Below are 115,343 nucleotides of genomic sequence, written 5' to 3' on the forward strand. Positions count from 1 at the left end.
TGGGAATCATCCACCTGGGAATTGTACTGGACAAAATCTCCGTCAGGATTGACAAGCGCCTTCCGTAAGTCGGATATGACCTCCTGCATACTTCCATAACGGTATTCCGGCTTTTTCTCGGTACATTTTAAAATAATATTCTCAAGTCCTACCGGAATGTTCTCATTATAAAAGCTGGGCGGCGTTATGGGGTCTTCCAAGTGGGCCAGGGCAACGGTTACTGTATTATCTCCCTGAAACGGGACCCGGCCAGCCACCATTTCGTACATGGTGATTCCCAGAGAATAGACATCGCTTCGTACATCGCTGTAACCGCCTCTTGCCTGTTCGGGAGATATGTAATGGACAGAGCCAACTGCGGTAGCGCTTAAGGTCTGGGAGGAAGCTGCCCGGGCGATTCCAAAATCAGCCACCTTCACCTTTCCATCCCTGGCAATGATGATGTTCTGAGGCTTAATATCCCGGTGTATGATTCCCTGTTCATGAGCTGCCGCGATTCCCTGTGCAACGGAAATTGCAACCCCGATTGCTTCTTTTACATCAAGACAGCCTTTTTTTTGTAATATAATTTTTTTAACGTAATTCCTTCAATCAGTTCCATAACAATGTAATGAAGATTCCCTTCATCCACTACATCATAGATATTTACGATGTTGGGATGGGAAAGGCGGGCGGCCGCCTGGGCCTCCATTTTAAACTTGCTGACAAAACCGCTGTCTGAACTGAATTCTTCCTTCAAGACCTTTATGGCAACAGGGCGGTTTAATTTATGGCACAGGGCCTTATATACATCTGACATCCCGCCGGAACCGATCTGGTCCAGTATTTCATATCTGTCCTGTAAAAATGTCCCCGGTCTTAAGATCATAAGCTTACCTCCCTGCCAATTTGCGGATCAATTAAAACAACAGCTATATTGTCTTTTCCGCCATTATCATTGGCTATTGTAATCAACTTTTCTGCCTTTTCCGGCAGTTCCAGTTCTGAGCATATAATTTCTTCTATCTCAGCGTCCTCAAGCATATTGCTGAGTCCATCGGAACACATGAGCACATAATCCCCCGGTTCCAGACTGACTTCAAAAAAATCAATCTCCAGCTTATCCTCTGTACCAACCGCTCTTGTTATAATATTCTTTTTTTTCCCGGTAATCCCGGCTTCCCCGCTCCAGCTGGCCTAAAGACACCAGTTCTTCCACGTAGGATGATCCTTTGTGATCTGCTGCAGCCGATTCCTTACCAGATACAAACGGCTGTCTCCCACATTGGCCACGTACATGGTAGAATCTTCGATCACTGCTGCCACCAGGGTTGTTCCCATGCCGTTTAATTCTGTACTTTTTAAGGATTCCTGGTAAAGCATTCCGTTGACCTTTAAGATTCCCTCCCGGAGAAGTGGAACAATCCCCGGCGAATCTGCCTGTTTTAAGTGAGCCACCAGATTTTCAGCAATATATCTGGAGGCGTAATCCCCGGCCTGATGACCGCCCATGCCGTCTGCAACTAAAAAAAAGGTTGGGCAGTGTGCCCAAAGGCTCTGCCTGGGCATAGACATAATCCTGATTGGCCGTACGGACTCTTCCTGTGTCCGTCATAGCGCAAGCTTTCATCGTTTCATTCTCACTTCCTCTTCACTTCTGATATCAAGCGGATATTAGTAATCCGCGACCCTACTTGCTCACAGCGTGCCCCGCTCCACCGGGCATAACCAAATAGCAGCGATTGCTGCTTATCAGGTGGAGTACAAGTTCCACCTGATACAGGCAAGTCCCCTACCACTAATTAATGCTCCGCGCATTTGAAGCGGGGGACTTCCCTGAGTCGGTTAAAAAGCTTTTTCTCAGCTGCCCGCAGGCGCCGTTAATATCCCGTCCCATTTCTCTTCTTATAGTAACATTTATTCCATTTTTTTTCAAGAAGATTTTTAAAGGCTTCTATGGCCTTCCGGTCTGACTGCACGTAATTGCGCTCCTTAATAGGATTTACCGGAATCAGATTCACATGCCCGTGCTGGCCTTTTATAAGAGCAGTCAGGGCGGCTGCCTCTTTTAAATTATCATTGACACCGCTTACAAGGCTGTATTCAAAGGTAAGCCTTCGCCCTGTCTTTTCAAAATACGTCTGGCAGGCATCCAACACCTCTTTTAGGGGGTAACGGTTGGCAACAGGCATCAGGGTTTTTCTGACTTCGTCATTTGGTGCATGAAGAGACAAAGCCAGAGTGATCTGTAAATCTTCTTCAGCCAGTCGAAGAATTCCCGGAACAATGCCGCAGGTGGACACCGTTATGTTACGCTGGCTGATATTCAGGCCGTTTTCATCAGTAAGTAAACGAATGAACTGAACCAGATGATCATAATTATCCATAGGTTCTCCGGATCCCATGACCACCACATTGGAAACCCGCTCCCCGGTGATCTTTTGGATCCGGTATATCTGGTCAAGCATTTCAGAAGGAGTTAAATTCCTTTCCAGCCCGTCAAGTGTGGAAGCGCAGAACCGGCAGCCCATGCGGCAGCCTACCTGGGATGAAATGCAGACAGAATTTCCATGTTTGTATTTCATCAAAACGCTTTCAATCACATTTCCATCGGAAAGGGCAAATAAGTATTTTCTTGTTCCATCTATTTTTGAAATCTTTTCCTCTACGACTGTAAGGCAGGTAAATTCTGTAAGCTGCAAAAGCTTTTCTTTCAGCGCTTTAGGAAGATTGGTCATCTCATTAAAATCAGAAGCCAGCTTCTGGTGCATCCATTCATAAAGCTGCTTTGCACGGAAGGGCTTTTCTCCTATGGACACCATATAGGATATCAGGTGTTCCATATCCAGAGATTTTATATCTATCTTATCCATTCTATATTTCCTCTATTCTGCCCACGTTTTTTTGGGCATAAAGGTATGCCTTGAAGGCCCTACCTTTTTTTGAAATACCGCAATAAAAAATCCGTCACAGGGATGGATTCCCGGCAAAAGCTGTAAAAATTCCTGATTCGCAGCGGCTGAATCCATCTTTTCTCCAAACTTTCCCTTTAGGCTTATGCAGTCAAAAGGAAAATGCTCAAGGAACCACTGGCATTTTCTTCATTTTCTTTTCTGTTTATGGTACATGTACTGAAAATCAGGCGCCCGCCCGGTTTTACATATGTCTGGACAACTGCCAGGATCTCCCGTTGGAGCGCTGCCAGGGATTCCAAGTCTTCCGGCGTCATACGGTATTTGATATCCGGCTTTCGTCCGATGATCCCAAGCCCGGAGCAAGGCAGGTCAGCAATGACAATGTCCGCTTTCTCCACTGAATCCGGGTCTGCAGCAAGAGCGTCCTGGACCTTTGTACGGATATTTGAAAATCCGCACCGTTTAATATTTTCCTCAACCATGCTTATCTTTTGGAGGCTTAAATCACGGACCTCCACCATGCCTGTTCCGTCAAGCTTATCTGCTATATGAATGCTCTTTCCTCCAGGAGCGCCGCATACGTCAATGACGTAATCTCCCTTTTTCGGATCTGCGATCTCACCTACAAAGCTGGAGCTTAGATCCTGAACCTGGATATACCCCTTTTGGAATGCTTCCAATCCTTCCAGGTAATCATATTTTTCAATACAAAGCACTGCTTCCGAAATTCCGTACTCACTCACTTCTGCCCCCTGCTTTTTAAGGCTTTTAAGGATTTCTTCCTTGGAAGCCTTTGCAAAATTGCAGCGGACCGTAGTTTTTTTATCCTTTAAAAAGGACTCCATCATGGTGACTGCCGTTTCCCGGCCAAAACTTTCCTCCCACATGGATACGATCCATGCCGGCATGGAATAACGGACAGAATCATCCGGCCAGCTTAAGCCCTCTTTATTTCTGGAAATATTCCTCAGTACCCCATTGACAAAGCCCTTTAATCCTGTAAATTTCCGTTTCACGGCAAGCTTCACCGCTTCGTTGCATACGGCGGAATCCGGAACACGGTCCATATAAAGAAGCTGATAAACCGACATGCGCAGAATCGTGCGTATTACCGGCTTCATCTTTTTAACCTTTGTGTTGGAAAAGGAATCAATGATATAATCGATCTGAAGCAGGTATTCCACAGTTCCTTCTGCTATCCTGGAAATAAAGGCCCGTTCCGATTTATCCAGATACTGATATTTATTTAAAGCCTGGCGCAGGATGATATGGCTGTAGCTCCCCGCTCCAGGATCTCTAACAGGATATCCAGGGCAATTTCCCTGCTGTCGGTCTCCTTAGTCATCATTCCTTCTTCCTCCGAACAAGATAACCAGCCTTAAAAGCTGAAGTACGGTCGCAGCAAGCGCCGCTACATAGGTAAGGGCTGCAGCCCCCAGAACTTTTCTGGTATAACCTAACTCCTGATCGCCTAAGATTCCCACCTGGCCCAAAAGAGTGACCGCCCGGCTGGACGCATTAAATTCCACAGGCAGGGTGACCAGCTGGAAAATAACCGCCACAGAAAAAAGGATCAGGCCGATATTAACTAAGGGAGAACCGATTCCCCCTATAATGACGCGAGAATAATGAGAGGCAGTGCTGCCTTGGAGCCAATATTGGCCGCAGGAACAATGGCTGCCCGGAGTTTTAAGGGAATATAGCCTGTGCTGTCCTGCATAACATGACCGCATTCATGGGCCGCAACACCGATTGCCGCCACTGATGTAGAGCCATAAACAGAATCCGACAGATTAACGGTTTTGGTTCTAGGATCATAATGATCCGTAAGCTGCCCGCCTACAGACCTTACCTGAACATCATAAATGCCCTGAGAATTTAAAAGGCGTTTTGCCGCTTCTGCTCCTGTCATCCCGGACATACTTCTCACTTTTGAATATTTATTAAATGTACTATTCACCCTTGCAGATGCCACCATGGAAAGAACTGCTCCAATGATGACAAGGATCCAGGTCGGATCCCAATAATATCCCATCATGCCGCCATAATACATAATCAGATTCTCCTTTCCACTTTCTTGCCCACGCTGCATGAAGATGTGCCTGCGAGGCGCTCCAAAACGGTACCTTCCGCAATCTGGTATCCGCGGAGAAATGCATCAATTTCCATGCATTTTTTCCCCTGTAGCTGAAGTTTTCGTATGGACAGGCTGCCTTTCCCGGTCTTTATGACCAGAGAGTCCCGGCCAGCCTCTACTACCTGGCCGTAAGCCCCCTCATACTCTTTATCCACTACCTCTGCTTCCCACAGTTTCATCACTTTTCCATTCCAGACAGTATAAGCACTGGGCCATGGATTTAAGCCGCGGATCAGGCGCTCAATGGATACTGCATCCATGGACCAGTCAATATCTCCCATGGACTTTTTTTATCATGCCTACGTAGCAGGTCTTTAAATCATCCTGAGGCGTACGTACGGCAGTCCCTTCTTCCAGCTTTATTATGGTTTTCAAAATAAGCCTGCTTCCCAGACTGCTCAGCTTATCATGAAGGCTTCCGAAGGTTTCTTTTTTATCTAAAGCAATGGCTTCCTGATCCAGCATATCTCCGGTATCCAGGGTTTCCGCCATCATCATGATCGTGACCCCGCTTTCCTTTTCCCCGTTAATGACAGCATACTGTATGGGAGATGCGCCGCGGTATTTAGGGAGTAGAGATGCATGGATATTCACACATCCATATTTTGGAATATCCAGAATTGCCTTTGGCAGAATCTGTCCAAAAGCAATTACTACGATCAGTTCCGGTTCCAGATCTGATAGAATTTTAACAAATTCCGGATCCCTGGCCTTGACCGGCTGATAAACAGGGATGTGGTATTCCATTGCTTTCTCCTTTACCGGAGTCATCTGGATTTCCTTCCCTCTTCCTTTGGGTTTGTCCGGCTGGGTAACTACCGCAAGAATTTCATGCCCGGCCTCTTTTAAAGCCTCAAGAGCGGGAACAGAAAAATCAGGTGTTCCCATAAATATGATACGCATAATTATTCTTCAACCTCTCCTTCTTCCTCATCTAAGGAGACATCCTCCAGCTCGCCTTCCACGATATCCACATAGAGATCACCGTTTAAATGATCGCATTCATGACAGATTGCCCTGGCCAAAAATCCTTCCCCTTCCAACTCAAACGGCTCCATGGCAGCATCATAAGCCTTCACTTTTACGTAATCAGGCCTTGTGACCGTACCGGATTTTCCAGGCACGCTAAGGCAGCCTTCCGGCCCGGTCTGGCTTCCCCTTGTCTCCATGATTTCCGGATTAATAAGTACATATTGGTTGCCATCATCTACATCTATGACTACGATCTGTTTTAAAATCCCCACCTGGGAAGCTGCAAGGCCAACTCCGCACGAGTCATACATGGTCTCAAACATATCCACGATCAGCTCGCTGATCCTTGGTGTGATTTCCTTTACAGGCTTGCAGTGCTTTCTTAAAATTTCATCTCCAATGGTTCTGATCTTTCTAATTGCCATTTTCTTTTATCCTCTTTCCTACCTATGCTTTCCGGGCATAAAGGTATACCCGAAAGGTGTATCTTCTCATTTATGAAAAATCGTATTGGATCATTACCTGATCAAACAGGTGCCCATAGTTTTCTGAAAAACCGTCGATCTGATCCCTGATTTTTATTAGTATATCATAGTTTTCCTGTTTCAAGTATAAAATTTTTCTATAGATATCATTAATTTTGTAAACAGTAGCCTCTACCGGGCCGATGATCTGCACCGCTTCCTGTTCCGCAAAGGGGCCGATAAACCCGGCAGCCGCATCTGCTGTTTCTTTCAAACAGTCTTCCAGTCTGGAAGAAAACTGTACTGTCAACAGGCCGCTTGCCGGAGGATATTTCATCAGACGGCGATATGCCATTTCCTGCCGGTAAAATGCCTCATAATCCTGATTGGCAGCGGTCACAATGCTGTAGTGTTCCGGACTATAGGTCTGAATGACCACGTCACCGCTTCGAAAATCCCGGCCAGCCCTTCCTGCCGCCTGGGTCAAAAGCTGAAAGGTCCGTTCTGCAGACCGGTAGTCCGGAGTATTCAAAGACAGGTCTGCAGCCAGCACTCCTACCAGGGTCACATTTGGAAAATCATGCCCTTTTACGATCATCTGGGTGCCGATAAGGATATCGGCCTCTCCTTCAGAAAAAGCAGTGAGTATCTCTTCATGTCCTCCCTTTTTTTTGAGGTGGTGTCCAGATCCATTCGCAGGACTCTGGCAGCCGGAAACATTTTTCTGGTCATTTGTTCAATCTTCTGGGTTCCCACTCCAAAATTGGCAATGTAGGGAGAACCGCAGGCCGGACAGCGGTCAGGCATGGATATGGAATATCCGCAATAATGGCAGACAAGTCGGCTGTTATTATGAAGTGTCAAAGTCACATCACAGTGAGGGCAGCGAATGGCTTCTCCGCAGGAACGGCAGGACACAAAATTCGCATAGCCGCGCCTGTTGATAAATAACATGGCCTGTTCCCGCTTCTCCAGCCGGTCCTCGATCAGCGCCTGTAAGCTTCTGCTGAAAATGGACTTATTGCCTTCCTTAAGCTCCTGCCTTAAATCCACCACGGATACTGCCGCCAGACGGCTGTTTTTTTTGGCCCTTTCCGTCAGGCGAAAAAGCTGGTATTCTCCCGAAGGGCTTTTGTATAAGCTTCCAGGGAGGGAGTCGCTGAGCCTAAAACCAAAGATGCCCCCTGCATGGAGGCTCTTTTCACAGCTACCTCCCTGGCATGGTATCTTGGAGACACCTCGCTTTTGTAAGCTCCTTCATGCTCTTCGTCTATGAGTATCAGTCCAAGACGGGAAAAGGGCGTAAACAGGGCCGAACGGGGACCGATCATAATATCAATATCCCCGTTTCTTGCCCGTTCAAACTGGTCATACCGTTCCCCTGCCGACAATCTGGAATTGATTATGGACACCCGGTTCCCAAATCTTCCATAGAAACGCAGGACGGTCTGATAAGTCAGGGCAATTTCCGGAATGAGAACAATCACCTGTTTTCCATCCTCTATGACCTTTTGGATCAGTTCCATGTAAACTTCTGTCTTGCCGCTTCCTGTAATGCCGTGGATCAGATAGGTTTTTCTTATATTATGGGAATAATCCAGGCAAAAACTGTCTACAATCGCCTGCTGTTCCCCATTTAAAACCACCTTGCTTCTTTCTTTTATTTCTGTTTTAACAGGATTTCTGTAAACCTCTTCACAGTCAAGGCTTACGTATCCTTTTTCAATAACCGGCTTTAAGGTGGCGGCAGAAAGATTCATCTGATTAACCGCAATTTCGTATGGAATGGCCGGATTCTCCAAAAGCGCCTGAAAGAGGCGTGCCCTGGCCTTGTATTTCTTTTTTTCCGCTTCCTCTAAGGCATTTAAAAGCTGGGAATGGTCCAAAAGGCTTTTAAGCACCTTTTTTTCCCTTGGCTTTACCTTTTGCTTCACAGGAAGCACTGTTTTTAATGCCTGGTTCATGGTGGAGCCATACCGCTCTTTCAGCCACCATGCCAGGGAGATGAGCAGGGATTCTGCCGATACGCCGTCTGTTACGATTCCCGCTATCTCCTTAATTTTATCCGGATCATAATCCGCATGGGCGGCAATTCCGACCACATACCCCTTCCGCATGGAATTCCCTTTTCCAAAAGGAATCAAAACCAGAGTACCTACAGCCACTTCATCAAGAAGTCCGGCCGGAATCCGGTAATCAAAGGTTCTGTCAACCTTTTCATGGGAAATATCAATAATAATCCGGGCAAATCGTTCCGTCATTGTTTTCCTCTTTTCTGCCCACGCTTTTTGGGCATAACGGTATACTCGAAGAGTGTTTCCTCTTTTCTGTCCACGCCTTTCGGGCAAAGCCCGCCCGCTTTATCGGGCGGAAAGGTATACCTGCACCATTAGTGCCATGGGCTCTAAAAGGCTGTCAAGGCCGGTAAAATTTCTCCGCGACCGGGCCAAGATTCATGCTGTTGGAGCCCTTAAACAGCACGCAGTCCCCTTCCTTTAATTCCTCTTTTAAATAAGACACCAGCAGTTCTGGTTCCATGAATTCCTTAACCAGGATATGAGGAGCATGTTCCTTCACCGCTCTGGCGATCTCCCCTGCCAGCTCTCCCAAAGTCACTACCTCATATACTGGATGCTCTGTAATGTATTCTCCGATTTCATAATGGTATGACCGTGTTTTTTTCTCCCAGCTCCTTCATATCAGCCAATACGGCGATCCTTCGTTCCGCCTTTTTTAATAGAACCCAGGACCTCCAGTCCTGCTTTCATGGAAACCGGGCTGGCGTTATATGTATCATCGATGATGGTCATACCGGCTGTATGATAGATCTGCTGCCGGTTCTTAAAACCGGTAAATTTCTGGAGACATTCTGCCGCTTCTTCCATAGGGATGCCGCACTCAGAAGCCACTGCAAGGGACACCATGGCATTTAACACATTATGGCTTCCCATTACTGCCAGCCGCAAAGAAACTCTCTTCTGTCCAAAGACTGCCGTAAAGGCCGGAAAACCTTCCTCCAAATGAACATCTTCAGCCCTGTAATCACAATTATCTTCTGTTCCGTAATAAATGGTCTTACAGCCTTCCTTTGCTTTTGTGGTTTTTAAAAGCGGGTCATCCCCATTTAAAAAGAGGATTCCGCCTTCCATTAGCCCATCCTGGATAGTCAGTTTTTCTCTGTAGATGTTTTCCTGGGATCCAAGCTGCTCGATATGGGTTACTCCGATATTGGTTATCACAGCCATCTGGATTTTTGCGATCCTGGCGATGACGGTCAGTTCTCCCGGCTCGCTCATTCCCAGTTCAATGACTCCGATTTCATCCTCCGGTGAAATCTCAGATATGGTAATAGGCACTCCTACCTGGCTGTTATGGTTTCCAGGAGTTTTATAAACGGAATAACGGGCAGACAGGGCACAGGCAACCATCTCCCTTGTAGTGGTCTTTCCCACGCTTCCCGTGATTCCCACCAGGGGAAGCTTTAAGCAGTCCCTGTAATAGCTTCCAATGGCTTGAAGAGCCTTTTTTGTATCCTCTACCCGTATCCACGGTTTAAAGTCGTCCATAGCGTCATGCTCGCTGGTAAGCACCGCCGTTGCTCCATTGTCAAAGGCCTGCCCGATAAAATGGTGGGCATCTTGCCTTTCTCCAATGATGGGGACAAACAGGTCATTCCCCTTCATATTTCTGGAGTCAATGCTGATGTGGTCCAGAACCGTATCCTTATTACCGCAAAGAAGCTTACCTCCCGTGGCTGAAAGTATTTCTTTTACTGTCATATTTACCATTGCTTCCTCCGTTCCATGCACGCTCCCGGCGCACATTCCTTTCCTCTTTCCTGCCCACGCTTTCTGGGCATAAAGGTATGCCCGAAGGGCGTTCCTCTTTCCTGCCCGTGTTTTTAGGCATAAAGGTATGCCCGAAGGGCGTTCCTCTTTCCTGCCCATGCTTTCTGGCATACCATCTACCGCGGAAATGCCGAAAGCCGCATATCCCTACGGCTTTCGGCATTTTATTTATCGCTTGGCTTTCCTTTTAAGCTTCCTTTGAAAGCTTGGCATCCACTGCATTTAAGACCTCTTCCCGGTCTGAGAAATGGTGGCGGACTCCGTTTATCTCCTGGTAATCCTCATGCCCTTTCCCTATAATGGCAATCATGTCACCTGGTTCGGCATGAATGATGCTGTAACGGATGGCTTCCCTGCGGTCCGGAATTTCCATGAATTTTCCCCCGGTCTTTTCAAGGCTTCCACGAATGTCCGCGATGATATCTTCCGTTTTTTTCGTATCTGGAATTATCCGCGGTGATAATCGTAAGATCTGCCAGACGTCCGGCGCTGTCTCCCATGGAAATACGCCGGTCCTTGGAACGGTTTCCGCCGCAGCCAAAGACGCAGACAAGGCGCTTTGGGTGATAATCTCTTAGCGTTGAGAGCAGGCTTTCCATGCTGACCGCATTGTGGGCATAATCTACGATTACCGTACATTTTTCAGAAGAATAAACGATTTCCATACGTCCATTCACGTTTAAATGTTCCAGTCCATGACAGATATTCTCTTTTGGAAGCCCTAAAAAGCTTAAAACGCTGACAGCAGCCAAAGCATTGGCAACGTTAAAGCGTCCCGGAATATTCACCCGGACAGATAGCTCACAAGCCCCTTTGATGTCAAATTCCAGTCCAACAAATTCCGGCTGGGCGATGTACCTGATGGCCTCTGCTTTAAAATCTGTGTCTTTTTTTCTCCATGGAGAAGGAATAGAGCTTACAGGAAGCATCCTTTACCACTTCATCCCAATGCTCATCATCCCCATTCATGATTCCCACTTTCGAGCAGCAGAAGATCCGGGATTTGTAAAAAAAGATATTCTTCAAAATCCCGGTGTTCATCTGGTCCGATATGGTCAGGGGAAATATTGGTAAACAGTCCGTAATCAAAGCAGATCCCATCTACGGTGCATTTTAAAGGCCTGGGAGGAAACTTCCATTACCAAATACTCGCAGCCGGCTTCCGCCATGCGGCTGAAGGCCTGATGAAGTTCATAGGACTCGGGAGTCGTATTCACCGTAGGCGTAACTTCCTGGCCGATAACAATGCCTGTAGTTCCGATCATTCCCACTTTTTGCCGCAGGCTTCCAAAACAGTCTTGATCATGTGGGTGGTGGTGGTTTTTCCCTTGGTTCCAGTCACGCCAATCGTCACCATCTTTTCCGCCGGATATCCAAATCTGGCGGCTGATAAAAGAGCCAGCGCTTCTCTTGCATTATGTACGAGAATGGCGGTTACGCCATCCGGGATATCCATCCTTCGTTCTACTACAAGGATTTCCACCCCAGCGTCCACCACCTCTGGTATGAATTCATGGGAGTCGGTTCTCGTGCCTTTCATGCAGACAAATACAACACCCTTTCGTGCCTTTCTGGAGTCATAAATGACATCCTCGGCCTCAAGGTCCAGGCTACCCTGCAGCACCTCATATTTTAAGTCTTTTAGCCATTCTTTAAACTTCATAAAACCTCCAAATCAGAATAATCCGGTGATTACTCCATCTTCATTTACGTCAATATTATCTGCGGCAGGCTTCTTCGGAAGACCTGGCATGGTCATGATGGCTCCGGTCAGAATGACCACAAATCCTGCTCCAGCGGATACATAAGCATCCCGCACATTAATGTCAAAGCCTTCCGGCTTTCCAAGCTTTGTCTGATCATCGGATAAGGAATACTGTGTCTTTGCCATGCACACAGGAAGGCTGCCAAAGCCCATTTCTTCAAATTTTCTTATGGCTTTTAATGCTGCCGGAGCATAGGTCACCCCATCTGCGCCGTAGATTTCCCTTGCAATTGCAGCGATCTTATCTTCAAGCCCCATGTCATCGGGATAAAGAGGGGCAAAATTGCTTTCTTTATTTTCCAGGGTATAAAGCACTTTTTCTGCCAGCTCGATGCCACCCTCTCCTCCTTTTTCCCAAACCTGGGATAAGGCAAATTCACATCCTCTTTCCTCACAAAACTTTTTAACAAACTGGTGTTCAGCCTCTGTGTCTGTGATAAAGGAATTCAGGGTAACAATTACCGGAACGCCGTATTTCATCATATTTTCAATGTGCTTTTCCAGATTGACAATACCTTTTCAAGGGCAGCCAGGTTTTCATCCTTTAACTGGTCCTTTGGCACTCCGCCGTTGTATTTGAGGGCTCTCACCGTAGCTACCAATACAATGGCGTCAGGCTTTAATCCGGCTTTTCTGCATTTGATGTCAAGGAATTTTTCCGCGCCTAAATCCGCGCCAAATCCTGCCTCTGTCACAACAACATCAGCTAGCTTTAATGCCGTTTTGGTCGCGCGTACGCTGTTGCAGCCATGGGCGATGTTTGCAAAAGGACCTCCGTGAACAATGGCGCCGGTGTGTTCCAGGGTCTGTATCAGATTGGGCTTTAAGGCATCCTTTAGCAAAGCCGCCATAGCGCCTACTGCATTTAACTGGGAGCCGTCACAGGCTCTCCAGCATAATTATATGCCACAATGACCCTTCCCAGCCGTTCTTTTAAATCTTCCATATCATTTGCAAGGCAAAGGATTGCCATGATTTCCGATGCCACCGTGATCACAAAGTGATCCTCTCTCACAAAGCCTTCTGCTTTGGATCCAAGACCAACCACAATATTTCTAAGGGCGCGGTCATTCATATCCAGACAGCGCTTCCAGAGAATCTGGCGGGTGTCGATTCCAAGGGCATTGCCCTGGTGGATATGATTGTCTAACAAAGCTGCAAGCAGGTTATTGGCTGAGGTTATAGCATGAAAATCACCGGTAAAATGAAGATTTAAGTCTTCCATGGGCACTACCTGCATATCCGCCGCCTGCCGCGCCGCCCTTAATGCCAAAGCATGGTCCAAGGGAGGGTTCCCTGAGGGCGATAATCGCCTTTTTACCCATTTTCCCCAATGCCTGGCCAAGACCTACGGTAGTGGTGGTCTTTCCTTCCCCTGCGGGGGTGGGATTGATTGCCGTTACAAGAACCAGTCGGCCATCCGGACGGTCCTTTACCCGCTCCCACAGTTCATCAGTCAGTTTTGCCTTATACTTTCCGTAAAGCTCCAGCTCATCCTCACAGATCTCATAGGAAGCAGCCACATCTTTGATAGGAAGCATTTTTGCCTCTTGCGCGATTTCGATATCTGTTTTCATTTTCCACTCCTCCTTCTATGTAAATAACACGGTTCTATGATTAACAACCCTGGGAAAGCATTTCATCGAATTCTTCCAGGCTCATCAGTACCTTACGAGGTTTGGTGCCTTCCTCTTCTCCTACCACACCGGCTTCTGCAAGCTGGTCCATGATCCGGGCAGCCCGGTTAAAGCCTATTTTAAACATTCTCTGCAGCATTCCGATGGACGCTTTGTCCTTTTCAATGATAAACTTCCCGGCCTGGACGAAATACTCATCCCGGTCATTTCCTCCGCCTTTATCTCTCCGACTGCAGGCGCGGAAGCATCATGCTTTCCACTTCCGGATTATAATCTGCGGTAAGCCCCTGCTCCGTTAAGAATTCCACAACCTTGGAGACTTCGGAATCCGATACAAATGCACCCTGAACACGCAGTGGTTTTGGGTATCCTGCCGGATAAAACAGCATATCACCTTTTCCAAGAAGCTTTTCCGCACCATTCATATCAATAATGGTCCTGGAATCCACTCCGGAAGAAACCGCAAAGGCTACCCTGGAGGGAACATTGGCCTTGATAAGACCTGTTATGACGTTGACTGACGGACGCTGGGTGGCGATGACAAGATGAATGCCCGCAGCTCTGGCAAGCTGGGCCAGACGGCAGATGGAATCTTCCACTTCTCCAGGCGCTACCATCATAAGATCCGCAAGCTCGTCGATAATGATGACGATCTGAGGCATCTTTTTGGGCTTATCCTCATCCTCAATGTCTTTTATGCTGTCTACCTTTTGGTTATACCCCTTGATTTCCCTGACATTATACTGGGCGAACTTATTATAACGGTCCGTCATCTCCGCCACCGCCCAGTTAAGGGCTCCAGAGGCCTTTTTCGGGTCAGTGACCACAGGAAGCAGCAAATGGGGAATCCCATTATAAACACTTAATTCCACCACCTTGGGGTCCACCATGATCAGTTTCACATCCTCAGGATCCGCTTTAAAGATAATGCTCATGATCAAGGTGTTGATACAGACGGATTTACCGGAACCTGTAGCTCCGGCGATTAATAGATGGGGCATCTTTGCAATGTCAGTGACAACCACCTGTCCGCCGATATCCTTACCAACTGCAAAAGCGATTTTTGAGGAATGCTTCTGAAAGCCATCCGCCTCCAGAATATCCCGCAGGTATACCATTTGGTTTTCTTTATTGGGTACCTCGATGCCCACCGCCGATTTTCCTGGTATGGGCGCTTCAATTCGGATATCAGCGGCCGCCAGGCTCAATTTGATGTCATCTGCCAGGCCTACAATCTTACTGACCTTTACCCCCTGCTCCGGATGAAGCTCATACCTGGTTACGGAAGGTCCGCAGCTTATATTGGTGACCGTAACCCCGACACCGAAATTCTGAAGAGTCCGCTGGAGCTTAATGGCAGTTTCCTTGTATTCCCGGTCGGAAAAGACCCCTGATTTTCCTTTTTTTAAGCAGAGAAAGAGGCGGATACTTATATTCCTTTTTCACGGTCTCCTGCTTTTGCCTGATTTCCTGGGTAACACTTAAACCATCTTCCTTTGCCGCTTCTTCCCGCTTCTTTTCTAGTTTTTTCTGAAGAGCTTCTGTGTCTGTCTCTATCACTTTGCCGGAAGCGGTGACCACCTGTTTTGGCTCTTCTGGAATGGAAAAGGTATCATGTCCTTCCTCTGGATAGAACTCCTCTTCCACCACATCCATTTCCTTTAAGGTTTTGATTTCTTTCTTCATATATATAGAAGATTCTTCCAATGCCTCTGTAAGCGGAGCTGCTTCCACGTCGGGATCAAAGGGAACAATATCCTCTTCATTTTCCAGGACAGGAGAAAAGCTGCCACGGAAAACATCAGCAGGATTGGGTTCATTTACTTCCGCAGAGGTTACGGCAGACAGCCGGTCTGCCTGGGCCATAATATCATCGGCAAGGATGTCAGGAACTTCCTCAGCCAGATCTTCCCCATAGCTTTCCTCCTTGGCTGCCTCCAGCTTCGTGGCTTCCAGATTGACGCCCCGGAGCTTTTTCTCTTCCCAAAGCTTTTTACGGGCTTCCTGGCGTATCGCATGGATTTCCATGTGCATGTCCACATTATCCCTGGCATGACGGTATGCCTTTCCGCCTCCCTTTTTCACAATATCTACAAAAGATTTTTCCGTAATGCAGACTGCAGATATGATAAGAAGGACTCCGATCACCAGATAGGCTCCCACAACACCGATAATAGAGGTAAGCCCTCCGGCCAAAAGGCCGCCTATAATGCCGCCGCCTCTTCCGCTTACGGAAGCCTCAAAATAAATATCTGCAAGCCCCATTCCCTCGCCGCTCTTTGTTCCAAAAAGAAGCTGTAAAAATCCACACAAAGAAACCAGCGCCAGTATAAAAGACGCCAGTTTAAAAGCAGCCCTGGGATTTCCCTGGTTGGAGATGTAAAACGCTGTTCCTGCAAACAGCAGCACAGGCGCAACATATCCCACACTTCCAAATATGCCAAGCTGTACGCTGCGCAGAAAATCTCCAACCATTCCACATAAATGAAAGTTGCTGAAAAACAGTATGGCCGCGGCCAAAAATGACATAATGATCACGACCTCTGAATGGATAAATTCTGGTTCCGGCAAAACCACATTTTTTTTGGCGGCTGTATTTCTTGTTCTCCCGTTTTTTCCTTTTTTTGCTGTTGTACGTTTCTTTGTTGTCTCAGGCACAATACTTCCCCCTTCTATCCGTTGGTAACAGTATACAAAAAAATCGGGAGAATTGCAACGTTTAACGGGAAGCAGTTTCCATCAGTTCATATAATTTTTTTTAAAGCATCCTTGATTCCGCCCACTTCGTTAATCAGGCCTTCTTTTACCGTTTCCTCGCCGACCAGCACGGTTCCTAAGTCTCTGGTGAGCATTTCCGTATTCAGCATAAGGCGTTTTAACTGGTCGTAGGCAATCTTTGCATGGCTGGAAACAAAGCTTAAGATCCTGTCCTGTATCATTTCAAAATATTCATAGGTCTGGGAAGCGCCGATTACCATTCCCGTCATTCTTACGGATGAACCATCATGGTTCCAGTGGGTACGATAAAGGAGTAATCCGTACAAACTGCTAAGGGAACTCCAATGGAATGGCTTCCTCCAAGAACCAGGGATACGGTAGGGATGCTTAAGGAAGCGATCATCTCCGCTATGGCAAGGCCTGCATCCACATCACCGCCGGAGGTATTTAATAGAACCAAAAGCCCTTCCACAGAATCATCATCTTCAATTTCGGCAAGCTTCGGGAGAATATGGTCATATTTTGTAGCCTTGCTGTTGCCGGATAAATTCTCATGGCCTTCCACCTCCCCAATAATGGAGATCAGATGGATCTTCCGCTTGCCTGCATTATCATCCAGGGTCATCTGGCCATATTCTTCTAGCCTTTCATCCTCTTTCTGTTCAATATCTTTTTCCGTTTTCTTTTCATCAAGGTTTTCCTTGCGCGTATTGTCAGATGGCCTATTCTCGTTATTCTGTCTTTCCTCTGTTTCTTCGTTATTCTGGTCATTTCTATACTGATACTCTCTCACCTTAAAAACCTCCTGTTTTACTGTAAATTTGATGGATTCCTCTTTATCCACGCTTTCCTGGCAGCGTCCGCCCCATTTTTCGGGGCGTAATGGCACATTTGCAGGGTATTTCCATATGATGTGGAGAAAACCATAAAAATATGCTTGAAAAACTTAAAACAGGATTTTCTGCCCTCCTGGTAAAAACCAGTCTTCATCCTGACACAATAACAATATTTTAGTTGTGATTATAACAAGTTATTGACTTTGATACTTTTCCATGTTAAACTACCCAACAACATAAATCAAGTCACGTTTTTGCCAATGGAGGCAGCGCCGGAGAAATCCTTTTGCGCTGCTTTTCTATAAACAGGTACCCGCCTTTATGGCTGTGGCTTAATAAAAAAAAGGAGAGATCGTTCCATGAACAACTTTTTTTATCGCTCAGACCTTTGGCAAATCCTCTAATTTTACGGATATTCCAAACAATTTATTTAAGGAGCACAATGTAAAAAAAGGGCTCCGCAACGAAGACGGCACCGGAGTCCGGGTGGGCCTGACCCGCGTATCTGATGTAGTCGGCTATGAAATCCAAGACGGAAAAAAAGGTCAACGTTCCTGGCAAGCTCTATTACCGTGGAATCGAGATCGGGGACCTGGTAGGCGGAAAGAACAATGAACGCTATGGCTTTGAAGAGACTTCGTTTTTACTCCTTTTTGGCTATCTTCCCTCCAGGAAAGAATTAAGGGAATTCACATCCACTCTTAGCCAGAACTACCTTCTCCCTGATGAGTTCCTGGAAAAAAATATGCTCCGCACCCCTTCCCGTAATTTGATGAACAGCCTTCAGCAAAGCATCCTGGCTCTTTACGATTATGATGAGGAACCGGATAATGTGGACCCTTATGAGACACTTTTAAAGGGAATCAACATCCTGGCAAAGCTTCCTTCTCTTTCCGTCTATGCATACCAGAGCAAGGTCCATTACTATGACAGGGGCAGCCTGATCATACATTATCCAAAGCCGGAATATTCCATGGCGGAAAACGTTCTATACATGCTGCGAAAAGACGGGATTTTTACCGCGCAGGAGGCTGATCTTTTAGATGTGATGCTGATGATCCATGCAGACCATGGCGGCGGAAATAATTCCACCTTTACCAATGTAGTCATATCTTCCACAGGAACCGATATTTATTCGGCCATCTCCGCTTCGATCGGCTCCTTAAAGGGACCAAAGCACGGCGGCGCCAATATATGCTGCAGTGAAATGATCAAGGCCATTGAAAAGGAAATCGGGCTAAAGGCAACGGAAGCCAGATGAAGGCAGTGATCCAGAAGATCCTTTCAAAGGATTTCTATGATAATACCGGCCTTGTATACGGACTTGGCCACGCAGTTTATACGGTTTCCGATCCCAGGGCGGATCTGTTAAAGGTCTGCTGCGAAAAGCTTGCCAAACAGAAAAACAGGGAAGATGAATATGAATTCCTTACAAAGTTTGAAAAGGTTGCCAAGGCTTGTCTGGCAGTCAACGGAAAACCACTGTCAAACAATGTAGACTTCTATAGTGGTTTCGCTTATAATATGTTACAGATACCGGAAGATATGTATACGCCTCTGTTTGTCTGCTCACGTATGGCAGGCTGGCTGGCGCACAATATCGAAAACAAGCTGTACGATGGAAGAATCATGCGTCCGGCGACAAAATACGTAGGGGAAACTGTTTCCTACAAAAAAAGAGAGGAAAGATAGCATATGGTAAAATTGTATGACGGCGGGGCCTATCTTGTTCATGGAACCGGGCTGATTCCGGAACAGGAAGCATTAAAAGTGGCCGCCCTTACAGGAAAAGCTGCAGATAAGACTGAGGCAAAAAAAGGGTACCATCGCCTACTCCATTCTAAAAGAGCACAATACTTCTGATAACATGGAGCATTTAAAGCTCCGGTTTGATTCCATGGCCTCCCACGATATTACATTTGTCGGAATTATCCAGACTGCCCGTGCATCAGGGCTTGAGGAATTTCCTATTCCATACGTTATGACCAACTGCCATAACTCCTTATGTGCAGTCGGCGGCACCATTAACGAGGATGACCACGTATTCGGGCTTTCCGCTGCCAAAAAATACGGCGGGATCTTTGTTCCGCCACATATTGCGGTCATTCATCAGTACATGCGGGAAATGATGGCCGGCTGCGGTCGCATGATCCTTGGCTCTGACAGCCATACCCGGTATGGAGCTTTGGGGACCATGGCCATCGGAGAAGGAGGCGGAGAACTGGTAAAACAGCTTCTTTGTGATACCTATGATGTGGCTTATCCCGCGTTGTGGCCATTTATCTTACCGGAAGCCCATCTCCTTCTGTGGGCCCTCACGATGTGGCCCTGGCCATTATCGGAGCGGTCTTTAAAAGCGGCTATGTAAAGAACAAGATCATGGAATTCGTAGGGCCCGGGGTATCTTCCATGGATACGGACTACCGGAACGGCGTGGATGTCATGACAACGGAAACCACCTGCCTTTCCTCTATCTGGAGAACCGATGAGGATACAAAGTCTTATTTGAACCTCCATGGACGGGGAGATGCTTACAAGGAGTTAAATCCCGGGGAAGTGGCCTACTACGACGGGGTGGTTTATGTGGACTTAAGCACCATAAGGCCAATGATCGCACTGCCCTTCCATCCAAGCAACACTTATGAGATTGATGAATTAAATGAAAACCTTGGGGACATTCTCAGGACTGTGGAAAAGGAAGCAGAGCGCATTGTGGGAAGCTCCAAGGCAAGCCTTTCCCTGACTGAAAAAATCGTAGATGGAAAGCTGATGGTCCAGCAGGGAGTGATCGCAGGCTGTGCCGGAGGCAACTACTCCAACGTCATGGCTGCGGCCCATATTCTGACCGGCAAGAACTGCGGAAATGACATCTTCAATTTATCCGTATACCCCTCCTCCCAGCCTGTTTATATGGATCTGGTGAAAAAGGGAGCGATCTCAGAACTGATGGCAGCCGGTGCTACCGTCAGAACGGCTTTCTGCGGCCCATGCTTTGGCGCAGGAGATACGCCTTCCAACAATTCCTTAAGCATCCGCCACACCACAAGAAACTTCCCCAACCGGGAAGGCTCCAAGCCGGGCAGCGGACAGATTTCCTGTGTCGCCCTTATGGATGCCCGCTCCATTGCGGCAACTGCAGCAAACGGCGGCTATCTCACTTCTGCGGAAGGCTATGGCGAGGATTACCAGGTTCCTGCCTATGAATTCGACCCATCTTCCTACGAAAGACGGGTGTACCAGGGATTTAGAAAGGCTCAGCCAGAGGTTTCCCTGATTTACGGGCCAAACATCAAGGACTGGCCGGCTATGAGTGCCCTGACGGAAAACATCCTGTTACGGGTATGTTCAAAGATCATGGATCCGGTCACCACCACTGATGAACTGATCCCTTCCGGCGAAACCTCTTCCTACCGTTCCAACCCTCTCGGCCTTGCAGAGTTTACCTTATCCCGCCGGGATCCGGAATACGTGGGACGTTCAAAGAAGGTCAATGAGCTGGAGCAGGCAAGAAAGGCCGGAACTTCTCCCTTAGAGGCTGATCCGTCACTGGAAGCTGCATTTAAGGCCCTGGCTGCTTACTTAAACCAGGGGGAGCTGAAGGCAGAAGAAACAGAGATCGGAAGCATGGTCTATGCGGTAAAGCCAGGGGATGGCTCTGCCCGTGAGCAGGCAGCCAGCTGCCAGAGGGTATTAGGCGGCCTTGCTAATATTGCAAAAGAGTATGCCACCAAACGCTACCGTTCCAATGTTATGAACTGGGGAATGCTTCCCTTCCTCCTTGATGAACAACCAGATTTTGAAGTAGGGGATTTCATCTATGTACCTGGAATCCGTACTGCCCTTGACGGCGACATGAAACATATTCCCGCCTATATGGTGAAAAATAAAGAAGGAAATCCGGTTCATGAGATAGAACTGCACATTGCTGATATGACCCCGGAAGAACGGGAAATCGTAAAGGCCGGATGTCTGATCAACTATAATAGAAACAAAAGCCAACAGCAGTAATTTTAACCGAATCAAGCAGGGGCGCCAAGGGCCTGACCCATTGGTCATTGCGAATATCCGCCTGACAATAATAATCCCCCGGACATGGAACTGGCATAAAAGCCAGATCCAATCCGGGGGATATATTTTTTTATTTCAGGATTTCTTCCACCTGTGCATCATCAAGAGTTACATGATAAAACAGTTCGTAGAAATCCTTCACTTCCTGTTTTATATCAACGTTGTACTGTTCCGGATATACAAGATTCCCCAACCACAGAATCCCGATCATCCGGTTGACAGAAGGCGGACTGCTCATAAAGCTATATGGAACGGAAGGTATCTGATAAACCTTCCCTTCTTTCACTGCATTTAATTCTCCCCAAACCTTATCCGTTGTTATGGTCTGGTACAGGGCCTCAGAATCTGCAATGATAATATCCGGCTGCCACAGAAGAAGCTGTTCAAAGGATACTTCACTTCCGCCGCCGCTTGATACCTTTTCAACCTTGGCTGCATTTTCTGCTCCGATCTGTTCGATGACCCGGGCATGAATGGAACCCTCTGCATTGGTGTGAAGACCATCATCTCCAGTAGCATAATAAACCGATTTCTTTTCTGCCAACTGTCCCTTGCTGTCTCAGACTTTTTCAGTATGTTATCGCAATATTCAGACAGTTTCTTCGCCTGATCAGTTTCTCCGGTAAGCTCTCCCAGCTTTTCATAAGCAGAACTCATGGTATCCAGATCTGCCTCGATAAAGATGACTGGCATGTTTAGCTGTTCCTGAAGGGCATCCATATCCTCTTTTACAGTTTTCTTTGCTTCTCCGATATCAATGATCACATCCGGGCTTTCCGCAATGAGAGCCTCCATATTAAGGTTTGCATTCTTCCCATAAAACTGGCCGAATTTAGGAAGTCCCCAATATTTTTCATCAATATACTGCTTTGCACCCTCAGAAAAATCAGAAGCAAGTCCTGACAGCTTATCTGGACAGATGGTGTAAAGCACAATCTGTGCCAAAGGCCCGGAAGGAGCAATCTTGTTAATTTCCTTTGGCAGTGTAACTTCTCTTCCTGCTGAATCCGTGAACACCCTGGTGTCTGACTGTGCCCCTGCTTCGCCCGCTTTTTCTGTTTCTGCCTGAGTTTCTGCACTTACAGGCGCAGTTGACTCCGCTTGGCTGGCAGGAATCTCCTTGCCGCTTTCTTTCTGGCACCCATTTGCCAGTACCGCAACAGCAAGGAATGCAGCCAGTACCAGCCCTTTTCTCATTTTTTTCATATAATCTCCCTATTCCGCCGCTATTGCGGCTTTTATTTATTTTGGGGAAAGCCTTACCGGCAAACCGGAACGGATTACCGCCTTGTGCTCTCCTTTTTTCACAAATTCCTCTGTAAGTTTTTTATCTGTAATAAGAGTACCTGCCAGCTCCCACACACCAAAATCAAAAAGGACAGGTGCAAGAGCCACACTGGGCCCCACTAATATAACTTTAGCATTCCGCGACAACTCTAAAAGTCTTGGAAGGGTTTTATTAACCAGGGTAAATCCAGTGATAAAAACATAGTCTCTATCTGAAAGCACATATTCACAGGCACTGTCCGGATAATCCCCAGCCATTGGATCGCGTTCCAGAATCACGCAGGACTCTGCTTCTTTCAAATATTCCTCCGCAAAACAGAAATGTCCGATGGTGGCTACCTTTTTTCCTTTGATATCCTCGCCATAGGCCATAAAAGCGTCTTCCTTAGACAACTGCCTGATTGCGCCTTCCCTTTCCAGCCGGCTGATTTGGCCTGGCTGGTTATAATAAGCGTTTACCGCTGCTGCACCTATGCTGGCCTCTGTAAAATTCCATGATTTTATCAGCCCAGCAGCTTCCTTCCATGTCATGTCCAGAATGTTTTTTTCAGTTCTTTGAATGGTCTGAAGCTGATTTGTCGCTGCCCCGCCAGTATATCCGCAGACAGTCACGGAAGTCCACTGGATTCCTACAAAATAATCTTCTATCTTTACGTCATCTGGTATTGGTTCTATCAGACGGTCATACAGTTCCCACATATTCATCACCTTCCCCCAGGCATACACACTTTTTTTCCGCTTTTTAAATCTTCATAGATCTCAATGGGCACCTGGTATACGCCCTCCAAAAGTTCTTTTGTCAAGATTTTCTCCGGCTCACCAAAAGCCGTTATCTTTCCATCCATCATCACCAGTGCCTTATGGGCAAAATAAAAGACATGCTCCGGGTTGTGTGTGGATTGAATAATCAGATATCCCTTCTCTGACAAGTTCCGCAGTTCTTCCATGACCCGGATCTGGTTGCCGTAATCTAAGCTGGAACAGGGTTCATCCATAACCAGTATTTTCGCCTCCTGGGCGATGGCCCTTGCAATCAGCACAAGCTGCTGTTCTCCGCCGCTGATCTGCCCAAATATACGGTCCTTAAGACCGTCGATCCTTAAAAGCTTCAGAGCATTCAATGCCCTGTCCTTTTCTTTTTGTCCCGGACCGGCAAAACGGGGCAGGGAGGCAGTTGTTCCCATCAATACCATATCCAGAACCGAAAAAGAGAATGCAGTATCGTGGTTCTGGGGTATATAGGCGATCTTTCCGGCCAATTCCCGTTCTGAAAAGTGCCGGCGTTCTCTTCCATCGATCAGAATTTCTCCCTTATATCCCTTTAGCAGACCTAATATGCAGCGAAAAAGCGTACTCTTTCCTGCGCCGTTTTTTCCAAGAACACAGACCAGTTCTCCCTTGCTGAATGAAAAATTGATCCCCTTTAACACTGGAAAACAATGATAGCCGAATTCCAGGTCTTTTACTGTCAGCTCCATATCTCCCCTCCTCTATAACCGGTTTCCTTCCCGCAAAATAAGATATAAAAAGAACGGAGCACCAACAAATGCAGTCAAAATGCCGATGGGGATCTCACTGGTAGCCAAAAGCCTTGCAAAATTATCCACGATCAACAGAAAGCTGCCCCCCATAAGCAGAGAGGCCGGCAATAGCCTGCGGTAATCGCTCCCTACCAGCATTCTGGCAAAATGGGGGATTACCAGTCCCACCCAGCCGATATGCCCGCTGACCGAAACTGCTGCTGAGGTAATTAAAGTTGCGCTGACTACAATGATAAAACGGAGCTTCCCGGCATTGATCCCCATGCTCTTCGCTTCATCTTCACCAAGCTTAAAACATTGATCCGCCACCGGAGAAGATAAATCGGAAGGATCCCCATCAGGATCCATGGTGCAGCAAACATAACGTCCTTCTGCCGGATAGATGCCAGGCTTCCCATAAGCCAATAGGTAATGACAGGAAGGGTATTGGTCGGATCCGCCACCAGTTTTAAAAAAAGAAACCGCTGCAGAAGCAAGGGAGCTTACCATCATGCCGGACAGAACCAGTCCCAGTACGGGATTATACTTTACCCGGCTGCTGACCAGACAGACAATCCCTACAGCACAAAGTCCAAAAAGAAAGGCGTTGATTGTTACTCCGTTATACCCCAATGAAAAAAATAATCCCAGGGCAGCACCTAATCCTGCGCCAGAGGATGCACCCAGAACGTCCGGTGATACCATGGGGTTTTAAAATCCCTGATAAGCGGCGCCTGCACAGGACAATCCTCCTCCGATCAATGCTGCCATAAAAACTCTTGGAAGACGGACCTGAAAAACAACAGTCTCTGCCTGGGCAGTCCAGGTGGTCTTTATCGGAAAAATTGCTGAAAGAAGGATCTTTAAAAGCGTGTCCGGGTATACCGGGTACCGTCCAAGCAAAAAGGAACCCAAAAAACAGACAATAAATAAGAGCACTATGATTCCAAAACGTCTTTTATAAATCCAGTCCCTCTCTACATGTGTTTCCTTTCCTTCCTTTTCCGTACATTCTCTCAAAAATTCCATAATTTCCGTCCGAATGTGTTCTTTTTTTTCGCGATCAAATGTAAGAATTCGTCCATCTGACCGTTTTTCAAGCTTTTCTTCCAAATCCCGAAGAAGCTTGTCCGGATCTGGCTCTGTGGGAACTCTGGTTCTCATGGCTCCAGATTTTTCTGGCTTTTCAAAACTCCGATGCAGGGTACCTGACTATCGATACAGCGAAGAACCTCCTCCATAAATTCCGGTGCAAATAGCTCTACTCCGCCTATTTCATCCAGAAGACAAAGCCTGTTTTGAACGAACGAACGCAGAATTTCTATCCCATGGGTTTCAAAAAAAATAAGATTTTTTTTGAAATCCATTTTCAGTCCGCTCAATAAAAACATTGGTCATTCCTTTTTTTATAAGCAGCCGCAGGAATCCATTCTTCCTCTGCCGGGACCATGCGAAATCCCATGGTCATTCCATCTTCACTTAACAAACGTTGGGTATAAAACCCTCCAATCATCCGATGCCAGGGCTTTAAGCATTCAAAAAGCAGGGTTGTCTTTCCTTCTCCGGAATCACCTTTTAAAAACAGAAATTTCCCCATTATTTTTTTCGCCCTTCCCGCAGGGCTCTGACAGCAATCAGTTCTCCGGCCACACTGATGGCGATTTCAGCAGGTGTTTCCGCGTAGATTTCCAGGCCGATGGGGCTGTGACAGTTGTCGATTTGTTCTCTGGTAACGCCGTCTGCCATAAGCTTTTCGGCTAAAGTTTCCAGCTTCCTGCGGCTGCCAATCACACCGATATAGCAGGCATTTTTCGTAAGGACCTGTCTTTGAACAATGTAATCCGACTGGTGTCCCCTGGTCATGACACAGACATAATCACATTCCCTTAATTCAAGGTAGTCAAAAATCCTTTCATAATCCCCTACAATGGTCTTCTCTGCCTGGGGAAACAGCTTTTCATTGGCAAATTCCGGCCGGTCATCAAAAACGGTACACCGGAACCCTATATGTGCCAGAACAGGGACCAATTCCTGTGCCACATGTCCGCCTCCGAAAATATAGACGCCCCCGGCCCGGACCAGAGGCTCGCTGTAATACTTACGCTCACCGAAGTCTTTTTGAACCGCTTTATGTTGAAGGAGAAGTTTTCTATCCTCTTCGTCAATTCCCTTTATTCCTGTAAATCCCGCTGATTTGCTGTAGATGCCAAGCCCCCATGTGGTTTCGTTGGTAATATCCATAATAAGCCAGCTGTCTTCATCTTTGTCATAGGCTTCTTCTATCTTCCTGCATAAGTCCTTAAATTCCTGATTTTCATGATCCAGATACTGGAAGTAAACCACCACATCACCACCGCAGATCATTCCCAGATCAGCTACCTGCTCCTTCCCCAGTACAAAGCTGTGCAGATAGGATGACTTTTCCTCAATCGCTTTTTGTGACCTTTGGATGGACCGGTATTCCACCGCTCCGCCTCCGATGGTTCCTTCCGTGGTCCCGTCCCGTTTTACCAGCATATGGGACCCTGCGCCTCTGGGAGTTGATCCAGAACTTGCAATAATGGTTACTAAAACTCCATCTTCGTCTTTTTCCAGTGTTTCCAGAACCGTTTTAAACAGTTTTCTCATTTCAATACCCCCTCAAAATATTTCATAAACAGTTCCTCTGTTTTTTCATTTAATTCTTTTTCCATGCTTAAGAACCGGTTCAGAAAATCCTTTGTTTTAGGTGTGAGCTGGGAAAATCCTCCCTCTGCTCCGCCTGATCGGGTGATCAAAAGAGGATATCCAAGCTGCTTTTCTGCCTCTTTTATAATTTTCCAACCTTTGCTGTAGGACATGTTCATTTGCCTGCAAGCCGTCTGCATGGAACCGTTATGCTCAATCAGCATCAAAAACTGGGCAATCCCCGGCCCAAAGAAAATCTCGTCACATTCCAGAAACAGATTCGCAGTGGGGTGCATGGATGCCTGTCCCGTATCACGGTTTTCTCCATAGACCTCATCCGTTTCCATGGACTCTATGATTCCTTTATCATCAACTGGGATTTCTTCAATTAAGACATCTGCTTCCATCTGCTTAAAAGCTCCCCGCAGCCCTTGTCTTCCATTGTATGACAGGATGGAGAGGATCAGCTCCTTGCTGATCATAATCGGATGGCCTCTGCGGCCGTCAAAGACCGGACAAGCGGCCAGCTGGCTGCTGTTCATAACTTTTTTAATGGTTTCCGGCAGAAGCATGGGGAATTTTGCCGGAAGAATAAGAACCCGGCCGCACAGATCCTCAATGTAATTGAGGCCTGTACAAATGCTGTCAAACATCTGGGTATTTTCATAATTCTCATTTCTGAGACAGATCACTCTTAGCTTGGAAATGTGTTTTTCCAATTCCTTTGCATCTTTTCCGGTTATGACCACGATCGGATCTACACCGGACCTCTTTAACGTCATGATTATCCGCCTAATAACGGTTGTACCGCCAATAGGCATCAATGGTTTAAATGTACTGGTGGCACTTTTATGCCCCGCCGCAAAAATGACCGCACCTGTTTTCATACCGGATCCCACCTTTCCGTTATATTTTCAGAAATATAACGGTTGTACTTATTATAATCCTTTTTCCAGAATTTGTAAACAAGAGAAAAAGTAAAAAAACTCCCGGATTAATTTAATCAAAACATCAATTAAATTTCAATCCGGGAGCCTTAAGTCAATCACCGATCATATTACGTATCTTTACCGGTGTCCGGTAATTCCATGTAGAAATTTTAATGCCGCTCCGCCTGCTGGCTGCATGTACGATCTGCCCGTTGCCGATATACATGGCAACATGATTAATGGTTCCTCTGCTGTCTGCATAATAGATCAGATCTCCAGGCTTCATCTCCCGGATTTCACTGCCTTGCCCATACCAGCCTGAGAACCGGAATAATGAGGCAGTCCAATGCCAAAATGAGCATAAACAGACATGGTAAATCCGGAACAGTCAGCCCCTTTGGTCAGGCTGGTTCCGCCCCAGACATATGGATTTCCCAAAAACTGCAGGGCATAATTGACGATCTGGGTCCTTAATGATGCCTGTGCATTGGCTTTTTCCTCCAGAGGAGAGAATTTGATTGCCTCAGGAAGAGCATACCGGACATCAACGAAATCTGTGGATACATAGGCGCTGCTGTTTTCCTCCAGCTCGATCTGTATCCAGCCGTCAATCTGCTTTAAAACAGGATACCGTTCGTTGTTGGATATCTGGGTCCATATCTTTGAGTCAGTAGAAGGTTCGGACCTGGCGTTTAGCATATCCGTGTCGACGATGGCCATAAGCTCTGCCACCTGCAGGGCCTCATCCTTTGCCGCCTGTCCTGTCAGGATATAATCGGACTTCACATAACCCGTAATCTTACCGGACTGGATCTTATACCAGCCGTCATCTGTTTTCTCTAAAATATTTCCCGCGGCTTTGCTTGGCATCTTTGCAATGACCTTGCCTTTTTCATTAGGTTCTTCTCTTACGTTCAAATAATTATCCACGTCGGAAATACCGATATTCTTATAGAGGTTGAATATCATAGCCTTTAAATCCAGTTTTCTCGCCTCATTCAGTCCATATTCCAGTTCTACATAATCCGCTGATAAATACCCGGAAGGAACCTGTACCCAGCCATCTGTCTGTCCTAATACCTCATACCGCTCATTTAAAAGGGCCTGTCCTACCACATCCGAACTGGTGGATGGTTCTTTCCTGATGTTCATGCTGTCGGTCTGAACAACAGCTCTCAGCTTTACCAGATCCATTGCTTTCTTTTTTGCATCTTCCCCTGTTAAAACAAATTCGGAATTTATATATCCTTCAATTCCGCCGGAAGATATTTTGTACCAGCCGGAATCTGTCTTTTCCAGGATATCACAGGCACTGTCTCCCTGGAGCTTTCCGATTACATCCTCCTCAGTACCCGGTGCTTTTCTCACATTTAAATATCCTGATACCTGGATGATTCCTAAATTATTGTATGAATTTACTACCTTTTCTTTTTCTTCTTTTTCCTTTGCTGCCTGGGCCTTGGACTCAGCTTCTGCGTTCAAGCCTGCTGATTCCTCCATTTTTATTGCATAAGCCTCAGATGCGGTAGCAAGCCCTGCCGGTTTTGCAAAGATGTGATTCTTTACCGCGATTCCCAACGCTGAAATGGCTGCCACACAAAGAACCGACGCGCCTCCCAGTACCAAAAGTTTCTTATAATCATTCTTACTACGTTTTTTTCTGGCCTTATCCAAACGGATTATATAATCTTTTTTCTCGTTGTTGTTTTCCATCCTGTACTTTCTCTCCATCTTTCTGTATTCTATTGGAAAGCCGATTCAGACTATGAGCATATCTGTCTAAGTATAGCATAAAATGTCATACTTTGCGATATAGGTCCAACAAAAAATTATTAAGATTATGTTACAAATATTAAATAAGTTACATTCAGGTGATGTAAATTTGAAAAAAATAAGCTTCCTGTCACGAAAGCAAATAGCAAAGGACAGGAAACCCTTACAAAGGTTCCCTGTCCCATATGTTCAACGGTTATTTCGCCAGAATCATTCTGTCGTTTGAAAATTCCTCACCGCTTGCCTCTTCGAATTTCTTAAGAAGATCCTCTACTTCCAGTTTCTTTTTTTCTTCCCCTGATACATCATAAATGATGCGGCCTTCATGCATCATGACAAGCCGGTTGCCAATCTGGATCGCATCCTTCATGTTATGAGTGATCATAAGCGTAGTGAGATTTTGTTCTCTCACAATCTCCTGAGTGATTTCCAGAACCTTTTTGGCAGTTTTGGGGTCAAGTGCAGCGGTATGCTCATCAAGGAGAAGGAGTTTTGGTTTTTTTCAGAGTCGCCATCAGCAGGGTAAGTGCCTGTCTCTGACCTCCGGAAAGAAGACCGACCTTATTGGTCATACGGTCCTGAAGTCCAAGTCCCAGTTTTTTTTAAGCGCCTCATGATAAAAGGCTTTTTCACTGGTTTTGATTCCCCAGGCAAGGCTTCTTCCCTGGCCCCGCCGATAAGCCAGCGCCATATTTTCCTGTATTTCCATTCCGGCGGCAGTTCCCAGCATAGGATCCTGGAATACCCTGCCGATATACTTGGCTCTTTTGTACTCCGGATCCCTGGAAATATTGATCCCATCAATCTGGATCTTTCCGGAATCAATCGGATACACTCCTGCTATCATATTCAACATCGTGGACTTTCCCGCTCCGTTCCCGCCGATCACAGTGACAAAATCACCTTCGCTCAGATGGAGGTCAATGCCATTCAATGCCTTTTTTTCATTGATGGTGTTTATATTAAACGTTTTTCTGACATTTTTAATATCCAGCACAGTTATTCTCCTCCTTCTGTATAAGATTTTCTGATGCGCCATTTATTCGCCATAACCGGTACGCAAAGCGCCACTGCAACGATCACAGCCGACAGCAGCTTCATATCGTTGGCATTCATGCCCATTCTCAAAACCACGGCACGGATCACAAAATATATGACAGAACCAACTACTGCAGAGGTAAGCTTGCTTGCAAAGGAGCGCAGCTTTCCCATCAGTACATCACCAATGACAATAGCGGCAAGGCCGATGACAATGGCACCGGTCCCCATACCGATATCCGCATATTTCTGGCTTTGACAGACCAACTCCGGAAAGTCCCACAAGCCCGTTGCTGATGGTAAGTGCCAGAAGCTTTGTCCAGTTCGTATTGACGCCCTGGGCTCGGATCATTGCCTGATTATTGCCCGTAGCGCGCATGGCGCTGCCGATTTCCGTCCCAAAGAACCAGTAAAGAAGGGAAATCATAAGGATTGCCAGCCCGATTCCGATGATCATGGTGGCAGCCTGCTTGCTTAATCCGGTTACAGCTATGAATTTAGACATAATCGTATCTGTCTTTAAAAGCGGCACATTACTCTTTCCACCCATAATCCGGAGATTAATGGACCAAAGCCCGATCTGCGTCAGGATTCCTGCCAGAATTGCCGGTATCTCAAAGATCGTATGCAGCATTCCGGTCACTGCTCCGGCTGCCATCCCGGCCACCACCGCAACCCCTAAGGCAACCCAGGGATCTGCATGAAAATTCAGTATCATAACAGCGCATACACAGCCGCCCATGGCAAAGCTGCCATCTACCGTCAAATCGGCAATATCCAACAGTTTGTAGGTAATGTAAACCCCTAAAACCATAATCCCCATAAAACCCCCTGAACAACTGCATCCTGAAGGGATACCAGCAAACCACTCATCAATCATTCCTCCGCGTATTTTCTCGTTTCATATTTCCTGCCCATGTATTTGGGGCAGAGCCCACCCCGCTTTACCGGGTGTAAAGGTATGCCCAAAGGGCGTTCATAGGCATAAATGCCTTACATAAAAAATGAAATCCCCATCCTTTATGTAAAGCATCTATGGATGGCAGGCGGCCAGTCAAATGGGCCATGCCTGCCGTTCATTTCTGTATAATTCTGTTTATTTAAGGCCGGAAACATCAATCCCAAGAATCTTTGCTGTCTCTTCGTTGACAGTAAGCTTGCACTTATCTAAAGGAAGGTATTCAATGGGCATCTTGGAGATATCCGCACCCTCTTTTAAGATCTTCACTGCCTGCTGACCGGTTAAGTAACCCAGTTCATAATAATCAATGCCGTATGTAGCAAGACCGCCAGCCTTTACCATGCCTTCTTCCCCGCAAATCACCGGAATACCGTTTTCATTGGCTACCATGCTGACAGTTGCCATACCTGCGGCAATGGTATTATCGGTGGGAACATAAAGGGCATCGATCTTGCCTACCATGGAGGTAACCACCGTCTGGATCTCGTTGGAGTTGGACACGGTGTACTCCACTGCTGTCATGCCTTCTGCCTCAATTGCTTCTTTTGCCATCTTGGCCTGGATCTCAGAGTTGGATTCTGCGGAACAGAAAAGGATTCCAACGGTTTTTGCATCAGGGAGAATCTTTTTTTAACAGGGATATCTGCTCTTTCACAGGAGTTAAATCAGAGGTTCCGCTTACGTTTCCGCCTGGATTATCGTTGCTTTCAACCAAATCGGAGGCTGCCGGATCAGTGACCGCTGTCATCAGAATCGGAATATCGCTTGTAGCTCCAGCCACAGCCTGAGCTGCCGGTGTTGCGATGGCAAGGATCAAATCATCTTTGTCATTGACCAGCTTACTGGCAATGGTCTGGCACGTAGGCTGATCGCCGGAGGCGTTCTGCTGGTCAACCGTGTAGTTAAGACCTGCTTCATCAAGTGCCTTTATAAAACCCTTATTGGTCGCATCTAAAGCCGCATGCTGTACAAGCTGGAGAACTCCGATTTTAAACTGCTTTCCATCTGCTGTCTTTTCTGCCATGGATTCTGCCGCTTCGCCTGTCTTTTCCGCCGCAGAGGCTGCCGTATCCGATGCCTTGCTGCCGCATGCTGATAAGGACATCATCATGACACCGGCAAGAACCAGTGATAAAACTTTTGCTGATTTTTTCATAATCTTCTCTCCTCTTCCTTCCAAAATTTCGTCCTTTTTGGAACTTAATTCGTATCATACTACAAAAAAGACAAGCCGTCAATTTTATTACTTTAATTTTATGTGTTTTTAAAGCGTTAAAGCGCATTTTTGTAAAAAAATGACGATAACAGAAGCTGTATTTGCTGCTCTGTTCGCCAAAAAGACCGGAGAATTTGTATTCTCCGGTCTTTATTAATTTGCTAGAAATCCATTTCCTATAATTTCACTGGAATTGGATATCAGTATAAATGCTGATGGTTCCACAGTACGTATATATTTTTTAAGCTTAAGTGCCTGGGAACGCTTCATGGTTGTCAGGATAATTGTCTTTTTATGATGGCTGAAAGCGCCTGTGCCTCGTAAACCGTGGCGCTCCTGTTAAGTCCGTGTATGATATAATCGCAAATGGGCGCTGGGTCATCGCAGATGATGCTGAAGCATTTGCATAAGTTGATATTCTCAATGACATCACCGATGATGAGGGATTTAGCCAATAGACCAAGAGAAGAGAACAGCCCGGTCTCCGGTCCGAATACAAAGTAGGCCAGGATGACTCCCGCCAGATCCACCAGCAAAAGCACGGTACCTATATTAAGACTGGTGTACCGTTTCAGTATCATGGCAATAATGTCCGTTCCTCCGCTGGAAGCTCCCGTGTTAAAAAGGATGGCAGTGCCTACGCTTGGCAAAAGAATGGCAAAAATCAGTTCCAAAAGCGGTTCATTAGTAAGAGGTTTTGTAATAGGATACAGCCGTTCCAAAAAATATAGAAATACGGACATCAGGATGGTGGCGTAAACCGTTTTAATCCCAAAGCTCCGTCCCAGGAAGAGAAAGCCAAGCACCAGTAATACGGTGTTCACAATGTTTGTAAACTCACTGGCCGACCAATGGGTTAATGCACTGAAAACTGTTGCAAACCCTGTGACACCTCCGAATGCAAAATTATTGGGGAATTTGAAAAAAATAGATTCCCACCACCATAATCCAGATGCTGAACGTGATCAGTCCATACTCTGTAAGCGTTCTCAGTGTTTTGTTTTCTATCTGCTTCATGACTGTTTATCTGCTCCCCTCCGGCTCCTTTTAGCCGGTTTGTACGTTTTTATTGAGTGAATACAATATTTCCTTTCACTCCAACTCGACTATACCTCAAAGGGGAGGTAATTACAAACACCAATCCATCTGACCTTCTCACAGCCTTTCTATTGTGAACAAGGGTTAAATCCCACACTGGCAAGGAACCGTTTAAACCCGTTTCGGCCCTGTTCATCACATTTGTAAACGCCTGCGTCCTCCAGCACCCGCTCAAATACCAGGCCAACCTCCTTTTTTTTAAAATATCCTCTACGTTTTCCTTTGTTACTTTTTCGTATTTTTGAAGAAAAGCCTCCGCCCAGTCCGCGTGCTTCTCAATGGTTTCATCATCTCTTATATCTTTCCCTTCCACAATGCACTTAGCCAGCAGGTTCAGTTCTTCCTTCAGTCTGGAAGGCAGGACCGCCAATCCCATGACCTCAATTAAGCCGATATTCTCTTTCTTGATGTGATGAAGCTCCTGATGAGGGTGGTAAACGCCAAGAGGGAATTCTTCTGTGGTGATATTGTTTCTTAAGACCAGATCAAGCTCGTATACTCCATCCCGCATTCTGGCAATTGGGGTGATGGTGTTATGAGGCTCTCCCTCCGTTTCCGCAAAGATAAAGCTTCCTCATCCGTATAAGCTCTCCAGGCATCCAGAACCTTGGTCCCAAGGGCAATTAAGTCCTCTGGATTTTTGCTTCTGGTTCGCAGTACGGACATGGGCCATTTCACGATTCCGGCTTCCACTCCTTCAAAGCCTTCCATCTGGAAACAGCTCTCCATGGGAGCCTTAGCCATGGCAAAATCATAATTTCCTCCCTGAAAATGGTCGTGGGAAAGAATAGAGCCTCCTACAATGGGCAGATCCGCATTGGAACCAAGAAAATAGTGTGGGAACAGCTTTACAAAATCAAACAGTTTTACAAAGGTGTCTCTCTCTATTTTCATGGGAATATGCTGTCCGTTGAAAACGATACAGTGTTCGTTATAATAAACATAGGGAGAATACTGAAAGCCCCACTCACTGTTGTTGATCTTAAGACGGATGATCCTGTGGTTATTTCTGGCCGGATGGTTTGTCCTTCCCGCATAACCCTCATTTTCCATGCAAAGCTGGCATTTGGGATAACCGCTTTGTTTCACAAGCTTTGCAGCGGCAATGGCCTTTGGATCCTTCTCAGGCTTTGATAAATTCACCGTAATATCCAGATCACCGTATTGGGTAGGAGTCACCCACCGCATATCCTTTTTGATCCGATAACGCCTGATATAATCGGAATCCTGGCTCAGTTTATAATAATATCCGGTTGCAGCCTGAGGTGACTGGCTCTGATACAGATCCCAGAACGTTTTTTTCTACTTCACCCGGCCTTGGCATCAGACAATTCATCAGCTTTGTATCAAATAAATCCCGGTATGTAACACTGTCTTCTTCTATTATTCCGGCCTGGCAGGCATAATCCAGCAATTCCTTTAAAACAGCTTCCAGATCAATATGGTCCCATTGTCCTGGCTGCTCCTCATATTCGTCCATCATCATTACATCAAGGATCTGGTTAAGGGCATAAAAACGGTCCGTTTCCTCGATCAACCCTGTGTTAAGCCCATATTGTACCAGCTTCTTAATTGCCTCATAAATCATTGTGGTGTCCCTCCTGGTTTCTTTTCTCCTTATATACCTCTCCAATTATACCGTTCTAAAAGGAGCAAAACAATATACTATATTTTGTTTTTATTGCATTTTTTTTAATAAAATTACTGATCCTGCTTATGATCATGCCGCCCAGGATCCCTATGATAAGTCCTGCGGCCGTGCCTGCTACCAGAAGCATGGGAAGATAAAAGAACACTCCGGCCTGCTTGACCACAAGAGCTGCCACGCAAACCTGCCCGATGTTATGACCCACACCTCCCAGAATACTGATTCCTGTTGTACCCATCCAGTTTTTTTCTCTTGCAAAGAACCATTATAAGAAGGCTTAAGCTCCAGCCTCCCAGGCTGTAAAGCATGGCAAATAAGTTTCCAAAGGTAAATCCGGTAAGAACGATCCTCAAAAGTGAAATGAAAACCGTTCCGCCTGTCCCTACCGTATAGAGCCCCATAATCGTGACCAGATTGGCAAGTCCCAGCTTTACCCCCGGTATTCCAAGAGAAATGGGAATCAGTTTCTACAAAACTGAGCACAAAGGCCAGTGCAATCAGCATTCCGTACAACGCTGCCACATGTGCTGAATTTTTAACTTTCATAAGAGCTCTCCTTTTTCCTGCATTCAGCCTTTATCTTATCACACTTTGGTATTTATGTAAAAGAAAATCCCGGAGAGCATCCTCATTATCAGGAAAATACTCTCCGGGAGAAAAACTAATCCATTCTTTTGTCTCCCCAGAAAAATAATGCCACAGTACCAGGCCCGGTATGGGAACCGATGACAGCCCCAATGCTGTTTAACAGCACCTTTTCAGAAAGCCTGGGGAAACGCTCCTCCACCAGGGCCGCCACTTCCCTGGCATCGCTTTCACAGGCGGAATAAGAGATAAAGCATTTCCCGCTGTAATCCCTTCCCCCGTCTGCATGGGCTTCCATTGTGTTCACAATTTCATGGATTGCTTTCTTCTTGGTACGGATCTTCTGCCTGGGAACCAGATGCCCCTTGTCGTCAACACTCATAAGAGGCAGATGTTAAGCACAGTGCCAAGCATTGCGGATGTGGCTGAAATCCTGCCTCCCCGTTTAAAACTGGTTAAATCCGTGGAGAAGAACCAGTGATGCACAAATAGCTTGTTATTCTCCACCCATTCACTTGCTTCTTCCAGGGAAACACCCTTGTCCCTTAAGTCTGCCACTGCATCGGTCAGAAGTCCATAGCCGGCAGAAGCCCCAAGGGAATCCACAATAACGATCTTTCTTTCCGGATACTTAGAGCTCATTTCTTCCCTGGCTACGCAGGCAGAATTGTAGGTTCCTGAAATCCCGGAGGAAAGGGTGAGGTGCAGAATATCCTTGCCTTCCTTTAAAAACGGTTCAAAAAAATCACAATATTCTTCCACATTTACCTGGGAAGTCACAGGGGCCGCACCTTTGGCGATCCGGCCATAAAACTCAGGAAAGGGAATACTCTGTCCTAAGTCATCCGGATAGGTGACGCCATCCATTGTATAGTGAAAACACACATAGGGAATTTGGCGCTGTTCAAAAAAATTCCTTCTTCATATCTACTGTAGAACAGCAGGTTAAAACAAAACTTCCCATATCTGTACACCTCCTATCATTTGCTGAATCAATATTAACACATTTTTTCCAGAATTGGAATCTTTACAACAAATTCCGTTCCCACATCAAGCTCTGAGCGTACGGTAATGGTACCATGATAGAAATTTACAATGTGCTTCACGATAGAAAGTCCCAGGCCGGTCCCGCCCTGTTTTTTGCTCCGCCCCTTGTCCACACGGTAAAACCGCTCAAAAATACGGTTTAAAGATTCTTTTGGGATACCCATCCCATTATCCTTAACACGGATTATCACATTGTGGTCCTCTTCTGTCACTGTGACCCATACCTGGCCGCCGGGCTTGTTGTATTTGACCGCGTTGCTTATAAGATTTCCGAAAAGCTCCTTCATCTGCTGTCCATTGGCATAAATGCAAAGGGGCTTGCAGTCTACATGGATGATAACTTCATGAGATGCAACCAGCGGTTTTAAGGATTCGACGATATCATCTAAAAGAATGGACAGACGCACATCACTTTTTAAAACCTCTGCTTCCTTTGCCTCAAGCCGGGAAATCATCAGGATGTCATTGATAAGGTGATTCATATTGACTGCTTCCTTTTTGATTCGCCTTATAAAATCTATCTTTTGTTCTTCATCCTGAATGATCCCGCTTTCTAAAAGCTCAGCATACCCTTGAACCGATGTAATGGGAGTTTTCAGTTCATGGGAAGCATTGCTGAAAAATTCCTGGCGGATCTGCTTTTCCAGTTCAATCTGGTTTAAATATTCCTTTATATTTTTAGACATTGACCTGGTTGTTTCCGCTATAATATTAATCTCCGGATACTGGTAAGTTTCAAAGGAAAGGTCTGTATAATCCCCGTTTACTTTTAACATTTCCTGGGAAATTTCCTTTAACGGTCTTGTAATGGATTTTGAGAAGCTGTCCGCCGAAAATGCAGAATACATAATGGCCATCAGAAAACTGAGCCAGATGGAAGGCAATAACAGCATCAGATATTCTTTCATGCCGGAATATGGAATTGCCATACGAAGAATATAATCCGCCCGTGAGGAGCAGATTGCCACGTAAAGCATATTTTCCTTAAGGGTCTCGGAATAGCGTCTGGCCGTGCCGGTCCCCTCAGAAAGAGCTTCTTTCACTTCTTCCCTGTCCAGATGATTATCCAGGGAAGTGGCCGGTACATTCCCAGTATCGGCCACAATGCTTCCATCCATGCGTATAATTGTAAAACGGCTTTCACTCTCACCCAGTGACTGCTTAAGGCCTCCTATTTCTCCGGTAAGATCACCGGAATAATCCAGGATCTCATCCATTGCTCTTAAAGTGTATGTCATGTCTTTTCTGGAATTTTTAAGCAGTGCGCTGCTGGAGGCGATATAAAAAACAGAGCTGCTGAGTATCAGCACTACTAAAATGATCTGGATAAATTTTTTTTAAAGATCACGCTTCTCATAGATTCCCCCATCTGCGCATATAGCCAGACTATATATATTTCCCTACTCTTCCGTCTTAATAAAACGATAGCCTACGCCGCGGACCGTCTTGATGCAGGAACCGCCGTTTTCTCCCAGCTTTTGCCGGAGTGTACGGATATGCATATCCAGAGTCCTGGTTTCCCCATCGTAGTCATACCCCCAGATATGGTTCAAAAGCTCATCTCTGGTGACGACCTTATTATGGTTCTCCATCAAATACTGTAAAAGTTCAAACTCCTTTAGCGTCAGTTCAACCTTGACGCCGTCACAATGGACCTCTCTTGTCTTTTTATTTAAGCTTAAGCAATATTGATTCAGCTCGTTTGAGTCAGCCTGTCCTCTGGTGCTGCGCCGCAAAAGACTTCGGATCCTGGCGGCCAGCTCCATGACTCCAAAGGGCTTTGTCATATAGTCGTCGGCTCCGCCGTCAAGTCCTGCCACCTTATCAAACTCTCTGTCTTTCGCGGTCAGAATAAGAATTGGAATATCCTTTAAAGACTCATTTTTCCGAATTCTGCGAATGGCTGTCAGCCCGTCCATACCGGGAAGCATCAGATCAAACACAGCCAGGGCCGGCTTGTCTGACTCAATATGCCTTAAGGCTTCCTCCGCCATCTCAAAAGCAGATACTTCATAGCCAAAACCTTCCAGGGCAATTTTAATTAAGTCCCTGATGTTGTCATCGTCTTCAATTACATAGATACGCTCCATACATTCTCCTTTCCACATTCCTGTCCGCAGGGCGTTCCCTTTTCTGTTACATTTCATCCCTCACGTAACCTGCAATATTATGAGCATGGTCAGAAATACGTTCCAGGTTGCTTAAGGCATCTAAAAAGATGACTCCGTTTTCCGGCTTACAGGTTTGCGCGGATAAGCGTTCGATATGACGTTCTCTTAATTCCTCTTCCAGGCTGTCCACACGTTCCTCACTTTGGATCACTGCACGGACCTCTGACATGTCTCCGGTCTCCCTGGCCTTTATGGCATGCTCCAGAGAGGAACGTACCTCCTTAAGCATTTCCTTGATTTCATTTTCAGCATCCTTTGAAAAAATAATGTTCCGGTTGGCTTTTTCCATTGCCAGTTCGGATAAGTTCTCACAGTGATCGCTGACCCGCTCAAAATCGCTGATCGTATAAAATAAGTTTTTTAACCAGAAGATGCTGCTCCTCGTTTAAGGACTGGTTATTGATTTTTATCAGATAATCTGTGAGCATCTTTTCATAATCATTGATCTTCTGTTCCATTTTTTTCCACAAGCTTTGCCTCTGCCCTGTTGTTGCCAAGAAGAGCGGCAGCCGCTAAGTCTAAGTTTTCCATGGCGGCATTTCCCATGCTCACAACTTCATGGTTTACATTTTCAATGGCAAAGGAAGGAGTCTCTAAAATTCTCTCATCCAGATGGCGCTTCATCTGGGTATCAGGATCCATTGGAGCTTCCTTTTTATTCTCCCGCACAAAGAAGCCTGAGGCCTTTACCAGAAGCCCGGCAAAGGGGAATAAAATAATGGTATTGCTCACATTAAATATGGTATGGAAGATGGATATTCCCACACTGCTGATTCGTGAAGCCGCAAAAACCGGATTCAGCTTAAACACTACAAACATGATACAGCCGAAAATAACAGCACCGACCACATTAAAAAGAAGATGAATGACAGCGGCGCGTTTAGCCGTTTTGTTAGCTCCCACACTGGAAAGCAGAGCGGTTACACAGGTACCGATATTCTGCCCTAAGGTGATAAAAATTGCTGACTGCCAGTTTACGATTCCGTTGAGAGCCAGAGTCTGCAAAATTCCTACGGATGCCGAGGAGCTTTGGATGATGCCGGTAACAACAAGTCCTGCTAATATTCCAAGGAGTGGATTTCTTCCCATAATGGAAAATGCCTGGCTGAAAATAGGGGCGTTCCTGTAAGGAGTGATGGAATCTGACATGAAGGTAAGCCCAATAAACAGCACACCAAAGCCTACCAGGATCTCACCGATCTGCTTTTTCTTTCCGCTTCCGGTAAAAAGGCTTAAAACAGCGCCCACGCCTACCAGGGCCGGAGCAAAAAACTCGGGCTTCATCATCTCTCCCCATTCACTCATGGACACGATCCAGCTGGTAACGGTTGTTCCGATGTTGGCACCCATAATGATGCCAACGGCCTGCTCCAGATTGATGATCCCGGCATTTACAAATCCTACCACCATGACTGTGGTGGCTGAGCTGCTCTGGATGATGGCGGTAATTCCGGTTCCCAAAAGCACACCCATGAGCCTGTTGCTGGTCAGGACCCCTAAAAGCTGCTGCATTTTATGGCCTGCTGATTTTTGAAGCCCATCGGCCATGGCGTCCATTCCATAGAGGAACATCCCCAGCCCTCCAATGAATTTAAATAACATTTGTATTTCTGTGATTGACATAGCATCCTCCATTTTTTCATGATAGTACATTATTGTAAACACTATATCAAGTCTATGTAAAAAAATATGCACGTAAATGTAAAATTTATGTAAATTTATGTCTTAATGTAAAATTTCTTTATAAACCCGAAGGACATTCCCATAAAAGACTGCCTCAATTTCCCTTTCTGAAAATCCCTCTTTTTTCATATAAGCTTCCAAAAGGGGTAAGTCTTCCGGGGATTTAAGCTCTAAATTTCCCCCGATTCCGTCAAAATCCGATCCAAGGCCAATGCACTGGATGCCTCCCACCTTTTTATATGCTTCATATGGGAAACCATATCTTCCACCCTGCTTAAGGCTCCTTCTCCTTTTTTCCAGTCATGAAGAAAATCGGCGCAATAATTGATTCCGGTGACGCCGCCCCGTTCTGAAAGTTTTTTTATCATATCATCCGTTAAGTTCCTGGGATTAGAGGCAATGGCCCTGGCATTGGAATGGCTGGCCACAAACGGCTTTTCCGTATACCGGAACACGTCTTCTATCCCGGCATCTGACAAATGGGACACATCAATGACGATTCCCAGCCTTTCCATCTCCCGAACAAATTCAATTCCCTTTTCCGTAAGTCCATGCTCCGTTTCCGGTTCAAAAAAGGCCTCTCCGTTTTCCTCCCAGATCCGGTTGGGATGTGCCAGTTCATTTTTATAGTTCCAGGTAAGGGTCGCCATACGGACACCCAGCCGGTAAAAATTCCTTAAGAACGCCGGTTCTCCCTGCATACGCCTCCTTCCTCTATGGTCAGCATGGCAGACATTCTCCCATTTTTCCGGTTTTCTTCAATGTCCCTGTAGCTTTTTACAATACCAATGATATCCTCATATTTTTCCAGTTCAATATAAAAGAGATCAACAAGCTTCATACAATATTCAAAAGGATGTTCCTGCCTGGCGAGATTTGTAAACAAGGCAAAGTTCTGTAAGCAGTAATCCCCTTTTTCATGCGCTCCAAATCAATATGACAGTCATTTTTTAAGATGGAAAAGACCTTTCCTTCTTCTTTCCGGTAAAAAAAAGCTCTGAAATGGTATCACAGTGCATATCAACAACCTTCATAATTCTTCCCTTTCTCATGATCCACTAATTTACTCTACGCAAAAGGAGCAGCCCAAAAATGAGCTACTCCTTTGGTAACTATGCAAATAGTATCACCAATATGATATATTTGCAAGAAAATGTTGGTTTTTTACTCGCTGCGCAGAGCGTCAATAGGGTTTAAATCCGCAGCTCTTCTGGCAGGCATATAGCCGAACAAAAGGCCGATTCCAACGGATACACTGAAGGACACTATGACAGCACCCGGTGTTGGGGTGGCATTTATCCCCATGGCAGTTCCAATGACTGTGGTTGCCGCAGAGCCTACCAGGATCCCCACTACCCCGCCAAGAGAGCTGGTGACTGCGGCTTCTATAACAAACTGCTGCATGATGTTGTGCTTTTTTTGCTCCCAGCGCCTTCCTGATCCCGATTTCCCTGGTGCGTTCCGTTACCGACACCAGCATGATGTTCATGACTCCCACTCCTGCAACCAAAAGAGAGATCCCGGCGATTCCGCCAAGCATCATGGACATCATGGAAATCATGGAATTTAAGGAATCTAAAAGTTCACTCATGGCAGTAATCCGGTATAAGTCCTCATCCTTGAAGGTCCCATAAAGAAAGGTGTTAATGGCCTCCTTGGCCTCTGTGGTATGGTCCATATCAGCGGTGGCAAAGACATAGCTGTTTATATCAGCAGTGTTGTTCATCTTGGCTGCACTGCTGTAGGGAAGGTACAATACGTCGTCCGAACCACCAGCCTTAAGCTCCGCCTCATCCTGTCTGGAAACCACGCCAACGATCCTGTAGGCAGACCCGTTTATTTTTATGGACTGGCCAATGGCTTTTTCTGCTCCTCCGTATAATTCCCAGGCCACATAATAGCCTGCAACACAAACTTTTTGTCTGGATAGGATATCAGAATACTGGAGGAACCGTCCTGAATCCAGGGTCTGATCTTTCATTTCCAAATATTCCTCGCTGACACCGGATATTGAAGTATTGGTCAGTGATTCCGTTCCGTTTTTTTAAGGTAGAGGATAAGGAAACCTTTGGCGTCATCTGAGAAAAAAGATTCCTGTTGTCTTCATAAAATTCATACATCTGATCCACGGTTATGGACCTGGATGAAAGATTGGTTACATTTACATTGATCTGGTTTGTGCCCATGCTGGCGAACCGTTCCGTCATATAGGACATTTGTCCGTTTACAAGGCTTACCAAAATAATGACCGAGGCCACGCCGATAATGATTCCAAGCATGGTGAGAAAGGAACGCATCTTATTGCTCCAGATGCTCTTTAAAGCCATTTTAAAGGATTGCAGAATATTCATTTACGTCTCCATCGAAATTAATCTTACCATCGTGTACCCGGATCACCCGCCTGGCTTCCCGCGCAATGGCGCTGTCATGGGTGATCATGACAATGGTATTCCCTTCATCGTTCAGCTTTTTCAAGAAATTAAGGACTTCCCGGCTGGTTTTTGAGTCCAGGGCTCCCGTAGGTTCATCAGCCAGAATAAGAGAGGGATCTCCTGCCAGCGCCCTTGCAATGGAAGCTCTCTGCTGCTGGCCTCCGGAAAGCTGATTGGGATAATTTTTCCACTTTTCCGCCAGACCTACCCGTTCCAGAGAGGCCATAGCCCGTTTGTTCCGTTCATTGGCCCCTGCCCCTGCATATAACAGGGGCAGTTCCACATTTTCAAGAAGGTTCAGTCTGGGAAGCAGATTATACTGCTGGAAGATAAAGCCGATCATCTTATTCCGTATCCCTGCCAGCTGGTTATCCGACATCCTGCCTACATCCTCACCGCCCAGAAGATATGCTCCTGAGGTGGGAACATCCAGTGCACCTATGATATTCATGAGCGTGGATTTTCCGCTTCCCGACTTTCCAACAATCGCCACGAATTCCCCGCGGCAAATGGTTAAGGATACTCCGTTGTTTGCACAGACCTCTTCCTCGCCCATTTGATACACTTTATAAATATCCTTTAATTCAATCAAGGTATTTTCCACGCTTTACAACCTCCTTGTGGTTATCAGGGCTTGAAACTGCCGTTGCCTGTACTCCGGCTTCCACCACCGTAACCGCTGCCATTGCCTATGCTTCGGTTTCCACCGCCGGAACCGCCTGGGGATACATTTATACCGCCCATGCCTCCCGGTATCACAATACTAGGTGAGTTGCTTACAGTTGACTGCGCAACGTAAACCTCCTGGTTCTCTTCCAGTCCGCCGGTGATTTCCACATAGTCATCATTGATCAGGCCTGTGGTAACTTCTACGGCCCTAAAGCCTGCAGGAATGTTCCCCTTTGCCTCTTTTACTGTTTCATCCTTTACATAAACCTGATTTCCCCGCATCAGCGCATCAGCCGGTATTGCAAGGACATCGGTGGCTTTATCCAGTATGATCACTCCGTCTACGTTCATCCCGGGGAGAAGCTCATCCATGCCGTCATTTAAGGTGACAGTAACCGGATAAGTGGTAACGCCGTTGGAGGCAGAGCTTTCCAGGCTTACATTTGTAACTGTGCCGGAAAAGGTTTTACCGGCCACGGCATCTGCCGTAATGATTACCTCCTGGCCTACTTTAACGGACTTGACATCCAATTCATCCACAGACATTTTAAAGGTATAGCCGGACATATCGTATATAACTGCCAGGGTTGTGCTTCCGCTGGAGCTTTTCGTGATCTTATCTCCTGCCTTCACGGTTTTTGTAATGATCTTTCCGGATATGGGAGCAGTGATGGTGTAATTATCATACGTATTCTGGGTGCTCTCCAGCTTGCTTTTTGCTCCTTCTAAAGTTTCCTGGGCCTTTTCCAGGGTATCTTTATAAGTGCGAAGCAGCTTATCCGCGGACTTGCTTTCCATTGTAAAAAGCGGAGTGCCCTTTGTTACATAGTCACCTTCATGAACCAGCAGGGTTCCCACCTCCACACCGGAAGATAAGTCCGTTTTCATGGTCGTCTCAAGTTTCGGCTCAAAGGTTGCTTCCATACTGCACACATAATCGCCAACCGCAGCCGTAGCCGGGGTTTCCGTGGTAAGACCGCCTGGATTTGTCACTTCAAAGGTAACATAACGGACGATGCGTCCGCCTGTTAAGGTTACATCCATATTGCTGACGGAAGTGACCACGCCCTGGACTTCTTCTCCCGTATCAGTAAGAGTCAAAACCGCCTCCTGTCCTGCCGTTATCTGGGAGGCCTCCCCGGATAAGAACGGAAGCTTGATCTTCATGGTCTTATCATCGTAGACGGAAGCAATCTCCGTATTGTTTCCCACCTTATCACCTTCCTTAATGGAAAGAGATTTTATGTACCCGCTCTCAGTGGATTTATAGGTGTTTCCGCTGTAATCACCTAAGGCAGAATTATAATCATCCAATGCGGCTTCATAATTTTCCTGGGCTCTTGACAGGGAGTTGTTTACAGATGTCATCTCTGATTCCATGGATGAGGTGTCGATCTGATAGAGGATCTGTCCCTTTTCCACCTCATCTCCCTCTTCAAAGTCCGCTGCAATGACTTCTCCTTCAACCAAAGAGGTTATGTCATAGGTATTCTGGGGAGAAATGGTTCCGGAGGAGGATAGCTCAGAAACGATATCCTGCTTTGCTGCCTTTGCAGTTCTTATGCTTTTTTTCAGCAGCTGATGCTGCCTTTGATTTTTTTAAGCCCGCGGCCACCATGACTCCTGCCAGCACCGCAAGGATTATGATCAGAAAAACCAAAACTTTTTTTTCCCTTTATCCGGCCTTTTCTTTTTTTCTTTTGAATATAATTTCTGAATGATTTTTTTCATTCTGGCTTCTCCTGTTAATCTTCTATTCTATATAATCAATGACAGTCCGGGTTTCATTTCCTTCCTTGTCTACAGACAGAGTATAGACCAGATTCACGGTATCTCCTACCCGTAAGTCCCCATAGGAAGAAAATGCAAACTTCATCTCCGTGCTGGTAAGCTCGTAGGTGTTGCCGTCATCCAGTATGATTGCTCCCGGCGTCATTAAATCCGCAGAATCATAGACCACGTTGGTAATTTCTCCAAATACAGCGGAACGTCCGTTTTCATTTTCATTTCCAACGGTGTAAAGCCACACGGTTTTAGAAATAGTATGATAATATACCAGGACCCCCTCCGAGCTTTCCAGGGAAACATCAATTGCATCACTGGAATTTGTAACAGGCTCTCCATCAAGGTAAATATTGGCATCACTAAGCTTAAAGGGCAGAATGGAGTTGAGTCTGCTCTTGCTTTTGGCAATTTTCGGTCCCTTGATGCTATTGTCCACCATTGTAAACGGATCGATCTCACCGTCACTTGTCAATTCGCAGTTTAAGCTTTTTCCAAACATGGTTCCAGACTTTGTATCTGTTTTTAACAAATTATAAAACAGGTTGATGCAATCCGATTTATTTAAGATTTCCAAAGCCTCTTTATTCAGATTCTCATCTAATTCCAGAAAATGATATTTAGAAAGCCTGGAACCGGACTGGTCACCGGTAAAATCAGAATTTACATATCCTAAAAGTCCCAGGACTCCTTTTACTGCCTCCTGAAGTGTTATGGATTCATCTGGTTTAAAATTTCCGCCCAGATATCCGTTCATCCACCCCTGTTCCGCTGCAATCCGGATCTGGGCCGCATATTCATGGTTTCTTGGCACATCGGCAAATACGGAAGTGTTGCTGGTTTTGCCGGCCGTGCTTCGATAGGAAGAAGCATTTACCAGCATACTGGCAAATTCCCCCCGTGTCACTGACAGATCCGGATTCCCAACACTCATGATCCCCGAGACTCCGATTACCTTTTTCCTTAAATCAAAATTACTTGATGCCTCCGTTATCATAGGACTGACTGCCGTCGCCGCAACTGCAAAAGCCAGGGAAGCCGCTATTCTCTGTCTGTTCATCCAGTTTCTCCTCTCATTATTCAAATCTGAAGTTTATTTTAACAGGCTCTTATGTCGGTTTTGTGATAGTAAGCTGAAATTAACCTGAAACTTGGCATTTTCCTTAAAATATCTGGAATCCCTTAACCAAAGCAGTCTTTTACCATGAGATTTCAGCTTATTTTAAGCTTAATCCATTATGATTAACACAACTAAGAAAAACAGGCTTTGGGGGTATTTCTTAGTTGCTTCATAAGCATTCTCAACTTATAATAAATGTCAACAGGTTCATAATATAGGTTATTGGAACTTGCAACGCAAGTGAAGATAAAAGGGGCGCTCTATGCCCCGTTCATCCGATTATGAAAACATCTTTTTTTTCATAATAACAGATATAGGAGAATCTAACCATGAAGGTATTGATTGTAGAAGACGAAGTAAGACTGGCCGATGCTTTGGGACAGATTATGAAGGAACAGCATTACCAGGCTGATATTGTGTATAATGGAACTGACGGCTTATCCTGCGGCCTTTCCGGGGAATATGACGTCATTGTTTTAGATGTAATGCTTCCGGGACAAAACGGCTTTCAAGTGGTAAAAAAGCTGAGAGAGGCCCGCATACAGACTCCTGTACTCATGCTGACCGCACGGGATGACATTCAGGATAAGGTGACCGGACTTGACCGGGGGCTGATGACTATATGACCAAGCCATTTGTTCCTGAAGAGCTGTTAGCCCGCATCCGGGCGCTCTCCCGCCGTCAGGGAGAAGTGATCGTAGAAGAAATGAAATTCGGAGACTTAACCCTTAGTTTGTCTGCCAATGATTTATGCTGCGGCTCCAAATCCATTCATCTTGGATATAAGGAATTTGAGGTGTTAAAAATTCTTATGGGCAATTCCGGCAGAATCGTTTCAAAGGAAGCCCTCATCTCAAGGGTATGGGGCAGTGAATCTGACGCAGAGGATAACAATGTGGAGGCTTATATTTCCTTTTTACGAAAAAAACTGCATTTTGTAGGATCAAAGGTAGAAATCAGCACCCTTCGCAAGGTCGGATACCGCCTGGAGGAAAGGTTATGATAAAAAAATTAAGAAGAAGATTTGTTTTGGTCAACATGGCTTTTGTGATAAGCATTCTCTCCGCTGTTCTTGGCATGTTTTACTACACCAGCTTTAAGCGCATGGAACGGCAGACCGTCATGGCTCTTTATCAGGCTGTAGACCGAAACCTGCCGGACCGGCTGCCGGATAAAGTGGAATTTGGCCGCAGGCCTCCAAAAAATCTGCCGTCTCTTGTCCCGTCTTTTGTGGTGACCTTAAACAACCGCAACTCCATAGAAAATATAAGGGAAATGAACATAACCGTTACCAAGGATCAGGCTTCCGCTCTGGTGGAGCTGGCAAAGGCTGATGGTTCTCTCCAGGGGGAGCTTAAGGATTATTCCCTACGTTACCTTAAGGTTCCCTTCCCGGAGGCACGAAAATAGTATTTGCAGACCAAAGATATGAACGGAATAATTTAAAGATCCTGCTTGTCAATTGTCTGCTTGTCTTTCTTGTGGCGGTCTTTCTTTTTTTGATCCTGAGTATTTTCCTTTCCCGTCTGGCTTTAAGGCCTGTGGAAAATGCATGGCGGATGCAAAACCAGTTCATTGCCGATGCATCCCACGAACTAAAGACACCTCTTACTGTAATCCTGGCCAATTTGCAGATCCTTTCCCATCATAGGGAATGCACCATCATGGACCAGCAGAAATGGCTGGACAATACAAAAGAGGAGGCAGAACGCATGAAACAGCTTGTGGAAGAGCTGCTCTTTCTGGCCCGGTCCGATACTGGAGCCGTCCAGGCCTCCCAGGCAGCAAAGGCTGCCCTGGATTTTAGTGACATCGTATTAAACGGAGTCCTGCTTTTTGAATCCATTGCCTTTGAAAATAAGGTGAAGCTGGAAAATGAGATCGGCCAAGGTATTATCCTGGACGGCTGGGAAGCCCAGCTAAAGCAGGTAATCACCATTCTCTTAGACAATGCCTGCAAATACGCAGGAAAAAAACGGGTCCGTATCTGTCCGCCTAAAGAAATCTTCCCATAATGCGGTCCTGACCGTTCAAAATACGGGGGCTCCTATACCTGAAAAAGACCAGGCCCATGTTTTTGAACGGTTTTACCGGACAGATGAATCAAGAGTCCGCAAGGAAGGAGGCTATGGACTTGGCCTTTCCATTGCAAAGACCATTATTGACCACCATAAGGGAAAAATCAGCCTGACCAGCAGCCTCGAAACAGGAACCGTTTTTACTGTTAGCCTCCCCCTATCTTCCCGGCAGCATTTAAACAAAACTTAGAAAAGGGAGCAATTGGGGTTTTTCACCCAATTGCTCCCTTTAATTATTTATTTGGAAATTGTAACTCCATGATCCTCAATCCTCTTTCTGATATTAAGCATCCTTTCATCGGTCTGTGCGATCACATCCGCGCATTCCCGCAGTTCTTCACTGATTTCCTGGGAATATTCTTCCACTTCTTTTTTATATTTCAATTGGTGATCCAGGCTGGCCCAGAAATCCATGGCAATGGTACGGATCTGGACCTCTGCCCGCATCCATTTTTTCTGGTCGGAAAAGAACACGGGGATCTCTACGATCATGTGATAGCTGCGGTACCCGTTTTTTTTGGGGTGGCGGATATAATCCTTTATGGCAATGATATGCACATCATCCTGGCGGGCCAGCATATCTGCCACCGCATAAATATCATCAAGGAAGGAGCAGATCACGCGGATTCCTGCAACATCATCCAGATTGTCCATCATGGATTCCAGGGAAACCGGCAGTCCTCTGCGCTGCAGCTTTTCCACAATGCTTATGGGCTTTTTTTACTCTGGATTTAACCATTTCAATGGGATTTCTGGAGTTTCTTACTGACAGCTCGTCATTTAAGACCTCCAGCTTTGTCTTGATCTCCCGAATGGCACAGGTGTACATCATCATAGCTTCCTGAAACTGGTACGCCTGCTTTAAAAGCGGGTCTGGAACCTGAACCAGATTGGGAACATTCACAATGGACTGGTTCAATTCACTATTGGGGTTCATACTAATATTCATTCTTATCCCTCGTAACGTATCATAACGTATATTACTTTAAGCTTTTTCTGCGGCTGAAACTGCCCCTTCAAGCCAGGCTGCCTCTAAATACTCGACCGTACCGCCATCCACTGCGGCAGCGATCCGGGGATCAATGGGGATTTTAGCCAGAACGGTAAGTCCATTTGCTTTGGCCGCTTCATCAACGTGGCTCTCTCCAAACACAGAAATCTTCTTGCCACAGTCCGGGCAAATCAAGTAACTCATGTTCTCAACCAGTCCAAGAATGGGTATATTCATCTTTTTCGCCATATTTACGGCTTTTTCAACAATCATGGTAACCAGCTCCTGAGGAGAAGTCACAATGATAATTCCGTCTACAGGAAGAGACTGAAACACGGTTAAGGGCACATCTCCGGTTCCCGGAGGCATGTCCACGAACATGTAGTCAATTCCATCCCAAAGGCTTCCTGCCAGAACTGCTTGACTGCGCCTGCAATGACAGGACCTCTCCAGATGACCGGATCCGTCTCATGATCCAGGATCAGGTTCGCTGACATCACTTCAATTCCCGTTGCAGTGGTTGCAGGGATCATAAGGCCATTTGGCGTCATGCCCACACCGTAATCCGAAAGGCCAAATGCTTTTGGAATGGATGGGCCGGTGATATCTGCATCCAGAATGGCCGTTTTATAGCCTTTCCCGTTCATGCCTACCGCCATCATGGAAGTTACCAGGGACTTACCTACGCCGCCCTTTCCGCTTACAACGCCGATTACCTTTTTTTACTGTACTGGCAGGGTTAAGGGGCTCTAAAAAGCTTACCTGTTCCTCCCGGCTGCCGCAATTCTCCTTACAGGTATTACAATTATGAGTACAATTTTCTTCACTCATTGGTCATTCCTCCTAATAAATTATAGTCTAATATATGGAAGACGGCCTTCTTTAGGCCATCTGTTTCTATCGAATCCGTAATGTATCCGGCAGCGCCTTTACCTCATCAGAGGCATTTCCCATAGCAATTCCCAGGCCTGCACCGGATATCATGGAAATATCGTTATTGCCGTCACCAATGGCAGTCATCTCATGGGCAGAAAAACCGTAATGCTCTGCCATCTTCATAATCCCGTTCCACTTGCTTCCGCCTGCAGGAATCACATCACAGCCCATCTCGTCATGCCACCGTATGAATTCGCAGCCGCAAAGATGCTTCTTTAACTTCTGCTCCATATCGTATGATACGTAAGGTATTATCTGGTAAATAGGCTGGTTTCTGGCCCGTTCCACATTTAAAACCGGAGGAAGCCTGGTTCCAATATCCATCTGGACCTTTTCCACCGCATGATTCACCATATTGATGTACATCCGGTCCCCTTCCATGAACATGCAGGGAAATGGCTCCTCCTCCAAAAATGCCAAGGTCCGTTCAACTTCATCAGGATCTATGGGCAGATCATAAATGATCCTGTCCCCGCAATAACAATACTGGCCGTTTAACGTCACATAGCCGTCAAAGAGGAGCCCCTCAAGAAGGTCTTCCTGTTCCATTTCAAGCTTATGGCGCCCCGTTGCAATAAACAGAAGGATTCCTGCCCTTCTGGCTTCCATGAGCGCCTCTTTTGCACTGTCAGGAATCCGTTTTGTCTGAAAATCCCGAAGCGTACCATCAATATCAAAAAAAATGGCCTTTATCTTTTTTTCCATTTTCCATCATTCCTTCTTAATCTGATTGTTCTGATCCGGCATTGCCATATCATGCAAACACTTAAGATTATAATATAGCTTATCGGAACTTGCAACGCAAGTTTCGATAAAAATGGCTGCTTCTTAGCCCGTCCATCCGATCATGAAAGAAAGGTTCTGTCTGCGAATTTCATTTAAAAAGGCCTGTGCGGTCATTATTGACGCTACAGGCCTTAAATTTTATTTTGTTCCCGCAGTCTGGGCCTTACGGATTGTTCGAAAGACCCCCATGGTATCCAGCGCTTTTGCCATGGTATAAAAAAATCATGGAGTCAATTGGCCACATGACCAGGTTTTTCAGTGCCCTTACAGGAAGAAGCACCATAAAGCCTTTTCCGTACAGGATAGAAAGACACATGGTATTGAGAATCACGTTGCAGACCAGCATGACCAGAAGCTTGGAAACCAGAACCCTTCTTAAGGTGACGGGTTTTCTGTAATACATACAGCCATACATGATACCTGCCAGAACGGTTACCAGAGTCAGTCCCGGAAAAAATGCGCCTGTAGGCTTTAATAAATATTTAAGCACATCCAGGCTTCCCGAAAACAGGCCTCCTACTACCGGACCAAACAGATATGAAACGATTCCGTTGGGAATGGAAGAAAAACCGATCCGGATGTAATTTCCCATGTTAATGGAAAACATGCCCAAAACAATTGCTACTGCGCCAAACATGGCTGAGGTGGTAATGGTCCTTACAGACTTTAGCTCTCTGTAAGAATCGGTGAACAAAGTAACGAATTTTTTCATAAAAAAATACCTCCTTTGCAGACCTCAAACTACAACCGGAGATAATATGACTATCTTCTGATGCAGCGGGATGCGACCGGCGTACCGCAAGAAAATCTTTTCGTCCGGCTGACAACTCCCTGTTCAGCCGGCACTTAACGCACACGGGTCTACTCTGCGACTATTATATTGTACTTTTGTAACGCCATCAGTATATCACAGATTCTCCGGAAATCAAGTATTTTTTTTTAAAATTCCGCTCCTCTCCACTATAGAGTGAACCAAAACAGCGATCAAAGTACCTAAAACCAGTCCTCCCAGCACATCGGTCGGGAAATGAACAAACAGGTACATCCTGGAAAAACCGATGAGAACCGCCAGGACCAGGGCTGGAGTTCCCCACTTCCGGTTATAAAGCCAGATGCTGACGGCCCCTTCAAAGGAGGCCAGGGTATGGCCGGAGGGAAAAGAATAATCTCCTGGGTTTTTGATCAGAAGGGGAATGCTGTCATCAATCCAACAGGGCCTTGGTCTTGCAATCAGGTTCTTAAGGAACATATTCCCGATTAAAAATCCGGCTGCCAGGGATAAAATAACACAAAGACCCATGATTCTTGTCTTCTTAAAGCACAGGAGAACAGCACCGGTAATGATCCAGAAGATCCCACTGTCTCCCAGACCGGTTATTTCCTTCATAAACACATCCAGCCAGGGAGTATGTATTGATTGTAAAAAAATATAAAATATCAAATTCTATGCCAGCCATTATGCTTTTTTGCTCCTTTTCTATTCATGCTTTTATTATACCTTGCAGCCTTAAATTTGCCAATAAAAAATAAATTATGATAATAAAAACCATTTGACAAGCCATGTATTTAAGTTTAGGATAAACCGTAGTTGAAATTCAGGAAGGAAACGAAGGAGGCTTTGTAATGAAATACATCAGACAATTTACCATTATTCTTTTCATATCTCTGGCAGGAGAAATTATCCATCTGCTTGTTCCCCTTCCGGTGCCCGCAAGTATCTATGGTCTGTTGATCATGCTGATCGGGTTAAGGAAAGATGGATTCCATTGGAGGCGGTTGAGGAGGCCAGCACATTTCTTATAGACATTATGCCATTGATGTTTATTCCGGCGGCCGTCGGACTTTTGGATTCCTGGGGAGTCCTCCGGCCTATTTTAATCCCTTTTCTGGTCATTACCCTGGTTTCCACAGTCATCGTCATGGTGATCACCGGAAAAGTGACCCAGTTTTTCATCGAAAACGACAGCAATAGAAAGGCAGAAAAAGATGAGTAATACAGTAAGTGATTTTTTATTTTTTGGCGTGGTGCTGAGCTTTTAGGCTATGAAGTGGGACTTCGTTTGAAGAAAAGGTTCAAATGGGCTGTCTTCAATCCCCTTTTAATCTCCATTTGTGTTGTTATGGCATTTTTATCCGCATTTCACATTGATTATGAGGTTTACGACAAAAGCGCCAAATACATCAGCTATCTTCTGACTCCAGCCACCATTTGCCTTGCAGTTCCCCTTTACCGCCAGCTGGAACTTCTTAAGAAACACTCTAAGGCCATCATAGCCGGAACCCTGACCGGAGTTCTCACCACAATGAGCAGCGTATTGCTGCTGGCCCTGATCTTTGGTTTAAATCACCAGGAGTATGTAACGTTTTTGCCAAAATCCATTACAACCGCCATTGCAATGGGCATTTCAGAGGAAATGAGAGGATATGTGACCATTACGGTTGCCAGCATCATTATCACCGGCATCCAGGGAAGCATCATTGCGGAGGCCGTATGCAGGGTATTTAAAATCACGGAACATTGCCAAGGGCATTGCCATTGGTGCTGCTTCCCATGCCGTCGGGACCACAAAAGCCATAGAAATGGGAGAAATCGAAGGAGCCATGAGCAGCCTGGCCATTGCAACTTCCGGGCTCTGTACTGTTTTATTTGCTTCTGTTTTCTCGAATTTCTTATAAGAAGTAAGAAGTCAAAGACTTTTTTTGATATCTTAGCTAAAAGCATGAAATTATCTGTTTAAAGGGACAGGTTTTAGGTGTATAATAGATATGAGAAATCCTCTCTCCTTTGTTTTTCAGGATTTTGGATCAATGGCCTTATCACACTAAAAAGATAAGCCGGCTGTTCCTTATCAAAACAGGAAAGGAGGCATTTTGGGGTAAAAGGAAATAAATTTATACAGCCGCAACGGCTGATCATATCTGCCTTATGCGGAGAATTTCTTTATTAAGACATAACGAAGATGGAGGGATGTATATGAAAGATAAAATATTTGGTGTTTTACAACGTGTTGGAAGATCATTTATGCTGCCCATTGCAATTTTGCCGGTGGCAGGGTTGTTTTTAGGGATAGGCGGCTCCTTTACAAATGAGACTATGCTGGAAACCTATGATCTGACCAGGGTCATGGGGCAGGGAACTTTTATTTATGCTTTTCTTACGGTATTAAAAGCCGCAGGGGATATTGTATTCGGAAACCTGCCTTTAATATTTGCAATCGGAGTAGCCATTGGAATGGCTAAGAAAGAAAAGGAAGTAGCTGCACTGGCAGGTGCTATTGCCTTTTTTATCATGCATGCTTCCATTGGAGCCATGATCACCATACACGGCGGTTCTGAAAACATGCTGCCTGGATCAACGGCATCTGTTCTTGGAATCAACTCATTGCAAATGGGTGTATTCGGAGGTATTATCGTAGGCCTTGGTGTGGCTGCCCTGCATAACCGCTATTATAAGATACAGCTGCCCCAGGTCCTGTCCTTTTTCGGAGGAACCCGGTTTGTGCCGATTATTTCTGCTGTAACCTATATGCTGGCAGGTATCCTGATGTTCTATCTCTGGCCTCCGGTTCAGAAGGGGATTTATGCAGTGGGGGATCTGGTAAGAGGCTCCGGATACGGCGGAACCATGTTATACGGCATTATGGAACGGGCCTTGATTCCCTTTGGCCTGCACCATGTGTTCTATCTTCCTTTCTGGCAGACAGGAGTGGGAGGAACTGCAGAAGTCGGTGGCCGAATTGTGGAAGGTGCCCAGAATATTTTCTTCGCGGAATTAGGCACAAAGGGAATCAGCCACTTCAGTGTGTCCGCGACCAGGTTTATGTCCGGCAAGTTCCCCTTAATGATATTTGGCCTTCCAGGTGCTGCCCTTGCAATGTATCATACGGCAAAGCCGGAGAAAAGAAAGCTGGTAGGTGGTCTTTTGCTGTCAGCTGCACTGACTTCCATGCTGACCGGCATTACGGAACCAATTGAATTCACCTTTCTTTTCGTTGCACCGATCCTTTATGGAATCCACTGTGTTTTGGCCGGTGCAGCCTACATGCTGATGCATATGTTAAATGTGGGCGTAGGCATGACCTTTTCAGGCGGTTTTATTGATATGTTCTTATTCGGTATATTACAGGGAAATGCCAAAACCAACTGGATCAACATTGTTTTTGTGGGCATTGTCTACTTTATCGTGTACTATTTCCTGTTTAAGTTCATGATCACAAAATTGAATTTAAAGACCCCTGGCCGTGAAGACGATGACCAGGAAACAAAGCTTTACACCAGAGCCGATTACAATGCTTCCAAAGAATCCAAAGGGGAAGATGCCGGTTCAGGAAAAGATGCAGCTTCAGCCCTTATTGTGAAAGGACTGGGAGGAAGCGTCAATATCAGTGACGTGGATTGCTGCGCTACCAGGCTGCGCATCACAGTACATGACCCTGGTAAGGTTCAGGAAGACTTGCTGAAGCAAAGCGGTGCTGCCGGCGTTGTTAAAAAGGGAAACGGCATCCAGGTAATCTATGGTCCCCGGGTAACTGTCATTAAATCCAATCTGGAAGATTATCTTTTGGATGGAGGACGCAATGAAGAAGATGAGGCAGCCGGTCATGTACCTGACAGCTCTCCTGCCCAAAAGGAAACAGCACAGGAAAAGGCAGCGGCTGAGGAAAAGGCAGTTTTGGAAGAAATCGTATGCTCTCCCATAGAAGGCACCGCAATCCCTCTGGAATCTGTAAGCGACAGCGTGTTCTCTTCCGGAATGCTGGGAAAGGGAATTGCCATTGAACCATCAAAAGGACGTGCCGTAGCTCCTGTAAAGGGAACGGTTTCTGTTGTATTTGATACAAAACACGCCATTGCCGTCACTTCGGAAAACGGAGCAGAGGTTTTGATCCACATAGGACTGGATACCGTCCAGCTTGGAGGAAAGCATTATAAAACTTATGTCCAGGTGGGTGACAAGGTAAATGCCGGCGATTTACTGGTGGAATTTGATATTGACAAGATCAAGGAAGAAGGCTATCCGGTGGTGACGCCGGTGCTCATCACCAATACGGCCAACTACCGGGAGGTGCAGTCTCTTGCCCTTGATGGCGTAAAGGAACAGGATCCGGTATTAAAGCTGGTAAAATAGCAAAATAAAAAAGATTGCCGGAATGACTCAGGCCATAAAACCTGAATCATTCCGGCAATCGCCGTTTTATCTCCCAATTTCCTATAGCAGTCCAAGGATCTCTCCCAGACCAAAGCTTTTATCCGTCCGGAATATTCTCTCCAGGGTATTGAGATTCACATCCGAATGCTCTACCTCTCTGGAAAACCGGTGGGCCAGATGAACAAATTCTTTAAAATCAAGGCGGCCATCATTTCTTTTAAATACCGCCTGAGCCATTTCCTGAATGAGAAGGGTGCTCACTGCGGCAAGCTTTGCCTTTGTGTAGGGGTGTTCGTCATAAACAGCCCCGCAGAAATAAGTAAAGATAAAGTATACCATAAGCTGTTCGCTCCACTGCTCCCATTGACGCTTACGGCCTTCCTCTTCCATTAAATACCGGTGAAAGGCTTTCCTGTTCTCCTCATAGCTTTCTGTACCGGAATCAAACAATATTCTTTTAAGATTTCCCATATATTGGGGCCAGCTCTCATTAAGCACTTCAAGCTTTCCAAACAGAGAAAACCATTTCTTCATCTTTTCATAACGGATCCTGTCTTCCAGCCTGCTGTAAGCCACCTTCTTTTCCACGATCAGAGCTCCGTCCAGCCCCTGATACCGTTTTATCAATTCATCCAGCTCATACAGCTTTTCCTCATTGATCCTCCTTTGCATGTCATGGGAAAACCCCAGTGCCATGGCAATGCGCAGCCGGCAATCTAAGTCCCGGTTCTGCAGGAAGGATAAAATCAGATCCCTTGCATCCATAAGCTTTGTAAATAAAAGGAAATCAAAAGCAGGATAGGACTCCTCTCTCTCATTTTCTTTCGTGAGAAAGCGGACAGGTTCTTCACAGCCAAGAATCAGTTCTGCAGCCTCCTCGCAGGATAAAGATAAGGAGATTTCCCTGACTCCTTCAAATTCTTCTATATGCCTTGGATAATCCCGGCAGGTTTTACAAAGCATTCCCGGGCCGGCCTCCTTATAGATATCGCAAAGATTGTCCTTATTAAGAAACGCACACCGGCCGCCACACTGCTTAAAGGAGCCATTTTTCCAGTCAATCCAATGGTTTAGCCTTCTGCCAAAAGCATCCTTTCGCATTTGGTATCGTCTTTTTGTAAGATCATCGATCATGATGGCCCATCCTGCACAGCAGGTATCCGGGCACTCCCCGGCCACACAACGGAATTTATTATAATAATGAGGTATGGTAAACTGCATAAATAATTGCTCCTGTTTTTGATAACGATTATACCGCATTTAAAAATGGGGTGCAACCCATTTAAGAGTGAACCCCATTTTTAAATCAGATCATCATAATTTTCCAAATGCAAGAAACAAAAACAGTATGCCGCTGAGCCAGGATAAATCCCAGCCCTTTAACGCAGCAAGCTTACGTCCCAGAAACAGGCCGATATACATGACGGCAGTCCCCACAACCAGAGCACAAAGGGCCGTAAGCCCCGGAGGTATCATCAAAAATCCGGATAAAGCCCCGGCGATCAGACTGTCCAGCGACATTGCCAGGGAAAACATTATGGTTTCCTTCCAGGACAGGGACTTGGAATTATCCCAGTCTGCTGCCAAAGGATTTCCGTAAATATTTATGATGATACTCAGACCGGAAATAGAAAATGTCAGATTCTTGTGAACATTCACATGACTGTTAATATATTTTTTTATGGTATAGTCCAGAAGCTTTATCACCCCCAGGAGAAACAGGCAGGAAAATGCCGCCCCCTTTGCAAAACCTTCCGGCACCAATCCGCTGATCACGCTTCCAAATATAAGAGCAGCCCCCAGACAGCCGCTGCAGATCATATTCACTGCAATAACCTTTCCGCAGGAAATCTTCAGACGGTTTGCCCCATAAGCAATGCTGGCAACAAAGGTGTCGGTGCTAAGTGCCAGCACAAGAATTAATATATCACGCATATCCCGGAATCTTACCTTTTTATTTTAATATATTCATTCAAGTCCTGTTTGGGACCCCGAAGGCAGCCGGATTTTTAAACCTCATTCAAGTACAAAAAGCAGGGACAATGATATGCCCCTGCTTTTTGCCTGTTTATTACTGGCAAAGCTTCTTAAATTCATCTGCAACAAACTGTACCTGAGGTCCTACAATAACCTGTACGCTGGTCTTGCCTGGCCTGATAATGCCGGCAACACCTGAGGATTTGATCTTCTTTTCATCTACAAGAGTATAATCCTTGATCTCCAGTCTTAATCTTGTAATGCAGTTATCAATGCTGGTGATATTATCCTTACCGCCAAGTCCTTCCAGAATAACGGCGGCAACAGCGGTATAGTTGTTATTGGAAAGAGTGATTGTGTTTTCATCCAGATCATCATCTTCCCGTCCTGGAGTCTTAAAGTTAAATATTTTAATTGCAAGGCGGAATACCACGTAGTAAACAGCCGCATAAACAAGGCCCAACGGATAATAAGCAACGGATTTACAGCCATAGGCGCCTTAAAGCTCAAGAACCAGTCAACGAAACCTGCACTGAAGTTAAAGCCTGCACGTACGGGAAGCAGGGAGCAGATCGCTAAGGAAATACCGGTTAAAAGTGCATGGATCAAATAAAGACCTGGAGCAAGGAACATGAAAGCAAATTCCAGAGGCTCTGTTACGCCTGTAAAGAAGGAACATACTGCTGCTGCAAGCAATAAACCATATGCATTTTTCTTTTTACCAGGCTTTGCGGTATGATACATAGCCAAAGCTGCGGCTGGAAGACCGAACATCATAACCGGGAAAAAGCCTGTCATGTACTGACCTGTCTGGCCCAGAACACCATTTCCTGACCAGAAATTACCAAGGTCGTTCACTCCTGCAACGTCAAACCAGAATACGGAGTTCAGTGCGTGATGGAGACCTACCGGAATCAGAAGACGGTTGAAGAAACCATAGATACCGGCTCCAATAGCGCCCAGTCCCAGGATGCCTTTACCAAATGTAACCAATCCGGTATATACAATCGGCCATATGAAGAACAAAACAAGGCAGGCTACCAAAGAAACGAGAGCAGTGACAATTGCAACAGACCGTTTGCCGCTGAAGAATGCCAGCGCATCCGGAAGCTTGGTATTCTTAAACTTATTATAGCAGCTGGAACCGATAATACCGGATAAGATACCGATAAACTGGTTTCCAATCTTGCTAAAAGCAGGATTTACTTCGCTTACATCAATTCCTTTCAGCATGGCAACCACTCCAGGCGAAAGAATCGTCTGGATCATCAGCCAGGAAACAATGGCAGCCAGAGCCGAAGTACCCTCATGGTCATCTGCCATACCAACGCCGATACCAATAGCAAACAGAATTGCCATGTTATCAATGATGGCCCCCCTGCCTTGATTAAAAAGGCAGCAATGGCACTGTTTGCGCCCCAGTCGGGGTCGATCCAGTAACCAATCCCCATCAGGATGCCTGCCGCAGGCAAACATGCCACCGGAAGCATCAATGACTTACCTAGTTTTTGCAAATACTTCATCATAATAAAGAAACCCCTTTCTTTTTGTCCTACCGGACATTTTTTATCCATTCCTGCTGCCAAGCAGGCTCAGATCACATTTCTTCCAAAACGGTGCGAAGCGCAGTTATGGCCGCCTCCTCATCCTCTCCGTCAAACCGGAATCGGATGATGCTGCCTCTTTTGGCTCCAAGCCCCATGATTGCCAAAAGGCTTTTACAATCCGCTTTGTCTGATTCCCACTGGGCTTCTATGCTGCATGAATACTTCCTGGCTTCCATGAAGATCACGGAAGCCGGCCTGGCATGAAGTCCCAGGGGATCTTTTAATTCATACAAATACTCCCTCATTTTGATACCTACAGTTCGATGATTGGTTCCAGTTCCTTTACCTGCATTCCTGTATGGCATACCATATCCGGATAATTCGGCGTATTGCAAACGATTACCGGCGTAATCACTTCATATCCGGCTTCCTTTATGGCTGCCATGTCAAATTCCAAAAGAAGCTCCCCTGCTTTCACTTTGTCTCCCTGCTTTTTATATGCAGTATAATGCTCCCCTTTTAAATTGACCGTATCAAGCCCTACATGGACAATGATCTCAGCGCCTTCCGGGGTCGTAATGCTGACAGCATGTTTTGTCTCAAACACCACCGTCAGGATTCCGTCGGCCGGAGCCACAATTCTTCCTTTTGCCGGAATAATGGCGACTCCCTTTCCAAGTATCTCCTGGCTGAATGTGGGATCATTCACTTCGCTTAAGGGTACTACCGTTCCTTCAACCGGGGCCAGAATCTTCTCTCTTTCTTTTTCACCGCCTCCTCCGAAAATTTTCTTTAATGAATCAAACATATAGTGATTCTCCTTTCTTCTACAGCCTCATTCTCTTGATGTGAACCGCCAGATATGCGGTTTCTTCTTCCGTTACATCGTGATGGTAGGTTTCCATTATATAATCCTTGATTTTTAAACTGCACCGGTATTCCTCCGGATACATCTGGGATATCAGATGGTTAAATTCACCATTTCCGCTGTTCAACAGCTCCTTTGTAACGATTCTTTGTGCCAGAAATCTTAAATGGGTAACAAACCGCTGATAGTTTAAGGACATTTCATCAGGCTCCATTGAAAAATAATCTTTCACTATCCCTACAGTATTCTGAATCAGGTTCGTGATATCAATGGTATCGCGCATGGCGGTATTGAATTCCGCATTGACGATATGAAACGCAATGAACCCTGCCTCATCAACAGGAAGGGATATCCCTATCCTGCGGTCAATTAATGCTATGGCATATTCACCGATCAAGTACTCCTCTTTGTAAAAGGTCTTTATCTCATTAAGCAGAGGGTTTGAGAATTTCATTTTCTGCTTAAATCGGTGAATGGCAAAATTGATGTGATCTGTCAGCGTTATGTATATGTTTTGATTAAGAGTCCTGTTTAATACGCTTTTTGCGTAATTTATGATTTCCGCAGAAACCTGGATGTGCTCAAGTGGAAGGTTCACCAGCAATTCTTTAAATTTGTCAACATTGTTCTGGCTGTCCAGACGGAATACCTTTTCAACTGCGCCTTCCGGGATTTCCTTCCCCGGCTTCATGCCGAATCCGATCCCCCTGCCCATGACTATGATCTCTTTTCCGTCCGGCTCCAGCGCACTGACAATATTGTTATTGATTATTTTGTCAATTTTCATACAATGTCCCATCCTATAAAATAAAAAACCAACTTTAATCACGAAAAAAGAAATTTCATTTTCCATGATCAAAATTGGTTTTGCCTGCTTTCCAGTAACAATCCACTTAATATCCTTATTTGAACTATACCAGTTTTTTTTCTAAAAAGTCAATGAAATTTTATTTCATTTTACATATTTTTTATAATTTCATTGTTAGATACTATTTTTTCTAAGTTCGTCTCTCAGCCGCTCCAAAGCTTTTTTTTCCAGCCGGGATACGTAGGACCTGGATATTCCCATTACATCCGCTATCTCCCGCTGCGTATATTCCTTTCCTCCATGCAGCCCGTACCGCATTCTGATTATGGTTTTTTCATTTTCCTTAAGGCAGCTGTCAAAGGCCTCATACAGCTCCTTAATATCCTGTTTTAAAATAATGGTTTCCAATGTCTCCTTATTTTCCATTTCAATGACATCTACCAGACTCACAGTCTCTCCATCCTTGTCTACGCCGATGGGTTCAAATAGAGAAACCTCTTTTGAATATTTCTTATTTGCACGAAGAAGCATGAGGATTTCATTTGCTATAGTCACCTTGCGGCTCCGGCAATTCAGGCTCCTTGGAGCCAAATAAGTACAGATGGACATTCTCCCCATCCCATATGACCTTATCTACAAAAGTGCGGACCGCCGCACGCTTTTGCTGGACATCCATGAGATCGATTACATTCTGAAAGGAAGAAAGGGTCTGCTTAATCAGCTGAAGCTCCTGACCGGAAAGCTGCTGATTTCCCGGGTCAAGGGAAAGTTCCCGCAGCCGTTTCTCTATTTCTCCTTTTCTTTTATGGAGTCCGTCAATCTGCTGAATGATATATTCCTCCGCCCCGGTACCTCCGGCTTTTCCAAGGGAAGCCACCAATCCGGCTATCTCCCTTCGGTATTCTTACGTTCCTCCTTTAAACGGGATATATCCCATTCCACTTCCTGCCTGCTCTCTTCCACTTCTTTTTTTTGCTACGGCACAGCTGCTTTTGAAATTCACCAGTATCCTCAGATATTTTTTTGGATTTCCTCCAGTACCATCTGATCCAGCATATTTCCATTTACATTCTTCATCCCGCAGCATTTCATACGGCTTTTTTTCCTTCATGGTGCATAAATAGGAATAGATCTGCTCTCCCTTGTCATTGTACCGGCCGGACAGCTTTGGCCGCATGTAATCGCCGCAGCCGCCGCAAAAGAGAATTCCGGACAACAATGCCACATTGCTGCGGGGCTTCCGGTAATTTTTTTGACTTATTTTGGTCCAACAGCTGCTGAACATTGACCCACATGGAACCTGAAACAACTCCCTTATGCTTTCCAACCGCCACGATCCACTCTTCCATATCTTTCATCTCGTGGGTTTTTCCTGCCCTTTGAAGAGTGCGGTTATATGCTATCACTCCGTGGCTTCCGTCAAAAACTTCTTTTTCTGCAAACAGATCCACCTTTTTTTTTCGCAAATATTCATAGGCTTCCTGATCTGCAATCATATAGACCGGATTGGTCAGTATTCCCTTTATTGCAAAACGGCTGAACAGGCGGCCGTATTTTGTCCTGTGGCCATTTTGGAGCAAATAGGTTTCCGTCTGGGTCAGTGATCCGGTTTCTAAGAATTTCTCGTAAATCAGCTTGACCAGCTTTGCTTCTTCCGGAATCAGCTTAAGCTTAAAGGCCTTTTTCACCTTGCCGTCTATAGTCACAGAGGACACGCTCTCCGACGTATAACCCGTAGGAGTATTTCCGCCCAGCCATCTTCCACTTTTGGAAAGCTCAAGCATGTTATCCCGGATTCGTTCCGCTATTGTCTCTCTCTCCAGCTGGGAAAAAACAGAAGCAATGTACATCATGGCCCGCCCCATGGGGGAGGAGGTGTCAAATTGCTCTTTTATGGAGATAAAGGAAATATGAAGCTCATTCAGCTCTTCAATCAGATTTGCAAAATCACCAATATTACGGCTTATCCGGTCAAGACGGTAGCATACCACCGCTGTAAATTTCTTCTTTTTTGCCTCCTGCATCATGACTTTAAACTGAGGCCGCTCCAGGTTTCCTCCGGAAAACCCCTCATCCTCATATACGCAGGCGCTGTCAGCGAAACACGCTCCATAATGTGCAGAAATGTATTGCCTGCACAGCTCGATCTGGTTACCGATGCTTTCTCCCTTTCCGGTAAATTTTGACTTTCTTGAATAAATCGCAAACCGCTCTTTCCCGGGTTCCACCCAAACCTTCCTCCTTACTAAGCAAACGCCTGATTCTGCCTCTTATTCCCAAACATACGGGACATGGGAAGCATCATACATTATAATAAGAGTCTATATCAGGTCCTTATTATGAATATGATCGTATATCAACCCAAAACAGAAGAAGGCAGAAAAGAATTGGGAAAAAAATCCGCCATCCTGCACAGCCAGGCTGTCCTTCAATATATCCAGCAGCTTCCCTGCCCCAATGATCAAAAACAGGTTCTTATAGAAGAGCTTCACACAACCTGAATTGTATTCACATGCTTCCCGTCTGAGTAAACATGAGTGGCGCAGGACACGCAGGGATCAAAAGACCGTATGATCCTGCCGATTTCCACAGGCGCTGTTACATCTTTTACAGGCGACCCGATCAGGGCCTGTTCCCCTGTTCCATTCATCCCATTTGTTTGTGTTGACAAATTCCACGCAGACGGGGTTATAATCTGGTAAAAGGCTATTACACTGTTTTCAATATACAGCCAATGGCCAAGAGCCCCCCGTGTCGTATCCACCAGTCCCTTTCCCGATGCCTGAACAGGAATCGTATATTCCTTCTGCATGGATACTCCGGGAGTCAGATTATCTATAAGAGTCTGCATAATTTCCACTATTTTCTTAGCTTCCAGCACTCTTGCAATGGTCCGGTCCATGGCAGAGATCCCATTTTTGTATTCACCGGAGAGCCACTGTCTTGCTAACGGCCCTACCTCAAAGGGAATATTATTGTATCTGGGCGCTTTTATCCAGGAATATGCCTGGGGCTTATTTTTATCCGGTTCATTATTTTCGTTAAACCATGCATATTCATCTTCCTGGGTTATGAGAGCAGGATCAAAGGGAGTTGTCTGGCCATTTGAATAAACAAGAGGGTCCACATAGAGGGTTCCTAAATTCTTATAATTATTAAAGCTCCCATAGGACAATAAGTTGCCGTAGCCTCCGCCCATATGATAGTACTCCGGATAATAGGTTCCGATTGCGTATACGTCAGGCACCATTTTTTCATCAATAAACTTTCCTATGTTATATAGAATGGATTTTATGCTGATGATCTTATCTGCTGAGATCGGCGACGTGATCCCTCCGATGAATATTCCGTGATTATGAGGAGCTTTTCCTCCTAGTATGGCTAACATCTGATGGGCATCCCGGCTGAGCTGAAGGGATTCAAAGTAATCGTTTACCATTTTATCGTTTATGTCCTTTGGAAGCCTGTAATCATTGTGATCCGCCTTAAACAGAGGATAATCCTCAGGAAGCTTTACAAAGTCCGGAAGGGTAAACTGATAAAAATGCCTTAAATGATTTTGCAGGAACTCACATGCATGAAGCAAATCCCTTAGATACCTTCCCTGCTCAGAGGGGACAATGTTCAAGGCTTCTTCCAGGGCAAGGGCAGAAGCCATGGAATGTGCGGTCGAACAGATTCCACAAATGCGCTGCGTAAAATAAACGGCATCAAAAGGGCTTCTTCCCTGAAGCATTTTTTCAAATCCCCGGAACATCAAGCCTCTCATTTTTGCATCCACCACTGATTGCTCTCCGATATCAGCATCAATTTCCATGAAACCGCTGATACGGGTAACAGGATTTATGGTTATTCTTTCTGGCATATTTACTCCCCTCCCATGGTGTCAAAGGTGATAAAAGGCTCCATTGCATCAGGAAATCCAAACTGGGCACAGCCGATACAGGGCGAATCGTCTCCTATGGGCCAGTTGACATGCCCGTTCCATTGGCGGATTGGGCAGTCGGTCTGGGTAATGGGCCCCTTGCAGCCCATCATGTACATACAGGTTTCCTGCCCAAGCTTTGTGGCAAAGATGCCGCTGTCAAAATAAGACCTTCTTGGACATCTGTCATGAATGGTAATGCTGTAAAACATCAGGGGACGGTCCCTGCTATCAAGAGGGGGTTCCCCATATAATATCAGATAAGCCAGAGTGCCCATAAACCAGTCCGGATGACATGGACATCCTGTTAATTTAATCACCTTTTTCTGTAAAACCTCCTGTATTCCCGCACACTGGGTTGGATTTGGCCTTGCTGCCGACACGCCTCCATGTGAAGCGCAGGCTCCCACGGCAATCACATGGGCCGCATTTTCTCCCAGTCTTTTAACCGCCTCGTATCCTGTTATCTCCCTGCCGCCATACCGGCCAATGATGTGGTAAGAACCATTGTCCTTTAATGATACCGCTCCTTCCACAGCCAGGATATAATCACTGCCTATTACATCAAACAGCTGATCCATAGCCTTGTTTCCGGCCTGATTCATCAGGCTGTTGCTGTATATAAAATTGGTCATTTGAGTCAGCAGATACTGAAAATCCGGATTTTGGCCGTTAAGAAGGGAGATGGTATTTCCGGAGCAGCCGTTTAATTCAAGCCAGACAAGATTCCGCTTTTGGCGCACACCGCTTTCGACATCATCCTTCACCCGGTTCACAAGACTTTCCGTTGTTTTCAACCTGCTTTCCTGATAAGGACATTGAAAGTCTGCACAGTCCAAATTTATCACCAGCTTTACTCTGTGGCTAAATAACCGACTATGGGCAATCTGGTTAAAACCATTGCTCCTGGATGGCATGTTGCAAAATCTATTGATAAATTATTTCCAGGATTAAGGCCAAAGTGGCTGTCTCCTCTCCAGACGGAATTATTTGTCACATCATACACCACTCCATTTACCGCAACATAAGCCGGAGCTCCGTTTTTCCCATTATACTGTGATAATTCTTCCAGGGTAAAGTATCTTGGAGGATTATCATTCTGAGTCTGATTTACATAGTTGTTCTGATACGGATATTCTACCTCTTCCATGGCCAGTCGGTTTGACTGGGTGAAATATTTGATATGACTTTCCAGCATGATCACTTCACTGCCCAAATGGTCTAGTACAACGCTATCGTTGTACTGCTTGGAGTGAAGTCTATCTACATCCTCACTAATATGCCTGACGCAGTTCCCGATATAATCCAAAAACAGATTTAATTCCATGAAAAAAACCTCCCAAAATAAAATTCAGAATAATTGTTATATTTTGCCGGATAAAAATCAGGCCTTTCTCATTGGAATTTTTCACCGTCAATACTGTCAATAATCGCAGTAAGTGGTTCTATTTCCTGCTTGTTGACCAATATGTTTGTCCAGTCTCCAATGAGCGTATTCTTTCTTTCAGAAAATTGTTCACGGAGGCTGCCCTCACATATATGGCTGTTTGTATGTACCGTAATTGTCAGATTCAAAATCTTCGCAATAGAATTTTCCCTGCATAAGTCAATAATCGATTCGTATAAATTCTGATTTAGAAAAGTATCATGCATAAGTCACTTCCTCCGATATGATTTTTTTAATTGCGCATTCGATTACTCTGCAGATCTGGGGCAGCTTATCCCTTAAAACAGTGCTTAGCTCCTGGTCAAACCCGATTTCAAATACTTCAATGCCCAGCAGATAACCCTTAAACTGACTGCCATATAGCTTCATGAGTTCCACCATGCTCAAATCATGGTGCATGGAGAACAAAGAAGGCTGTGACATCACATCTTCCAGACGGAACTTATGAATGCTTCCAGGCTCCGCCCCTGAGGAAAATGCATCAAGTATAAAAACAAAGTCATCCTTATCCAGTAAATAAAAGCAGCTTTGAAAATCAGTTTCACCAATGATCACATGAACATCCTGGCATTTCAGACGGTCTTCCAGTATTTCGGCGGCTCTGATTGCTATGGCGTCATCCTTCATAAACCGGTTGCCAATAGCAACTAACTTCACCATGTCCTTGCCTCCTTCTCTAAATTAGTTATTTATCAATATATATGTTGGACATAATCAAATATTCTTTGCCGGGGGAATATTGGCGGAAAGGTTACAAAGCAACAGGAACCGGTGCATGCCCTGCTGTTACAGGCATACACCGGTTCCTTTAATTTTGGCAATTTGGGAGCCGTCATGATAGGATACCATTCTCCACACATTTGGCCGCATAAGTGGCCAGTCTGGAGCCTCTGTCTGGATGAAAGGTATTAACGGCTTTAATAAGTCCAATAGTTCCTACGGAAAGAAGGTCTTCCATATCATAATCCGTATTCTGATATTTTTTTGCCACATGTGCTACCAGGCGCATATTCCGCTCGATGAGTGTGGCTCTCGCCTCCCGATCCCCTTCCTGGTATCGTTCCAGACACTCTCGTTCTTCTCGCGCAGTTAAAGGTTTGGGAAAAGTTTTCAAAGAAAGCCACCTTAAACTTACTTACTCTTATTTTATGCCGCCCCTCTCTCTAAAGTGCTTTTACAAAAAATATAGGCTGGTACTTATTTTCCTTTTTTACCGTAAAACAAGCAATACAGGTCACATTTATCCTGGATTCCCCTTTTGCGCTTAATGATGGAACAGGCGGATTCCGGTAAAAGCCATGGCCATTCCATATTGGTCACAGGTTTCAATAACCTGGTCATCCCGAACCGATCCGCCTGGCTGGGCAACGTACTTCACACCGCTTCTGTAAGCCCGGTCAATGTTATCACCAAATGGAAAAAAAGGCATCAGATCCCAGGGATACGTCTGTCAGCCGGCTAAGCCATGCCCTCTTTTCTTCTGCTGTAAATACAGTTGGTTTTACCCTGAAAATATTTTCCCATCTGCCGTCTTCAATTACATCCATACAATCCTCTCCGATGTAGACGTCAATGGCATTGTCCCGGTCTGCACGGCCAATGCCGTCTACAAAAGAAAGGTTAAGGACTTTAGGCGCCTGACGAAGAAACCAGTTATCCGCCTTATTTCCTGCCAGTCTGGTGCAGTGGATGCGGGACTGCTGGCCTGCTCCGATTCCAATGGCCTGTCCTCCCTTTGCAAAGCAGACAGAGTTGGACTGGGTGTATTTTAAAGTAATAAGGGAAATGATTAAGTCGATTTTTGCTGATTGGGGGATTTCCTTGTTCTTTGTCACAATATTCTTTAAAAGCTCCTCATCAATCTTCCCTTCATTTCTTCCCTGCTCAAACATGATTCCAAAAACCTGTTTTCTCTCAAGAGCCTCCGGCTGGTAATCCGGGTCAATGCAGATGATGTTATAATTGCCGTTTTTCTTGGACTTTAAGATTTCCAATGCTTCCGGCTCATATCCTGGAGCAATGACGCCATCCGATACTTCCCGTTTGATAATCCTTGCAGTATCCACATCACAGATATCTGACAGGGAAATAAAGTCCCCGAAGGAGGACATACGGTCAGCGCCTCTTGCCCTTGCATAGGCACAGGCCAGGGGAGAAAGATCTTCCATATCCTCTACCCGGTAAATCTGTGCAAGTACCGGGTCAAGAGGCAGTCCCACTGCGGCGCCAGCCGGGGACACATGTTTAAAGGAAGTTGCTGCAGGAAGGCCAGTTGCTTCCTTTAACTCCTTTACAAGCTGCCAGCCATGAAAGGCATCCAGGAAATTGATATATCCCGGCCTGCCGCTTAAAACCTGGATGGGAAGCTCTTTCCCGCCTGGCATAAAAATCCTTGAGGCTTTTGATTCGGGTTACAGCCATATTTTAATTCCAGCTCATTCATCTTCAGTACTCCTGTCATTGATTTTTATTTACGATCCGGGTCTCATAAGCTCCGGATTCTATGTCAATATATCTTACAAATAGAGAGATCTTATTTTCCTTATGGAGGCTTTCCCATATCATTGCAGTAAATTCATCCAGATCATCAAGGGCCTCCGCCAGCTTTGGCTCCCCTTCAAAGCTTGGCAGGGGATTTCCATCGTGCATATAGGTATGAATGAAATGGGCTTCTCCTGCCGCCGGATTGTCATAAGCAAAGGTATAGCGGCTACAGGAGTCGGGATTCCCATGATTGCTCTTTATGATGGACATAGCGTAATTGAAGCGTCCGTCTTCTATATGCATGATCCGGAAATACGGGGCGTATAATTGGGACTATCCGGTTCAAATTCCCTGCATCGCAAGGACTGTTCAAAGGTCAGCTGTATATCCATTCCCCGGTAAATGGTATCGGTCTGATCTCCGTTTGTCACAATGGTCTTATTCCCCATAACCCGCACAGGAGCATAAATTATAAGGCTTGGGTCCGTGACCTTTGAGGGGTCAAAGGCCTGGGTACGGATTCCTTCTCCGTCCTCTACGAATACACGGTTGCGGCTGTTTTCGCTTCTCCCCATAATGAAATAAGCGGCAACCGCCTTTGTTCCATCCGGTGTTTTTCCCATTATAATGCCTCTTCCCGGATAGGAATTGCTCCTTAAATCGTCTTGCAAAGAAATCAAATGCATGAGATCTGGTCTCCTTTCTGAATGAAAACATGCTTATTGGCTCGTTGTTCACGTAAAAAACCGCCTGGGCATCCCACAGGGCGCCCAGGCGGTCGGCTTTTTCGTATCGTGCTCCCCGTGGTAAAACTCCACTCATCCGCCAGTCGCACGTACCTTGTACATCATCATATAATATTCTCCGAAGAAATGCAAGCCCTCTTTTTAAAAACAGCTATTCATTTCTTATGGCTGCAAGAGGACTCAGCTTCATGGCTCTTAAGGCAGGGAAAAATCCTGCGGCCATTCCTACAAAAACAGCAAAGCCCACGGCCGCCAGGGAAAGCCATGGAGGGATCCTTGAAAGATCACCGGGCATGCCCTGCATAAAACTGCCTGAAAGGAACTTATTAATCAGGAACGAAACCCCGTAGCTGAACAGAATCCCTGTGATTCCTCCTAAAAAGCCTATAAAGCCGGATTCCAGAAGAAACATGTTTCTGATATTATTCATATCGCAGCCCAGAACCTTAAGGATTCCGATTTCTTTTGTTCTTTCATAAATGGACATCATCATGGTATTGGCGATACCGATGGCAGCTACAAACAGGGATACGGCTCCGATCCCCCCAGAAGAGCCTGAACCATCTTGGCCTGTTTCTGGGACTGTTCCAGCCACTCCATATTGCTGTTAGCCTGATAGCCCATATCTGTAATGGCTTTTTGTACTGACGTTACATTGTTCATATCATCCACTTCCACAACCGCCTGCTGGTAAATAAAATAGTTATAGGGCTTCCCCTTTTTATTGGTAGGCTGATTGGGAATAGGCTTCTTTTTAAAAATCTGTTTCAACTGGGATTTTAAGGCATCTAAATCCACATAAACGCTGTAGCTGTAACTATTCCATTCCTCCGACCCTCCTGCCACCAATCCGGCTGTTGGAATAAGATACTTTTTAGGAGGTTTAACCGTTGCGCCTCCATCACCTGTCCCCCCGCCCTGTGACTGATAGTAGGCATCCATATCAAAAATCACAAACAGGGGCCTATTTATAAAATCAATGTCAGGAATGCTGGAGGGATCATCATAATAATCATTACGATTACTTTTAGGGTTGGAGAAATTTCTGGCGACCATATTTCCCACAACCATCTGGAGGTCTTTTTTTTCCCGGCTCCGGGATGCTGCCTTCCTTTAACGGAATATTTTTCATGTACTCCTGGGAAACTCCAATAAGGTTGATGTATCCCTGGTAAGCACCCTGGGTCATCAAAACATTGGTCTCTAAAAGGGGAGAAGCTGTGGTAACATGCTCGATCCGCCCAAACTGTGCGATCACATCATCCGTCATGTAATTAGGATCCTTGCTGCTCTCATTTCCTCCCCACATAGCGTTGGAATATACGGAATTCCGTAAGCTTCCATAGGAAGCGATCTGTTCCATAGTAAGTTCATTAAAGCCGATCCCCAAAGACACCATGACAACAATGGAAGCAGTACCGATCAAAACTCCCAGAACCGTTAAAAATGTCCTTAGCTTCCTGCGTCTTAAGTTATTTACACTCATGGAAAGCAAATCGCTAAATCTCATTGTTTTTTTCCTCTTCTGGTTCTAATGCTTCCGGTTCTAATGCTTCTGGTTCTAATGCATCTGATTCTAATGCTTCTTCTTCCTTTTTCTTTTTTTCTCTTTTTAAGCACAAATACAGTGCCAATGGTTCCGATAACCAAAACAGCAATCACCGCCGGAATAACGATTTTTCCATATTTGGACGAGCCTTCCGGTTCTGTTACCGCCGGAAATTCCCCCATACCATCCATTTCGGAATCTAAGTCTTCCTGTTCCGTTACCGTTAAAGATATCTCTTTTTCAATGGGATCGCTGACTATCCCATTTTCATCCTCATAGGTGATCAAAACCTTGACCTTTCCATCCTCTGTAGATGGAGCTGTTCCGGAGATCATGGCATCCACATTTCCGGACTCTCCCGGCTTTATATTTCCTACATAGCTGTTAGTCTGCTGGATGGAATCCCCCACAAAAGCCACCATTACGTTGTAGAGAAGAACCTTTCCCGTGTTATTAATAGGAAACATGACATTTGTCTCTGAACCCACGGAAATCGTATCAGGCATTATCTCAATCGTCCCCGTGTTCAGTCTGGAGACCTGCTTGACAGGAATGTTCACCGTCACCTTTTCTTCCGCATTTTTAAACTCAGGGCTGTCATACTTTTCATTGATGGTGATGGCATAGGTTCTTTGATCCACCCAGGCTCCCGCCCGAAGCTTCACCTTTATATCCGTAGTCTGGCCCGCAGCAAGAGAATTCACAACAATGGAAGAGGAACCGGAATCCATGGTAAATACCGCGCTGTCCGTAACTTTTTCTGATTCCAGGTTAAAGAGGATATTGCTTGCCGCAACGTTTTCGGAGGCGTTCTTCATGTGAAGGATCATTTCAAATTCGTCCCCGGCATAGACTGTCTCCGGATTCGTCTGAAACCCATCCACAATAAGTCTTGCCTTTGTCCTGTCATTGGCATTGAAATCACCGGTCTCTTCTTCCTTGTCTTTATTCTGAACCTTGACATAGAAGGTCTCTTCTGCTTTCTGGACATCTCCATCCGTGCTGTCACGGTATTCGATGATAAAGGGGATGGGATAGTATCCGCTGTAAACATCCTTGCGGATACTCATGCTGTAGGGGACCTCTACCGTCTCGCCACCGCCAAGCCGGTCATAATGCCGGGTGTAGTTTCCATCATTAATATCAAAAGGGAACTTGGTGCTATCCTGGCTCAGACCCATCCGTATGTCTACATCAAAAGCTGTAATATTGGAGGAATTGCGGACATTTATATTGAAATTCATGGTATCCGGATAAATGCCAAAAGGTGTGTTCTGGTTTTCTCCCAGCTCAAACTGGATGGTTCCTTCGTCTTTCCCTGATTCCGTGGTTGAAGCGGATTTTGTGATCCAGATGTTGATTTTTCCATGAGCAATCGGCGATCCGTCGTTTTTTACCGTTGCGTTTGCTACAATCTCTATAGGTACTGAATAATATCCGTCTGGAATGTCTCTGCGCACCATTGCGGTAAGAGATACGTTTTTAGTGCTTTCACTTTTTAAATTGCCTATCTTTTTATTGTCAAAGATGCCGGAAGTAATCTCAAATGGGAAAATACTTCCTGAATATTCTTCTCCATTTTCTTTTGCATCACTTTCTTGATTTGCCAGTCCTTCTTCAAAGCGGATTGCCACATTTTTGTGATCAATGCCATCCTGTTCTTTCAAAACCATATGAATGGTCATGCTCTGCCCTGTTTTACCGGTTGGGGTTTTGCTGACATCAATCCAGCGTTCGTCCCCCTGCCACGCAAAAGCCTGCCCCGGCACAGCAGAAATAATTATAAAGGCCACAAGCAGCCATAAAAATCCTTTCCTACCCTTCTTCATTTCCCATGTCCTCCTTCGTATACTCATGATGTTGCTCTTCAATTTTAAAGATTTTTCCATCTACTATATGGAATTGTCTGTCTGCAAATTTTGCAATATAATTATCATGAGTAACCATGACCAGGGTCTGATTCTGCTCTCTCACGATTTTCTGCATTAGGCTTAAAATTTCCCTGGTAGTCTTGGAATCCAGGTTTCCAGTGGGCTCATCCGCAAAGATGATCTTAGGATCTACTGCCAAAGCTCTTGCAATGCCGACCCTCTGCTGCTGACCTCCTGACATCTCGTTGGCATATGCTTCATCTGCTTCTCAAGCCCTACCAGCTTTATGTACTCCTTTGCCTTTTCATTCCTTGTTTTCTTTGGCACACCCCGGAATGACAGAGGCAAGGCCACATTCTCCACCGCATTCATGGTCTTTAAAAGATTATAGGACTGGAAAATAAAACCCACGTGCTTTCTGCGGAATGATACCAGCTGATTTTCCGAAAGCTTTTCTATATGGTTCCCGCCGATGACAATCTCTCCCTTTGACGGCTTTTCAAGGCCTGCCAACATATTTAAGAGAGTGGATTTACCGGAACCGGAGGGGCCTACAATCGCACAGAATTCCCCTTTATATATAGTAAAGTCCACGCCATTTAACGCATAGACCTTTGTGTTTCCCACTTTGTACACCTTATAAAGATTCTTAACCTGAATCATAGGTGTCTTTCCTTCCGCCAAAACAGACACCTCCTTTCTTTATTTTTGCAAGCAATGAGCCAGGCACAGGAATGTAGGCATGCCTGCAACTGGCAAATGCTGCAAGGGTCAAATATCCTGCAGCTTACCACAGGACGCTTGACTTTGTATACACATTATACAACAAGATATTTCCATCGGTCATTCTTTATTTTCTTACACTTCCTTAAATATTCCTTACAGGGGCTTCCATCCAACTTTTGGAAAAAAAGTTACAGGTCTAAATTATATCATAAATTTCAAAAAAAGTGTTGAAATATTTTAACTAATACTGTATAGTAGATGGGATAGAATTTTAAACCTTAATTTAGTGGATAAAGGAGATTCTTATGAGACATTTACTTAACCCGTTAGACTTTAGTGTGGAAGAGACAGGGCAGCTCTTAGATCTGGCCAAAGACATCGAAGACAATCTTCCAAAATATTCTCATGTATGCGATGGAAAAAAATTAGCGACATTATTTTATGAGCCAAGTACAAGAACTCGTTTGAGTTTCGAGGCTGCCATGTTGAATCTGGGCGGCAGTGTACTAGGCTTTTCTTCTGCCGACTCCAGTTCTGCCGCAAAAGGAGAAAGTGTTGCTGATACCATTCGGGTCATTTCCTGCTACGCAGACATTTGTGCCATGAGACATCCCAAGGAAGGGGCTCCGCTGGTAGCGGCTAACCATTCCAGCATACCGGTAATCAATGCCGGAGACGGAGGCCACCAGCATCCGACCCAGACTCTGACTGATCTTCTTTCCATACGTTCTTTAAAAGGCCGCTTAAATGATCTGACCATCGGCCTCTGCGGTGATTTAAAATTCGGCCGCACGGTTCACTCTCTGATTAATGCTCTTGTACGTTACAAAAACATTAAATTCATCCTTATTTCTCCCCCAGAACTGCGAGTACCTGAATACATCCGTGAAGATGTGTTAAAAGCCAACAACATTGAATTTGTGGAAATGGACAGCCTTGACGAAGCAATGCCATCCCTTGATATCCTTTATATGACCCGCGTTCAAAAAGAGCGCTTTTTTAATGAAGAGGATTACATTCGATTGAAGGACTGCTATATTCTGGACAAAAAGAAAATGAAACTGGCAAAGGAAGATATGTATGTTCTTCATCCCCTTCCAAGAGTCAACGAGATCTCAGTAGAGGTTGACGAGGATCCCAGAGCCGCTTACTTTAAGCAGGCGCAGTACGGCGTGTATGTGCGTATGGCTCTTATCATGACATTACTGGAGGTAGAAAAATCATGTTAAATATCAGCGGATTAAAAGAAGGAATCGTATTAGACCACATTGAAGCCGGAAAAAGCCTGGAAATTTACTATAACCTGGGACTGGACAAGCTGGACTGCCAGGTCGCCATCATTAAGAATGCAAAAAGCAATAAGATGGGAAGAAAGGATATTATAAAGATTGAAGGCGGCTTAGACCACATTGATCTGGACATCCTGGGCTATATTGACCATAACATTACAGTCAACATTATAAGGGATAACCTGATTGTGGAAAAGAAAGCCTTAAGCCTTCCCCAAAAGATCACCAACGTGATCCAGTGCAAGAACCCCCGCTGCATTACCTCCATCGAGCAGGGGCTTCCACATATATTCTATCTTGCCGATGAAGAAAAGGAAGTCTACCGCTGCATGTATTGTGAAGAAAAATATACGAAATAAGCGGATTGAGAATATCCGCTTGACGATAAAAATGCGCCTTGTTGATCAAGGCGCATTTTTGTGCATTGTTTTTCAGTGAGACTATTTTAAAATACTCCCATTTTTTTAAGCTTTGAGTAAGACGATAAGCCGGGTTATGTCGTTGAATGGCCATCTATCTAGGCCTGCCGTCGCCAGCAGGCTCAAGCGACCTACCCGGGAGCAGACGGGCCGCCTTATGCTCCCTGTTCGGTCTTGCTTCGGATGGGGTTTACATGGACCCCTCCTGTTACCAGAAGGGCGGTGGTCTCTTACACCACCTTTCCACCCTTACCGCATTAAGCGGCGGTATATTTCTGTTGCACTTTCCCTAGAGTCGCCTCCGCCAGACGTTATCTGGCATCCTGCCCTGTGAAGCCCGGACTTTCCTCACCTGCAGCCTTTCGGCTTTGCAGCTGCGGCCATTTGTCTTACTCAAAACTATTCTAACATATCACAAATTTATTTATTTGTAAAGCTAATTTCCTTCTTAAACCTTAAAACAGCTTCCTCCGATAAATTCCCTGACAATGGAATTGCGGGGAATATCCTCACTGTTGACCCCAAGAAAATAATCCAGGAATTTCAGCAGACGCTTTGCTTCCATGTATTCCGGGGATTCTCTTGGTATGCCGAATAACAGCGGTTCCGCAAACTGCTTCAGCACAGAAAGTTCATAGACCGTAGCTGAGTTGAACATCATATCCGCAGATTCCTGGAAGGGGAAAATATACTCTTCCTCTCCTGCTCTCACCGACGGCCACATGCGTATGGTGTCCTGTGCGGAAGCGCCTCTTGTTCTGGCATCCCGTACCATCCGGCGGATCAGGCGGCAGTCGGTTGTTGGAATCCGGTTGTGCTCATCAACGTTTAACTGGGTCAGGGCGCTTACGTATACACGGAATTTACTTTCTTTTGGCAGAGAATAGGACAGTCTGTCATTTAAGCAATGGATTCCTTCGATGACCAGGATATCGTCTTTTCCCAATTTTAAATAATCACCCCTGTACTCCCTGACCCCTGTTTTAAATTGATAACGTGGCATTTCCACTGTTTCTCCTGCCAGAAGGGCCGTCATGTCTTTATTGAACTGTTCGATGTCCAGGCTCTCTAAAACTTCATAATTGTAGCTTCCGTCCGGATTTTTGGGACTGTCTACCCGATTCACAAAATAATCATCCACTGCAATGGGATGAGGGTTCATTCCCTGAGCCTTTAGCTGAACGGACAGGCGGTGGGAAAAGGTGGTTTTTCCCGATGAGGATGGCCCGGCAATCATTACAAATTTCTTGCTCCTGTCGGCACCAATTTTTGCTGCGATCTCAGCAATCTTCTTTTCCTGCAGGGCCTCCTGGATCAAAATCAGTTCGTTGATGTTGCCCGATGCAATTTCTTCATTCAGAGCGCCAACATGGGATACATTCAGCCGTTCCCCCCATCTTACGCTCTCCTTCAGCACCCGGAACAGCTTCTGCTTCTTTTCAGGATCAAAAGCAGGTACTTCTTTCGGATTTTCCTTCTGGGGCAGCATGAGCATAAAGCCGTCATCAAATAATATCAGGTCAAAATATTTAATGTATTTTGTATTCTGTACCATGTATCCATAGTAGTAATCTTCAAAGCCGCCAATGCTGTAAATATTGACACGGGAAACCCGGCGGTAGCGAAACAGTCTTTCTTTATCATACATCCTGTGCTTGTGAAACAGATCAATGGCATCATCCGTGTTTACGCTCCGCTTCATGATCGGGATTTCCTGGCTCACATAGTCCTGCATGCGGGCTTTTACCCTGGAAAGCAGTTCCTCAGTCAGTTGAACCTTTCCATGAGCCTCAATATAATAGCCTTTCCCAAGAGAAAAATCTACAGTCACTTTTTCAATATTTTCCGCACCAGCCACATCGTAAAAGGCTTTCATCATAACAAAAATAGTGCTTCTGTGATAAGTCTGGATTCCAGGCTGATCTTTCCCTGTAAAGAAACGAAGGCTGCAGTCGAACTGGACCGTTTTATGAAGCTCACTTAATTTTCCGTTTATGCTGACCAATAAAATATCATTTTCATACTGGGCTGATACTCTTTTGCAATTTCTTGATAAGACGTGCCAATGGGGTATTCCTTTTCCACACCATTTATTGTAACAACTGCCATACGCTTCCTCCTTATATGAATGTTTCAGGAAATTCCACTTCTGCCTTGGAGATTTCCAGGTTCTCCCCTGCTTCTTTCTTTAGAAATTCTTCCATAAAATCCAGAAACAGATATTCCAGGCCATAATGGCCGGCATCAATGACAGCCATATGGTTTGCGGCGGCATCGATTCCATTGTGGTGGCCGATATCGCCTGTTATAAAGACCTTCACGCCTGCCTCCAGAGCCGGTTTGATCATACTTCCTCCGGATCCCGGGCTTATTCCCACAAAACGGACTGGCTCCCCTGGTGCGTCCTCTCCGTAAATTGTAACAAAGGGAATACAAAACCGTTCCTTTACAAGAGCAGCTATCTCTCTTACTGTCATCTCTTTTTTTAAGATGCCCCGTTTTTCCGATTCCATATACTGTTTCTTTTGGCCCTTCAGACGTTTCCTTTAACATCACGCCTTCTTTTTCCAACACCCCTAATTCTGTAAGCCCAAGCTTTTCTGCAGCCGCATCTGCCATACATCCAGGCGCCGCATCAAAGTTCGTATGCATGGCGTAATAAGAGATGTCATTGCGGATCAGCTTTATAATTCGCCTGGATATAAAATCTTTGTCATTGATTTTACTCAAAGGCTTGAAAATAAGGGGATGGTGGGTAATCAATAAATCTGCCCCCCAAAGGACAGCATTCTCAACTACCTCATCAGTAGCATCTAAGGCGATAAAAACCTTTTTTTACCTCTTTATCACTACGGCCTGCTAAAAGGCCAACATTATCCCAATCACAGGCACAGGCTGGCGGTGCCAGCTGTTCCAGTTTTTTATCAGTTCATCGCACCGCATCCTGTGCCTCCTTATTATAGGCTAATTCAAACTTCAGTTCTTCCATTCTTCTGATCGCTGCGTCGGTACTGCTCACGGAAAGCCCCTTCATGATCTGCCCTAGCTGTTCTTCTTCTTTTTTTTAGATATTCCTTTAAAACAGGATCTTTTGATTCCAGCAGGATCCTGCCATAGCGGTAGGAAATCTCCCGCTCCTCTTTATTACCCGCTCTTGTCTCTCTGCTGATCCCCATAACGGTATAATATTTGCCTTCTTCCTTTATCATAGTCTCCCGTTCAATAAAAAATTCCTGTTCTTCCAGGAATCTGCGTACCTTGTCCAGTTCTGAATGGGGGGATAAGACCCAGTAGGGAATGCTTTCCCATAAATCCCGGCCTGCCTCCAGAATATGTATCATCAGCTCTCCGCCCATGCCTGCTATAACTACACAATCAGCTTCGTTTTCCTCCAATTTTAAAAGTCCGTCGCTTAAACGGACCTCCACCTGAGTCTGCAAGCCTGCCTCCTGGATATGGGCCTGGGCCCGTAACAAGGGGCCCTCCCGCACATCCATGGCAATGGCATGTTTTGCTTTTCCTTCCTGTACCAAATGGATAGGAATATAACCATGATCCGTTCCAATATCAGCGATTCTGCTTCCTTCCGGAACAAAGGAAGCGATCGTTTCCAAACGCTTTGATAGCTTCATCTTAAACTCCGTCTTGTATCTTAATCATCCAGATAGTCCTTAAGCTTCTTGCTTCTGCTGGGATGGCGCAGTTTGCGCAGTGCTTTTGCCTCTATCTGGCGAATCCGTTCTCTTGTAACATTAAATTCTTTTCCTACCTCTTCCAGGGTCCTGGGCCGCCCGTCATCAAGGCCAAAGCGCAGCTTTAAAACCTTTTGCTCCCGCTCGGTAAGGGTGTCAAGCACCTCCATCAGCTGCTCGTGGAGCATGGTGAATGTGGCTGCATCAGCCGGAACGGCTACCTGCTCATCCTGAATAAAGTCTCCCAGATGCTGTCCTCTTCCTCTCCGATGGGAGTCTCTAAGGATACAGGCTCCTGAGATACCTTCATGATTTCCCTGACCCGGTCGACCTGCATATCGGCCTTGCTGCTATTTCCTCCGGCACCGGTTCCCGTCCCAGCTCCTGTAAAAGCTGTCTGGATACACGGACCAGACGGTTGATGGTCTCCACCATATGAACAGGGATCCGGATGGTACGGGCCTGGTCCGCAATGGCACGGGTGATGGCCTGTCTGATCCACCAGGTCGCATAGGTGCTGAACTTATAACCTTTTCGGTAGTCAAACTTTTCCACAGCTTTAATAAGTCCTAAGTTTCCTTCCTGGATTAAGTCTAAAAACTGCATTCCCCGCCCTACATAGCGTTTGGCAATGCTGACCACCAGACGCAGATTGGCCTCTGTCAGCCTCTGTTTTGCATCGTCATCTCCCAGTTCGATTTTCTTGGCAAGCTCAATCTCATCTTCACTGGAAAGAAGCGGAACCTTGCCGATCTCCTTCAAATACATGCGGACCGGATCCTCCACGCTGATACCTTCCGGAACAGATAAATCAATACTTTCCATATCGATTTCTTCTTCATCCTCGATATCTTCTTCAACGAAAAGATCCTCATCCAAATCCAGCTCTTCCCCGCCGATTTGAAGTACGTCTACCTTATTGTTTTCCAGAAAATCATAAATCTGATCCAGTTTATCCGAATCCAGATTCTCTCCCGCAAAAAAATCCAGAACCTCCTGGTTTTCCAGTACATTCCGTTTCTTTTTTGCCAGGAGGAGAAGCTGATTTAATTTTCCCTCAAATGCAGCGGCTGACTCCATAGCCTTAAGCTCTGCAGCCTGTTCCTCTTCCGTTTTTCTTGACCCCACCATCTTATCTGCTGCCTTCTTCACATTCTCGTCCATGTTCTTCCATCCTTCCACAGCCTGCCTATAGTGTACACCCTAATCCAGCGAAATATGCAAATCCTTTAGCGCAGCCTGTTCCTTTATAATATTCTGCAGTTCTAAAATCCCTGCTGCATGGCGGCTGGCATAATCCAGACTGTTTTTTTTCACTTTCATAATTGTTTCCGAAAACGCTTTTTTTTGCTCTTCATTATCTAGGGACTCTTTTAAGCTCGCATGAAAAAGACCTGCGACTGCCCGGTATTGACCTTCATCATGAATGAAATGATTTAAGATCTCGGCCGGATTCAATGTTCCGGCAGCGTGTCCGTCAAAAACCATACTTGCCACCTTGTGATATAGTTCTTCTATAAAATCATCGGGAGTGATCACTCCTTCAATCTTATCAAATAATAATGGATTTTCAATGAGCCAGGTCAGAAGCAGCCTTTGAGACTGCTTTACACCATCTTCCTTTTCCTTTTTCCTCTGGTTTTTTTTAGTTTTCCCTCTTCTTCCCTCTGAGCGAAAACAGACGGTCCCAGAGAAGCACCCAAGCGGTTGACCAGGCGTTTTAAGTCTTCATAATTGATAAAAAAATTCCCTGGATACCGCCTCTAAATAATTCTCCCGTTCCAGCTTCCGGGAATTCCAGAAGTTTCCTGGCCACCTGATTGTAAAATTCCGTCTTCTGCTCCGGATCATCCATTTTATAGTTCTTTTTCAGCACATCAATTTCAAACAGGAAGCTGTTGCGGGCCTCATCGATCCGCTGGCGGAATGCTTCTGCTCCCAGATTCTTTATGAATTCATCCGGATCTTTATAGGGCTGCATGTTAAGCACGCGAATGGATATACCTGCTTCCTTAAGAATGGGAATGGCACGGAGGGCAGCCTTAACACCCGCACCGTCGCTGTCATATGTGAGGACCACTTTATCCGTATACCGTTTTAAGAGCTGGGCATGCTGGGTGGTAAAGGCTGTTCCCAGGGAGGCCACCGCATTGGTGAAGCCGGCCTGGTGCATTGCGATCACATCCATGTAGCCCTCGCAGATCAATATGTATTTTTCCCGTGAAAGCCTGGCATAATTTAAGCCATATAAATTCCGGCTTTTATCAAAAAGCTTTGTCTCTGGTGAGTTTAAGTACTTTGGCTCCCCGGTACCCATGACCCGGCCTCCGAAACCAATGACCCGGTTATTCACATCCATAATAGGGAACATCACCCGGTTCCAAAACTTATCATAGGTCCCCCGTTCCTCAATGGTCACCAGTCCGGTCTGCTTTAACAGGCTATCGTCATATCCCTTGCCTTTTAAATACCGGTAAAGGTCATCGCTTGTCTTATTGGAATAGCCCAGCCCGAACCTGGTTATGGTTTCGTCGCTTAACTGCCTGTCCCTTAAATAACGGTAGCCAGCCTCACCCTGAGGTTTTTTTAAGCTGGTAATAAAAGTAACTGGCGGCCAGCTTATTGATTTCCAAAAGAGTGGACTTAAGATCCTCCTGCTCTCTTGCCTCCTTGCTGTACTCTGCCACAGGAAGCTTCACACCTGACCGGTCTGCCAGGACCTTCAGGGCCTCAGAAAAGGAATAGTTTTCATATTCCATGACAAACGTAAGTACATTTCCGCCTGCACCGCAGCCAAAGCAGTAGTACATCTGCTTGGCAGGGGATACGGAAAAGGAAGGGGACTTTTCATTGTGAAAAGGACAGAGGCCAAAATAATTGCTTCCCTTCTTCTGCAGCTTGACGTATCCCGAGATCACATCCACGATGTCATTCTTCATCCGGACTTCTTCAATCACTTCTTCCGAATATCGCATGAAGCTTCATATCTCCTTTCTCCTTTTCTGGCCATGTTTTTGGCTGTAAAGGGATACCCACAGGGTATTTATCAAAGTTCATTCGATTTAAACCGTTTTCCACGCTTTCGGGACAAACAGCTCTTCAAATTTGTCAATGGCATATCTGTCACTCATGCCTGCAATGTAATCGCAGACTGCCTGTTCCCGGCTTTCCTGGCCTTCTTCCATTAAGGTGCAGTATTCCTCCGTAAGCTTGTCCGGGTGTTCCATATAGTAATTAAAAAGCATGACAATGAGATGCTGTGCTTTCCCTTCTTCTGCTTTTGGGATATCGCTTCTATAGACGTTATCAAACATCCAGGTGCGCAGCCCCTGCATGGCCTTCTCCATATCCGGAGACATGATGATCTCCGGCTTTCCGTAGCTGTTGCGGATAATATCATGGATCAGATTGTTAAGCCTTTCACGGACACTGTGGCCCAAAATACCTGTATAGCATTCAGGCAGGTCCTCCTCAACAAACATCTTGGCCCTGATCGCATCGTCAATGTCATGGTTAATATAGGCAATTTTATCCGATAAGCGGACAATACCGCCTTCTAATGTGGACGGGTGACCGCTGGTGCGGTGATTTAAGATTCCATCACGGACCTCCCAGGTGAGATTTAGGCCCATTCCGTCCTTTTCCAGAACCTCTACTACCCGGACACTTTGCTTGTAGTGGGCAAAGCCCTGGGAGCAGATCTTATTCAAAATCGCTTCCCCGGAATGGCCGAAAGGAGTATGGCCCAAATCATGAGCCAAAGCAATGGCCTCTGTTAAGTCTTCGTTCATTCGCAGAGATTTTGCTATGGTTCTTGCAATCTGGGATACCTCCAGGGTATGAGTGAGCCTGGTTCTGTAATGATCCCCTTCCGGGGCCAGAAAAACCTGGGTTTTATGTTTCAGCCTGCGAAATGCCTTGCAGTGAATGATCCGGTCCCGGTCCCGTTGGTAGGCAGTCCGGATATCACAAGCCTCCTCCTCCCGCTCTCTTCCCTTGCTGTTCTTACTGAAAGCGGCATAAGGACTTAAATATGCTTCCTCCCATTGTTCTGTGGATTTCCTGATATTCATACAATCACATCCTTCGCCCAAAGTTATGGTACATTATATCATATTTTCAGTAATTATAATACCCTATATTAAAATAATTACAATATCCGTCATCTGCCTGCATCCAGATGTTTCCTGTATTCACTGGGAAGACATCCATACCGCTTCTTAAATGCCTTGGAAAAGGCTCTGCTGTCCGGAAATCCATGCTTCATGCAATCTCTCCAATCTCACAGCTGGTCCCGACCAACTCCCTGACCGCGTATTTGACCCGCAGGTCAATCAGATAGGTACGGTAATTGACCTGCGCATATTTTTGAAATATTCTGGACAAATAGGTAGGGCTGAAACCAAAACGTCCTGCCACCTGGTCAAGCTTTAAGTCCTGGTCATAATTTTCCCTCATATACTGAGTGACCTTTGACAGCTTATCGAGCTGCCTCTTCTGGCGGATGACTTCCTTATCCATGGTTTGTGACTTAAACTCCGTAACTAAAAGATATAAAAGTTCATAGAACAGGCTTTTCACCTTCAGGCTGTAACCATATTCCTGTTCTTCATAGATGGAAAACATGGAAACAACCAGCTGTGTCAGTCTCTTATTTTGAGCCTCATCCTTTTTCTCAAAATTCACATAGCATTCTTCTCCCATGTACTCCTCAAAGGCTTCTGCCGGTATTTGAAGAACTATGGTGATATTTGGATCGGGACATTCGATGGAATGGACTTCATTGGAATTGACCAGCACAAAGTCCTGCCTCTCCAGGGGTAAATGGCTGTTGTTGATGTAAAAATCAATTTTCCCTTCCTGGACCAGAAAAATCTCAACGGAATGGTGCCAGTGTTTCGTGACCTTATAATTTCCATCCCTTCCCTCAAAGATAAACATCCGGAAAGGCAGGTCATTATTGGGAATGACAAGTTCATGCCTGACTTCCATTTCACACCTCCCCAAAAGTACTGATTTCATTATAAAGCATTTTGGCCATTTTTCCAATGGCCTTTCCTCTTCCTGCCCATGTTATACAGGAAGCTGTCGCTCACGCATAACGCGCCGTATCCAAGCTCCGGATTGGGATATTGGGTGATTCCGGGAAGGGGCCTGGCACCGCGGATGAAATAAGCCTTTACCTTTTCCCCAAAGAGAAACGGATCCCTTCCATCCACAATTCCCCACTGCATCAAAAGAGCGGAGCTGCCGGTGACAAAGGGAGTTGCAAAGGACGTGCCTGTTACCGATTCATAGCCGCCTCCGGCCCTTGCCGCAATGATTCCCACTCCGGGAGCAGCCAGATCCGGTTTTACCAGATTGGTTCTCCTTGTAAATCCTCTGCCGGAAAAATCCGCATAAGACTGATAGGTGTCATCATAAGCTCCCACGGATATGACCTTGTTGGCCGTAGAAGGAATGGTCAAAGTCGTTTCAGGCGTAGCCCTTAAAAACCGGGTGGACTCGCTCAGCACTCCGGCGGATGGGAGCCAGAGATCGTATTTTCCTTCCACGATCTGCCTGGGAGTCAGGCGGAATCTCCATATCCCGCTGTCTATATAGGTATCAAGGGGAAGGAAATCCATATAAATTTCCTGTGCCACACTGTAGGGGCCGGGTTTCCCATAGTACAGCAAGATCCTGGTGTTTCCATAGTTTATGGTCTGAGGCCCCAGGCTGCTGCTGATTGGGCCGATCACCGCACCGGAAGGCGTTATAATGCTGATATCAAACAAATCCGCGTAGGATTTCCAAAGCTGCACGCTAAAGCTTTGCTGATACTCTCCCACGCTCAGCTCAATCTCTTCAGGATTGGACATTGTCAGGATTCCGGAAATATGACCGCCTGCCACCCCTTCGTTTCCTGTTCCCACCACAATTACCGTCTTCCCGTAATTGGATAAATCATCAAGAAATGTCTCTAAAAGGCTGGTTCCGTCATGGGAACCATAGGTATTTCCAAAGCTTAAATTAATCGCTACCGGCATCTGCATATCCACAGCTTCTTTTACTGCAAAATTGACTGCACGCATAAGCTCCGTGGTCCTGGGAAATCCGCTTTCCTGAGGGACTCCAAGCTTTACAACTAAAAGCGGGCTTTCAAAGGCAATTCCCCGGTATTGTCCCCTGTTTTCCCTTCCGTTTCCGGCCGCTATGGATGCCACGGCTGTGCCGTGTCCGGTGATATCCACGGATGGGACCAGCTTTCTGGCCTCTGTCCTGCTTCCGGTAGCCAGGGCAGCATTGATTTCCTCTGCTGTGAACACCTGGTCCAGAGTCTGATCCCACAGCTTTACGATTCTGGTCGTTCCGTCATTGTTCCGGAAATCATCGTGGTAATAATCGATTCCTGAATCAATGATAGCTACCAAAACTCCTCTTCCCGTAAGAATATTGTTTCCCTGCTGGACCAGATTGACACAAGAGGCCGACTTTGCCTGGTTGATGGCAAAAAACAGCCTCTTTGGTTTCTCCACATATTCGATTTGGGGCACTGAGCTTAACTGGTCAATAAGGGATTCCGGAACCGTAAGTATGGAGTATTCGTTCACCATCTGCTCTACCCGGATTCCCACCAGGGAAAGACCGCTTATATCTCCGGAATGCTTTACAATCACATCCCATGATCTTTCCCCGGGATTATATCCTACGTTTAAATTGCCTGATTTTTCACGTTCTTCAGGAGTTGCACTGAGGGCAAGGTTTAATAGATTTTCCAGCTTCTGATCCTGCATACCACATTCCTGTGCTTTTTCTATCATCCTACGCCGGAAATATCATTCTCATTCCTTACTCTGCTCTGCTTCCCGTACTTGTGTATCATGATAGAAAATTTCAGGATATCTTCATAATTTTTTTCCGCCCTTTGCCATCGCCTGAGCCCCATTCTGGCTCATGCCCACTCCATGTCCAAAACCGCCGCCATAGATGTGAAAAGTTGTAATGTTATTGTCATCAACGCCCTGGTTTTCTATTGCAATATAGGCGCTGGGAAGGGAATCAAAGTTCTTCATGAGCGTCCCATCCAGCTTGGTAATTGCCATATATTTATTTCCAAGCTTTGCTCTCACCTGTCCTTCTCCATTGATGGTCATGATGCCGTCAGAACCCTCGACCCTCAGTTTCTTCACGATTCCGCCTACTCCCCGTTCCGTCACAGTAATATTTAAGATAGAGCCGACTTCGGTGATCTCTTCCTCCAGCTGACGTTGGTGACCGTGGTTTCCCACCGGTACATGGGGAATCCTGAATCATAGGCCGGGTAATCCTTTTTCTTTATAAATTCCTCAAAATCAGAGTTTGTTGACAAATTTAACACTCCCCTGCTGTCCTGAAGAAGACTGCCATCCAGATAGGGGAATAGGGCCGGATCTCCTCCCCATACGCTGCCGTCGGTGGTGTGTCCGCAGGATGTTGAGAAATAAAAAGCTTCAATCGGTTTTTCATTGTAAAACAAAAGCTTCCCATAGGTCTCACGTACCGCCTCTTCTGTCTTTGATGCGGCCTGCAAGTTATTATAAACCTGGAATCTGGTGCTGTCATCCACATGAGCTCCGTATTTGCTGTAGGTGTTGCTCTGAATCTGGCGGTAAGCATAGGTCCTGCACAGACAGCCTGGGCCTTCAAGGCTTCCTTTTCATAGCTGTCAGGCATTTCACTGGGCACGACCTTGGTCAGATAATCCTCCAGGTACAGCTCATTGATTAAAACCAGCCCATCAGCTTCCTTTCGTACTTCAATCGTGCCGCCATAGGCTGGGATACCATAGGACCTTTTTATGGAATTCACGGATATGGAATCTCCTTTTTCCAGAGGCGCTGCTACAATCCGTCCATCCTTTAACCGCTCATCTGCGGTATCAATGATCACTTCCGCCTTTGGAGGAATCTTTACCTCCTTATCTCCATAGGACAATGACAGACCGCTCTCAGCAGACAGGGTTACAGACGGATGGAAGACCGACTGGAAATCAGTGTTCATTAAAAGGACACGAATGCTCTTTGCATCAAATTCCCTAACCAGCAAAGCAGCACATATCCTGCCATGGGCCACAACAAAATCCTGTATATCATATCCCACCAGAATGTCAGAGATACTGCGTTCTTCAAACTGTCCATATAAACGGTACACTTTGAAATCCTTATCCAGCTTCAGGCTGCCATATCCCTCAATCTCAACAGAATTCTCCTTTACCGCAAGAACTTCCCCGTTATCTTCTTTTTCTTTAAGGTAACCTTTTGTAAGCTCCCTCTTTTTAAAGTGATATCCGCAATATTATTGGCAAAATCCTCCGGCTGTCCCAAAGAGGCCTCAAGAGGAAAGGTACGTTCCACGGCCCCTAAGGATACGCCGAATGTTCCTCCCGTTCCACTGGTCAGCCAGACATTTTTATAGGTTATGGAATCTGTCACCGCCTCTTTTAATGCGATGATCTCATTGCCCTTTACCAGAAGCTTTAGCTCCCAGTCTATGTAAGAATCCAGCTGATGCCTTCAAATTGAAAATTTCCCCCGCTGGTATAGGCAGTCCAGGCTGTTGCGGTTTTTACATTAGTGGGAGTGCCATAAAGAAATACGTCAAGCACTTTGATCGTTCCTTCCTTATCCAGCGCTTCCCTCAGTTCTTCATACAAATACCACCATTCATCTGATGGGATCTTCCTGTTCTGCTTCTTGCCGCTTTCATGAATCTTCTTTCCCGATCCGGGAACCAAAGCTTCCGCCAGGCTTTCCGCCTCTTTATAGGTCAGAAAGCCTTCTGCAGTGTCCCTTTTTGCCGGTATTTCACGGGGATCAAGATAACCGCCTGCATACAGGAAATTCATGTATTTCACATACCAGTTATTCTGTTCCTTTTCCGGAAAGTATTCTTGACTTTTGTCCGACAGCATCTTCTCACAGCTTTCTCTATCGGTAAGAAGAAGAGCAGCCGACTTAAATGCCACCCCTCTTGATAATCCCTCCGGTTCCGGTTCACCCACCAGAATAATAATAATGAGAATCAAAACCAAAAGAGGAATACCGACAACAAATCCAATAAATGTCTTTTTATTCATGCGCTCCTCTTATCTCATATATGTTTTTTTATCGTCTTCGATCCGTTCCAGGTTATAATAATCCGCCGTTTTAAGGGAGAGATCTTTTTTTCTTTAAGGAACGGTTCACCAGTCTTGAAATCACGCTGTAAATCACCGCAAAGGTTGGTACCGCAATGATCATTCCCACAAAGCCGAACATTCCTCCAAAAAGCAGGATGGAAAACAGCACCCAAAAGCTGGGAAGACCTGTGGATTGTCCTAATATTTTCGGCCCAAGAATATTTCCGTCAAACTGCTGGAGCAAAAGGATGAAGATCAGGAAATACAGGCATTTAATAGGGCTTACCAGCAGAATCAGAAATGCACTGGGGATGGCTCCAATAAACGGGCCGAAAAAGGGAATTATATTGGTTACCCCTACAATCACGCTCACTAACAGCGTATAAGGCATCTTCATGGCGTTTAAAAGGAAAAAGCATATAATCCGATAATCAGGGAATCCAAAATTTTACCCGTTATGAACCCGCCAAACACCCGGTGAACAAAACGGATTTCATCAATTGCCTGGTTCGCCACTTTCAGCGGAAATATGCTGTAAATGATCTTCTTGCCCTGGGCCGAAAGGGTTCCCTTTATGTTCAGAAGATAGACCATTACGATAACGCCGATCAGAATGTTCTTAAGAACCAGCACCACGCTTAACAGTCCGCTGGAAAGGCTGCCGATTAACGTGGACATGTTGGGGACCAGGTCAGAGGTCAGCCAGTTTTGCAGATGGCTTGTCAGCTGGTCATAGATAGGAATGACCGCCCGTTCCACAGAAGGATTATCCTCTAACATCTTCTGAAGCCACAGGCTAAATCGTTCATGTTCTCGCCCAATGTCTCCTGGAGCCCCATAATGCTGGTATAAATCTCAGGAATGATCATCCAGAAAAGTCCGACTACAATTACAAACAGAAAAATGAGGCTGACCAAGGTTCCCATAAGTCCGGATACGGACTTCACCCCTTTCCTGTTTTTCCACATGGAAGAAAGCAGGCGCTTAGTCATGTCCCTGGACTTGTTATATACCGGCAGTAAAAGATATGCAAGCACTGCTCCGTAAATGACAGGCATCAGAATACCCACGACCAATTTTGTCATACCTTTCACAGCCTGGAATCTGGAAAGGAAGAAAGCAAAGGCTATGCTCAAGGCAATAACGGAAAGCGCTGTGACTCCCCAGCAGATATAGTTCCGAAATTTTGTCTCTTTCATCGAAATTCTCCTAAGTTATTAAGTTTGATTACTGTCCATTATACTCTACCATACTTTTACATAAAATTAAAGCAGCGATTTCTCGCTGCTTTTTTCTTTAGTAACCCCAAAATGCCGGTTCTTACTTATTGACGCCTAGCCGAGCTAGGTGGGCAACCTCACTCAGGTTTCTGCCTTCCACTGCAAACGGAGGCCTGACATCCACCTGAAAATATTGGAATCCCATGTGTCATAATGTAGGTTCAAAAAAAGGTAAGAGTGTCGTACATCTCAGGAATTACTTTCTCATGTTTTCTATGGTCTTAGTATACACTACTTTGATTTGTTTTTCAAGTTCCTTTTCCTGTCAGTTTTAATTTTAATCCATTGGATCAGACAGCAATATGTTTGCTGCCAAGCAGTCTTCCATGCTCAACATACAGTTCCAGGATTCTTAAAAGAGAATCGCAGGATTCTTCATGAATGATCAATTCCACTCCATCTGCAGTGGCCAAAGACAGGACAGAAAGCAACGATTTTGCGTTTACCGTTCTTTCTCCGCAGGCCAAATTTATTTTTTTCCTTACATGCTCCCGCAATCGAGACAAATTCCAGGATAGATTCAACTCCCCAGAATCCGATCTCCACCTTTTTCATCTCTTGTATTCCTCCTGATCATCGTAATGTATCCCGGCTTTTCTGCCGGACCGGCAAAAGAGAGAATCACCCTTTTCCAGCGTTAGAGACTTAGTATAGCATACTATAAAAGATTCTGCAAATCAAAAATTGTTTCTGCCAGAACATCCGCTCCGGCTTCCGTAAGCTCCTGCCTGTCTCCATAACCGTACAACACCCCTACAGAGGCAATTCCGGTTTCTTTTGCCCCCAAAATATCATGCTTCCTGTCTCCGATCATCACCGTCTTGTCCAAATCGGTAATTCCGCATTCCGTTAAAACATAACGGATCACATCGGCTTTTTTTTACCCTGATTTCTTCCATGTCAGCGCCTCCCATAAATAAAAAACAGGAATCCAGCCCAAAATGTTTTAAGATCTTCCTGACAAACACTTCCGGCTTTGAGGAGGCCACATAAAGCTTTTTCCCTGCCTTAAGGAGAGACTTCAGTACATCCAAAACCCCTTCATAGGCCTTATTTTCATACAATCCTTTTTCTGAAAAATATTCCCGGTAAATATCAATGGCTTTTCTTGCCTGTTCCTCACTGAAGCCGTAATACTCCATATAGCTGTCCTTTAAAGGAGGCCCGATAAAGCAGCAAAGCTCATCTAAATTCTCCACCTCAATACCAAAATGCCGGAGGCTGTACTGGACAGACTTGGTGATGCCCTCTTTGGGATCCGTAAGGGTTCCATCTAAATCAAACAACAAATATTCTTTATTCATGGCGCCTCCTCTTTCAGTGTAATTAAGAAAAACAGAGACGAAAAAGGGAGTTCCTTTTCGTCTCTATGAAATTTTACTTTAATTCCTCAACAATTTTCTCAAGTGCTGCCAGGGCATCATCCGGAAGCTTGTCATAGCCTTCCTTAACAGTAGCTGTATTTGCAACGAATTTCACCCGGTCTGCCATACGTGCCTTTAACTGTTCTACATAAGCGGTATCATTAAGGTCCGGAACAAATCCTTCCCACTCAAGGATTTCGATATCAGAGAATGGTCCCCACTGCTTGAACTGGGCGGTCTTATCCACAATGGCTTCCAGGATGCCTAAGGTATCCTTTGGCTGAACCTTCTTACCCATGAAATCACCAGTGTTAATAATATAGCAATCTACATTCTTCTCTTCTACCAGTTTTTTTTAAATTTCTCATAGTCATTGGCAAGAGGATAGGTTCTGAATGGGTTTGCATAAGGTACAACCACCAGGGCATTGGGATCAACTCCCGGTGCCAGTCTTTCCGCTGTTGATCTCTTTGTTGCAAGAGTTGCGCCCATAACAGATGCCAGGGAAGCGCCTTTTAATTTTACTACCGGCGGAATCGTAGGATCCTTCATGATCCAGAAAATAGCATTGACCGGAGCATTGATCTTATCCACACGGTTAGGAGACCACAGTTTTGATTTGATGGCACGTCCGTTGCCGTTTCTGATATCCTCTGTTACCAGCTGGATCTTTCCGTCTTCATCTAAGGTACAGGAGCAGTTCTGGCAGTTAAAAGATATTTGTTATCTTCACAGCCGGTCGGATAATCCTGTGTTTTATCAAAGTATGTGGGTTCCAATGCAACAGATGAGCAGGTGTCGGTATTGATGATGAATGCATCGTCATGGAGAACCGTAACACCATATTTTCCGCCATGCTTTGCATGGGTGATGGTGGATTTTCCTGAGCCGGATAAACCAAATACGGATGCAACATATTTTGAACCATCAGTCAGGTTATATTCTTTCTGTCCGCCGTGGCAGGAAGCATATCCATTGCGGTTTGCAAGAGCCCAGGCCATAGTAAGGGTGCCTTTTTTTGTGCTCACCGAAGTATCTCATACCCAGGATTGCAGCACAGTTCTGGTCCGTATTAAAGTAGCATAAACACTTTGGATCACTTAAACAGGAGAGATCGACTCCGGGACGGTCAGAACCGTTCCACTGAGGATCAGAGAAGATAAAGATATCAGCTTCTTTTCCATCACCGACCGGCTTGGAAGTCTTATACATTTTCGCATATTCATCAGACATATACTGGAAGTTTAACATCCAGTTATACAGGATATTTTCTTCACCTTCCGGAATAAGGAGGTGTGCTTTCACCATGAATTCAGGATCAAGACCTACAAAAACCTGTGCATGATACATTGTTTTCCAGCGGGTTTCATAAACTGCGTCCATAACAACCTTGTCAAGAGCACCGCAATTTACACCGGGTTCTCCTGCGATTCTTCTTGCAGTCGCATAGCGTCCGGTAATCGCACCATCATTAAATAAGAGAACCTTGGCATCCTTATCAAGGCCAAATTCCTCTCCTCTGTATACAGGCATGTCCGTTACAACGGTTCCTGGTGAATTCTTCGCCAGATCATATGCCTCTCTAAGAGTATTGATTTTAATTACGTTGTTTCCATAAAACGGAGCTTCAATGATCGAACGCGTAGTTGCAAAACCTGGTTGGCCTTTTCCAATTTCATTGATTGGATAATATGCTTTTGTTGACATAGAATAATCCTCCTTTTATAAAATCCAAATTTGTGACTATTATCTCACTTTGTTAAGAAAAAGTCAATGATTTTGATTGCAATTTTCATATAAAATGGATATATTTAATATATAAATATGCATTTTGTGTACAATAATCAAAAGAGAGGATAATTATGATTCATATTTCTAAAGATGGCACTGGAGATTTTAAAAGCATTGGAGAAGCGCTCCGCTCTCTTCCAGCCGATCATACCGGGGAGCACCTCCTCTATATTCACAAGGGCTTTTATGAAGAACAGATTACCGTAAGGGCTCCTCACGTAACCTTTGTTGGGGAAGATGCGGAAAGCACCATTCTCTCCTGCGGCCTTTATGCCCGCATGACCATGGAGGATGGAATGAAACGGGGCACCTTCCGCACCTATTCCTGCCTGATCGATACCCATGATTTTACGGCCAGGAACCTTACATTTGAAAACAGCGCGGGAACCGGCACCGACGTTGGACAGGCTCTGGCCTTTTATGCCGATGGGGACCGTTTGCACTTTGAAAACTGCCGGTTCCTGGGAAACCAGGACACTCTTTTTACTGGTCCTCTTCCTCCAAAAGAAATCGAACCGAATGGTTTTATCGGACCAAAGCAGCATTCCCCCCGGATCAATGGCCGGCACTATTATAAAAACTGTTACCTCGAAGGGATATTGACTTTATTTTCGGCAGTGCCACCGCTTATTTTGAAGGCTGTACCTTTTTTTCCAAGTACACAGGAATGGAGATCAGCAGCTATGTGACTGCTGCTTCCACTCCAAAAGATCAGGAATATGGCTACGTCATGGCAAACTGCCGCTTTGAAGGCAATTGTCCCGCCGACAACGCTTATCTGGGACGTCCCTGGAGGGAATATGGAAAAACCGTGCTTTTAAACTGCTTTATGGATGATCATATCTGCAAGGAAGGCTGGCATGACTGGAACAAGGAAGCTGCCCATAAACATGCCTTCTATGGGGAATACGGCAGTTACGGTCCTGGTGCCGTAATGGAAAAACGGCCGGACTGGATTCACCGGCTGACAGAGGCTGATCTTGAAAAATTCACAAAAGAAGCAGTCTTGTCCGGTTCTGATGGCTGGAACCCATAAAATAAAAACGGGAACTGGTCCTTTGCGCAAAGGATTGGTTCCCGTTTTCTAATCAGTTTTCTTTGATTTTAACAATCACCTTTTTAATCATAGCTGGTTCACTTACAGCTGCCTTTGGCTTATGACCATCCCAGGGATTGAAAATCATATATTCTCCAGCCTTTACAACTACCTTTAAGCCTGGATTTTCATTGTCGTAAAATACAACATCTTTTTCTTCGTTATAAGGTACCTTTTCTGCCAGTTCATCGATCCTTGCATATGTCATGGTTTCTGAACCGGATATCATATATTGAATATCTGTATAATTATGGTGAGCTTCGTACTTGGCTTCCTCCCAGGGAACCGTTGTGTACTCTGTTACATTAGCGAAAACATTCTTACCGTCAATTTCATATTTGCCTGGCACCAGGCTCTCTAAATCTGTATTTTTAAGAAAATCAACTGCCTTTTCGTATCTTCCATCCACTCCAAGGTTTCTGTAAAAATCAAGGTTTTTTTGCTGAGTCAAAAATCATAATCATACTCTCCTTTTATGTATCGTATAGTTTGGCCGCAGATCCAAAGGGTACCTGCCATGCACATATAGTATACACCTAAAGCAGAATATTCTACAATGTTTTTATTTAAAAAAATTCATGGTTGCCGTGCTGGAACAAATAGGTCAGATGGGAATCAAACCAGCTTATAGCTCCTCTCCTGGAGCCTCCCCGATTCATAAAATACAGGGCTCCGTTGGAATAATCCTCTCCCGCCAGCACGATCAACACACTGTTTCGTATCATCTGTCACTTTTACGGAATTAATACTGCCGTTTGATACCGGTGAAAATTGGGAGGGTTCGTAGACGACTCCTTTCACCGTGTCGGGAAATTCCCCGTTCTTTACGCGGTTTAAAATCACATTGGCCACAAGGATCTTTCCCTTGTCGTCGCATACTCCGGCCTCCGCCTGCACGATCCGCAGTAAGACCTGATAATCGTCCGTAGACACCGATGTGGCATGAAGGGCCCTTTCTTTCTCTGCCTTTATGGCTGCCGCTTCAGCCGCCTTTCTTGCTTCTTCCGCTTTTTTTAGCAGCTTCCTCTGCCTGCCGTTTTGCCTCTTCTTCCAAAGCGATCCTGGCATTGATCCGTTCTATCTCTGCCCTGGATTCTTCTTGCAGCGCCTGCTTTTGGATTACCTCTTTTTCCAGAAAATTACCGGCAAGCTGCTGTGCCTGCATTCTGGCTTCCGTAAGTTTTATTTGAGTTTTTTTTCCTGGTTAAGGGTTTCTTCTTTCACTTCTTCATTATCCGGAGAGTCTTCCGGTTCCGGCGTTTCTGCAAATGCCGTTAAAGCATTCCTGCCGCCGCTTCCAAATCCCGTTGAGGTAAACGCCACAACAGTAATAATTGCCGCACCCGCCATAAAAACTGCGGAAGAACGATACATCCGCTTTGTGACCTTAAAGGCCATCCCTCTGAAGAATTGACAAATCTGCTGAAGGATAGAGCGTAGTGTAAGCATATATACACCTCTTTCTCATATATCACTTGCCTGGGCTGGTTACATTTCACAGCCGTTTCCTGGTGACGTCCGTAATTATAGAAGAAGCCTGCTAAAAAAAGTCAATGCCTATTTAACATTTTTGTGATATTTTAATTTCTATTTTTTCAACTCCTTTTTTTGTTTTATACATTATGCACTATATATTTGTGCTTTCACCCTCATTCTTTATGCTACTATTATAGTAACATTTTACAATAGTGTTACATTTATGTTAATTATTCAACATCACCAGTTAGACTTGTCCCTGTCTTTCTTTGTTTTATGTAAACTAATCCTGTATTAGTGAAGCAAATTTGCCCTTTATAAAATCAACGAGGGTCTGGGGAGAAATGACGATTTGCTGCCCTCTTAGGCCTCCGCTGACGACAATTTCCCCGTAGGAACGGGCTGATTCTTCGACAAAGGCAGGAAATTGTTTTTTCATGCCGATAGGAGAACAGCCTCCCCGAATGTATCCGGTGACTCCCTGCAAATCTTTCATCGGAATCATCTCCACCTTCTTATCTCCGGCAGCTTTCGCCGCTTTTTTTAAATCCAGTTCCCCGTCAACCGGAATGCAGCAGACCAGATATCCTATTTTCTCTCCTTTTAATACAAGAGTTTTAAATACGCTCCCATGATCCGCCCCCATCATATCCGCTGCGTGGCTGCCGGACAGATCCTGCTCGTCCACTTCGTATTCTCTTGTGGTATATAAAATTTTTGCCTTGTCAAGCATTCGCATTGCATTTGTCTTTACCATATAAATCAACTCCTTAAATTTTTTCTTATTATAATACGCATTTCCATTATTTGCAATGTCAGGAAGTCAATACTCCACAGCAAGCTTCAGGATATTGACCCGCGAGCAGCCGCCAAAGTCAAGGAAGCTTGACCTTAGCTCGCTGTCATCCCGTAAAAAAAGTCCGTAACTGCCGGACACAATTCCTGGCAATTACGGACCGATTTTCCATGGAAACCATCTATTTCTTCTTATTAATATAGGGAAACAACCCACCTGCTGAAATGATCTCCTGCATAAAGGGTGGAAATGCCTGCCCCTCAAAGGATTCTCCGGTGGTCTTGTTGGTGATGATACCGCTGTCAAAATCTACTGTAACCTCATCTCCTGCCTGAATGGCTCTGGCAGCTTCCGGACATTCTATAATAGGAAGGCCGATATTAATTGCATTCCGGTAGAAAATCCTGGCAAAGGTCTCGGCAATGACACAGCTTATTCCGGCACACTTGATTACCAGAGGGGCGTGCTCTCTGGAAGAACCGCATCCAAAATTCTTATTTGCGACAATAATGTCCCCTTTTTTTACATTGGTTACAAAATCCTTGTCAATATCTTCCATGCAGTGCTTTGCCAGCTCATTCCCATCTGTGATATTCAAATATCTGGCAGGAATGATAACATCCGTATCCACATTATCTCCGTATTTAAAAACAGATCCACATGCCTTCATATTTTATAACCTCCTATAATCAGTTCGCCCGGCGCAGATATATGGCCGGTAACCGCGCTTGCAGCCGCCACCGCAGGACTGGCCAGATATACCTCTGAATCCACATGACCCATCCGCCCCACAAAATTACGGTTGGTGGTGGAGATACAGCGCTCTCCTGCCGCCAGGATTCCCATATAGCCGCCAAGACAGGGACCGCAGGTCGGGGTGCTTACCACAGCTCCGGCTTCAATAAAGATTTCTAAAAGGCCTTCTTTCATGGACTGCAAATAGATTTCCTGAGTGGCAGGAATTACGATGCAGCGCACATTTTTTGCCACTTTATGTCCTTTCATAACAGCGGCTGCGATTCTCATATCGTCAAGCCTGCCATTGGTACAGGAGCCGATCACAGACTGATCAATCTTAATCTCCCCAAAGGAGCCATGGTCCTGGTATTTTCAGGAAGGTGGGGAAAGGAAACTGTTGGCTCTAATTTGGATAAGTCAATGGTATAAACTGCCTCATATTCGGCATCCTCATCTGCCTCATAAATTTTGTAATCACGCTCCCCGTGGTCTTTTATGTATTGAATACATAAGTCATCCACCGGGAAAATGCCGTTCTTTCCTCCGGCTTCAATGGCCATGTTGCAGATGGTAAAACGGTCATCCATTGATAAATTCCTGATGCCATCTCCTGAAAATTCCATAGACTTATATAAGGCGCCGTCCACACCGATCATGCCTATGATATGCAAAATAACATCCTTGCCGCTGACCCATTTGGAGGGTTTCCCCACAAGTTCAAACTTTATTGCGGTCGGCACTTTGAACCAGGCTTTTCCAGTTACCATGCCTGCCGCCATATCCGTACTGCCCACACCGGTGGAAAAAGCTCCCAATGCTCCATAGGTGCATGTATGGGAATCCGCTCCAATGACTGCATCTCCCGCAACCACCAACCCCTTTTCCGGAAGAAGGGCATGTTCGATTCCCATCTGCCCTACGTCGAAATAATTGGTAATTTCGTGTTTGCCGGCGAAATCACGGCAGCATTTACAATTTTCTGCGGATTTAATATCCTTATTAGGAATAAAATGGTCCATAACCAGGGCAATCTTATCTTTATGAAAGATGGTTTCCTTATGAAACTTCTCCATTTCCTTAATGGCAACCGGAGATGTAATATCATTTCCCAATACCAGATCCAGCTCCGTTTCAATCAGCTGTCCTGCCTTTACCTGGGAAAGCCCTGCATGGGCTGCCAATATTTTCTGGGTCATCGTCATTCCCATCGACTGCGTCCTCCTGTTAATTTATCACTATTAAAGTTCAGCCATGCTATACACCATCTGGCGGAAAGAACATGTTTCCTGACCAAACTGTAACATCTTTTTCTTGCTTTACATTCTAACATACTTATTGATATAATAGAAATACATAATATGAATATTTAATATAATAGCTAGTTATAAGATAGGAAGAAAAATGAGAGGAGACCTTAACATGGATCATAACCTTTCCCATTATAAGATATTTTATGAAGTTGCCAAAGCCGGAAATATCTCAAAGGCTGCCAAAGAGCTTTACATCAGCCAGCCTGCCATCAGCAAATCCATCAGCAAGCTGGAAGACAGCCTGGACGTGGCCTTATTTACGAGAAATTCCAGAGGTGTCCAGCTTACGGAAGAAGGAAAGCTTCTATATAATCATACAAAAGCAGCCTTTGAAGAATTAAACCGCGGGGAACTGGAACTGAAGCGGGTGAAGGATTTTAATATCGGACACTTAAAAATCGGTGTCAGCAATACTCTTTGCAAGTATTTACTTCTTCCTTATTTAAAGGGATTCATTGAGAAGTATCCTCATATTAAGATTTCTATTGAAAGCCAGTCCACTTCCCATACAATCACCATGCTGGAACAACAGCGGATTGATTTGGGACTGATTGCAGAACCGGCCAACCGACGCCCCCTTTTGTTTCAGCCGGTTATGGACATCCATGATGTTTTTGTGGCTACAAAGTCTTATCTGGATAACCTGTATTTGAGGGAAGGGCCGGATGCAGACCTTTTCCAGACAGGAAATATTCTTCTTTTGGATAAGAACAATATGACCAGAAAGTACATTGACGAATATCTGAATGAAAATCAGATTGTGCCAAATCAGCTTTTGGAAGTCACCACCATGGATCTGCTGATTGAATTTGCTAAAATTGGACTGGGAATCGGATGTGTGATCAAGGAATTTGTCCAGGAAGAGCTGGACCGGGGAGATTTGATCCAGATTCCCATGGAATCGGCCATAAGGAAAAGAACCGTTGGGTTCGCTTATAATCCCAGCGGGTTATCCACTGCTATGGAGAACTTTTTTTGATGCCATGCGAGGGGCAGGGATCCATACTTAAAAATTTCTACAATCAAAAAGCCTAGAAAAAGATTTGCTTTTTCCAGGCTTTTCTACTAACAGGCCGCTGCCTGCAGATATAAATTTTAGTTATCAATCAGCTTTCCGCCATCGTTCCAGCTGTAAAGCTTGCGGAGTTCGCTGCCTACCTTTTCTAACTGGTGGGAAGCTTCTTTCTTTCTAACAGCGTTAAAGTGAGCACATCCAACCTGGTTCTCTAAGAGCCAGTCTTTTGCAAAGGTTCCATTCTGAATATCTGCAAGAACCTGTTTCATTGCCTTCTTGGTCTCATCGGTAATGATCTTTGGTCCTGTGATGTAATCACCGTATTCGGCAGTATTGGAAACAGAATATCTCATGCCTGCAAAGCCGCTTTCAAAAATCAGGTCCACGATCAGCTTCATCTCATGGATACATTCAAAATAAGCATTCTCCGGAGCATATCCTGCTTCTACCAAAGTTTCAAAGCCAGCCTTCATCAGTGCGCATACACCACCGCACAATACGGCCTGCTCACCAAAAAGGTCTGTTTCTGTTTCATCTTTAAAGGTTGTTTCCAGTACGCCAGCTCTTGCGCCGCCCAGAGCCAATGCATAAGCAAGTGCCTTGTCCTTTGCCTTGCCTGTGTAATCCTGATGAACAGCAATGAGACAGGGAGTTCCTCTGCCCACCAGATATTCATTTCTTACGGTATGGCCGGGAGCCTTTGGTGCGATCATGGTAACATCAACATTCTTCGGAGGAACGATCTGTCCAAAATGAACGGCAAAGCCATGGGCAAACATCAGCATGTCCCCATCCTTTAAATTAGGCTCTACAGATTCCTTGTACATAGCAGCCTGCTTCTCATCGTTGATTAAGATCATAATGATGTCGGCTTTTTTTGCAGCTTCTGCAGCTGTATAAACGGTTAATCCCTGTGCCTCTGCCTTTGCCCAGGAACTGCTTCCCTCATAAAGCCCTACAATGACATCGCATCCGGACTCCTTTAAATTAAGCGCATGGGCATGGCCCTGGCTGCCGTATCCAATCACTGCAATGGTCTTACCCTCCAATAAGGATAAATTGCAATCTTCCTGATAGTAAATCTTTGCCATCTTTTATTTCCTCCTCATATACTGACTCTTGATATATTTTGTTAAAGGAACCATGCTGACGGCTCACTGTCCGCCTCCCACAATACCTCTAGCTTACAATTCCAGACTGCCTAAGGCAGATAGCGAATGTCGTCGGAGCCTCTGGAAAGCCCTGTGAGGCCGGTTCTCGCAAGCTCTAAAATCTCGTAATCTTCAAGCAGGTTAAGAACTGCATCAAGCTTGGACTGATCTCCTGTCAGCATGACGGTTACGGAATCCCTTCCAACATCCACAATGGTGGCTCTGAAAATATCGGCTATGGCACAGATCGCCTGACGCTCACTGGCATTGGCATGTACCTTGACCAGAATAAGTTCCCTGTAAACAGAATAACCTGGCTTTAATTCCTTGATATCCCTTACGTCTTCCAGCTTTCTAAGCTGTTTTTCAATCTGGTCCAATATCTCCTGATCGCCTGTGGACACCACTGTCATTCTGGAATATCTCTCATCCGCAGTCACACCCACCGTAAGGCTTTCAATGTTATAGCCACGGCGGCTGAACAGTCCGGCCACACGGCTTAATACACCGGAGGTGTTATCAACCAACAATGATAATACGATTCTTTCCATCCATATCCCCGCCTTTTTGTATAATAACTTAAATGATAGCAATCCAGCATCTTTTTGTCAACTAAATAATAGGAATGTGTACTATAATTTGAAGTTATACCTAAAATACAGATTACACAAAAGGCTGCGTCTTTTCATACGCAGCCCTCTTTTTCCATTCCTACTATTCTCTAATATACTTGCACTTTCTTTTCCTGGCTTGACCTGGGGGATTCCATATCCCCATACCCTAAAATGCAATGACTTCAGGTCCAGCCTATTACGGGTTTTCCGGATAATCAATAATATAATATTCATAGGCGTTTACAACCTTTGTGCCGCCATACTGGTCCTCTCTCTTAAAGCTCTTTCCATAATTGGCATGGACATGTCCATGAAGAAAATACTTGGGACAATACTTGTCCATCAGTTCCTTAAAGCAGGAAAACCCCTGATGAGGCAGGTCCGGCAGGTCGTTTAGCTGAAATGCCGGAGCGTGGGTGACAAGAATATCAAAGCCTTTGTTCTTTTTAAGCTTCCACCACATTTTTTTGATTCTCCGCTCCATTCCCCGTTCTGTGTACTGGTTCGGCGAGCCTGGAATGTACTGCATGGAACCGCCCAGACCCATAATCCGGATTCCCTGGTAGGTTATAATATCATCTTCAATGCAGGTGCAGCCCTCTGGCGGGCCATCCTCATACCTGCCATCGTGATTTCCCCGGACATAAAAGACCGGGGCATGGGAAAATGTTGCAAAAAATGTAAGGTAATTCGCTCTTAAATCTCCGCAGGAAATAATTAAATCAATGTCCTTTAATTTTTCCGGTGAATAATATTCATAAAGTGATTTTGACTCATGGTCAGACAGTACCAGGATCTTCACGCTATTCCTCCATATCCGTGTTCTCGTATATTGTCTGTCCCTGGAGACGTACCAGAGACCGAGCCTCTTCCGTAAGCTCATCAAATGCCGGAATCTGTCCCACCACATTTTCTGTCAGCCAGTTCATGGTGGTTATTTCCTCCGGAGTAAGACTTTCGTTTTCCCCGCACTGGATTTGTCCGTCCTGAGAATAAATAGTTCCTTCAAAAGGCTGAAAGCTTCCAGCCCGTATAGAATTCCTTAAAAATGTAATCAGCCGGCTTGTTCCGTGAGGCAGATTGTGAGAGCAGATGACATCGATCACATCTGCCGACATCCCCCACCAGTAATTGATGGCCTGTTTCCCCTTCATTTCTTTCCTGTCGGAATCTCCGTGGCATATAATATTGACAATTTTTTTCGTAAAACTTCCCCCAGTGCCAGATCGGGCTCGCCAGATTCTTAAGGCTTCCATCGGGATTTTTCTGGTAAAGTCCGTATTCTCTGGTAGGCGTCTGTGGAGTTATCATATCATCCCTGAGATAAAGGTAACTTTCTCTTTTTCCAGCTCTGCATGTGCATCCCTGTTCTTCACCTTTGACCATTCTAAGTACACCTTGGCATATGGATTGATCATCCTGGCTCCCAGAGCAAATGCATTGATGTTGGCAATGGTGCCGTAGATGGGATAATCAGCGATATATCCGATCTTCTCATTCCGGGACATGGAAGCTGCCAAAGCTCCCATAAGGAATTTCGATTCATACATTCTCCCATAATAAGTACAGATAGAAGAATAAGACATATTAACGGAACAGTTGAAAACCTTTACCTCCGGATGATCGATTGCAGTTTTCACGCTTAGATTTATCATCTGGGAGTTCGTAGTAAATATGACATTGCACCTGGCCGCAATTGCCAGATCAATGGCACTGGCAATCTCCGGCTCAGTATCTGCATTAAAAAAATGCAACCGTTTGAATGTCGCCGTTAAACGCCTGCTCCAGATACATCCTGCCCAGCTCATGCCCGTAAGCCCAGCTTGAATTTTCCGCTGTCTTCGCATGGATAAATGCAATTTTTAACATCTGCGGTTCAATGGCCTGGAACGGGCGCAGCCAGTTAATGAGCCTAAGGGGGCTATCCGATGTTTCCGCTATCTCTTCCGGCTGTTCAACCAAAGCGATCTTATTTCCTCTGGAAGCCAGAAGGAGTTCATCCTTTATCCTTACAAGGTCTTTTTTTATCTGCCCCTCGATCCGGTCCTTCACCGTCCGGTATCCGAACAGTTCCACATAAACCAGAAACGCATCCGAACAGGTCATATCGTAATCATCACCGCCAAAGGCATGAAATGCTTTGGAAAAGCGGTCATAAGCGGACTTAAAGATGATCCTGTCATCCTCGCTCCAGGGCTCTCCCGGGTTTTTATTCATGGCCTTTATCAGCTTGTCATAGCTTCCCTCTTTGCTGAACCAAACGTCGCAGTTAAAGGAGACCTGGTAAAAATCCAGAAATTCATAGTAAAGCCTGTTATCTAAGTCATCGGTCCTCTTTGGAATCAGGCGGGTGACCGAGGCCGAAATGCTGAAAGCACCCACATATTTTAAAACGCTGACCCTTTTATTGCCCTCCTGAACGTAATACTGGTTCATAAATTCATAAGCTTCAATAGGATCATGGATTCCCTCTTCAATCTGGTGGTCATATAAATACGCCCATTTCGCTCCAAATTCCGATTTCTCCGATAAAAGAGGCATGAAATTACTGGCAAAGGCGCTGGTTCGCCCCTCAGTTTTCGTTCCTACCACCTTTTCCAGAGGAATATCCATGATTCCCAAGTTCACTTCCGAAACAATATCCGTAAAAGACAGTATCTCATCCAGCACCGGCAGATAGGGATATTCTCCCTTTGATACGGAAGCCTGATATTGCCTGCGGCCCCGCCTTAATGCCCCTACGTAATCGTATAATGCCATCCGTTTTCCCTCCAACATTTTCTAAGGTTATTTTAGCATTAAAACAGCTTTCTGTACAGATTATTCAGGAGGCCCATTAAAGTGTTAGTCAGTTAAAGATTTCTCACCTTAAAGTCTCTTTCCAGTTCTCTTTTCTGATCCTTTTTAGCAATGTCATCTCTTTTATCGTATAGCTTTTTACCTCTGGCAAGTCCGATCTCCACCTTCACCAGGCTGCCTTTAAAATATACCTGCAGAGGAACCAGGGTATATCCCTTCTGGGCGATCTTTGCATCCAGCTTTCCGATCTCAGACTTGTGAAGCAGCAGCTTTCTGACCCTCAGCGGATCCTTGTTAAAAATATTTCCTTTTTCATAAGGCTGATGTTCATGCCACAAACATAAACTTCTCCTTTATCAATTCTCACAAAGGATTCCTTTACGCTGCATTTGCCCATGCGGATGGATTTTACTTCTGTTCCGGCCAGTTCGATGCCGGCCTCGTATTTTTCATCAATAAAATAATCGTGATATGCCTTTTTATTATTGGCAATTAATTTGAAACTCTCTTTCCCCATTTTCATTCCTCCTGTTATTCCTCTTCAAAACTCTTCGCCGGAATAAAGTCGATGGTACGCAAAAGTTTATCCGTACCCAGCACCATGACCCTGATAGGCTGACCAAGTTTATAGGTCTTTTTTTGTCATTTCTCCTACCAGCTCATAATGTTCTTCATCAAAATGATAATAATCATCCTGGAGCTGATTCACATGAATCAAGCCCTCTACGGTATTGGGAAGCTCCACATAAAGCCCCCAGTTGGTCACTCCGGAAATCACTCCGTCAAACTCTTCCCCAACGTGTCTGGACATATATTCGCACTTTTTAAGCTTAATGGTCTCCCGCTCGGCTTCATCGGCCCTCCGCTCCATGGCAGAGGACTGGACTGACACCTGCTGAAGGATCTTATCGTAATGGCTGATCCTCTTCTCAGATAAGCCTGATCTTAAGTTCTCCTTAATAATGCGGTGGATCTGCAAGTCCGGATACCTTCTGATTGGAGAGGTAAAGTGTGTGTAATATTTAGCCGCCAGACCAAAGTGCCCGGTATTTGCAACCGTATATTTGGCCTGTTTCATGGAACGCAGGGCCAGACGGCTGATCAGGGCTTCTTCCGGCGTATCTTCTGCATTGGCGAGCAGTTTCTGGACTTCCTTCGGGTAAACCTCACCGTTGTGGAAACGGATGGAATATCCAAAATTATTAATCAAAGTTGCAAGGCTCTTCATCTTTTCCGGATCCGGATTATCATGAGTACGGTAGAGGAAGGGGATCTCCTGCCAAAAATAATCCTCCGCAACCGTCTCATTTGCCATCAGCATAAAATCCTCAATGATTTTCGTTGCCGCATTTCTTTCATAAGGCTTGATTTCCAGAGGCTTTCCCCGTTCATCAAGAATCACCTTTGTTTCCGGGAAATCAAAATCAATGGAGCCCCTCTTCTTTCTCTTTTCCCGCAGAATATCAGCCAGTTCCTTCATTTGCTCAAACATGGGAACAAAAGCTTCGTATTCCTTCATAACCGCCTCATCCCGGTCGGTTATAATGGCGTTGACTGCTGTATAGGTCATTCTCCGGTCTACGTTTATGATGGTTTCCGCTATCCGGTGTCCCATTACATTGCCGTTTTCATCAATGTCCATGATGCAGCTTAAAGCCAGCCGGTCTTCTCCCTGGTTTAAGGAGCAGATTCCATTTGACAGCTTATGGGGCAGCATGGGGATTACCCGGTCCACAAGATAAACACTGGTCCCCCGTCTTAAAGCTTCCTCATCCAATGGGCTGTTTTCCGTTACGTAATTTGTAACATCAGCGATGTGGACGCCTAAGGTATAGGCTCCGTCCTTTTTTTGATATGGTAATGGCATCGTCAAGGTCCTTTGCATCTTCCCCATCAATGGTAACTGTCTGTAAATTTCTTAAGTCCAGGCGTCCCTGCATGTCTTTGCCGGTAACCGTATCCGGCACTGCTCCTACCTGTTTCATCACGCCGTCCAGAAATTCCTCCGGAAGCCCATATGCTCTTACAATCGAAAGAATATCCGTACCAGGATCATTGACGTGGCCAATGATTTCCGTTATGATCCCTTCCGGTTTCCGTTCCGGCCCGCCAAAATCCGTAACCTTAACCACCACCTTGTGACCGGTCACTGCTCCCATGTCCTTGCCCTGGGGAACGAACACATCCTTTGAAATCTTCTGGTTGTCCGGAATGACGAAACCAAAACTCTTATTTTTCTGGTAATACCCTATGATCTCCTCATTTGCATGGACCAGCACCTTGATCACATGGCCCTCAGCCCTTTTTCCGTTACCCGGCTTTGATTCGGCCGATATCTGCACGGTATCACCGTGAAGTGCGCCGCCTGTCTTATCTTCCGGAATAAAAATATCCTGATCAAGCCCTTCTACCGCTACAAAACCAAAGCCTTTGGAGTGTCCGGAAAATACTCCGGCAATGGAGCCGATATCCGGCTTTCCGTATTTTCCTTTTTGTGATACGCCAATCTTTCCTTCCGCTAAAAGTGCATTAAGTACCTCTTTTAAATCTTCCCTCTGCTCCTTTGGAATGTTAAAAAGAATGGCTAATTCCTTTAATTTCATAGGCACATAGGCAGGATCATGAATCAGCTGGAGAAGCATGGCTTTCCTTTGCGTTAACTGTTCTTCTGTCATTGTTTTCCTCTCTTAACTATCATTTTTATCTATCTTTTTTCATTCTTTCCTATATTATCGGATGCAGAAAGCACTTCCCATAATCGGATGGACGGGGCAAAGAACGCCCCTTTTATCAGAATCTGCTTTGCATTTTCTGATAAGTTATATTATCTGCACTTTAACAACAGGTATTACAAATACTTCCCCATTATGCGAAAAAAACACCCTTGTTGCCATATCACAAGAGTGTTTAATCTTTACAGTATATTCAGATTCAGTACCAGTGCCAGAATGAAAAACAGGACTGCTCCGTATTTTGTGAATTTCTCCAGTTTTCCTTCCATGGAACGGCCTTTATTTCTGCCCCAGTAGGTATCTGCCATACCGCCGATAGAACCAAGGCCCTGACTCTTTCCTTCCTGTAAAAGGATTATTGCTGATAAAGCAACACATATGATAACAAATATGATTGATAAAATAATCCTGATCATTTTTCCCACCTCCTATAGTCAAACAAAGGATATCATACCATAATTTATCTGAAAATACAATATATTTTTATATTTTTATATTCATCCTTATGTGTCCCGGCATCAGGTCCTGCCCATGGCATGTATCCATGAGGAGATTTCGGTTCTTTTCCTTTGACCGGTCAGCCAGAATATTCCATGACTGCCCGCCAAGTTTTCCTGTAAAATTCTTCAATGCGCAGAAGCTCATTGTATTTGGCGGTACATTCCCCCCTGCACGGTGCGCCGCTCTTTACATAATCGGCATGTACAGCCGCTGCCATGTCTGCAAGGAAAGACTCTTCCGTATCCTGCACATCACTGGCAATGATCACCTTATTTCCGGCTTTTCTTGCCTTTTCCACCATTTCAAGTGCCCCGGTAACAGTTCCCGCCTGTTCCATCCGGATGATCGTGGCATTAGCCGCTGCAAAATCATCGGAAACCAGAAGGGTGCGGTGCTCCAGTAACTTCATCATTTGCTCTCTTCCCTCCAGATCTTCTTTCCAAAGACCGTTCATGACCGCACAGATGGGAAATCCGTCCGCCAGCCTCAGATAATAGGCAAGCATATCCTTTTGTGCCCTGTTTATGGTGATTCCGCCCTTCCTGCTTTCCTTTGAAAAACAGTAGGTACCGTCTTCCTTTACGTACAACCGGTCTGCATCTGCATTGATGGCCACCAGCACATCTTCCCCCGGCTTATATCCGGTAAGCATAAAAGCATCCATTAAATAATGCAATGCTTCCTCTGAGTTTTTCATATCCGGTTCAAAGCCGCCCCCATCTCCTGTGGAGGTGCCAAAACCGCTCATGGATAAAAGCCTTTTTAATGTCTGATAAATCTCCACTCCCATGCGCAGTCCTTCCGAATAGGAGTTCGCTCCCTGAGGCACGATCATGATCTCATGAAAATCAAGACCTTTATCCCCGCCTCCTCCGCTTATCATGCTCATCATGGGAACCGGCATCACAGGAGCCGAGGTTCCGCCCAGATAACGGTAAAGGGGAAGACGAAGTCCTGCGCCTGCTGCCCTTGCAACCGCCATGGATAAAGCCAAAATCCCCTGATTCCCATCTCCTTCTGCTCTTATTTCCTCTGCCGCCTGGGAAAGCATCCGGTCTATTTTTCCCTGGTCTGATGCATCCTCAAACAAAATGATCTCCGAAAGCCAGTCATTGACCAGCCTCGCCTGCTCCTCTGCTCTTCCGGTGTTTCCCAAGGAAACCGCTGCTCTTCCATGGGCACCGTTTTCCAGGATCACCTCAGCTTCTACTCCCGGGTATCCCCAGGAATCCCCAACAATTCTTCCGGTTATTTCTATAATATCAAGGCCGTTTAACATCTTTTTGCCTCCTGTCCTTTCTTACATTCTTACCGTAAGGATTGACGGAATTTACCAGTTCCATGCAGGTACAAAAGAAAAAAGATGCCAGGATGGTTTTCCTTTCATCCTGACATCTTTCCTAATTAGTTTACGTGTTAAACGGCTTTTATGCCCGAAGTTCAATTCCCAGTCCCTGTAATCCGTTAAGAATTTTTTTTCATAACAGCAAGAACCTCCTGCTCCTCCAGGGTATGATCACCTGCACGGAAGGTGATGGAATATGCAACAGACTTATATCCAGATAAAATCTGGGTTCCTTCATAAATATCGAAAAGCTCATAGCTTTCCAATATCTTTCCGCCACGCTGATCAATGATCTCTTCGATCTGTCCCACCAGAATTTCCTTTGGAACCACCATGCTGATATCCCTGGTAACAGCCGGATATTTTGCAATTCCGGTGTATTTCCGGTCAAAGCTTGTAAACGGGATCATGGATGGCATATCGATCACAGCCACATAGGTCCGTTCCCCGATCTTATAGTTGTCAGCCACCTCCGGATGAACTTCTCCCAGATATCCGATGGTCACTCCATCATAAATGATATCTGCCTGTCTTCCTGGATGAAGGAATGTTTTTCCGCCCTTTGGATCATAATGAGGCTTTTTGTGCATTCCCGTTTTATCGAAGAATTCTTCAACAACGCCCTTCATATCAAAGAAATCGCCATCCCCGTAAAAGCCAAGGGTAAACTGCATTCTTTCATCAGGAAGCTCTGTTAATGGAAGCGCCTTTGGAAGATAAATATTGGCCAGCTCATAAAGGCGGACATTCTTATTCCGGCGGTTGTAGTTGGTGGATAAGGAGTTTAACATTCCATGAAGAGGGGAGGTCCTCATAACGCTGAAATCCTCTCCCAAAGGATTTAATATATTCACTGTCACACGGAGCGGGCTGTCATCCGGAATCAGCAGCCGGTCAAATACCTTGGGGCTTTCAAAGGAATAGGTCATTCCCTGGGAAAATCCGCAGAATTCCGCCACCTCTCTGGCTACCTCTTCTATTCTTAATTTATAGGACAGCTTGCCGGTGGTTGCCTCACCTGTTGGAAGGGATACGGGGATCTTGTCATATCCAAAGAATCTGGCAACTTCCTCAGCCAGATCTGCCATACAGCCTAAATCCTGACGGAAGGTAGGAATGAGGATTTCACCTGCCGCTTCATCATATCCCAAATCCAGCTTTTTAAAGTATCCAAGCATTGTTTCCGGTTCAATCTCAGTTCCCAGAAGCCTGTTCATCTTTTCCGGCTCAAAGGGAAGTCTTTTCCCTTCCCGCTTGGACGGATAAATATCGATCATGCCGCCTACGACTTCTCCTGCACCCAGTTCTTCAATCAGCTGACAAGCGCGGTTAATGGCTTCCTCGGCGTTGTTTGGATCAAGCCCTTTTTCGAATTTGCCGGAAGCATCGGTCCTTAATCCAACTTTTTTTGGAAGAAAGCCGGATATTGGTTCCGTCAAAGCAGGCGCATTCAAACACCATGGTATTCACCTCATCGGTGATCTTGGAGTTCTCTCCTCCCATGATGCCGGCGATTCCTACCGCTTTTTCCCCATCATTGATCATGAGAATGGTGCTGTCCAGCTTTCTTTCCTGTCCGTCAAGGGTCTGGAAGGTATCGCCTTCTTTCGCGCGTTTTACAATGATCTCATGATTTGCAAGCAGGTCATAATCAAAGGCATGCATTGGCTGTCCGTACTCTTCCATCACATAATTTGTGATATCCACAATATTATTAATAGGGCGGATTCCGCATGCGGCAAGACGTCTCTGCATCCAAACCGGAGAAGGAGCAAGCTTGATATTTTTTACCATTCTTGCGCAATAGCGGGGACAAAGGCTGCTGTCTTCTACGGATACCTTCAGATAGTTATGGATATCCTCGCTGTTGCCTGTGGCCGTTACCACCGGAGGCACAAAGGTCTTATGAAAGGTTGCAGCCGCTTCTCTTGCAATTCCTATTACACTGTAGCAGTCCACACGGTTTGAGGTGATTTCGTATTCAAATACGGAATCACGGAGGCCCAGCACCTCAACGGCGTCAGCACCTACTTCCGTATCCTCAGGCAAAATATAAATTCCGCTTTCCGGAGCATCCGGATACATTTCACTGGAAAATCCCAGTTCTTCAATGGAGCACATCATGCCGCAGGATTCGATTCCTCTAAGCTTCCCCTTTTTGATCTTAATTCCTTCTTCCGGAAGAGGACCGCCGTCATGGCCTCCTGCCACCTTACCCCCATCTAATACAACAGGAATCTTATCTCCGGTCTTTACATTGGATGCGCCTGTGACGATCTGTACGGTTTCCGCTCCAACATTGACCTGACAGATGATTAACTTATCCGCATCCGGATGACGCTCTATGGATAATATCTGTCCAACTACAATTTTCTCTAAGTTTTTATCCAGGCATACATAGCCCTCAACCTTTGATCCGGTAAGTGTCATGGCATCTGTATAGTCCTGAGCCGTTACGTCTAAATCCGGAACGTATGCTTTAATCCATGATAATGGTGTATTCATTGATCTATCTCCCTTTCCTTAAAACTGCTTTAAAAATCTGATGTCGTTCTCATATAATAATCTCATGTCATCAATTTCATATTTTAACAGGGCAATCCGCTCCAATCCAACGCCAAAAGCAAAGCCGGTATATTCATTGGGGTCGATACCGCTCATTGTAAGTACATTTGGATGGACCATGCCGCAGCCGAGAATCTCAATCCAGCCCGAACCTTTGCAGAAACGGCAGCCTTTTCCGCCGCATTTAAAGCAGGTAACATCCATCTCCGCGCTTGGCTCTGTAAATGGGAAATGGTGCGGACGGAATTTCACCTTTGTCTCCAGGCCAAAAAGCTCTCTTGCAAACTCTGCAAGGGTTCCCTTTAAATCTGCAAATGTGATATTTTTATCAATTACAAGACCTTCAATCTGGTGGAAGGAAGGAGAATGGGTTGCATCCACCTCATCTGACCGGAATACACGGCCGGGAGCCAGCATGCGGATGGGCAGCTTGCCCTTTTCCATGGTCCTGACCTGAACCGGTGAGGTCTGGCTTCTTAATACGATGTTGTCGCTGATATAAAAAGTATCCTGTTCATCTCTTGCCGGATGATTCTTGGGTATATTTAATTTTTCAAAGTTATAGGAGTCGTATTCCACCTCCGGTCCTTCAATGACCTCATATCCCATGCCAATGAAGATTCTCTCAACCTCTTCCAGTGCAATGGTATTGGGATGGGTGTGGCCTACCTTATTCCGCCTTCCGGGAAGGGTCACATCAATTACTTCTTTTTTTCAGCTGTTCTTCCCTGGCTTTTTTTTGCAGGGCGGACATAGCCTCCTCTAATTTCCCTTCGATCAGGGTCCGGGCATCATTTACCATCTGCCCCACCTTTGGTCTGTCTTCCGGAGCAACATCCTTCATACTCTTTAATACACTGGTCAGCTCACCCTTTTTTTCCAAGATACGCGACCTTAATGTCGTTCAGTTTTTCCAGCGCATCGGAAGCTTCAATCTGCCTTAATGCTTCCTGTTTGATTTTCTCCAATTGATCCTTCATCGTGCTCTCCTTCTTTCCATAATCAAATTTTATATTTACTGTTTTAACAGTAAGATGAACTAAAAAAAACTCCGCCCCAAAAAGGGACGAAGCTATATTCGCGGTACCACCCTGATTCCTGTGTATCACACAGGCACTCGGTATACGTAACGTGTATTGACGTCATGACTTACCCGCCAGAATGGCCGCCTAAGCTGCTTCTGGTTTCAATCATGCTGCTTCGGTGGGAAATTCAATCTCTTAGCTGAACTTAAAAGGGCTTACAGCCGATGGCCCCTTCTCTCTGGAAGAAAATAAGGATTTACTTACACCTTCATTGCATTTAATATTTTTAATTGTAGCGTTACGTACCATTGTAATAACGGATGTTCAAAATGTCAAGGACTATTTTTATATGGATCCTGCCAGAAGGAAATAAGGCGGGCATCTGCCCTTTTTCTTTTTTTTAAATAGCATCCTTATAGGCTTCTTCTAATATTCTTTTAAATTCCAGGAGTATTTCATAGGTTTCCGCCCGTTTTTCCAGGTGCTCTATGAAAATATCAATATACTCCTTATCTTCAGCTCTTTTTGTTTTCTCAATCTCAACTTTTTCTTTTTCAGTTTTATAAAAATGGACCAGCAAAATTATAAGTACACTCTCAGCTATCAGTGCACCCGTCAATATGATATCTAAAAAACTCATTTTTTTCCCCCTGTTCTTTTAAACCATAAAATACGGTCAAGATTTTTACTCTGTCTTTTACAGATTCATAATCTTAATCCATTCCTGTAATGTGACCGTAAAAATCATCCATACCCCCTTCCTTTATCCGTATACTGCAAAGGAATTCTTACGGGCCTGAAAGAGGCCGCCCTTCCAGCTTCCATAATAATCTCTGACATATTCATACCGCCTTTATAATGCTATTTTATATTGAATATCGAAATTTATAAAGTGTTTCATAACAAAAAAATAATAATAGCGCAGAAAAGTATAATTTAAATCACTTTCTGGCGCCATTTTTATATTTATATGGGAATTACACAGCAAATTGGCTGTTATAAAGCTGGGCATAAAATCCATTTTGGGAAAGCAGGCTGTCATGAGTTCCCTGCTCAATGATGTGGCCATCCCGCATGACCAGTATCACATCCGCTTCTTTTATGGTTGAAAGCCGGTGAGCGACAATAAAGCTGGTACGCCCCTCCATCATTTTTCCAAAAGCCTTCTGTATTTTTATCTCGGTTCTGGTATCAATGGAAGAAGTGGCTTCATCAAGGATCAGCATGGGAGGAAGACACAGCATGACCCTTGCAATGCATAAAAGCTGCTTCTGACCCTGGGATAAGTTTCCGCCGTCTTCCGTTATGACAGTATCATATCCTTCCGGCATGCGTCTGATAAAGCCATGGGCATGAGCCTCCTTTGCTGCAAGAATGATCTCCTCCTCAGATGCATCCGGCCTTCCGTATGCGATATTTTCACCAATGGTCCCTGACTTTAACCAGGTTTCCTGGAGCACCATGCCGTAACTGGTTCTTAAGCTTTTTCTGGTCATATGACGCAGATCTGTCCCATCCACCTGGATCGAACCGGAATCCACATCATAAAAGCGCATGAGAAGATTGATCACCGTACTTTTTCCGCAGCCGGTGGGACCTACAATGGCAACTCTCTGTCCCGGCCGCACCTTTAAATTCATATCCTCAATTAATGCTGTCTCCGGATTATAGGAGAAGTACACATGCTCCAGGGAAACCTCTCCCTCTGCATTGCAGAGCACTGCTGCGTCAGGCTCCTCCGGGATTTGAGGCTCTTCGTCAATCAGTTCAAACACACGCGTTGCAGAAGCAAGGGCATTTTGAAGCTCTGTAACCACCCCTGATATTTCATTAAACGGCTTTGTATATTGATTGGCATAGCTTAAAAAGCTGGAAAGCTGTCCTATAGATAAAAGCCCCTTTACAGCCGCAAAGGCTCCGGCAATTCCAACGCTGGCATAAACAAGGCTGTTCACAAAGCGGGTCGCCGGATTGGTAATGGATGAAAAGAATGTAGCTTTCAGGCTCCAGACACCCAATTCCTCATTGATATCTTCAAATTTCTCCTGTGCATCGGCTTCATGAGCAAAAGCCTGCACCACCTTCTGATTTCCCAGCATCTCTTCCACAAGAGAAGTCAGTTCTCCTCTGGTCTGTGACTGCATCTTGAACATGCGGAAGGTCTTTCTTGCAATAAAACTGGCGGCAAATAAGGAAACCGGTGTTACCAGCACCACTACAACCGTTATGGCAGGATTCATGGAAAATATGAAAAACAATGTACCCAAAATGGTGAGGACTCCGGTGAAGAGCTGGGTAAAGCCCATTAACAGCCCGTCAGAGAACTGATCAATATCCGCAATGATCCTGTTTA

At 45.4% G+C, this 115,343-nt stretch carries 111 protein-coding genes, 2 other RNA genes, 35 pseudogenes, 2 riboswitches and 1 other annotated feature (2 of these 151 only partly in view); of the genes and pseudogenes, 16 read left to right on the forward strand and 132 right to left on the reverse strand.

From position 1 onward, the window contains the following. The 20 genes and pseudogenes from JCM10519_RS25240 to JCM10519_RS25290 all read right to left on the reverse strand — a co-directional run. Positions 1-569, reverse strand: the 5' portion of a protein-coding gene (locus JCM10519_RS25240) for a protein kinase (RefSeq protein ID WP_347842927.1). Its footprint begins 178 nt before the window's first position; the window shows 569 of its 747 coding nt (coding positions 1-569); it begins with the start codon at positions 567-569; its stop codon lies beyond the left edge, outside the window. Then, positions 536-868: a protein kinase gene (locus JCM10519_RS25245; protein ID WP_347842793.1), complete on the reverse strand. Its 333-nt coding sequence runs from the start codon at positions 866-868 to the stop codon at positions 536-538. Before JCM10519_RS25245 ends, JCM10519_RS25240 begins: the two co-directional genes overlap by 34 nt. Further along, entirely contained in the window at positions 865-1,053 is a 189-nt protein-coding gene (locus JCM10519_RS25250) for a hypothetical protein (RefSeq protein ID WP_347842794.1), read from the reverse strand. The genes JCM10519_RS25245 and JCM10519_RS25250 overlap by 4 nt, the downstream gene beginning before the upstream one ends. Before the next feature lie 123 nt (positions 1,054-1,176). After that, complete coding sequence (locus tag JCM10519_RS25255; RefSeq protein WP_347842795.1) at positions 1,177-1,548, reverse strand: protein phosphatase 2C domain-containing protein; 372 nt, start codon at positions 1,546-1,548, stop codon at positions 1,177-1,179. Between the two features lie 229 nt (positions 1,549-1,777). Next, positions 1,778-2,852, reverse strand: a pseudogene (rlmN, locus tag JCM10519_RS01745) (23S rRNA (adenine(2503)-C(2))-methyltransferase RlmN). Between the two features lie 12 nt (positions 2,853-2,864). Further along, positions 2,865-3,008 carry a hypothetical protein gene (locus tag JCM10519_RS25260; RefSeq protein WP_347842796.1) on the reverse strand — a complete coding sequence of 48 codons (144 nt, stop codon included), beginning with the start codon at positions 3,006-3,008 and terminating at the stop codon, positions 2,865-2,867. Between the two features lie 26 nt (positions 3,009-3,034). Next, entirely contained in the window at positions 3,035-4,162 is a 1,128-nt protein-coding gene (gene rsmB, locus JCM10519_RS01750; RefSeq protein WP_347842928.1) for a 16S rRNA (cytosine(967)-C(5))-methyltransferase RsmB, read from the reverse strand. Between the two features lie 69 nt (positions 4,163-4,231). Beyond that, a pseudogene (locus tag JCM10519_RS01755) lies at positions 4,232-4,947 on the reverse strand (zinc metallopeptidase). Between the two features lie 2 nt (positions 4,948-4,949). Continuing rightward, a pseudogene (gene fmt / locus JCM10519_RS01760) lies at positions 4,950-5,934 on the reverse strand (methionyl-tRNA formyltransferase). Positions 5,935-5,936: 2 nt separating this feature from the next. After that, the gene (gene def, locus JCM10519_RS01765; RefSeq protein WP_054737770.1) at positions 5,937-6,428 is read right to left on the reverse strand and encodes a peptide deformylase; all 492 of its coding nucleotides are present in this window, start codon (positions 6,426-6,428) and stop codon (positions 5,937-5,939) included. 70 nt (positions 6,429-6,498) lie between these two features. Beyond that, positions 6,499-8,728: pseudogene (gene priA, locus JCM10519_RS01770) on the reverse strand (primosomal protein N'). A gap of 154 nt (positions 8,729-8,882) precedes the next feature. Beyond that, the gene (locus JCM10519_RS25265; RefSeq protein WP_347842797.1) at positions 8,883-9,077 is read right to left on the reverse strand and encodes a hypothetical protein; all 195 of its coding nucleotides are present in this window, start codon (positions 9,075-9,077) and stop codon (positions 8,883-8,885) included. 89 nt (positions 9,078-9,166) lie between these two features. Further along, positions 9,167-10,426 (reverse strand): UDP-N-acetylmuramoyl-tripeptide--D-alanyl-D-alanine ligase, encoded by a 1,260-nt coding sequence (murF, locus tag JCM10519_RS01775; protein ID WP_347842798.1) that lies wholly within the window; start codon positions 10,424-10,426, stop codon positions 9,167-9,169. Between the two features lie 76 nt (positions 10,427-10,502). Then, positions 10,503-11,978 (reverse strand): annotated as a pseudogene (locus JCM10519_RS01780) (UDP-N-acetylmuramoyl-L-alanyl-D-glutamate--2,6-diaminopimelate ligase). A 12-nt stretch (positions 11,979-11,990) separates the two neighbouring features. Continuing rightward, positions 11,991-13,657: pseudogene (locus JCM10519_RS01785) on the reverse strand (formate--tetrahydrofolate ligase). A gap of 40 nt (positions 13,658-13,697) precedes the next feature. Then, positions 13,698-13,886: a DNA translocase FtsK gene (locus JCM10519_RS25270; protein WP_347842929.1), complete on the reverse strand. Its 189-nt coding sequence runs from the start codon at positions 13,884-13,886 to the stop codon at positions 13,698-13,700. 49 nt (positions 13,887-13,935) lie between these two features. Next, positions 13,936-15,150 (reverse strand): DNA translocase FtsK, encoded by a 1,215-nt coding sequence (locus tag JCM10519_RS25275; RefSeq protein WP_347842930.1) that lies wholly within the window; start codon positions 15,148-15,150, stop codon positions 13,936-13,938. Then, positions 15,068-16,375, reverse strand: coding sequence for a DNA translocase FtsK 4TM domain-containing protein (locus tag JCM10519_RS25280; protein WP_347842799.1), 1,308 nt, complete (start codon positions 16,373-16,375; stop codon positions 15,068-15,070). Before JCM10519_RS25280 ends, JCM10519_RS25275 begins: the two co-directional genes overlap by 83 nt. An 86-nt stretch (positions 16,376-16,461) precedes the next feature. Beyond that, positions 16,462-16,704 (reverse strand): hypothetical protein, encoded by a 243-nt coding sequence (locus tag JCM10519_RS25285; protein WP_347842800.1) that lies wholly within the window; start codon positions 16,702-16,704, stop codon positions 16,462-16,464. Positions 16,705-16,706: 2 nt separating this feature from the next. After that, positions 16,707-17,324 (reverse strand): ATP-dependent Clp protease proteolytic subunit, encoded by a 618-nt coding sequence (locus tag JCM10519_RS25290; protein ID WP_347842801.1) that lies wholly within the window; start codon positions 17,322-17,324, stop codon positions 16,707-16,709. Positions 17,325-17,791: 467 nt separating this feature from the next. Here JCM10519_RS25290 and JCM10519_RS25295 point away from each other — a divergent pair, with 467 nt between their 5' ends. The 3 genes and pseudogenes from JCM10519_RS25295 to JCM10519_RS01805 all read left to right on the forward strand — a co-directional run bounded on the left by JCM10519_RS25295 (position 17,792) and on the right by JCM10519_RS01805 (position 21,279). After that, complete coding sequence (locus JCM10519_RS25295; RefSeq protein WP_347842802.1) at positions 17,792-18,532, forward strand: citrate/2-methylcitrate synthase; 741 nt, start codon at positions 17,792-17,794, stop codon at positions 18,530-18,532. Further along, positions 18,529-18,963: a citrate/2-methylcitrate synthase gene (locus tag JCM10519_RS25300; RefSeq protein WP_347842803.1), complete on the forward strand. Its 435-nt coding sequence runs from the start codon at positions 18,529-18,531 to the stop codon at positions 18,961-18,963. Before JCM10519_RS25295 ends, JCM10519_RS25300 begins: the two co-directional genes overlap by 4 nt. A gap of 3 nt (positions 18,964-18,966) precedes the next feature. Beyond that, positions 18,967-21,279: pseudogene (locus tag JCM10519_RS01805) on the forward strand (hydratase). 130 nt (positions 21,280-21,409) lie between these two features. On the opposite strand, the gene JCM10519_RS25305 reads toward JCM10519_RS01805, so the two are convergent. From JCM10519_RS25305 to JCM10519_RS25325, 7 genes and pseudogenes are all read right to left on the reverse strand, one after another. After that, a complete protein-coding gene (locus tag JCM10519_RS25305) occupies positions 21,410-21,625 on the reverse strand; it encodes a hypothetical protein (protein WP_347842943.1) in 216 nt (71 codons plus the stop codon). A gap of 27 nt (positions 21,626-21,652) precedes the next feature. Continuing rightward, positions 21,653-21,883, reverse strand: a pseudogene (locus JCM10519_RS25310) (ABC transporter substrate-binding protein); the annotation flags it as partial. 29 nt (positions 21,884-21,912) lie between these two features. Further along, a pseudogene (locus JCM10519_RS25315) lies at positions 21,913-22,545 on the reverse strand (ABC transporter substrate-binding protein); the annotation flags it as partial. Positions 22,546-22,581: 36 nt separating this feature from the next. Next, positions 22,582-23,331 carry a DUF364 domain-containing protein gene (locus tag JCM10519_RS01815; protein ID WP_054737771.1) on the reverse strand — a complete coding sequence of 250 codons (750 nt, stop codon included), beginning with the start codon at positions 23,329-23,331 and terminating at the stop codon, positions 22,582-22,584. After that, positions 23,331-24,104 (reverse strand): ATP-binding cassette domain-containing protein, encoded by a 774-nt coding sequence (locus JCM10519_RS01820; protein ID WP_054737772.1) that lies wholly within the window; start codon positions 24,102-24,104, stop codon positions 23,331-23,333. The genes JCM10519_RS01815 and JCM10519_RS01820 overlap by 1 nt, the downstream gene beginning before the upstream one ends. Before the next feature lie 12 nt (positions 24,105-24,116). Beyond that, positions 24,117-24,431 (reverse strand): iron chelate uptake ABC transporter family permease subunit, encoded by a 315-nt coding sequence (locus JCM10519_RS25320; RefSeq protein WP_347842804.1) that lies wholly within the window; start codon positions 24,429-24,431, stop codon positions 24,117-24,119. Continuing rightward, a complete protein-coding gene (locus JCM10519_RS25325; RefSeq protein ID WP_347842931.1) occupies positions 24,392-24,565 on the reverse strand; it encodes a hypothetical protein in 174 nt (57 codons plus the stop codon). The genes JCM10519_RS25320 and JCM10519_RS25325 overlap by 40 nt, the downstream gene beginning before the upstream one ends. A gap of 92 nt (positions 24,566-24,657) precedes the next feature. On the opposite strand from JCM10519_RS25325, the gene JCM10519_RS25330 reads away from it, so the two are divergent. Further along, on the forward strand, positions 24,658-24,861 hold the full coding sequence (locus JCM10519_RS25330; RefSeq protein ID WP_347842805.1) for a hypothetical protein: 204 nt from the start codon (positions 24,658-24,660) through the stop codon (positions 24,859-24,861). Here the strand turns inward: JCM10519_RS25330 and JCM10519_RS25335 are convergent. From JCM10519_RS25335 to JCM10519_RS01925, 29 genes and pseudogenes are all read right to left on the reverse strand, one after another. Continuing rightward, complete coding sequence (locus JCM10519_RS25335; protein ID WP_347842806.1) at positions 24,858-25,310, reverse strand: iron chelate uptake ABC transporter family permease subunit; 453 nt, start codon at positions 25,308-25,310, stop codon at positions 24,858-24,860. The genes JCM10519_RS25330 and JCM10519_RS25335 overlap by 4 nt on opposite strands. Next, the gene (locus JCM10519_RS01830) at positions 25,307-25,513 is read right to left on the reverse strand and encodes a nucleoside-triphosphatase (RefSeq protein ID WP_347842807.1); all 207 of its coding nucleotides are present in this window, start codon (positions 25,511-25,513) and stop codon (positions 25,307-25,309) included. Before JCM10519_RS01830 ends, JCM10519_RS25335 begins: the two co-directional genes overlap by 4 nt. Positions 25,514-25,524: 11 nt before the next feature. Beyond that, complete coding sequence (locus tag JCM10519_RS01835; RefSeq protein WP_054737774.1) at positions 25,525-25,743, reverse strand: nucleoside-triphosphatase; 219 nt, start codon at positions 25,741-25,743, stop codon at positions 25,525-25,527. Beyond that, positions 25,743-26,774, reverse strand: coding sequence for an XdhC family protein (locus JCM10519_RS01840; protein ID WP_054737775.1), 1,032 nt, complete (start codon positions 26,772-26,774; stop codon positions 25,743-25,745). The genes JCM10519_RS01835 and JCM10519_RS01840 overlap by 1 nt, the downstream gene beginning before the upstream one ends. Beyond that, entirely contained in the window at positions 26,771-27,700 is a 930-nt protein-coding gene (locus JCM10519_RS01845; protein ID WP_054737776.1) for an NTP transferase domain-containing protein, read from the reverse strand. The genes JCM10519_RS01840 and JCM10519_RS01845 overlap by 4 nt, the downstream gene beginning before the upstream one ends. A gap of 154 nt (positions 27,701-27,854) precedes the next feature. Then, entirely contained in the window at positions 27,855-28,028 is a 174-nt protein-coding gene (locus tag JCM10519_RS25340; RefSeq protein WP_347842808.1) for an NlpC/P60 family protein, read from the reverse strand. Continuing rightward, positions 28,025-29,455: an SH3 domain-containing protein gene (locus JCM10519_RS01850; protein ID WP_347842809.1), complete on the reverse strand. Its 1,431-nt coding sequence runs from the start codon at positions 29,453-29,455 to the stop codon at positions 28,025-28,027. Before JCM10519_RS01850 ends, JCM10519_RS25340 begins: the two co-directional genes overlap by 4 nt. Before the next feature lie 256 nt (positions 29,456-29,711). Continuing rightward, positions 29,712-30,512: pseudogene (locus JCM10519_RS01855) on the reverse strand (ATP-binding cassette domain-containing protein). Between the two features lie 2 nt (positions 30,513-30,514). After that, positions 30,515-31,426: pseudogene (locus JCM10519_RS01860) on the reverse strand (ABC transporter permease). Between the two features lie 223 nt (positions 31,427-31,649). Continuing rightward, positions 31,650-32,138: an ABC transporter substrate-binding protein gene (locus tag JCM10519_RS25345; RefSeq protein WP_347842932.1), complete on the reverse strand. Its 489-nt coding sequence runs from the start codon at positions 32,136-32,138 to the stop codon at positions 31,650-31,652. Then, positions 32,128-32,670, reverse strand: a complete 543-nt coding sequence (locus tag JCM10519_RS25350; protein ID WP_347842810.1) for an ABC transporter substrate binding protein — start codon at positions 32,668-32,670, stop codon at positions 32,128-32,130. Before JCM10519_RS25350 ends, JCM10519_RS25345 begins: the two co-directional genes overlap by 11 nt. A gap of 213 nt (positions 32,671-32,883) precedes the next feature. Then, the gene (locus JCM10519_RS25355; RefSeq protein WP_347842811.1) at positions 32,884-33,000 is read right to left on the reverse strand and encodes a DUF2179 domain-containing protein; all 117 of its coding nucleotides are present in this window, start codon (positions 32,998-33,000) and stop codon (positions 32,884-32,886) included. Between the two features lie 5 nt (positions 33,001-33,005). After that, positions 33,006-33,659: a YitT family protein gene (locus JCM10519_RS01870; RefSeq protein WP_347842933.1), complete on the reverse strand. Its 654-nt coding sequence runs from the start codon at positions 33,657-33,659 to the stop codon at positions 33,006-33,008. Positions 33,660-33,896: 237 nt separating this feature from the next. Beyond that, positions 33,897-35,416, reverse strand: a pseudogene (gene galT / locus JCM10519_RS01875) (UDP-glucose--hexose-1-phosphate uridylyltransferase). Between the two features lie 55 nt (positions 35,417-35,471). After that, the gene (locus JCM10519_RS25360; RefSeq protein WP_347842812.1) at positions 35,472-35,714 is read right to left on the reverse strand and encodes a Gx transporter family protein; all 243 of its coding nucleotides are present in this window, start codon (positions 35,712-35,714) and stop codon (positions 35,472-35,474) included. Continuing rightward, positions 35,671-35,940, reverse strand: coding sequence for a Gx transporter family protein (locus JCM10519_RS25365; RefSeq protein ID WP_347842934.1), 270 nt, complete (start codon positions 35,938-35,940; stop codon positions 35,671-35,673). Before JCM10519_RS25365 ends, JCM10519_RS25360 begins: the two co-directional genes overlap by 44 nt. 197 nt (positions 35,941-36,137) lie before the next feature. Next, positions 36,138-36,928: pseudogene (locus tag JCM10519_RS01885) on the reverse strand (DegV family protein). Positions 36,929-37,059: 131 nt separating this feature from the next. Next, positions 37,060-38,325, reverse strand: a complete 1,266-nt coding sequence (locus tag JCM10519_RS01890; RefSeq protein WP_347842813.1) for an ATP-binding protein — start codon at positions 38,323-38,325, stop codon at positions 37,060-37,062. 183 nt (positions 38,326-38,508) lie between these two features. Next, a complete protein-coding gene (locus JCM10519_RS01895; protein WP_054737844.1) occupies positions 38,509-39,198 on the reverse strand; it encodes a winged helix-turn-helix domain-containing protein in 690 nt (229 codons plus the stop codon). A 46-nt stretch (positions 39,199-39,244) separates the two neighbouring features. Then, positions 39,245-39,568 carry a PhoU domain-containing protein gene (locus tag JCM10519_RS25370; protein ID WP_347842814.1) on the reverse strand — a complete coding sequence of 108 codons (324 nt, stop codon included), beginning with the start codon at positions 39,566-39,568 and terminating at the stop codon, positions 39,245-39,247. Positions 39,569-39,608: 40 nt separating this feature from the next. Beyond that, positions 39,609-39,749 (reverse strand): hypothetical protein, encoded by a 141-nt coding sequence (locus JCM10519_RS25375; protein WP_347842815.1) that lies wholly within the window; start codon positions 39,747-39,749, stop codon positions 39,609-39,611. Continuing rightward, a complete protein-coding gene (locus JCM10519_RS01900; RefSeq protein ID WP_347842816.1) occupies positions 39,718-40,902 on the reverse strand; it encodes a Na/Pi cotransporter family protein in 1,185 nt (394 codons plus the stop codon). The genes JCM10519_RS25375 and JCM10519_RS01900 overlap by 32 nt, the downstream gene beginning before the upstream one ends. A 102-nt stretch (positions 40,903-41,004) precedes the next feature. Continuing rightward, the gene (locus tag JCM10519_RS25380; RefSeq protein ID WP_347842817.1) at positions 41,005-41,193 is read right to left on the reverse strand and encodes a membrane dipeptidase; all 189 of its coding nucleotides are present in this window, start codon (positions 41,191-41,193) and stop codon (positions 41,005-41,007) included. After that, positions 41,133-41,848, reverse strand: a pseudogene (locus tag JCM10519_RS01905) (membrane dipeptidase). Before JCM10519_RS01905 ends, JCM10519_RS25380 begins: the two are co-directional and overlap by 61 nt. Before the next feature lie 278 nt (positions 41,849-42,126). Further along, positions 42,127-43,259: pseudogene (locus JCM10519_RS01910) on the reverse strand (ABC transporter permease). Between the two features lie 31 nt (positions 43,260-43,290). Next, positions 43,291-43,998, reverse strand: a complete 708-nt coding sequence (locus tag JCM10519_RS01915) for an ATP-binding cassette domain-containing protein (protein ID WP_054737777.1) — start codon at positions 43,996-43,998, stop codon at positions 43,291-43,293. Positions 43,999-44,021: 23 nt separating this feature from the next. Beyond that, on the reverse strand, positions 44,022-45,533 hold the full coding sequence (locus JCM10519_RS01920) for an HlyD family efflux transporter periplasmic adaptor subunit (RefSeq protein ID WP_347842818.1): 1,512 nt from the start codon (positions 45,531-45,533) through the stop codon (positions 44,022-44,024). A gap of 52 nt (positions 45,534-45,585) precedes the next feature. After that, positions 45,586-45,723, reverse strand: coding sequence for a hypothetical protein (locus tag JCM10519_RS25385; RefSeq protein ID WP_347842819.1), 138 nt, complete (start codon positions 45,721-45,723; stop codon positions 45,586-45,588). 93 nt (positions 45,724-45,816) lie between these two features. After that, on the reverse strand, positions 45,817-46,905 hold the full coding sequence (locus JCM10519_RS01925) for an S-layer homology domain-containing protein (RefSeq protein WP_054737778.1): 1,089 nt from the start codon (positions 46,903-46,905) through the stop codon (positions 45,817-45,819). 389 nt (positions 46,906-47,294) lie between these two features. Here JCM10519_RS01925 and JCM10519_RS01930 point away from each other — a divergent pair. From JCM10519_RS01930 to JCM10519_RS01940, 3 genes and pseudogenes are all read left to right on the forward strand, one after another. After that, a pseudogene (locus JCM10519_RS01930) lies at positions 47,295-47,968 on the forward strand (response regulator transcription factor). Then, positions 47,965-48,375, forward strand: coding sequence for a hypothetical protein (locus tag JCM10519_RS01935; protein ID WP_054737779.1), 411 nt, complete (start codon positions 47,965-47,967; stop codon positions 48,373-48,375). The pseudogene JCM10519_RS01930 and the gene JCM10519_RS01935 overlap by 4 nt, the downstream one beginning before the upstream one ends. An 89-nt stretch (positions 48,376-48,464) precedes the next feature. Beyond that, positions 48,465-48,980 carry a histidine kinase dimerization/phospho-acceptor domain-containing protein gene (locus JCM10519_RS01940; protein ID WP_054737780.1) on the forward strand — a complete coding sequence of 172 codons (516 nt, stop codon included), beginning with the start codon at positions 48,465-48,467 and terminating at the stop codon, positions 48,978-48,980. 300 nt (positions 48,981-49,280) lie between these two features. Here JCM10519_RS01940 and JCM10519_RS01950 read toward each other — a convergent pair. The 5 genes and pseudogenes from JCM10519_RS01950 to JCM10519_RS01970 form a co-directional block, all read right to left on the reverse strand. Beyond that, positions 49,281-49,992, reverse strand: a pseudogene (locus JCM10519_RS01950) (GTP pyrophosphokinase family protein). A gap of 36 nt (positions 49,993-50,028) precedes the next feature. Then, positions 50,029-50,865, reverse strand: a pseudogene (locus tag JCM10519_RS01955) (Mrp/NBP35 family ATP-binding protein). A 66-nt stretch (positions 50,866-50,931) separates the two neighbouring features. Beyond that, positions 50,932-51,675 (reverse strand): Cof-type HAD-IIB family hydrolase, encoded by a 744-nt coding sequence (locus JCM10519_RS01960; RefSeq protein ID WP_347842820.1) that lies wholly within the window; start codon positions 51,673-51,675, stop codon positions 50,932-50,934. Positions 51,676-51,919: 244 nt separating this feature from the next. Next, on the reverse strand, positions 51,920-52,468 hold the full coding sequence (locus JCM10519_RS01965; protein WP_347842821.1) for a folate family ECF transporter S component: 549 nt from the start codon (positions 52,466-52,468) through the stop codon (positions 51,920-51,922). A gap of 61 nt (positions 52,469-52,529) precedes the next feature. Beyond that, positions 52,530-52,627: riboswitch (THF riboswitch) on the reverse strand. A gap of 54 nt (positions 52,628-52,681) precedes the next feature. Beyond that, a complete protein-coding gene (locus JCM10519_RS01970) occupies positions 52,682-53,143 on the reverse strand; it encodes a phosphatase PAP2 family protein (protein ID WP_347842822.1) in 462 nt (153 codons plus the stop codon). Positions 53,144-53,379: 236 nt separating this feature from the next. Here JCM10519_RS01970 and JCM10519_RS01975 point away from each other — a divergent pair. The 3 genes and pseudogenes from JCM10519_RS01975 (at position 53,380) to JCM10519_RS01985 (ending at position 56,884) form a co-directional block, all read left to right on the forward strand. Next, positions 53,380-53,750: pseudogene (locus JCM10519_RS01975) on the forward strand (CidA/LrgA family protein). A gap of 54 nt (positions 53,751-53,804) precedes the next feature. Continuing rightward, positions 53,805-54,432: pseudogene (locus tag JCM10519_RS01980) on the forward strand (LrgB family protein). Positions 54,433-54,730: 298 nt separating this feature from the next. Next, positions 54,731-56,884, forward strand: a complete 2,154-nt coding sequence (locus tag JCM10519_RS01985; protein WP_347842823.1) for a glucose PTS transporter subunit IIA — start codon at positions 54,731-54,733, stop codon at positions 56,882-56,884. An 81-nt stretch (positions 56,885-56,965) separates the two neighbouring features. Here JCM10519_RS01985 and fliB read toward each other — a convergent pair whose 3' ends face one another. The 10 genes and pseudogenes from fliB to JCM10519_RS25400 form a co-directional block, all read right to left on the reverse strand. Further along, a complete protein-coding gene (fliB, locus tag JCM10519_RS01990) occupies positions 56,966-58,126 on the reverse strand; it encodes a flagellin lysine-N-methylase (RefSeq protein ID WP_347842824.1) in 1,161 nt (386 codons plus the stop codon). A 93-nt stretch (positions 58,127-58,219) separates the two neighbouring features. Beyond that, a complete protein-coding gene (locus tag JCM10519_RS01995; RefSeq protein WP_054737784.1) occupies positions 58,220-58,840 on the reverse strand; it encodes a manganese efflux pump in 621 nt (206 codons plus the stop codon). Between the two features lie 136 nt (positions 58,841-58,976). After that, a pseudogene (gene nagE / locus JCM10519_RS02000) lies at positions 58,977-60,408 on the reverse strand (N-acetylglucosamine-specific PTS transporter subunit IIBC). A 71-nt stretch (positions 60,409-60,479) separates the two neighbouring features. After that, the gene (locus tag JCM10519_RS02005; protein WP_347842825.1) at positions 60,480-60,722 is read right to left on the reverse strand and encodes an HPr family phosphocarrier protein; all 243 of its coding nucleotides are present in this window, start codon (positions 60,720-60,722) and stop codon (positions 60,480-60,482) included. 20 nt (positions 60,723-60,742) lie between these two features. Next, a complete protein-coding gene (locus JCM10519_RS02010; RefSeq protein ID WP_054737786.1) occupies positions 60,743-61,237 on the reverse strand; it encodes a PTS glucose transporter subunit IIA in 495 nt (164 codons plus the stop codon). A 19-nt stretch (positions 61,238-61,256) separates the two neighbouring features. Continuing rightward, positions 61,257-62,084, reverse strand: coding sequence for a PRD domain-containing protein (locus JCM10519_RS02015; protein ID WP_054737845.1), 828 nt, complete (start codon positions 62,082-62,084; stop codon positions 61,257-61,259). 195 nt (positions 62,085-62,279) lie between these two features. Continuing rightward, positions 62,280-62,648 (reverse strand): annotated as a pseudogene (locus JCM10519_RS02020) (sigma-70 family RNA polymerase sigma factor); the annotation flags it as partial. Continuing rightward, entirely contained in the window at positions 62,644-62,985 is a 342-nt protein-coding gene (locus JCM10519_RS25390; protein ID WP_347842826.1) for a hypothetical protein, read from the reverse strand. The pseudogene JCM10519_RS02020 and the gene JCM10519_RS25390, both read right to left, overlap by 5 nt. 24 nt (positions 62,986-63,009) lie before the next feature. Further along, entirely contained in the window at positions 63,010-63,192 is a 183-nt protein-coding gene (locus tag JCM10519_RS25395) for a hypothetical protein (RefSeq protein ID WP_347842827.1), read from the reverse strand. Between the two features lie 58 nt (positions 63,193-63,250). Further along, positions 63,251-64,333 carry a recombinase family protein gene (locus tag JCM10519_RS25400; RefSeq protein ID WP_347842828.1) on the reverse strand — a complete coding sequence of 361 codons (1,083 nt, stop codon included), beginning with the start codon at positions 64,331-64,333 and terminating at the stop codon, positions 63,251-63,253. A 111-nt stretch (positions 64,334-64,444) separates the two neighbouring features. Between JCM10519_RS25400 and JCM10519_RS25405 the strand changes: the two genes are divergently transcribed. After that, on the forward strand, positions 64,445-64,606 hold the full coding sequence (locus JCM10519_RS25405; protein ID WP_347842829.1) for a hypothetical protein: 162 nt from the start codon (positions 64,445-64,447) through the stop codon (positions 64,604-64,606). Here JCM10519_RS25405 and JCM10519_RS02030 read toward each other — a convergent pair. From JCM10519_RS02030 to JCM10519_RS25430, 14 genes and pseudogenes are all read right to left on the reverse strand, one after another. After that, complete coding sequence (locus JCM10519_RS02030) at positions 64,594-65,970, reverse strand: nickel-dependent hydrogenase large subunit (protein WP_054737787.1); 1,377 nt, start codon at positions 65,968-65,970, stop codon at positions 64,594-64,596. The genes JCM10519_RS25405 and JCM10519_RS02030 overlap by 13 nt on opposite strands. Positions 65,971-65,972: 2 nt before the next feature. Further along, positions 65,973-66,869: a hydrogenase small subunit gene (locus JCM10519_RS02035; protein ID WP_054737788.1), complete on the reverse strand. Its 897-nt coding sequence runs from the start codon at positions 66,867-66,869 to the stop codon at positions 65,973-65,975. Positions 66,870-66,883: 14 nt separating this feature from the next. Continuing rightward, positions 66,884-67,357, reverse strand: coding sequence for a cytochrome b5 domain-containing protein (locus JCM10519_RS02040; protein WP_054737789.1), 474 nt, complete (start codon positions 67,355-67,357; stop codon positions 66,884-66,886). Positions 67,358-67,425: 68 nt separating this feature from the next. Continuing rightward, positions 67,426-67,683: a hypothetical protein gene (locus JCM10519_RS02045; protein WP_054737790.1), complete on the reverse strand. Its 258-nt coding sequence runs from the start codon at positions 67,681-67,683 to the stop codon at positions 67,426-67,428. Continuing rightward, positions 67,676-68,137 (reverse strand): hydrogenase maturation protease, encoded by a 462-nt coding sequence (locus tag JCM10519_RS02050; RefSeq protein WP_054737791.1) that lies wholly within the window; start codon positions 68,135-68,137, stop codon positions 67,676-67,678. The genes JCM10519_RS02045 and JCM10519_RS02050 overlap by 8 nt, the downstream gene beginning before the upstream one ends. Positions 68,138-68,315: 178 nt before the next feature. After that, positions 68,316-68,591 (reverse strand): annotated as a pseudogene (locus JCM10519_RS02055) (sigma-70 family RNA polymerase sigma factor); the annotation flags it as partial. Between the two features lie 150 nt (positions 68,592-68,741). After that, positions 68,742-69,920 (reverse strand): annotated as a pseudogene (locus tag JCM10519_RS02060) (phosphoribosylaminoimidazolecarboxamide formyltransferase). Positions 69,921-69,934: 14 nt separating this feature from the next. Next, positions 69,935-70,647, reverse strand: a pseudogene (locus JCM10519_RS02065) (IMP cyclohydrolase). A gap of 75 nt (positions 70,648-70,722) precedes the next feature. Beyond that, positions 70,723-70,804: riboswitch (ZMP/ZTP riboswitch) on the reverse strand. A 54-nt stretch (positions 70,805-70,858) separates the two neighbouring features. Then, the gene (locus tag JCM10519_RS25410) at positions 70,859-71,302 is read right to left on the reverse strand and encodes an FtsX-like permease family protein (RefSeq protein ID WP_347842830.1); all 444 of its coding nucleotides are present in this window, start codon (positions 71,300-71,302) and stop codon (positions 70,859-70,861) included. Then, positions 71,224-71,661 carry a hypothetical protein gene (locus JCM10519_RS25415; RefSeq protein ID WP_347842831.1) on the reverse strand — a complete coding sequence of 146 codons (438 nt, stop codon included), beginning with the start codon at positions 71,659-71,661 and terminating at the stop codon, positions 71,224-71,226. The genes JCM10519_RS25410 and JCM10519_RS25415 overlap by 79 nt, the downstream gene beginning before the upstream one ends. Positions 71,662-71,734: 73 nt before the next feature. Beyond that, positions 71,735-72,217 (reverse strand): ABC transporter permease, encoded by a 483-nt coding sequence (locus JCM10519_RS25420; protein ID WP_347842832.1) that lies wholly within the window; start codon positions 72,215-72,217, stop codon positions 71,735-71,737. After that, entirely contained in the window at positions 72,214-74,085 is a 1,872-nt protein-coding gene (locus JCM10519_RS02075) for a hypothetical protein (RefSeq protein ID WP_347842833.1), read from the reverse strand. Before JCM10519_RS02075 ends, JCM10519_RS25420 begins: the two co-directional genes overlap by 4 nt. Beyond that, positions 74,072-74,326 (reverse strand): hypothetical protein, encoded by a 255-nt coding sequence (locus JCM10519_RS25425; RefSeq protein ID WP_347842834.1) that lies wholly within the window; start codon positions 74,324-74,326, stop codon positions 74,072-74,074. Before JCM10519_RS25425 ends, JCM10519_RS02075 begins: the two co-directional genes overlap by 14 nt. Next, positions 74,317-74,811 carry an ATP-binding cassette domain-containing protein gene (locus JCM10519_RS25430; protein WP_347842835.1) on the reverse strand — a complete coding sequence of 165 codons (495 nt, stop codon included), beginning with the start codon at positions 74,809-74,811 and terminating at the stop codon, positions 74,317-74,319. Before JCM10519_RS25430 ends, JCM10519_RS25425 begins: the two co-directional genes overlap by 10 nt. Before the next feature lie 347 nt (positions 74,812-75,158). Between JCM10519_RS25430 and pyrB the strand changes: the two genes are divergently transcribed. Together pyrB and JCM10519_RS02090 are read left to right on the forward strand one after the other, a co-directional pair. Then, positions 75,159-76,082 (forward strand): aspartate carbamoyltransferase, encoded by a 924-nt coding sequence (pyrB, locus tag JCM10519_RS02085; protein ID WP_054737792.1) that lies wholly within the window; start codon positions 75,159-75,161, stop codon positions 76,080-76,082. Then, positions 76,076-76,501 (forward strand): aspartate carbamoyltransferase regulatory subunit, encoded by a 426-nt coding sequence (locus tag JCM10519_RS02090; RefSeq protein WP_054737793.1) that lies wholly within the window; start codon positions 76,076-76,078, stop codon positions 76,499-76,501. Before pyrB ends, JCM10519_RS02090 begins: the two co-directional genes overlap by 7 nt. A gap of 109 nt (positions 76,502-76,610) precedes the next feature. Here the strand turns inward: JCM10519_RS02090 and rnpB are convergent. The 26 genes and pseudogenes from rnpB to JCM10519_RS25510 form a co-directional block, all read right to left on the reverse strand. After that, an RNA gene (rnpB, locus tag JCM10519_RS02590) (RNase P RNA component class A) lies at positions 76,611-76,957 on the reverse strand. Positions 76,958-77,009: 52 nt separating this feature from the next. Beyond that, positions 77,010-78,566, reverse strand: a complete 1,557-nt coding sequence (locus JCM10519_RS02095) for a nucleoside kinase (protein ID WP_347842836.1) — start codon at positions 78,564-78,566, stop codon at positions 77,010-77,012. Positions 78,567-78,681: 115 nt separating this feature from the next. After that, the gene (locus JCM10519_RS25435; protein ID WP_347842837.1) at positions 78,682-79,074 is read right to left on the reverse strand and encodes a Nif3-like dinuclear metal center hexameric protein; all 393 of its coding nucleotides are present in this window, start codon (positions 79,072-79,074) and stop codon (positions 78,682-78,684) included. Positions 79,075-79,102: 28 nt separating this feature from the next. Then, positions 79,103-79,384, reverse strand: a pseudogene (locus JCM10519_RS25440) (Nif3-like dinuclear metal center hexameric protein); the annotation flags it as partial. Positions 79,385-79,530: 146 nt separating this feature from the next. After that, entirely contained in the window at positions 79,531-80,193 is a 663-nt protein-coding gene (locus tag JCM10519_RS02105; RefSeq protein ID WP_347842838.1) for a class I SAM-dependent methyltransferase, read from the reverse strand. A 20-nt stretch (positions 80,194-80,213) separates the two neighbouring features. Then, positions 80,214-81,333 (reverse strand): annotated as a pseudogene (rpoD, locus tag JCM10519_RS02110) (RNA polymerase sigma factor RpoD). A 123-nt stretch (positions 81,334-81,456) separates the two neighbouring features. Beyond that, positions 81,457-83,228 (reverse strand): annotated as a pseudogene (dnaG, locus tag JCM10519_RS02115) (DNA primase). Positions 83,229-83,315: 87 nt separating this feature from the next. Further along, complete coding sequence (locus JCM10519_RS02120) at positions 83,316-84,326, reverse strand: deoxyguanosinetriphosphate triphosphohydrolase (protein WP_054737794.1); 1,011 nt, start codon at positions 84,324-84,326, stop codon at positions 83,316-83,318. An 89-nt stretch (positions 84,327-84,415) separates the two neighbouring features. Further along, positions 84,416-84,520: an AraC family transcriptional regulator gene (locus JCM10519_RS25445; RefSeq protein ID WP_347842839.1), complete on the reverse strand. Its 105-nt coding sequence runs from the start codon at positions 84,518-84,520 to the stop codon at positions 84,416-84,418. Beyond that, a complete protein-coding gene (locus JCM10519_RS02125) occupies positions 84,517-85,245 on the reverse strand; it encodes an AraC family transcriptional regulator (protein WP_347842840.1) in 729 nt (242 codons plus the stop codon). The genes JCM10519_RS25445 and JCM10519_RS02125 overlap by 4 nt, the downstream gene beginning before the upstream one ends. 29 nt (positions 85,246-85,274) lie before the next feature. Then, positions 85,275-87,029: a S8 family serine peptidase gene (locus JCM10519_RS02130; protein WP_054737846.1), complete on the reverse strand. Its 1,755-nt coding sequence runs from the start codon at positions 87,027-87,029 to the stop codon at positions 85,275-85,277. 111 nt (positions 87,030-87,140) lie between these two features. Then, entirely contained in the window at positions 87,141-87,524 is a 384-nt protein-coding gene (locus tag JCM10519_RS25450; protein ID WP_347842841.1) for a hypothetical protein, read from the reverse strand. After that, positions 87,461-87,904 carry a SpoIID/LytB domain-containing protein gene (locus tag JCM10519_RS25455; protein WP_347842935.1) on the reverse strand — a complete coding sequence of 148 codons (444 nt, stop codon included), beginning with the start codon at positions 87,902-87,904 and terminating at the stop codon, positions 87,461-87,463. The genes JCM10519_RS25450 and JCM10519_RS25455 overlap by 64 nt, the downstream gene beginning before the upstream one ends. Before the next feature lie 47 nt (positions 87,905-87,951). Continuing rightward, positions 87,952-88,275, reverse strand: a pseudogene (locus tag JCM10519_RS25460) (stage II sporulation protein SpoIID); the annotation flags it as partial. Between the two features lie 209 nt (positions 88,276-88,484). Beyond that, complete coding sequence (locus JCM10519_RS25465; protein WP_347842842.1) at positions 88,485-88,706, reverse strand: hypothetical protein; 222 nt, start codon at positions 88,704-88,706, stop codon at positions 88,485-88,487. A gap of 56 nt (positions 88,707-88,762) precedes the next feature. Continuing rightward, positions 88,763-89,350 (reverse strand): hypothetical protein, encoded by a 588-nt coding sequence (locus JCM10519_RS25470; RefSeq protein WP_347842843.1) that lies wholly within the window; start codon positions 89,348-89,350, stop codon positions 88,763-88,765. Positions 89,351-89,420: 70 nt separating this feature from the next. Continuing rightward, positions 89,421-89,783, reverse strand: coding sequence for an AI-2E family transporter (locus tag JCM10519_RS25475; RefSeq protein WP_347842844.1), 363 nt, complete (start codon positions 89,781-89,783; stop codon positions 89,421-89,423). Between the two features lie 11 nt (positions 89,784-89,794). After that, complete coding sequence (locus JCM10519_RS25480; RefSeq protein WP_347842845.1) at positions 89,795-90,172, reverse strand: hypothetical protein; 378 nt, start codon at positions 90,170-90,172, stop codon at positions 89,795-89,797. Continuing rightward, a complete protein-coding gene (locus JCM10519_RS25485) occupies positions 90,166-90,591 on the reverse strand; it encodes a hypothetical protein (RefSeq protein ID WP_347842846.1) in 426 nt (141 codons plus the stop codon). The genes JCM10519_RS25480 and JCM10519_RS25485 overlap by 7 nt, the downstream gene beginning before the upstream one ends. Positions 90,592-90,690: 99 nt before the next feature. Further along, a non-coding RNA gene (gene ssrS, locus JCM10519_RS25490) (6S RNA) lies at positions 90,691-90,871 on the reverse strand. A gap of 91 nt (positions 90,872-90,962) precedes the next feature. Next, complete coding sequence (locus JCM10519_RS02145; RefSeq protein WP_347842847.1) at positions 90,963-91,139, reverse strand: HPr family phosphocarrier protein; 177 nt, start codon at positions 91,137-91,139, stop codon at positions 90,963-90,965. A gap of 191 nt (positions 91,140-91,330) precedes the next feature. Further along, positions 91,331-91,976 (reverse strand): annotated as a pseudogene (locus tag JCM10519_RS02150) (HAD family hydrolase). A gap of 73 nt (positions 91,977-92,049) precedes the next feature. Next, complete coding sequence (locus JCM10519_RS25495; protein WP_347842848.1) at positions 92,050-92,334, reverse strand: hypothetical protein; 285 nt, start codon at positions 92,332-92,334, stop codon at positions 92,050-92,052. A gap of 44 nt (positions 92,335-92,378) precedes the next feature. Further along, positions 92,379-92,630 carry a hypothetical protein gene (locus tag JCM10519_RS25500; RefSeq protein WP_347842849.1) on the reverse strand — a complete coding sequence of 84 codons (252 nt, stop codon included), beginning with the start codon at positions 92,628-92,630 and terminating at the stop codon, positions 92,379-92,381. An 89-nt stretch (positions 92,631-92,719) separates the two neighbouring features. After that, positions 92,720-93,037 carry a hypothetical protein gene (locus JCM10519_RS25505; RefSeq protein ID WP_347842850.1) on the reverse strand — a complete coding sequence of 106 codons (318 nt, stop codon included), beginning with the start codon at positions 93,035-93,037 and terminating at the stop codon, positions 92,720-92,722. Beyond that, entirely contained in the window at positions 92,973-93,743 is a 771-nt protein-coding gene (locus JCM10519_RS25510) for a hypothetical protein (RefSeq protein ID WP_347842851.1), read from the reverse strand. The genes JCM10519_RS25505 and JCM10519_RS25510 overlap by 65 nt, the downstream gene beginning before the upstream one ends. Positions 93,744-93,898: 155 nt before the next feature. On the opposite strand from JCM10519_RS25510, the gene JCM10519_RS25515 reads away from it, so the two are divergent. Next, a complete protein-coding gene (locus tag JCM10519_RS25515) occupies positions 93,899-94,516 on the forward strand; it encodes a pectinesterase family protein (protein ID WP_347842852.1) in 618 nt (205 codons plus the stop codon). Further along, complete coding sequence (locus JCM10519_RS25520; protein WP_347842936.1) at positions 94,435-94,863, forward strand: pectinesterase family protein; 429 nt, start codon at positions 94,435-94,437, stop codon at positions 94,861-94,863. Before JCM10519_RS25515 ends, JCM10519_RS25520 begins: the two co-directional genes overlap by 82 nt. 52 nt (positions 94,864-94,915) lie before the next feature. Here JCM10519_RS25520 and JCM10519_RS02165 read toward each other — a convergent pair whose 3' ends face one another. The 7 genes and pseudogenes from JCM10519_RS02165 to leuC form a co-directional block, all read right to left on the reverse strand. Beyond that, positions 94,916-95,374, reverse strand: coding sequence for a YhcH/YjgK/YiaL family protein (locus tag JCM10519_RS02165; RefSeq protein ID WP_054737795.1), 459 nt, complete (start codon positions 95,372-95,374; stop codon positions 94,916-94,918). Positions 95,375-95,538: 164 nt separating this feature from the next. Then, the gene (locus JCM10519_RS25525; RefSeq protein WP_347842853.1) at positions 95,539-95,991 is read right to left on the reverse strand and encodes a cell wall hydrolase; all 453 of its coding nucleotides are present in this window, start codon (positions 95,989-95,991) and stop codon (positions 95,539-95,541) included. Beyond that, the gene (locus JCM10519_RS25530) at positions 95,906-96,088 is read right to left on the reverse strand and encodes a hypothetical protein (RefSeq protein ID WP_347842854.1); all 183 of its coding nucleotides are present in this window, start codon (positions 96,086-96,088) and stop codon (positions 95,906-95,908) included. The genes JCM10519_RS25525 and JCM10519_RS25530 overlap by 86 nt, the downstream gene beginning before the upstream one ends. A 17-nt stretch (positions 96,089-96,105) precedes the next feature. Continuing rightward, on the reverse strand, positions 96,106-96,372 hold the full coding sequence (locus JCM10519_RS25535; protein WP_347842855.1) for a hypothetical protein: 267 nt from the start codon (positions 96,370-96,372) through the stop codon (positions 96,106-96,108). A gap of 310 nt (positions 96,373-96,682) precedes the next feature. Next, a complete protein-coding gene (gene ybaK / locus JCM10519_RS02175; RefSeq protein WP_054737796.1) occupies positions 96,683-97,156 on the reverse strand; it encodes a Cys-tRNA(Pro) deacylase in 474 nt (157 codons plus the stop codon). 220 nt (positions 97,157-97,376) lie between these two features. Beyond that, positions 97,377-97,865 (reverse strand): 3-isopropylmalate dehydratase small subunit, encoded by a 489-nt coding sequence (gene leuD / locus JCM10519_RS02180; protein WP_054737797.1) that lies wholly within the window; start codon positions 97,863-97,865, stop codon positions 97,377-97,379. Next, positions 97,862-99,141, reverse strand: a pseudogene (leuC, locus tag JCM10519_RS02185) (3-isopropylmalate dehydratase large subunit). The gene leuD and the pseudogene leuC overlap by 4 nt, the downstream one beginning before the upstream one ends. Before the next feature lie 211 nt (positions 99,142-99,352). Here leuC and JCM10519_RS02190 point away from each other — a divergent pair. Beyond that, on the forward strand, positions 99,353-100,222 hold the full coding sequence (locus tag JCM10519_RS02190) for a LysR substrate-binding domain-containing protein (protein WP_054737847.1): 870 nt from the start codon (positions 99,353-99,355) through the stop codon (positions 100,220-100,222). A gap of 116 nt (positions 100,223-100,338) precedes the next feature. Here the strand turns inward: JCM10519_RS02190 and ilvC are convergent, their stop codons facing one another. The 14 genes and pseudogenes from ilvC to JCM10519_RS02250 all read right to left on the reverse strand — a co-directional run. Next, the gene (ilvC, locus tag JCM10519_RS02195) at positions 100,339-101,349 is read right to left on the reverse strand and encodes a ketol-acid reductoisomerase (protein ID WP_054737798.1); all 1,011 of its coding nucleotides are present in this window, start codon (positions 101,347-101,349) and stop codon (positions 100,339-100,341) included. Positions 101,350-101,459: 110 nt separating this feature from the next. Further along, entirely contained in the window at positions 101,460-101,960 is a 501-nt protein-coding gene (gene ilvN, locus JCM10519_RS02200; protein WP_054737799.1) for an acetolactate synthase small subunit, read from the reverse strand. Between the two features lie 259 nt (positions 101,961-102,219). Continuing rightward, positions 102,220-102,825, reverse strand: coding sequence for a metallophosphoesterase (locus JCM10519_RS02205; RefSeq protein ID WP_054737800.1), 606 nt, complete (start codon positions 102,823-102,825; stop codon positions 102,220-102,222). Between the two features lies 1 nt (position 102,826). Next, complete coding sequence (locus tag JCM10519_RS25540) at positions 102,827-103,177, reverse strand: hypothetical protein (protein ID WP_347842856.1); 351 nt, start codon at positions 103,175-103,177, stop codon at positions 102,827-102,829. A 153-nt stretch (positions 103,178-103,330) separates the two neighbouring features. Next, the gene (locus JCM10519_RS25545) at positions 103,331-103,777 is read right to left on the reverse strand and encodes a BMP family ABC transporter substrate-binding protein (RefSeq protein ID WP_347842857.1); all 447 of its coding nucleotides are present in this window, start codon (positions 103,775-103,777) and stop codon (positions 103,331-103,333) included. Continuing rightward, positions 103,764-104,783 (reverse strand): hypothetical protein, encoded by a 1,020-nt coding sequence (locus JCM10519_RS25550; protein ID WP_347842858.1) that lies wholly within the window; start codon positions 104,781-104,783, stop codon positions 103,764-103,766. Before JCM10519_RS25550 ends, JCM10519_RS25545 begins: the two co-directional genes overlap by 14 nt. A 92-nt stretch (positions 104,784-104,875) precedes the next feature. After that, positions 104,876-105,339, reverse strand: a pseudogene (gene smpB, locus JCM10519_RS02215) (SsrA-binding protein SmpB). 14 nt (positions 105,340-105,353) lie between these two features. Further along, a pseudogene (rnr, locus tag JCM10519_RS02220) lies at positions 105,354-107,497 on the reverse strand (ribonuclease R). 239 nt (positions 107,498-107,736) lie between these two features. Beyond that, complete coding sequence (gene secG, locus JCM10519_RS02225; RefSeq protein WP_025233317.1) at positions 107,737-107,970, reverse strand: preprotein translocase subunit SecG; 234 nt, start codon at positions 107,968-107,970, stop codon at positions 107,737-107,739. Positions 107,971-108,131: 161 nt separating this feature from the next. Continuing rightward, positions 108,132-109,334: a hypothetical protein gene (gene eno / locus JCM10519_RS02230; RefSeq protein ID WP_054737801.1), complete on the reverse strand. Its 1,203-nt coding sequence runs from the start codon at positions 109,332-109,334 to the stop codon at positions 108,132-108,134. Between the two features lie 148 nt (positions 109,335-109,482). Further along, positions 109,483-111,905 (reverse strand): annotated as a pseudogene (pheT, locus tag JCM10519_RS02235) (phenylalanine--tRNA ligase subunit beta). Between the two features lie 18 nt (positions 111,906-111,923). After that, positions 111,924-112,945: pseudogene (pheS, locus tag JCM10519_RS02240) on the reverse strand (phenylalanine--tRNA ligase subunit alpha). A 79-nt stretch (positions 112,946-113,024) separates the two neighbouring features. Then, positions 113,025-113,271 (reverse strand) — a binding site (T-box leader). A 119-nt stretch (positions 113,272-113,390) separates the two neighbouring features. After that, entirely contained in the window at positions 113,391-113,630 is a 240-nt protein-coding gene (locus JCM10519_RS02245) for a hypothetical protein (protein ID WP_054737802.1), read from the reverse strand. A 337-nt stretch (positions 113,631-113,967) separates the two neighbouring features. After that, positions 113,968-115,343, reverse strand: the 3' portion of a protein-coding gene (locus JCM10519_RS02250; RefSeq protein ID WP_054737803.1) for an ABC transporter transmembrane domain-containing protein. Its footprint extends 370 nt past the window's final position; the window shows 1,376 of its 1,746 coding nt (coding positions 371-1,746); the start codon falls outside the window, past its right edge; its stop codon occupies positions 113,968-113,970.

The organism is Clostridium sp. NkU-1, from assembly GCA_001312405.1.

Excerpts from the sequence above, each read along its gene's own strand:
- JCM10519_RS25370 (WP_347842814.1), bottom strand. The coding sequence starts at position 39,568 with ATGGAAAAAGCCAACCGGAACATTATTTTTTCAAAGGATGCTGAAAAT.
- pyrB (WP_054737792.1), top strand. The coding sequence starts at position 75,159 with ATGAGACATTTACTTAACCCGTTAGACTTTAGTGTGGAAGAGACAGGG.
- JCM10519_RS01820 (WP_054737772.1), bottom strand. The coding sequence starts at position 24,104 with ATGGAGCTGACAGTAAAAGACCTGGAATTCGGCTATCATTGTTTTCCA.
- JCM10519_RS01965 (WP_347842821.1), bottom strand. The coding sequence starts at position 52,468 with ATGAAAAAATTCGTTACTTTGTTCACCGATTCTTACAGAGAGCTAAAG.
- JCM10519_RS01900 (WP_347842816.1), bottom strand. The coding sequence starts at position 40,902 with ATGTCAATCACAGAAATACAAATGTTATTTAAATTCATTGGAGGGCTG.
- JCM10519_RS01995 (WP_054737784.1), bottom strand. The coding sequence starts at position 58,840 with ATGCGTGATATATTAATTCTTGTGCTGGCACTTAGCACCGACACCTTT.
- JCM10519_RS25360 (WP_347842812.1), bottom strand. The coding sequence starts at position 35,714 with ATGGGTACAACAGGAATCAGTATTCTGGGAGGTGTGGGTCATAACATC.
- def (WP_054737770.1), bottom strand. The coding sequence starts at position 6,428 with ATGGCAATTAGAAAGATCAGAACCATTGGAGATGAAATTTTAAGAAAG.
- JCM10519_RS25445 (WP_347842839.1), bottom strand. The coding sequence starts at position 84,520 with ATGAAGCATGGATTTCCGGACAGCAGAGCCTTTTCCAAGGCATTTAAG.
- JCM10519_RS01835 (WP_054737774.1), bottom strand. The coding sequence starts at position 25,743 with ATGGGGAAATTTCTGTTTTTAAAAGGTGATTCCGGAGAAGGAAAGACA.
- JCM10519_RS25510 (WP_347842851.1), bottom strand. The coding sequence starts at position 93,743 with ATGTCAACAAAAGCATATTATCCAATCAATGAAATTGGAAAAGGCCAA.
- JCM10519_RS02120 (WP_054737794.1), bottom strand. The coding sequence starts at position 84,326 with ATGAATATCAGGAAATCCACAGAACAATGGGAGGAAGCATATTTAAGT.
- JCM10519_RS25495 (WP_347842848.1), bottom strand. The coding sequence starts at position 92,334 with ATGGGTAAGAAGGTTCAGCCAAAGGATACCTTAGGCATCCTGGAAGCC.
- JCM10519_RS01960 (WP_347842820.1), bottom strand. The coding sequence starts at position 51,675 with ATGGAAAAAAAGATAAAGGCCATTTTTTTTGATATTGATGGTACGCTT.
- JCM10519_RS25435 (WP_347842837.1), bottom strand. The coding sequence starts at position 79,074 with ATGGAATCGGAAAAACGGGGCATCTTAAAAAAAGAGATGACAGTAAGA.
- fliB (WP_347842824.1), bottom strand. The coding sequence starts at position 58,126 with ATGCAGTTTACCATACCTCATTATTATAATAAATTCCGTTGTGTGGCC.
- JCM10519_RS25530 (WP_347842854.1), bottom strand. The coding sequence starts at position 96,088 with ATGCAGGCACAGCAGCTTGCCGGTAATTTTCTGGAAAAAGAGGTAATC.
- ilvN (WP_054737799.1), bottom strand. The coding sequence starts at position 101,960 with ATGGAAAGAATCGTATTATCATTGTTGGTTGATAACACCTCCGGTGTA.
- JCM10519_RS02050 (WP_054737791.1), bottom strand. The coding sequence starts at position 68,137 with ATGGTGAAGTTAGTTGCTATTGGCAACCGGTTTATGAAGGATGACGCC.
- JCM10519_RS25330 (WP_347842805.1), top strand. The coding sequence starts at position 24,658 with ATGCCGGACAGAACCAGTCCCAGTACGGGATTATACTTTACCCGGCTG.
- JCM10519_RS25505 (WP_347842850.1), bottom strand. The coding sequence starts at position 93,037 with ATGGCCTGGGCTCTTGCAAACCGCAATGGATATGCTTCCTGCCACGGC.
- JCM10519_RS25480 (WP_347842845.1), bottom strand. The coding sequence starts at position 90,172 with ATGTTAGAGGATAATCCTTCTGTGGAACGGGCGGTCATTCCTATCTAT.
- JCM10519_RS25350 (WP_347842810.1), bottom strand. The coding sequence starts at position 32,670 with ATGAAAAAATCAGCAAAAGTTTTATCACTGGTTCTTGCCGGTGTCATG.
- JCM10519_RS25320 (WP_347842804.1), bottom strand. The coding sequence starts at position 24,431 with ATGGGGATCAATGCCGGGAAGCTCCGTTTTATCATTGTAGTCAGCGCA.
- JCM10519_RS02075 (WP_347842833.1), bottom strand. The coding sequence starts at position 74,085 with ATGAAGAAGGGTAGGAAAGGATTTTTATGGCTGCTTGTGGCCTTTATA.
- JCM10519_RS02090 (WP_054737793.1), top strand. The coding sequence starts at position 76,076 with ATGTTAAATATCAGCGGATTAAAAGAAGGAATCGTATTAGACCACATT.
- ybaK (WP_054737796.1), bottom strand. The coding sequence starts at position 97,156 with ATGGTAAAGACAAATGCAATGCGAATGCTTGACAAGGCAAAAATTTTA.
- JCM10519_RS25255 (WP_347842795.1), bottom strand. The coding sequence starts at position 1,548 with ATGCCCAGGCAGAGCCTTTGGGCACACTGCCCAACCTTTTTTTTAGTT.
- JCM10519_RS25295 (WP_347842802.1), top strand. The coding sequence starts at position 17,792 with ATGAAATCCAAGACGGAAAAAAAGGTCAACGTTCCTGGCAAGCTCTAT.
- JCM10519_RS01925 (WP_054737778.1), bottom strand. The coding sequence starts at position 46,905 with ATGAACAGACAGAGAATAGCGGCTTCCCTGGCTTTTGCAGTTGCGGCG.
- JCM10519_RS25535 (WP_347842855.1), bottom strand. The coding sequence starts at position 96,372 with ATGCTTACACTACGCTCTATCCTTCAGCAGATTTGTCAATTCTTCAGA.
- ilvC (WP_054737798.1), bottom strand. The coding sequence starts at position 101,349 with ATGGCAAAGATTTACTATCAGGAAGATTGCAATTTATCCTTATTGGAG.
- JCM10519_RS25335 (WP_347842806.1), bottom strand. The coding sequence starts at position 25,310 with ATGAGAACCAGAGTTCCCACAGAGCCAGATCCGGACAAGCTTCTTCGG.
- JCM10519_RS25420 (WP_347842832.1), bottom strand. The coding sequence starts at position 72,217 with ATGAGATTTAGCGATTTGCTTTCCATGAGTGTAAATAACTTAAGACGC.
- JCM10519_RS01845 (WP_054737776.1), bottom strand. The coding sequence starts at position 27,700 with ATGAAAACAGGTGCGGTCATTTTTGCGGCGGGGCATAAAAGTGCCACC.
- JCM10519_RS01830 (WP_347842807.1), bottom strand. The coding sequence starts at position 25,513 with ATGGATTTCAAAAAAAATCTTATTTTTTTTGAAACCCATGGGATAGAA.
- JCM10519_RS02030 (WP_054737787.1), bottom strand. The coding sequence starts at position 65,970 with ATGCCAGAAAGAATAACCATAAATCCTGTTACCCGTATCAGCGGTTTC.
- JCM10519_RS02245 (WP_054737802.1), bottom strand. The coding sequence starts at position 113,630 with ATGAGTTTTTTAGATATCATATTGACGGGTGCACTGATAGCTGAGAGT.
- JCM10519_RS02015 (WP_054737845.1), bottom strand. The coding sequence starts at position 62,084 with ATGAAAATTGACAAAATAATCAATAACAATATTGTCAGTGCGCTGGAG.
- JCM10519_RS02130 (WP_054737846.1), bottom strand. The coding sequence starts at position 87,029 with ATGCAGGATCAGAAGCTGGAAAATCTATTAAACCTTGCCCTCAGTGCA.
- JCM10519_RS01895 (WP_054737844.1), bottom strand. The coding sequence starts at position 39,198 with ATGGAGCGTATCTATGTAATTGAAGACGATGACAACATCAGGGACTTA.
- JCM10519_RS02040 (WP_054737789.1), bottom strand. The coding sequence starts at position 67,357 with ATGGAATTAAATCTGTTTTTGGATTATATCGGGAACTGCGTCAGGCAT.
- JCM10519_RS25300 (WP_347842803.1), top strand. The coding sequence starts at position 18,529 with ATGAAGGCAGTGATCCAGAAGATCCTTTCAAAGGATTTCTATGATAAT.
- JCM10519_RS02190 (WP_054737847.1), top strand. The coding sequence starts at position 99,353 with ATGGATCATAACCTTTCCCATTATAAGATATTTTATGAAGTTGCCAAA.
- JCM10519_RS02105 (WP_347842838.1), bottom strand. The coding sequence starts at position 80,193 with ATGAAGCTATCAAAGCGTTTGGAAACGATCGCTTCCTTTGTTCCGGAA.
- JCM10519_RS25325 (WP_347842931.1), bottom strand. The coding sequence starts at position 24,565 with ATGGGAAGCCTGGCATCTATCCGGCAGAAGGACGTTATGTTTGCTGCA.
- JCM10519_RS01815 (WP_054737771.1), bottom strand. The coding sequence starts at position 23,331 with ATGAATATGTGGGAACTGTATGACCGTCTGATAGAACCAATACCAGAT.
- JCM10519_RS25525 (WP_347842853.1), bottom strand. The coding sequence starts at position 95,991 with ATGCCAGGATCGCTTTGGAAGAAGAGGCAAAACGGCAGGCAGAGGAAG.
- murF (WP_347842798.1), bottom strand. The coding sequence starts at position 10,426 with ATGCCAGAAAGCATGGGCAGGAAAGAGGAACGCCCTTCGGGCATACCT.
- JCM10519_RS25550 (WP_347842858.1), bottom strand. The coding sequence starts at position 104,783 with ATGGCATTATACGATTACGTAGGGGCATTAAGGCGGGGCCGCAGGCAA.
- leuD (WP_054737797.1), bottom strand. The coding sequence starts at position 97,865 with ATGAAGGCATGTGGATCTGTTTTTAAATACGGAGATAATGTGGATACG.
- JCM10519_RS25260 (WP_347842796.1), bottom strand. The coding sequence starts at position 3,008 with ATGGATTCAGCCGCTGCGAATCAGGAATTTTTACAGCTTTTGCCGGGA.
- JCM10519_RS25355 (WP_347842811.1), bottom strand. The coding sequence starts at position 33,000 with ATGAAGCGTTCCCAGGCACTTAAGCTTAAAAAATATATACGTACTGTG.
- JCM10519_RS02010 (WP_054737786.1), bottom strand. The coding sequence starts at position 61,237 with ATGTTTGATTCATTAAAGAAAATTTTCGGAGGAGGCGGTGAAAAAGAA.
- JCM10519_RS01890 (WP_347842813.1), bottom strand. The coding sequence starts at position 38,325 with ATGGATGAGATCCTGGATTATTCCGGTGATCTTACCGGAGAAATAGGA.
- JCM10519_RS01850 (WP_347842809.1), bottom strand. The coding sequence starts at position 29,455 with ATGGAAAACAACAACGAGAAAAAAGATTATATAATCCGTTTGGATAAG.
- JCM10519_RS01985 (WP_347842823.1), top strand. The coding sequence starts at position 54,731 with ATGAAAGATAAAATATTTGGTGTTTTACAACGTGTTGGAAGATCATTT.
- JCM10519_RS01970 (WP_347842822.1), bottom strand. The coding sequence starts at position 53,143 with ATGAAGGAAATAACCGGTCTGGGAGACAGTGGGATCTTCTGGATCATT.
- eno (WP_054737801.1), bottom strand. The coding sequence starts at position 109,334 with ATGTTAAACGGCCTTGATATTATAGAAATAACCGGAAGAATTGTTGGG.
- JCM10519_RS01935 (WP_054737779.1), top strand. The coding sequence starts at position 47,965 with ATGATAAAAAAATTAAGAAGAAGATTTGTTTTGGTCAACATGGCTTTT.
- JCM10519_RS25405 (WP_347842829.1), top strand. The coding sequence starts at position 64,445 with ATGAATATGATCGTATATCAACCCAAAACAGAAGAAGGCAGAAAAGAA.
- JCM10519_RS25395 (WP_347842827.1), bottom strand. The coding sequence starts at position 63,192 with ATGCTGCGGGATGAAGAATGTAAATGGAAATATGCTGGATCAGATGGT.
- JCM10519_RS25340 (WP_347842808.1), bottom strand. The coding sequence starts at position 28,028 with ATGAAGCCTGGAGATCTGATCTATTATGCAGACAGCAGAGGAACCATT.
- JCM10519_RS25485 (WP_347842846.1), bottom strand. The coding sequence starts at position 90,591 with ATGAAAGAGACAAAATTTCGGAACTATATCTGCTGGGGAGTCACAGCG.
- JCM10519_RS25285 (WP_347842800.1), bottom strand. The coding sequence starts at position 16,704 with ATGACGGGAATGGTAATCGGCGCTTCCCAGACCTATGAATATTTTGAA.
- JCM10519_RS25470 (WP_347842843.1), bottom strand. The coding sequence starts at position 89,350 with ATGAATAAAAAGACATTTATTGGATTTGTTGTCGGTATTCCTCTTTTG.
- JCM10519_RS25475 (WP_347842844.1), bottom strand. The coding sequence starts at position 89,783 with ATGCCTTATACGCTGTTAGTGAGCGTGATTGTAGGGGTAACCAATATA.
- JCM10519_RS02125 (WP_347842840.1), bottom strand. The coding sequence starts at position 85,245 with ATGGAAGTCAGGCATGAACTTGTCATTCCCAATAATGACCTGCCTTTC.
- JCM10519_RS02045 (WP_054737790.1), bottom strand. The coding sequence starts at position 67,683 with ATGCATGATACTTTTCTAAATCAGAATTTATACGAATCGATTATTGAC.
- JCM10519_RS25245 (WP_347842793.1), bottom strand. The coding sequence starts at position 868 with ATGATCTTAAGACCGGGGACATTTTTACAGGACAGATATGAAATACTG.
- JCM10519_RS25515 (WP_347842852.1), top strand. The coding sequence starts at position 93,899 with ATGATTCATATTTCTAAAGATGGCACTGGAGATTTTAAAAGCATTGGA.
- JCM10519_RS25540 (WP_347842856.1), bottom strand. The coding sequence starts at position 103,177 with ATGAAGGGGAAACAGGCCATCAATTACTGGTGGGGGATGTCGGCAGAT.
- JCM10519_RS01840 (WP_054737775.1), bottom strand. The coding sequence starts at position 26,774 with ATGAGAAAACTGTTTAAAACGGTTCTGGAAACACTGGAAAAAGACGAA.
- secG (WP_025233317.1), bottom strand. The coding sequence starts at position 107,970 with ATGATCAGGATTATTTTATCAATCATATTTGTTATCATATGTGTTGCT.